Here is a 115343-nt window from a genome sequence, read left to right as displayed (position 1 = left end):
GATGTCGTCGAGACGGTTCCGCAGGGACGTGAAGTCCGGCAGGATCAGGTCGATGCCGGGCTGCTCCTCCTCGGGGAAGAGCACTCCGCAGTCGACGATCAGCAGCCGGCCGCCGTACTCGAAGACCGTCATGTTGCGGCCGATCTCGCCGAGGCCGCCGAGCGGGGTGACCCGCAGGCCGCCCTCCGGGAGTTTCGGCGGCCGGCCGAGTTCTGGATGGGGATGACTCAAGAGACTCTCCTGACCACGCGCGCCGGGCGGCCCCGTGGAGGCGGCGGGCACGCGTGTGGGATTTCGTATGTTGATCTGTTGATATGTCGGAGTGTTTCGACGAGTCGAACCCACTCCGGGGGTATCGCCGTGCCGGGCGGACCTGATCGGTGCCGCTCGTTGTGCTGGTGTTGCTGGTCTTGCGAAGTCTGGGTTCTCAGATCTGTACCCCGCCGGCGGCCAGATCCCGCTTGAGCTGTTCGGTTTCCTCATCGGTGAGCCCGACCATCGGGAGCCGCAGCGGGCCGCCGGGCAGACCCTGGAAGCCGAGGGCCGCCTTGGAGGTGATCACACCCTGGGTGCGGAACATGCCGGTGAAGACGGGGAGCAGCTTCTGGTGGATCTCCGTGGCCTTGGCGACGTCGCCGCCGGTGTAGGCGTTCACCAGGGAGCGCAGCTCGGGGGTGACCACATGGCCCACCACGGAGACGAAGCCGACGGCGCCCACCGACAGCAGCGGCAGGTTCAGCATGTCGTCGCCCGAGTACCAGGCGAGACCCGTGGTGGCGATGGCCCAGCTCGCCCGCCCCAGGTCGCCCTTGGCGTCCTTGTTGGCCACGATACGCGGGTGCTCGGCCAGCCGCACCATCGTCTCGGTGTTGATCGGCACCCCACTGCGCCCGGGGATGTCGTAGAGCATCACCGGCAGCTCGGTGGCGTCCGCGATGGCGGTGAAGTGCTGGACCAGGCCCTCCTGCGGGGGCTTGTTGTAGTACGGGGTGACGGCGAGGATGCCGTGCGCCCCGGCCTCCTGGGCGGCGCGGGCCAGCGCCAGGCTGTGCCGGGTGTCGTTGGTGCCCGCTCCGGCCACCACGTGGGCACGGTCTCCGACCGCCTCGACCACGGCGCGCACGAGCTGGGCTTTCTCCGCGTCGGAGGTGGTCGGGGATTCGCCGGTGGTGCCATTGACGATCAGGCCGTCATTGCCGGCGTCCACCAGGTGGGCGGCGAGTCGCTGCGCGCCGTCGAGATCCAGCGAGCCGTCCGGGGTGAACGGCGTGACCATCGCGGTCAGCACCCGTCCGAAGGGCGTGAGGGGTGTGGAGGTCGGAGCCATGGGAACCACGCTACTCGCAGCTCGGCGTCCCGCGATCCACCGGGATGCCCTACATGTGGATCCCGGCGCTGCCTGCTCGGGGGTTCAGACAGCGCCGGGGTCCGTTCAATCACCCTAAATGAACTTCTCGAAATGTCGCAATACGGACACTTCGCTCAGCTTTTCGGGCACCCGGGCATCCCGGGGGCCGGGGCTACGGGGCCACTCGGCCATTGGCGTTGAAGGCCGCGTACGTCAGTGGCATCAGCCGCGCCCACTCCGTCTCCATCTTCTCCGCGACCATCTCGATCTCACGCTGTGGGAAGGAGGGCACCGTGGCCTGTTCGTGCTGGGTGCGCAGCCCGAGGAAGTGCATGAGTGAGCGGGCGTTGCAGGTGGCGTACATCGTGGAGAACAGCCCGACCGGCAGCGTGGCCCTGGCCACCTCGCGGGCGACCCCGTCGGCCAGCAGTTCCCGGTAGGCCGCGTAGGACTGCCGGTAGGAGTCCTCCATGGTCTTGCCGAGCGCCGCGTGCTGCTCGGGGGTGCCGTCGACGAACTCGTACTTGCCCGGCCGGCCGCGCTGCACCAGCTTGCGGTCCTCACCCGGGATGTAGAACACCGGCTCCAGCTCCCGGTACCTTCCGCTCTCCTCGTTGTAGGACCAGCCGACCCGGTGTCGATGGAACTCGCGGAAGACGAAGATCGGCGCGCTGACGAAGAAGGTCATGGAGTTGTGCTCGAACGGGCTGCCGTGCCGGTCCCGCATCAGATAGTTGATCAGCCCCTTGGACCGCTCAGGGTCCTTGCTGACCTCTTCGAGTGACTGCTCCCCCACGGTGGAGACACGGGCCGCCCACAGCACATCGGTGTCGGAGGCGCTGTGCTTGACCAGTTCGACGGTCACATCACTGCGGAAACTGGGTGTATCGGTCACCGGCGGGCCCTTTCAGGAACGTACTGCGAGTAGCGGGGCCCACCCTACGGGCCGCCGCCGACAGTCCCGTCGGTGGCCGGACAGATCAGGACCGACGGGCTGAGTCGGACTGTTCGTCTGATATTTTTGATTTGGGGCCATTTGGGGGAAGGAGAGGGTATGCGACAGCTGACGATCGGCGTCCTCGTCACCCGCGCGCTCCTGGGCCTCGCCCTGCTGTCCGCCCTGGTCGGGGCCGTACTGCTGGCCCGGCCCGCCCTCGACGTGGAGCACGGGACCACCGCCGTGACACCGGAGGCGGCCGAGGGTTCCTGAGCGCGATAACCTCACCCGTGCACTGCCAGCGGCGAACGTGACACGAACGAGGACGAGCCTTGCCCCTGCCCTTTCTCGCGGCCGACCGTGACTTCGACTCCACCACGTCGGACGCATCCCTCCCCCACGCCGGAGCCGATCAGTGGCGCCGCCCCTACCGGCTCGGCCCGCAGCGGGTGGCGGTCTCCGCACTGGCCCTGCTGCTCTCGGCGTACCTGCTGATCTCCGCGCTGATCATCGCCATCGCCGGCACCGTCGGCGCGGCCGGGGCCACCCTGGTCATCGCGGCCGTCTCCATAGCCTTCGCCCTGCGCGTCCTGCGCATGGGCATCTGGGTCAGCCCGCGCGGACTGCGCCGGGTGGGTCTGCTGAGCACCCGGACGCTGCGCTGGCGGGAGATCGAACGGGTCTCCACCGTCCAGCAGCCGGTGCGCTGGCTCGGACTGCCGCGCACCGTACAGGGCCAGTCCATCCACATCGAGCCGCGCCGCGGTGAGCCCCTGCGGCCGCTGCTCACCGACCACAGCGCGGACTTCCTCAGCCGGCGGAAGGCCTTCGAGCGCGCCGCCGACGTCCTGGAGGCCTGGGCCGCCGAGCACCGCCACTGAACTCCGCCCGGCACACGGACCGCGGCCCGGTACGGCACACCGCCGTACCGGGCCGCGGTCCTTCCCGTCTCAGGCCCGGCCCGCCCGCAGCGCGATCGCGTGCTCCATGGCCTTGCGGGCGCGCGGGGTGTCCCGGGCGTCGTGGTACGCCAGGGCCAGGCGGAACCAGCACCGCCAATCGCGGGGATTCGCCTCCGCCTCCGCCTGCCGCTCCGCGAACGCGGCGTCGGCCGCCGCCTGCTCGATCCGGCCGCTGGGGGTACGCGGCAGATCGTCCACCGGCAGCCCGCCCTCGGCCTCCAACTCCTTGGCCAGCTTCCCGGCGTCCCGCGCGAAGCGGGTGGTACGCCACAGGAACCAGGCACCGATCAGCGGCATCACCAGCACGGCGATCCCGAACGGGACCGTCACCCAGGTGCCCTGCCCGATCAGCACCACCCCGCGGTGCCCGGCCAGCACGAAATAGCCGACGAGCAGCACCGACACCAGCGTGTAGCCGATCTTTCCCGCCATCGCTAGCCGTCCAGATCCATGAAGTGCTCCAGGCCCAGGGTCAGGCCCGGCGTGCCCGTGACGCGGCGCACGCCCAGCAGCACCCCGGGCATGAACGAGCCACGGTTCATGGAGTCGTGGCGCAGGGTGAAGATCTCCCCCTCGTCGCCGAACAGCACTTCCTGGTGAGCCACCAGGCCGCGCAGCCGGACCGCGTGCACCGGCACCCCGTCCACGTCGGCGCCGCGGGCGCCCTCCAGCGCGGTGCTCGTGGCGTCGGGCTGGGCCGGCAGCTTCGCGTCCGCACGGGCGCGGGCGATCAGCTGAGCGGTGCGCACGGCCGTGCCGCTGGGGGCGTCGGCCTTGTGCGGGTGATGCAGCTCGACGACCTCCACTGATTCGAAGAAACGGGCGGCCTGCTGGGCGAAGTGCATGGTGAGCACGGCGCCGATGCCGAAATTCGGCGCGATCAGCACCCCGGTGCCGGGGGATCCGGCCAGCCAGGTACGCAGCAGGTCCAGCCGTTCCCCGGTGAACCCGGTGGTGCCGACCACGCCGTGGATGCCGTGCCGGACGCAGAACTCCAGGTTGTCCATCACCGCGTCGGGGTGGGTCAGGTCGATGGCGACCTGGGCCCCCGTCTCGGTCAGCGTCTCCAGCCGGTCCCCCCGGCCGAGTTCCGCGACCAGCTCCAGGTCATCGGCGGCCCCGACGGCCCGTACCGCCTCGGAGCCCATCCGCCCGCGGGCTCCCAGGACGGCGACGCGCAGCTTGCTCATTCGTTCTCTTCCGCTCTTCCGCTCTCGTCCGCTTCTCGTGCTCAGGCCATGGCCTCGTGCAGCTTGGCGGTGTGCTTGTCCTTCAGCGGACCGATGATGGACAGCGAGGGCTTGTGGCCGAGCACCTGGGCCGCCACCTCCCGCACCTCGTCCGGGGTCACCGCCCGGTACCGCTCCAGCAGACCGGTCACCGACAGCTGCTCGCCCCAGCACACCTCGCTCTTGCCGAGCCGGTGCATCAGGGCGCCGGTGTCCTCCAGGCCCAGCACCGTGGAGCCGGCCAGCTGACCGATCGCCCGCCGGGTCTCCTCCTCGCCCAGTCCGTGCTCGGCGATGTCCGCCAGCGTCTCGCGGGAGATCGCCAGCACATCGCCCAGCCGCTCGGGGCGGCAGCCGGCGTACACCCCGAACAGGCCGCAGTCGGCGTATCCGGAGGTGTGCGCGTACACGCTGTAGGCCAGCCCGCGGCGCTCCCGTACCTCCTGGAACAGCCGCGAGGACATGCCGCCGCCCAGCGCCGTGGACAGGACGGCCAGCGCCCAGCGCCGCTCGTCGTGCCGGGAGACGCCCGGCATGCCCAGGATCAGGTGTGCCTGCTCGGTCGCCCGCTCCTGGACGTCGACGGCACCCGCCGTACGGATCAGCCGTGCGCCGCCGCGCGGGTCCAGCGGGCTCGCGTCCGCCGCTCCCAGCGCGCCGGCCCGTTCGAAGGCGGCCCGCACCTGCTCCACGACGGTGTCGTGGTCGAGGTTGCCGGCCGCGGTGACGACCAGCCGGGTGGGGTCGTAGTGCCGCCGGTAGAAGCGCGCGATCTGGTCCCGGGTGAGGGCCCCGACGGTCTCCTCGGTGCCCAGCACCGGGCGGCCCAGCGGGGTGTCGCCCAACAGGGTCTGGGCGAAGAGGTCATGGACCCCGTCGCCCGGATCGTCGTCCGTCATGGCGATCTCTTCGAGGATGACGTTCCGCTCGGCCTCCACCTCTGCCGGGTCGATGACCGAGGAGGTGAGCATGTCGCACACGACGTCGACGGCCAGCGGCAGATCACTGTCCAGCACCCGGGCGTAGTAGCAGGTGAACTCCTTCGTGGTGAAGGCGTTCATCTCACCGCCGACCGCCTCGACGACAGAGGAGATCTCCAGCGCGCTGCGCCGCTCGGTGCCCTTGAACAGCACGTGTTCGAGGTAGTGGGTGGCGCCGGCCAGCGCCGGGGTCTCGTCCCGGGAGCCGACCGCGGCCCAGATGCCGAAGGAGACCGAGCGCACGGAGGGCACGGTCTCGGTGACGACGCGCAGGCCGCCGGGGAGCACGGTCTTGCGGACGGTGCCGCCGCCCCCGGTGGGGGCGCCCCCGGCCGAGGGCCGCGGGACGGTCACGGCGTGCGGACGGGGCACGGCCCGCCCCACCGGTGCGGTGGGGCGGGCCGTCCTGGTACCAGGGGTACGCGTCACTTGTCGGCAGCGTCCTTCTCGGCGGTGTCCTCGGCGGCCTCGTCCTCCATGACGGGGATCAGCGAGAGCTTGCCGCGCTGGTCGATCTCGGCGATCTCGACCTGGACCTTCTGGCCCACGCCCAGAACGTCCTCGACGTTCTCCACGCGCTTGCCACCGGCGAGCTTGCGGATCTGCGAGATGTGCAGCAGTCCGTCCTTGCCGGGGAGCAGGGAGACGAAGGCACCGAAGGTGGTGGTCTTCACCACGGTGCCCAGGTACCGCTCGCCGACCTCGGGCATCGTCGGGTTGGCGATGCCGTTGATCGTGGCGCGGGCGGCCTCGGCGGCCGGGCCGTCGGCGGCACCGATGTAGATGGTGCCGTCGTCCTCGATTGTGATGTCGGCGCCGGTGTCCTCCTGGATCTGGTTGATCATCTTGCCCTTGGGGCCGATGACCTCACCGATCTTGTCCACGGGGATCTTCACGGTGATGATCCGCGGGGCGTTCGGGGACATCTCGTCGGGCACGTCGATGGCCTCGCCCATCACATCGAGGATGTGGAGGCGGGCGTCGCGGGCCTGCTTGAGCGCGGCGGCCAGAACCGAGGCCGGGATGCCGTCCAGCTTGGTGTCCAGCTGGAGGGCGGTCACGAACTGCTTGGTGCCGGCGACCTTGAAGTCCATGTCGCCGTAGGCGTCCTCCGCACCGAGGATGTCGGTGAGGGTGACGTAGTGGGTCTCGCCCTCGATCTCCTGGGAGATCAGGCCCATGGCGATACCGGCGACGGGGGCCTTGAGCGGCACACCGGCGTTCAGCAGCGACATGGTGGAGGCGCAGACCGACCCCATGGAGGTCGAGCCGTTGGAGCCCAGCGCCTCGGAGACCTGCCGGATGGCGTAGGGGAACTCCTCGCGGGTGGGCAGCACCGGCACCAGCGCGCGCTCGGCGAGCGCGCCGTGGCCGATCTCGCGGCGCTTGGGGGAGCCGACCCGGCCGGTCTCACCGGTGGAGTAGGGCGGGAAGTTGTAGTTGTGCATGTAGCGCTTGCGGGTCACCGGGGAGAGGGTGTCCAGCTGCTGCTCCATGCGGAGCATGTTGAGCGTGGTGACGCCCAGGATCTGGGTCTCGCCGCGCTCGAAGAGGGCCGAACCGTGTACCCGCGGGATGGCCTCGACCTCGGCGGCCAGCGTACGGATGTCGGTGACACCGCGGCCGTCGATGCGGACCTTGTCCTTGATGACGCGCTCACGGACCAGCTGCTTGGTGAGCGAGCGGTACGCGGCGGAGATCTCCTTCTCGCGGCCCTCGAACTGGGGCAGCAGCTTCTCGGCGGCCACGACCTTGACGCGGTCGAGCTCGCCCTCGCGCTCCTGCTTGCCGGCGATGGTCAGCGCCTGGGCCAGCTCGTCGCGGACAGCGGCGGACAGCGCCTCGAAGACGTCGTCCTCGTAGTCCAGGAAGACCGGGAACTCGCCGGTGGGCTTGGCGGCCTTGGCGGCGAGGTCGGACTGGGCGCGGCACAGCACCTTGATGAAGGGCTTGGCGGCCTCGAGACCGGCGGCGACGACCTCCTCGGTCGGCGCGGCGGCACCGCCCTTGACCAGCTCGATGGTCTTCTCGGTGGCCTCGGCCTCGACCATCATGATCGCGACGTCACCGTCGGGAAGCACGCGGCCGGCGACGACCATGTCGAAGACGGCGTTCTCCAGCTCGCTGTGGGTGGGGAAGGCCACCCACTGGCCCTGGATCAGCGCGACCCGGGTACCGCCGATGGGGCCGGAGAAGGGCAGGCCGGCCAGCTGCGTGGAGCAGGAGGCGGCGTTGATGGCGACCACGTCGTACAGGTGGTCGGGGTTGAGCGCCATGATCGTCTCGACGACCTGGATCTCGTTGCGCAGGCCCTTCTTGAAGGAGGGGCGCAGCGGGCGGTCGATCAGCCGGCAGGTGAGGATGGCGTCCTCGGAGGGGCGGCCCTCGCGCCGGAAGAAGGAGCCGGGGATCTTCCCGGCGGCGTACATCCGCTCCTCGACGTCGACGGTCAGCGGGAAGAAGTCCAGCTGGTCCTTCGGCTTCTTCGAGGCGGTGGTGGCCGACAGCACCATGGTGTCGTCGTCCAGGTAGGCCACGGCGGAACCGGCGGCCTGCCGCGCGAGGCGGCCGGTCTCGAAGCGGATGGTGCGGGTGCCGAAGGCGCCGTTGTCGATGACGGCCTCGGCGTAGTGGGTTTCGTTCTCCACCTGGGATGTCTCCTGTTTCTCGCCCCGCCGGGTGTGACCGGGCGGGACGTCAATCGGTGGAGCACCTCCGTACGGGCCGGCCATCGATCGAAGCTCCCGGGAAGTCGCCCGGGGGCCACTACCGAGGACCGGCGACGGATGAGAAGGCGCTCCGCCTCATGCTCTGTCGTTGTGCAGTGGTGGGACCAGCCTACAAAGGCATCGGTCCGGGGGCCCGGTTTCCGCGTCGGGCGGTCGCCCGCCGGGGTGCCTGCCGGGCCGGATACGGCGAAGGGAGCGGCCCCGCCAGCGGTGGCCGCTCCCTCTCCGACGTCTTAGCGGGCGCCCGCCGCGCCGCGGCGGATGCCGAGACGCTCCACCAGGCTGCGGAAGCGCTGGATGTCCTTCTTGGCCAGGTACTGGAGCAGCCGGCGGCGCTGGCCGACCAGCAGCAGCAGGCCGCGGCGGGAGTGGTGGTCGTGCTTGTGGGTCTTCAGGTGCTCGGTCAGGTCCGAGATACGGCGGGACAGCAGCGCCACCTGGACCTCGGGGGAACCGGTGTCACCCTCCTTGGTGGCGAAATCCGCGATGATCTTCTGCTTCGTGGCGGCATCGAGCGACGACACACGTACTCCTCATGGAATCGGCCCGGAAGCGGCCCCTGGTCTTCTTCACAGGGGCACAGGGATGGTGAAAGACAACTCACCGGGCGCACGACACCCTATCAGCCGGGCCGGGGTGGTCCTGACCGGTTGTTCCCCTTGTGCGGTCTTCCCCCGCGCCGGACCGGTTCGTCAGTCGCTGGTCAGCCCGCGTGCGCGGGCGTAGATCCCGAGGACGGCCAGGCACAGCGGGATCAGGGACAGCAGCAGCGCGGACTCGGTGAGGTCCAGGGCCCGTCCCCAGAAGGGGGTGAGCCCGGCACGCGGCACGATGAGCGCGATCGCGGTCAGGACGGCCGCGGCGGCGGCGAGGACGGCGGTCAGCCACAGGGTGCGCAGGTCGAGCGCGGTGCTGTCACCGGCCAGCAGGTCGCGCACGGCGCCGGCGGGCGGGTGCAGCAGGAAGCCGGTGACCAGCAGGGCGAGCGCGGCGAGGCCGGCCGTCAGCAGCACGGACACCTGGACGGCGTACCGGAAGAGCCGGGAGCGGGTCAGCAGGGTGCCCGCGGTGGCCAGGGCGAGCAGCTGGCCCCAGCCGCTGGAGGAGAATCCCAGAACGGCGACGGCGGTGGTGGCGGCGATGGCGCAGCCGGCGGTGAGGCCGAGCAGGATCTGGTGGCCGAGGCGGGCCTGGGCGGCTATCCGCTCGGCGTCGACGGGGCTCTCGGGCGGCGCGGGCTGGTCGGGGTCCGCGGTGTCGAAGTCGGCGCGCGGGGCCTCGTAGCCGATGGGCAGCCGGACGAGGGCCGCGGACAGTCCCGGCAGGAAGCCGAGGGCGCCGATGGCGACGGGCGCGGTGAGCGCGGCGGCGGACACCGGGCGGGCGTCGGCCACGATCGCGGCGAAGGTGGCGAGGGTGCCGATGAGGGCCGCGGTGGTGGTGGCCACGAACGGGGCGGCGGCGTCGGGCAGGGCCGCCGCGGCGACGACGGACAGCACCAGGACGGCGACGCAGCCCAGCAGCAGTTCGAGACGGCCCACGCCGTGCCCGTCGGCCAGCGGCAGGGCGCCGGTGCCCGCGATCAGCCCGTGCGGGAGGGCGGCGAGGCCGAACGCCACGGCGGCGGGCCGGTCGCCGTACACCCGGGCGCGCACCACGCTGAAGGAGATCAGCAGGACGGCCAGCACCCCGGCGATGATCCCGGGCAGGCCGTGCAGGTCGTGGCGCACCGGGTCGGCGTACCACAGCACGGCGGCGGCCAGGGTGGTGAGGACGGCGGCGCCGGTCAGCCCCGCGGTGCGCAGCCGCTGGTCCTGCCACAGGGCGCGGTCGTGGGTGACGGCGTCGGCGACGGCTTCGCTGACGTCGTCGTGCACCGGGGGCGGCAGGGCGTCGGCGACCGGGCGCAGGACGAGCACCTCGCCGTCCAGGACGCGCTGCGCGGCCAGGGTGCGGGAGCCGTCCAGAACGCTTCCGTCACGGCGCACGAGGTGGTAGCCGACGGGGGCACCTTCGGCGGGTGCCTGGCCGGTGAGCTGGAGTAGCTGGGCGTAGAGGTCGGCCAGAGGCATGTCCTCCGGCAGCGCCACGTCGATCCGGCTGTCGGGCGCGGCGACGGTGACGCGGCAGAAGCCGGTGGCCGCTGTCGAGTTCACGTGTGATTCCCCCAAGATGCGCGCGGACGGGCTTGCGCACGGACTGCGTTGGTCACCCTACCGGCTGTACTCCTGGGGCCGGTCAGTAGGATCGGGCGGCGCCGAGGGGTTGCCGGATCGGGGGGCCGTATGAGCCAGATCATTGTGAAACGTCCGCCGCGTACGCTGCCGGCCGAGGTGCCGGGCGAGGAAGTGGCGGTGCAGCCGCCGCCGGAACTGCCCAAGGGGCAGCAGGACGGCGTACTGATGCAGCTCATGCCGATGCTGGGCATGGGCTCCTCGGTGGTGTTCTTCTTCATGCCGAACGCCCATCCGTTCATGCGGATCATGGGCATGCTGATGATGGTGTCGACCGGCGCCATGGTGGTGGCGATGATCATCCGCCACCGGCGCGGCACCCAGGGGCAGATGGGCCAGCTGCGGCGGGACTACCTGCGGTATCTGGCGCGGACCCGGCGCGCGGTGTGGGGCACCGCCCGGGCGCAGCGGGACGCGCAGCTGTATCTGCACCCGGCGCCCGAGCAGCTGTGGGCGCTGGTGGCCGAGGGCAGCCGGCTGTGGGAACGGCGCCCGGGGGACGGGGACTTCGGACAGGTGCGGCTGGGTCTGGGCGAACACGGCCTGGCCACGCCGCTGGTGCCGCCGCAGACCGCACCGGTGGACGAGCTGGAGCCGCTGACGGCGGGCGCGATGCGGCGGTTCCTGGCGACGCACGGCACCGTGTCGGGGCTGCCGATGGCGGTGTCGCTGCGCGGCTTCTACCAGGTGGTGCTGGCGGGGGACGTGGAGGCGGCGCGGGGGACGGCGCGTGCGCTGGTGGCGTCGCTGACGGCGCTGCACTCGCCGCAGGACGTGACCGTGGCGGTGGCGTGCTCGGCCGGCGCGGCGGACGCCTGGGAGTGGGCGAAGTGGCTCCCCCACGTCCAGCTGCCGTCGGTGGACGGGGCGGGTTCGCGGCGACTGATCGCTCGCGGGGTCACGGAGCTGGAGGAGGAGCTGACCGAACGCCTGGAGGGCCGGGGCCGGTTCTCCGCGAACGGCAAGCCGGTGCTCGACCAGCCGCACGTGGTGCTGGTCCTGGACGGCGTGCGGGTACCGCCGCATTCGGCGTTCGCGTCGGCGGAGGGGCTGCAGGGCGTCACGGTGGTGGAGGTCCTGCCGGGCGAGCCGGAACCGGCCCGGGGCCGGCTTTCGGTGCGGTGCGCGGCGGGGTCGCTGCGCTTCGACGCGGGGGACGGGGTGTCCTTCGACGGCGAGCCCGACCAGCTGCCGGTGGCGGCGGCCGAGGCGCTGGCGCGGCAGCTGGCGCCGCTGCGGCTGAGCACGGGCGCCGAGGAGGACGAGCCGCTGCTGGCCGAGCTGGACTTCGGCGACCTGCTGGGGCTCGGCGATCCGGCGGCGGTGGATGTCTCGCGCACCTGGCGGCCGCGGTCGGCCGGGGAGCGGCTGCGCGTGCCGATCGGGGTGGACGAGAGCGGCCAGCCCGTGATGCTGGACCTGAAGGAGGCCGCGCAGGAGGGCATGGGCCCGCACGGCCTGTGCGTGGGCGCGACCGGCTCCGGCAAGTCGGAGCTGCTGCGCACGCTCGTGCTGGGGCTTGCCGTCACCCACACCTCGGAAACCCTGAACTTCGTCCTGGCGGACTTCAAGGGCGGCGCGACGTTCGCGGGCATGGCGCAGCTGCCGCACGTCTCGGCGGTGATCACCAACCTCGCGGACGACCTGACGCTGGTGGACCGGATGGGCGACTCCATCCGGGGCGAACTCCAGCGCCGCCAGGAACTGCTGCGGGCGGCGGGCAACTACGCGAACCTGCACGACTACGAGAAGGCGCGGGCGGCGGGTGCTCCGCTGGCACCGCTGTCCTCGCTGGTGCTGGTGATCGACGAGTTCTCCGAACTGCTCACGGCGATGCCGGACTTCATCGACATGTTCATCCAGATCGGCCGCATCGGCCGCTCGCTGGGCGTGCATCTGCTGCTGGCCTCGCAGCGTCTGGAGGAGGGCCGGCTGAAGGGCCTGGACACCTATCTGTCGTACCGGATCGGCCTGCGGACGTTCTCGGCCGCGGAGTCCCGTACGGCGATCGGGGTGCCCGACGCGTACCACCTGCCGCAGATCCCGGGCTCGGGCATCCTGAAGTCGGGCACCGAGGAGATGGTCCGCTTCAAGGCCGCGTACGTCTCGGGCGCCTACCGCGAGGGCCCGGCGAAGCCCGCGCCCTCGGGTCCGGCCCCCATGCAGCGTCACCCCGTGCTGTTCACAGCGGCACCGGTCCCGGTCCGCCACGCGGAACCCGACCCGCGCACGGCGATGGCGGCCACCGAACCGGCCCCGCAGGACGACGCCCTGGCGGACACGGTCCTGGACGTGATCGTGCGCCGCCTGGAGGGCCAGGGCCCCTCGGCCCACCAGGTCTGGCTGCCCCCACTGGATTCGGCGGCGACACTGGATGAGTTGCTGCCGGAGCTGGTGTCCACCCCGGAACGCGGTCTGCAGGCGCGGGGCGCCGCCGGCAACCTGGTGGTTCCACTGGGACAGGTCGACAAGCCCTTCGAGCAGCGCCGCGAGGTATTTCACCGCGACTTCTCGGGAGCCGGCGGCCACATGCTGATCGTGGGCGGCCCCCAGTCCGGCAAGTCCACACTGCTGCGCACCCTCATCACGTCCTTCGCGCTGACGCACACGCCGCGGGAAGTGCAGTTCTACGGGCTCGACTTCGGTGGCGGCGGTTTGGGCGCCCTGGCCGACCTGCCGCACGTGGGCGGTATCGCCTCCCGGCTGGACGCCGACCGGGTCCGCCGTACGGTTTCCGAGGTGGCGGGCGTTCTGGCCAGGCGCGAGGAACTCTTCCGCCAGCGGAACATCGACTCGATCACGACGTACCGGCGACTACGGGCGATGGGTGAGCTGACGGAGGAGCCCTGGGGTGACGTCTTCCTGGTAGTCGACGGCTGGGCGGCGTTCAAGCAGGACTACGACGTCACCCTGATGCCCACGGTGACCGATCTGGCCACCCGGGGTCTGGGCTACGGCATTCATGTGATCGTGACGGTGTCCCGGAACATGGACCTGCTCGGCCCGATGCGGGACCAGCTGGCCAACCGCCTGGAGCTGAGGCTGGGTGACACCATGGATTCGGACTTCGACCGCAAGGTGGCCGCTGCGGTTCCGGTCAACACCCCGGGCCGGGGGCAGACCCCGGACAAGCTCCACTGGATGGCGGCGCTGCCGCGTCTGCACAGCGGCACCTCCCAGGACGAACTGTCCGACGGAACCACGACGCTGGTGAAGGCCATCCAGGATGCCTGGGCGCACCCGCCGGCCCCCCAGGTGCGCCTGCTGCCGCGCCTGCTGCCGGCAGCCGACCTCCCCCGCGGCTCCGCGAACGATCCGGGCCTCGCCATCGGTATCAACGAGAACGATCTGCGGCCCGTCTTCCTGGACTTCGACCAGGAGCCTTTTCTTCTCATCTTCGGCGAAGGGGAGTCCGGAAAGACCGCGGCGCTCCGGCTGCTGGTGCGCCAGATCTGCGACCGGTACCGGCCGGAGGAGGCGCGCTTCCTGGTCGGGGACTATCGCAGGTCCCTGCTGGGCGGGGTCCCGGAGGAGTACATCGGCACCTACGGCACGATGGCGCCCAAACTCACGGCGGACATGAAGGCGACGCGCGGCCTCATGGAGAACCGTCTCCCGCCCGCCGACATCACCCCCAGCAGCTTCGGGCCGGGCGGTGGTGGGAGGGTCCGGTCGCGTTCGTGATCATCGACGACTTCGACCTGGTGGCCACCGGATCGAACCATCCCCTGACGCAGCTGGTGGAGTTGCTCCCCTACGCGCGGGACACCGGTGTGCGGTTCATCATCGCCCGGAACTCCGCCGGCGCCTCCCGGGCCATGTTCGACCCCTTCATGCAGCGCCTGCGCGAACTGGGCGCCCAGGGTCTGGTGCTCTCCAGCAACCGCTCGGAGGGCGAGGTGCTGCCCGGGGTCCGAGCCCGTTCCTTCCCGCCGGGCCGCGGCACCCTTGTCACCCGCAAGGGAGGCACCCGCCTGGTTCAGGTCGGCTGGTTGCCGGAACAATAGCCGCGGCTGACGAAGGCTGTCCGCTCGCCGATGAAATGAACGGACAGCCAGCCGTCACGTGTTTATGAGGCCGCGGGCGGAAGCTCTACCTCATCACAGCCATGCCGCTCAGCGGACTCACGTGCGAACGCGTGCAGCAACTCACGCTGTGCTTCGCGTTCTGCCTCCGTATATGTTCTTTCCCCAGAATCACTGGTTCCGGAACGCAGAGCGAACCTGCCGACCTCAGATTCGCCGACGCACTCGGCTGCACCCCAGACCCGCAAGGAAAGAGCGTCGTTCGAACTGGCGCCGGACGCCGAAAGTGACATGTCCCAGGTGGATTCGCGCTTCAGCACCGATTCGTTCGCATAGGGACCGTACCAAGCAGACAGCCAGTACTCACCGCCCTCGTCGTCAGTGAATATCAAGCACGTCTCGAGCGGCGACAGTCCGGCCTCCGTCTCCATGACAGAAATTCCCCCCAGAGTCTCTACCTCTGCAGAAACACCAGCCAAGGCCGCACAAGTCCCGCGGGCACCTGCAAGGGGCAAGGAGTTCTCATCCGGAGCAGGATTGGCCGACGGCAAGGAGGCTGGAAGTTCCACATCAGAAATTGGCTGACCCGGAACAGGAGGGCATTCATTGGCAAGTGCGACCTGCTCCGCACTTGCAGCGGCGATCCGTGCGAGCTCTCCACCCTTCACGGAATCGAATGCCCGATCAAGCCGACCTTGCGCTTGCACTATAACGCTACGGGATTCCGAACATTCCAGGAGAACGACTGATTCCGTTTCCTGGTACTTGGAATCCGAAGCTAGAAACCCTGACCATCCATTACCCAAAGGGCTGTACAAACGCTGCCGAGGGCCTGACATGGAACGGGCAATATTATGCATTTCGTCGGTCCAGCCGATGGCGATCTGAACAGAATCTGCTGGAGAATCTCGCGATTGAATAAGGCAGGTCTGTTCAAATTCTGCAAGAACACCGGCCCTGCTTTCCGATGCATACAGACGTTCAGATTCCAGGAAATCAGTCAGCTCGCCGGAGCGAAGAAAACCCCCACAGGCTTCGTTGACTGAATCGCGATCCCTGCGGTCGCCGAACGAGGTGACCAGGTAGACACCAAGCACAAGAACAGCACCGATGGCCAGGCAGACAATGAGTGCTCGGAACAATTTATTCTTGGATAGCGACACGTCGGAACTCCCCGAAGAGGCTAGTGGTTGAGTGCTTCTCGCGCAGATTCGCGCCCGGCCCCATAGCTCTGCCCGGCCTCGTGACGGGCATCCCTGACAGAGCCGTGTTCGAGGTCGTACCCTCGCCCTTGCGCCCAGGCATTGAACAGATCGTTGATCTGATCCCTCGCCATTGCACTCCTCTCGGAGGAATCTCCCCTCGCCTCGAGACTGGCATCGGCAATAACAGCCTTGGACCACTCGTATGCATACATGTCCACGATCCTTTGAGCCGTATCGCCAATGACAGGGATTCCCGTGATCGGGGCCCCGCCAAGGTGATATCCGTACCGCGCTGCGTCATTGGCGTCATCCGCTATATCAGCGAAATTTCCCCTGATGACATCAACTCCGATTCCATTCATAACACCCAGGACTTCACCGATGGGGCGAGATTTTGAATCCCACTCTTCGGAATTTTCGGGATACCCTGCCAACTGTTCAGAAATGAATCCAAGTTGTGCATCATACAGAATTTTGTAATTCTCGATCTCTTCAAGTTGACTGAATTCATCAATCGAGCACAAGCCGCGCATCACTCGGATGACCTGGGCAGAGGGACTTCCAATCCGGCCGTTCTCTGCATCCCCGCCACCAAACCCTGTCCTCGCTTCACCGCTCAATATGTCGAACGTGTCGGCGGAATAGTCCGCAAGGGCCCGCGTGATAGGATCCCGCAAATTTGCATAGGATTCTCCTGAAAGAACCAGATCTGCCGCATTGCCAGCATCCAGAACTGCCAGAACTTCATGCATTACGCGGGCCTGCTCGAGCTCGTGATATCCGAAGGAATCGGCCGAAGTATTGGGAAGCCGACCGGTCGTGGCCGCTTCAAGGGCAAGTCCGAGACCCGTCTTTCCATTCAGATCTTCCATCGGAATAGAGAACGTGACCGGCTCTCCGTCAATGCTTCGCTCATAGGTCAAGACGTTCCAGTCGCGTCCGTCTTCATTGAGGAGATAGTTCAAACGTCCAGTACTCAGCTCGTCGTTTTTGTTCTCCCCCTCCGGGTCCAGAAATGCCGTGGCAGCGTCAGGGTGCTGAGCCATGATTCCAAGCAGGCTGTCAAGCGGGTCGTTCGCAAACCAATCGCCGTTCTCCCCCAGTTGATCTCTGTCGACGCGCCAGATCCCCGGCTCACCACCCTGCGCGTAATTCTCTGCCGCGATGATATTGTCCCCGAGATCATGAAGAAAGTACTGCTCGTAGTTGTCGCTGTGCCCCAACAGGGTGACAAGGGTCTGGTAGCCACGTACCTGCATACCCCCCGGCCCATCCGCGTACTGCCTCTTTCCTACCTCGTCGAGGTCCACGATCCAGCGGTCGTAGAAGCCCGAACCCTCTTTGGTCTTGACCATCGCGTCCCCGACCAGTTGCGCCAGATCTTCCTGGACTCCCTCAGGGTTGTATTCCTCGGTGCCCGAGAGCGAGATGTTATTTCCCAGGAGGATCAGGGCTTCCGGGCCGATCCCATCCATGAAGTCCCGAGCAAAATCAACCTGATACTCGCCGTTCTCATCGCGCTGACCGGCCAGGATGATCTGTAGTTGCTCGAGATCCGCAGTCGTGGCCTCTCCATCGGCGACACGTCTCGCCAGTTCAACGGCCATGCTCAGAGAAATTTGGTCGAGGCCACCCGAGGGTTCAGCACCGTGTTCTCCGAACACGGTGCTCTCATTGGCCATGTGTTCCAGTGCGATCCGAACGCCACTGTCGTAATCGACGATGGTCTGAACGTAGCGCTTGATATCTTCTGTCCAGGCAATCTCAGCATCCCTGAGTTGCGGCTGATATTCGGGATCGTTCAGGTACATGTTGTCCACTTTATTGGGGTCCACCGTGGCAACCCCATCATTTGCGGACACTTTCATGCCGGCCGCTTCCGCCTCCGCGACAACTCCACTCAACAAGCCTCGCAGCCGGACGAACTCATCATGTGCCTCCCGCAAGAGATCCGCAGTTTCCCTTGCCTCCTCGCGGGCCGCCTGATACATCTCCCTTGTCCTGCTGAAGGTGATCAACGCATTGATTGCCGCGACTCCCACCCAACTCTCGGATGCCGGAAGACCGGCGATCTCGCGCGCGTAAATGGCCTCTTGATCGGAAAAGTGATCAGCCATGTCCTTCCACCTGTCTGCGGTGACACGCAGCGAGGTGATCCTGGCCTGCATTATTTCACCGTACGTGAGCACAAAAACCCCTGCTTCGCCTAACCGGCATCCCCGTTCAGCAAACGTTCTCTCACTCTCAGCTGCAGTGTGATGTCATCATTGGTGAAAGTGAAGTTCTCGTTCGCGAGCTCGAGGGACTCAGCCTCCCAGATGAGTCGAATGGCGAGATCTTCGACCTTCTTCTTCCAACTGACGATCGCAGCACCGAGACCAATTGCCGTTTCCCAATCAGCCAAATATTGCACCGTGACAGAAGATTGAACATCCGCCGTGCTTCCGGCTTTCTTGGTGTCACCGAGAAGAGAATCATTGATCAGTCTCGCTCCGCCGACCAAGGTGCCGTCTCCCACCACCAGCTCATCGCCGCCGCCTTGAGGGCCAGCGCCGTCCCGTTCGCTGCTGGAGCCATGCGTCGCACTGTTCAGCTGGGTACGGATTCCCTGTTCTTCGAGCGCCTGCTGATGGAGTCGCTCAAACTCTTTCCAAGACGACACGACTAATCCTTCTCTTCAGGGAACCCGTAAAATGATCTGGGTGGGACCCAGTGTGTCGGGCCCCACCCAGAGAAGACGATCAAGGATTCATACGAACGGATTGCGTCGGTCGATTTCTTGCATGGCCTGACCAGATCTCGAGACCGTACTGGCCGTTGTGGCCTGACTGTTCGCGATTCCTTCGATCGCCTGATGCAGACGATTCTCGTGGAACAGAAAGGCCTGCTTGGTCTCGCCGTCCCACTCCTCGGCGACGCGCCGGACCTCACTGACGAGATATTCGAGGCGCTCCTGCATACCTCGCGCCACGCCGTTGATATCCTCCGCGGCATTGCTGACACCCGCAAAGTTCATGCGGATTTCTTCGTCACTCATTTTACTCTCTCTCGTCCTTCGTCAGGGGCCGCGGCATCAAATCTTGATGACGGTCGGAGTGACATCGTCGAGATTGCTCTCGGCTCGCCTCAGCTGGTTCAGCTGCTCCAGTTCTCCGTCACTGAGGCCCTTGAGACTGTTGTCCAGCAGGGCCGCCATCGCCTCGAGGCTGTCGCAAATCTCCCGGATGTGCTCGGCTGACTTATCCTGCAGCGACCCGAAAGCCCTCCCTGATACACCACCCCATACCGCGTGCGCACCTGCGCCGACTCCCTGGGCCCGGGTCAGCAGGTCATTGAATTCCTCGCGCTTGGTGCGGAGTTCTTCCACAAGACCCTTGACCGTCAGACCAACCCTCAGGCCGCCCTGAGTACCCGATGCTTCCTCAGACATTGTGCCTCTCCTCTCGTTGCAGTTCCTCGTCGGTGAGTGGTGGTGGCGGTGTGTAGTCCTCCGCCAAGCCGGCCATGATCTGCTGGAGGCGTTCTCGCTGTTCCGCTTCGACGTTCTCGAAACCCCGTTCCGAGATCAGCGTGGCGATGGCCAGAGCCTCGATCAGGTCCTGCTGGATCCGCACGAAGGCCTCCAACCGGTTCACGGCGTGACCGAACTCGTGGGAGATCTGCGTCATCCCGGGAATGAGTCCGCCGTAGTTGGCCTGGTCCATGCGCAGGTCGGCCATCAGCGATGGTGTCAGCCCTGCCGTCTGCGTGGTCGTCAGGACGTCGTCCAGCCGACCACGGAATTGGCCGAGCGCCTCGGTGGACACCACCAGGTCGGCCGACGGGCTGCTTTCGTCAGGCATACCCCACCCCCATCGTTCCCTCTACCCCCCGTGCCCCCTCCATCGCCGTTCGTAGTTCATCTTATGCGGGAGCTACATCGGGCAGACACGTGGGTAACCACGCGAGTGAGACTAGTGACGGTTCCCGGCCCGGACATCCGTGCGGATACTCATCCACGGCACTGAGTACCGAGGCACACCGAACGTCTATGCTCTTGACGTGACTTCGACACCACAGGGACTCACCCCACGGCAGGCCAGACGGCTTCGCATGGGCATCGCCGCGGCGGCGATGACCGTGATGGCGGTGGTGCTCGTCATGCAACTCGGTGACGGTTCCTCCCTGGTGTCCCTCGGCCTGTACGGGGCCGCCTTCGTCCTGTCGGGCGCCGTCATCGAGATGAGCCGCCGCGGCCGGACCCGGCTGGGGATGGCGGTCCTGGTGACCGGCTTCGTCCTCGTCCTGGTCGCCGAATGGCTCTTGCGCAGCCGATAGTCCGCACGCGGGTGCGCTGCGTTACGATCGCCCTCAGACCGCAGCGTTGAGGGAAGAAGGGAGCCTCCGCCGATGTCCGGGACGGAGACCGAGGCCGAGATCGCCGCTCGCAAGGAGCGCGAGAAGAACGAGCTGTACGCGCTGGACATCTCGGGTGTGGAGTGGCTGAGCGCCCCGGGCAGCCCGGAGGAGGAGCGGGTCGAGATCGCCTACCTCCCCGGCGGCGGCGTCGGTATGCGCAACTCCAGCGACCCGGACACCGTGCTGCGCTACACCGCCGCCGAGTGGGAGGCCTTCGTTCTCGGGGCGAGGGACGGCGAGTTCGACATCGAGTGAGGTGCCTGCCCGCCCGGTTCAGCGGTAAACGAGCACGGCATGGTCCGGCTGGCCCAGCCGGTCCGCGGCAAAGGCGGTTTCCCCCATCACGAAGGCACCGCTCTCGCTGTCCCAGAACATCCGCACGGAGTCGGGATCGGCACGCCACAGGTCATGCTCGGCCGCAGCAGCGCTGGCGTCCAGGGCCATGACGGTCCGCTCCGAAAGCCGCTCCGGATCGATGGCCACGAGCCTTCCCGGCTGCTGCCCCTCACCCTGGCGGTAAGCGAGGAACTCGCCCTCCACCATGGCTACCGGACGCACCGGGCGTCCACCCTCAGAGGCGATGTCGCCCACGATGTCGCCGGTCGTCAGATCGACGATGGACATCCCGGTGTCGCCTTCTCCTCGCAGAGCCATGTAGTTGCCGCCGACGACGGCGTTGCACAGCCACAGATTCGTCGCACCACACGGCCGGTCATGCTGCGACGGGTCGTAGCTCAGTTCCCTGAGGACGGACGCGCGCGGATCCTCCACCAGGAATATCCGCGTGCTGTCGAAGGTACGTCCCAGCTCGGCCAGGATCACCAGGGGCTCGACCGAGATCACCCCGAGGATGTCCAGTCTCGAACCATCCACCTCATGGTCGAACTTCCAGCGCCAGAGCTCTTCTCCGCTCTCAGTGGTGGCACGCAAGCCGGTGCTTTCGTAGCCGAAACCGCAACGCCCCAGGTCGTTGCATTCGACCCCACAGCTCATCCGAGAAACGAATTTCTCATCCAGCACGGTGAAACTGGTCTCCGCGCACTGCCCTCGCGGCTCGGTCCACCACAGCTGCTCCCCGTCACTGATGCGAAAGCCGGCGCTGCCTTCTCCTGAGCTGACCGCCACCGTGTCCCCCAGGAGCGCCGGAGTTCCGTAGCTTGCTAGCCGAGCCGACTGAAGCTCTATGAGGGCCACCTCGGATCCCGTGGCCAGATCGACCACGATCAGATACTCGCAGTACATCCCGGAGAGCACGGCAATACGGCCTTCGTTGATCCTCGCCGACGATCCGCATCCATACTGCCCGGCCGCCAGTTGCATGCTCCAGCGTTTCTCGCCGGTTGCCAGGTCGCGGGACACCAGAAGCTCGGGCAGGACCTGCACCAGACTGTCCTGGAAGATCCAGATCCCGCCGTTCTTCACCCGTTCACGGAAAGCGGTCAGGTCCGGTGTGGGAGTCCGCCAGGCCAAGGTTGCCTCGATGGGCGTTGCCGGCAAAGGAGCGTGGGAGGGCTCCACGGCAGGGGCGAGCGTTCTTGCGACACCGGCCCGATTCTGGACCGCCCACACCAGGCCGCCGGCCGACGCCAGGACCGCCAGGGACAGCGCGATCAGCAGCGCGGCCGTCCAGCGGGGGTGCCCGCCGTGGTGGGGGCGCGGTGGGACGGGCGGTCCGAAACCGCCTTGGAGGTGGGACACCTGGAACTCCCGGGCAGGTCAGAGCTTGGCAGGGTTGACGGTACGGCGCCGGCGGCGGTCGCGGAGGATCAGGGCCGTGCCGGCCACCGACGCCGTCACGACGGTGCCGGTCAGCAGGACATAGGTGCCCAGGCGTTCGGCGCGGGCGGCGTAGGACTCGCCCAGCTCCAGCTCCGGGATGTCCGGTGCCGGGGCAGGTGGGGCGGGCGGTCCGAAACCGCCTTGGAGGTGGGACACCTGGAACTCCCGGGCAGGTCAGAGCTTGGCAGGGTTGACGGTACGGCGCCGGCGGCGGTCGCGGAGGATCAGGGCCGTGCCGGCCACCGACGCCGTCACGACGGTGCCGGTCAGCAGGACATAGGTGCCCAGGCGTTCGGCGCGGGCGGCGTAGGACTCGCCCAGCTCCAGCTCCGGGATGTCCGGTGCCGGGGCAGGTGGGGCGGGCTCGTCGGGGACCGGCGCCTCGCCGGGGACGGTGGGGTCCGTCAGGGCCCGTACCGGGTCGACCACGCCCCAGCCCAGGTACGGGTCGGGCCCCGGGATGCCGCGTTCCGCCGTCTGCTGGAGGTGGGTGACGACCTGTGGCGCCTTCCAGTCCGGGTACTTGGCGCGCAGCAGTGCGGCGACACCCGCGACGTACGGGGCCGCGAAGCTGGTGCCGTTGTCCACGCACTGGCCGCCGCCGGGGACCGTGGAGACCATGTCCACACCGGGCGCCGCGATGCCGACGAAGTCGCCGGCCTGGGAAAAGAAGGCCCGCTCGTTGTTGCGGTCGGAGGCGGCCACCGCCAGGACGCCCTCGTACGCCGCGGGGTAGGTCTTCTTGATCTCACCATCCGCGCCGTCGTTGCCGACCGAGGCGATCACCACGATGTTCTCGTCCAGCGCCCTGTCGATGGCGGCCTTGAGGGTGGTGTCGTCGCTCAGGGGCTTCTCGCTGTCCTGCGAGATGTTGATGATGTCCGCGTCCTGGTCGATTGCGTGGTCGATCGACCAGGCGAGCGATTCGACGGTGCCGTTGCCGTGCTCGTCGTTCTGCCGCACCGGGATGATGACGGCGCCGGGAGCCAGTCCGACGAAGCCACTGGCCTCGTCCGGCCGGGCCGCGATGATGCCCGCCACCTTCGTGCCGTGACCGACGGTGTCCGTCGTACCGTCCCCGTGGCTCGTGCGGGTGGGCTCGTCGTCCTCGCGCGGGTCCTCCGGGGTGAAGTCCGCGCCCGCCGCCTTGTCGACGGCGCCCGCCAGCTGGGGATTCGCCGCGTCCACACCGCTGTCGATGACGGCCACCCGCACGTTCTCGCCCTTGGTGTCCTGCCACAGCCGGTCGAGCACGACGCGTTGCAGCGACCAGGGCTGCTCCACGATCGGTTCCGAGGGGAAGGTGCAGCGCCGGTCGTCCGCCCGGGCCGTGGCCGCGGGGCCGTACGGCACGTACAGGATCCCAGCGCCCGCCGTGAGGGCGAGTGCCGCCGCTGTGGCGTTCAGCCGTCTCATCCGCGCTCCCCCGCTCATGAGCCCTGCGGCTGCTGCGCGCTCGCCCGGTCCAGGCGCGGTCCGACCGGCAGGAACTGCGACCAGTGGGCGGGCACCGGCACCGGGGTGACGTCCCGGTAGCCCAGCCTGATCTGCGCGTCGTCGGCGCTCTTGTCGGTGGTGGCACCGGCGTCCACCGCGTACCTCAGTCCGGTGTCCGTGACCAGGTACAGGCCGCCGGCCTCCGCCTGTTCGCCCTGGACCTGGCGGTAGAGGAGCCCGGATCCCGGGGTGACGTACGCGCTGCCCGCCTCGTTCACGATCGTGGCCGGGTAGCCGGTGCCGGCCCAGGTGCTCAGCTCGGTCCTTCCGTCGTCCTCATCCACGCTCCGCAGCACGGAGCACACGGTCTCGCGCGGAGTGTCGTCCCCCGCCAGGGCGTTGACCTGTTCGGCGGCGGCGGCCGGCCAGTCGTGGTCGCGGTCGATGCTGTCGGCCGCGGGGGCGGGCGTGAACGTCTGGGCGCCGACCTCCAGCGCGGCACTCGCCTGGCCCAGCGAACCCGCGTCCGGGCTGTCCAGCAACAGCCGTGCGGTGAACTCCGAGACCGGTACCACCTTTCCGGGCAGCACCACGTAGTGCTGCGGTCCGGCGCCGGTCGGGGCGAGCAGCACCATGCCGACGCGGTCCGTATCCGGGTCGAGCCCCGGCACCCCGGCGCTTTCCCCGATGGTGCCCTCCAACTGGGGGAAGACGATGGGGCTGCCCTCGTTCAGCGTGGCCAGCCACTCCTCGGTGACGGGCTGCGGATCGTGCTCGCTGCCGACCAGGGAACGGTGCAGCAGCTCGGTCTCGTCCTCGGCCATGTCCGCCCAGTCCGGGCCGCCGATGAGGTACTTGGTGCCCGTTCCGTCAACGAGGTAGCGGGCCTGGTCGCGGATGGAGGCGACGTACAGCACCTGTCCGTCGCGCAGCCGCTGCCGTCCCTCGACGCGGTCGGCGTCGCGGTCGCCCAGGACGAACACGGCCTGCTGCACATGGCCGGCCTCGGCGCCGCCGGATCCGCCGGGCCGCTGGCACACCGCCCACCGCTTGGCCGTTCCGGCGTCGTCGGCGGAGGGCAGCCGGTCGGGGGCGTACGGGATGCCGAGGGTGGCACCGTGCGGGATACGGCCGTTGTCCAGTTCGCGTTCGTTGACGCTGACGATGTCGAAGGAGTCGGGGTCCAGGAGCAGCCGGGCTGAGGAGAGGTTGAGCACCGGGTGCAGTTGGTCGCGTCCGTCGGTGGTCAGCACGACGTACCGGGTGGTGGATTCACTGCCGATGATGACGTTCTTGTTGGGCTTGTCCCACTGCGCCGGGACGGCCGGCTTGAACATCCCCCAGGCGCCGAAGCCGGCCAGCACCAGCGCGCCCACCACCATGCCGGGCACCACGGCGCGCAGGGGGCGCGGGGCGCCTTCGTCACTGCCGGTGGGAGAGGGTTGCACAAAGGCGGCGACCCTCCGCTTCTTGGCGTACGTGTACGCGTTCAGCTCGTCCTTGCGCGAGGCCATGGCCGGGCGCTCCTCCCCCATGCGGCTGGTTCAACTGTCCGGGTCGGCTGTGCCGACCGTCGGAGTGGACATCTACTATGCCGGGTGACGGTCTGATCACCGGGAGGAGGGGGGCGTTGACGATGGCGACCACGGTGACGGGGGCGCGGACGGCGGGACCTGCCGCGACGCCGGAGCGTGCACAGCCGGTGGTGCCCAGGAGTACGCGGGCGTCCTCGGGTGGTGCGGGCGCGGCAGCCGGTCCCGGGTGGGCGGTGTGGCCCCTGGTCTGTGTACAGGCGGCGGTGGCCCTGCTGTTGGGCGGCTGGGTGGCGGACAGCTGGGCGCTGATGGCGGCGGCGACCGTGCCTGCCGCTGCTTTGACGCTGATCGCGGTGGGCCGGCGGCGCGGCCGGCCGCTCCCGGCGTGGGCGGGCGCGGCCTGGGCGCTGCGCCGCCGCCGGAAGCGGGCGATGGGCCCGCTGCCCCCCGGCGTCGATCCGCTGCTGTCACTGGCCGCCGAATGCGAGCCCGGGCTGCGCAGTTACGCATTCCAGCGCACCCGGCCCGGCAGCGCCGCGGCGGCGTCCGGCGCGTGGTCGGCGGACGTGGGCATGGCCGGCGACGGCAGTCGGCTGACGGCTGTGCTGCGGGTGGAGGCGCCGCGCTCTCCGCTGCAACCGGGGCGGGAGGGCAGTCCGTTGCCGCTGACGCTGCTCTCGGACGCGCTGGAGACGGACGGTGTGCTGCTGGATTCGGTGCAGTGTGTGCAGCACACCCAGCCCGCGCCGTCACCGCAGTTGCCGCAGCAGGCGATCGCGGGGCGGAACTACGCCCAGCTGCTGGGCAACGGAGGGCAGGAGGGGCACGAGATGGCGCCCGGGCTGCGCCTGACCTGGGTGGCGCTCCGGCTGGACCCCGAACGCTGTCAGGAGGCCGTGGCCGAACGTGGCGGCGGGCTCAAGGGCGCGCAGCGCGCGCTGACCCGGGCCGCCGATCAGCTCGCCAGCCGGCTGACGGGGGCGGGGTTTCGGGCCACGGTGCTGTCGGAGGCGGAGCTGTTGTCGGCGGTCGCCGCCTGTGCCAGCTCCAACCCGGCGACCACCACGCTGATCGGGCAGGGGGACGGCCCCAGGCCGCGGCGTACGGCGGAGAGTTCGCGGGTGTGGCGGTGCGACGACCGCTGGCACACGACGTTCGAGGTGAGCCGCTGGCCGGCGCTCGGGGCCGGAGCGGCGCCGCTGTCGGGTCTGGTGGCGCTGCTGACCGCGGGCCCTGCCTTCGCCACGACCTTCGCGCTGACACTGCGCCGGCACGCCCCCGGGTCGGTGTCGGTGGCCGGGCACGTGCGGGTCACCGGGCGCGGTGAGGATCATCTGCGTGCGGCGGGCGAGGCGTTGCTGCACTCGGCGCGGGGGGTACGGGTCGGGCTGACCCGGATGGATCACGAGCAGCTGCGCGGGGTGCGGGCCACCCTGCCGCTGGGAGGCGGGCACTGATGGGCCGGGGCGTCGGGCATGTGCTGACGGCGGACGAACTCGCGGGGCTCGCTCTACCGGTCGGTGACGACGGTGTGGTGATCGGGGTCGATGTCCGCGGGCGTCCCGCCGTGCTGGGCATCCATCACCCCGTGCCGTACGAGATCGTGCTGATCGGCGGGCTGTGGACGGCGCAGGTGCTGGCACTGCGCGCGGTGGGCACCGGCACCCGGGTCGCGGTGGAGACCGGGCGGCCCCGGCTGTGGACACGGCTGGCCCAGGCGGCCGACGGCGGCATGGAGTTGATGACGCTGCACGAGGTGGGCAAGGTGCCGCCGCTGGGGGCGACGCTCGGCAACCCCGTGCTGGTGGTGCGGGACTGCGGCATCCGGCCGCCGCGCGGCCGGGTGGTGTCGGCGCCGTGGCAGCCGGTGCTCACCCTGCTGCCCTACCTGAGCCCGGTCGCGCCCCGGCTGGCCGAACACGCGGCGCTGGTGGGGGTGCAGCGCGTCTCACCGCAGGAGGCGGGGATCATCGGACCGTTGATGGGACTGCCTGCCCAGCAGACGGAGGCGCTGTCGACGCTGGCGGAGGACGCCACGGTGTGGTGCACGCGGCGGGCGCGGCAGTTGGTGCGCCTGGTGCCCACCGACGGCGAGGCCGGGCTGCTGGGACATGCCAGCCGGCTGGACGCCAGTAGCTGAATGCGTACACGGAGGGAGTGAGCTTTCTGATGATGTCCGGTGGACATCCGACCGGGTCCCCTCCGTACCGGGACCCCGCCTCCATGCGGACGATCCCTGGTGCGGGGCCGGGTCCCGCGGGCACGGGCGGTGCCGGGGGGAGTGTCCGGGCTCTGGCCATCGGCCTGGGTACCACGGCGCTCACCTTCACGGTGATCACGGCGGTGCTCCTGCTCACCGCCCCGGGCCCGGAGGCGAGCGGGGTGCAGGGAGCCGCGCCCGGGGCGGAAAGCCCCGGGGAAACGGACCGACGCCGCCAGCCCGATGACCCCAGAGCCCCGATGCCTGAGCCGGTCGGCCCGGTGGTCGCCGAGGACTGGCGGGTGGTGACCAGCCCGCAGTGGTACACCGCGTTCGATGTTCCGCCCGAGTGGGACATCGCTCCGGAGGGGACGATCCTTTCCTGGAAGGACGAGTACGACAACTGGCGGGACGGGATCGCGTTCGTCCTCAACGATCCTGCGGTGCTGCCGGACTTCGCCTGTGGGGAGTGGTCGCAGGAGGAGTTGGACGAGGCCGCGGAAGACGGTGCCGATGACGTGCTGAGCGCACGGGCCGTCGCCGGCACGCGAGGTGGTCAGGGAGCCACCGGTACGGAGGATTCGAGCCTGCTCCTGGCAGCCAATCTCCTTCTGGCGAATTACGACCAGAACGCGGAGGCCGACAGTTCCGCCGAGACAGAGCCGTTCAGCAACGAACACGGCATCACCGGTCACATCACCACCGCGACGGTCACGGGGCTACCGGACGATCCCGGCGCCCGATGTCCGGTGCGGGACGGACTCGTGATCGGGATTTCCTATCTCAGCCCTGACAACAACCTCGTGGGGTGGGGGCTGATGACCGACATCGGGTATGAGGACGAGCTCCCCGATGAGACCATTGAGCAGATCGTGGGCAGTATCCGGTACTACAACGCCGGTTGATCCGGCGCCGGACGGCCGGCTTCTTCCCCTGTCCGGCTCGCACCGGTTTCCGCTGTGATGCGCGTCGCGCGGTGGCGGGGAGCGGTGCGGGGTTCGCGGCTGTGATGATTAGGCTGAGAGTGGTCGCGGCGGGAGCGCCGCCGGGCCATCACCCCGGTCCATGCCGAGGGAACCGCACGGGGGCTCAGGTCCGTCATCCGCGTAACGGTCCCAATGATGCCCGGACCAGAAAGCAATACCAGCAGCGGGAGGCGTCGTGAACACCGATCGGGACAAGGTTCGCACCGGGGAGGAGAACTCCTCCCCCGACGAACGGCCCGATGATGAGCTCCTCGACGAGGAGCCCGAGAACACCGGGCAGTTCACCATCGACTACACCCCGCCCGCCTGGTATTCGGGCGGCGCGCCGGGGGGTGGGGCGGCCACGCCTCCGCCCCCGCCGGTGAGTTCCGTCCCGCCCGCGCCCCCGGCTCCGGCCGCGCCGCCGGCCGCCGTTCCACCGCCGGCCGCTCCCATCGACCGGGGTCCGGTCCCGGAACTGCATCCGCAGGATGTCTCCGTGCCGGATCCGGCTCCGGCGCCCGTGCAGCCGGAGGCCGAACCCGCGCGCGGCGAGGGCGAGCCGCAGAACAGCACGACGCTCCAGTTCTCGGCCGCCGCCGTGCGCAAGGCCATCGGGGAGCAGCGGCCGCCGCAGCACCCCGCGCCGGCCGCCGGGCCGGGGCCAGTGCCGCCGGTGCCGCCGGCCGTGCCGCCCGGTGGACTGCCGCCGCTGCCGCCGGACTTCCAGATCAAGCCCCCGGTACCGACAGAGGCGCCGCCGAGCGAACCGGGCGCGCCGGTTGAGCCGGGCGCGTCGAGTGAGCCGGGTGAGCCCGCCGCCCCGGAGGAGCCGGCGGAGGCCGCCGCCGCGCCCACGGACGCACCCGAGCCCTCCGCAGCCGGGGTGACCGGCGGCGCGGGGGAGCTCGCGGACGCCACGTTCGTCTTCACCCCGAAGGGTGCCTCGGGCTTCGCCCAGGACCAGCCGCCCGTCCGGGTCGAGTTCGCCCGCGCGGAGCCGGAGACGCCGATCCCCGTCGAGGAGGAGGCGGACGGGGCCCCGGAGCCGGACGAGGAGCCGCAGGACGCCATTCCGCCGGCCTTCCTCCAGCAGGCCGCCCAGTCGGAGCAGCAGGACGCCGGGCCCGCGGCCGCGAGTGTTCCCGCTCCGCAGCAGCCCGCGCCCAGCACTCCGCTCCCCCCGTACACGCCGCCGGCGGCGGGCCCGTCGGCAGGGCCGCAGCCCGGGGGCGGAGCCGGCGGTGCTCTCGCGCCGTACGCCCAGCCCGGCCCGCAGTCACCCGCACCGCCGCAGCAGGACGCGCATACGGTCCCGCCGCAGAGCGGGCCGCCCGCACCGCAGCCGGGCGCCCCGTACGCCCAGCCGGGTCAGCCCGGTCAGCCCGGTGCGGGCACGGCGCTCCCCCCGTACGCGGGTGGCCCGCCGCACCAGCAGCAGGTGCCCGGCGGCGGCGCCCCGTACGCGCAGCCCTCCGGCCCGCAACCCGGTGCCCCGTACGCGCAGCCCACCCCGCAGGGACAGCCGGGCGCGTACCCGCAGCCCGCCCCGGGGCAGCCGTACCCCCAGCCGCCGCACCAGCAGCACCCTCAGCACCAGCAGCCCGGCGGCATGGCCTATCCGCTCCCCCACCAGGGGGCCCCGCAGCCGGGCCAGGACGATCAGAGCGACCGGCCCGGCCCGCCCCCGTACGGGCAGCCCACCGGGCCGCAGTTCGCCCAGCCGCAGCCGGCCGACCCCGCACAGCAGCAGCCCGTACCGCCGGCGCAGCACGGCCAGCCCCACCAGCCCCCGCAGGACCCCCGCGCCGTGCCCGGCTGGCCCGGCACACAGCCGTACGAGGGGGCCCAGCCGGGCGCGCTCGGCTACACGGCCTCCGTGGAGCTGTCCTCCGACCGGCTGCTGCAGGACAAGCGTCGCAACAAGCAGCGTTCCCAGCCGGCCAGCAAGGCGGGTTCACGGTTCCGGATCGGTGGCAAGGCGGCGGAGGCGGAGCGGCAGCGCAAGCTCGACATCATCCGCACCCCCGTGCTGTCCTGCTACCGGATCGCCGTCATCAGCCTCAAGGGCGGCGTCGGCAAGACCACCACGACCACCGCGCTGGGCGCCACGCTCGCCAGTGAGCGGCAGGACAAGGTGATCGCGATCGACGCCAACCCGGACGCCGGTACCCTCGGCCGCCGGGTGCGCCGTGAGACCGGTGCGACGATCCGCGATCTGGTCGGCGCGATCCCGTACCTCAACAGCTACATGGACATCCGCCGGTTCACCTCGCAGGCCCCGTCCGGTCTGGAGATCCTCGCCAACGACGTGGACCCGGCCGTCTCGACGACCTTCAACGACGAGGACTACCGGCGCGTCATCGACGTGCTCGGCAAGCAGTACCCGATCATCCTCACCGACTCGGGCACCGGCCTGCTCTACAGCGCGATGCGCGGTGTGCTGGACCTCGCCGACCAGCTGATCATCGTCTCCACGCCGTCCGTGGACGGTGCCAGCAGCGCCAGCACCACCCTCGACTGGCTGGCCGCCCACGGCTACGGCGAGCTGGTGCAGCGCAGCGTCACGGTGATCTCCGGAGTGCGGGAGACCGGCCGGATGGTGAAGGTCGAGGACATCGTGGCCCACTTCCAGACCCGCTGCCGCGGCGTGGTGGTCGCCCCGTTCGACGAACACCTGGCGGCCGGTGCCGAACTGGATCTGGATCTGATGCGGCCCAAGACCCGGCAGTCCTACTTCGACCTGGCCGCGTTGATCGCCGAGGACTTCGTCCGCGCTCAGCAACAGCAGGGGCTGTGGACCCAGGACGGCGGGCTGCCGCCGCACATGGCACCGCCGCTCCCGGGCCAGGGCCAGGCGCCGGGGCAGGTCCCCGGGCAGCCGCCGCAGGGGTACGGGTACCCGCCGCCGCACCAGCAGCCGGGGTATGGATACCCCCAACAGCCCCCGCAGCACCCCGGGTACGGCTTCCCGCAGCAGCCCGGCGGCTGGGGCGCGCCTCCGCCGCCCCAGCGCTGACACACCGCGACGGCCGCCGCCGACCTCTCGGTCGGCGGCGGCCGTCGTGCGTGCGGTCCCCGGGGGTCCGCGCTCGCTCAGGCGGGCAGTTCGCGCACCCGCTGCTTGTCCTCCTCCAACCGCGCCAGGAAGGCGTCCAGGCTGTCGAAGGTCTCCTGCCCGCGCACGTAGGAGTGGAAGTCCACCGCCACCCACTGCCCGTACAGATCCAGGTCGGTACGGTCCACGACGTGTGCCTCCACCGAGCGCACGGTGCCCTCGAACTGCGGGTTGGTGCCGATCGAGATCGCCGCCGGCCAGCGCTCCCGGCCCGCCGTCAGCCACCCCGCGTACACCCCGTCGGCCGGGATCGCGGTGCCGGGCACCACATCCAGGTTGGCGGTCGGGATGCCCAGGTCGCGCCCGCGCGCCGCCCCGTGCACCACCTCGCCCTCCACCCGGTGCGGCCGCCCCAGTACCTGCGCCGCGCCCGCCACATCGCCCTCGGCGATCAGCCGGCGCGCCAGTGAGGACGAGAACGGCTCGCCCTCCCCCACCGCGCCGCGCACGTACAGATCGATGACCCGGACGTCGAAGCCGTAGCTCTCCCCCAGTTCCGCCAGCGTCGCCACGGTGCCGGCCGCCCGGTGCCCGAAGCGGAAGTTGGGCCCCTCCACCACGGACCGGGCGTGCAACTTCTCCACCAGGACCTTCACCACGAACTCCGCCGGTGACAGCCGCGACAGCTCCTTGGTGAACGGCAGCACCAACACCGCGTCCACGCCCAGCCGCTCCATCAGCTCGGCGCGCCGCGCGTGCGGAGCCAGCAGCGCCGGCTGGCTGCCCGGCCTGATCACCTCGCTCGGATGCGGGTCGAAGGTGATCACGACCGCGGGGACGCCCAGTTCCCTGGCGCGTTCCACCGCCTTGCCGATGATCAGCTGATGCCCGAGGTGCACGCCGTCGTACGACCCGATGGTGACGACGCTGCGCCCCCAGTCACCGGGGATCTCCGCCATGCCACGCCAGCGCTGCACCGTTCTCGCTCCTCGCCGATTCCTTGCGCGTTTTCATGGGCCGCCACGGTGGCCCGCCGCGGCTCCAAGGTACCCGGCCCCCGGACGGGGCCGTCACGACGGGGACGGTGCCTGCGCCGGTGCGGCGAAGACCGCCAGGCTCTTCGCCCGCGCGTCCCCTTCGCCGACCCGCTCGACCAGTGCGACCAGGTGCCGCTGCGGGCCGAACACCGCCACCGGACCGGGCGGCAGCTGCGGGGCCGCGATCCGTACGCCGTTGCCGATCAGGCGGGCCCGGCGTTCGTCCACGTCCCAGCGCGGGAACGCCGCCGCCGCGGCCTCGTCCAGCGGCAGCACGCGCAGTTCGGCGCGGAGCGCGTCGAGCGTACGGGCACCGCCGGGTCCGCCGAGCCCGTACGGGCCGACGCGGGTGCGGCGGAGCGCGGTCAGGTGCCCGCCGGTGCCCAGGGCCGCGCCCACATCGCGGGCGAGCGCCCGGATGTAGGTGCCGGAGGAACAGACCACGCCCACGGTCACGTCGGTGACGGGGGTGCCGTCCGGCGCCTCCGTCGTGCTCACGTGGTGCACGTCGAAGGACCGCACCGTCACGGGCCGGGCCGGGAGTTCGACCTCCTCGCCCTCCCGTACCCGCTTGTAGGACCGCTTGCCGTCGACCTTGATGGCGCTGACGCTGGCCGGGACCTGGAGGATGTCGCCGGTCAGCGCCGCCACCGCGGCGTCCAGGGCGGCCCGGTCGACGGCGGGCGCGCCCGCCGTGCCGGTGATCTCGCCCTCCGCGTCATCGGTGACCGTGGTCTGGCCGAGCCGGATGACGCCCAGGTACTCCTTCTCCGTGAGCGCCAGGTGTCCCAGCAGCTTGGTGGCCTGGCCAAGGCCCAGCACCAGGACCCCGGTGGCCATCGGGTCCAGGGTCCCGGCGTGCCCGACGCGGCGGGTGCGGGCGATGCCGCGCATCTGCGCCACCACGTCGTGCGAGGTGTGCCCGGCGGGCTTGTCGACGACGACGATCCCGTCCGGGCCGCCGCTGGCTTTGCTCATCGGTCGGTACGGCCCTCGGTGCTGTCCGTGCTGCCCGGGCCCGCACCGTCCTCGGTGCCCGCCTCATCCGCGGCGTTCGCGTCGTCCTCGGCGCGCTCGCCCTCCTCCCGGTACGGGTCGGCCTCCCCCGCGTACTGGGCACCGGCGGAGGTACGGCGCACCTCCTCGTCCCGCTCCCGCGCCTGATCGAACAGGTGCTCAAGGTTGCGGGCGGTCTCCGGCAGCGCGTCGGGGACGAACTCCAGGCTCGGGGTGTGCTTGACCCCGGCCGCCGCGCCCACCGCCGAGCGCAGCATGCCCTTGGCGCTGTTCAGTCCGGCGGCGACCTCCTCACGGTCGCTCTCGTCCCCGTACACCGTGTAGAAGACGGTCGCTTCCCGCAGGTCGCCGGTCACCCGGGTGTCGGTGATGGTGACCCTCGTCCCCAGCCTCGGGTCCTTGATGCCCCGCTGCAGTTTCTGGGCGATCACCTCGCGGATGAGGTCCGCCAGCCTCTTCGCCCGCGCCTTGTCGGCCACTGGTCCTTCTCCTTGCCTGCTGTCCGGCCTGCCCCGTGGGGGCGTGCCGCTCGCTATTCGTCGTGCTCGCCGTGGATCCGCCGCCGTACGGACAGCAGTTCCACCTCGGGGCGGGCGGCCACCAGCCGCTCGCAGTCGTCGAGGAGTCCGGACAGATGCCCGTGGTCCCCGGAGACCGCGGCCAGGCCGATCTCGGCCCGGCGGTGGAGGTTCTGGTCACCGACCTCGGCGGCGCTGACCGCGTACTTGCGCTGCAGCTCCGCCACGATGGGCCGGACCACGGAGCGCTTCTGCTTGAGGGAATGCACGTCCCCCAGCAGCAGGTCGAACGACAACGTCCCGGTATACATGCTGGTGATCGTAACGGGAACGGCCGGGGCCGATCGACGGAGTTTCCCACCCCGCCGACCGGCCCCGGCCCACCGCGCTAAACGCGCGGCTTCTCCCGCATCTCGTACGTCGCGATGACGTCGTCGATCTTGATGTCGTTGAAGTTTCCGAGGTTGATACCGCCCTCGAAGCCTTCGCGGATCTCGGTGACGTCGTCCTTGAAGCGGCGCAGGCCCTCGATGTTGAGGTTCTCCGCCACCACCCGGCCGTCGCGCAGCAGTCGTGCCTTGGTGTTCCGCTTGACCTCGCCGGAGCGGATGAGCACACCCGCGATGTTGCCCAGCTTGGAGGAGCGGAAGACCTCGCGGATCTCCGCGGTGCCCAGCTCGACCTCTTCGTACTCCGGCTTCAGCAGACCCTTCAGGGCCGCCTCGATCTCCTCGATCGCCTGGTAGATGACCGAGTAGTACCGGACGTCCACGCCTTCACGTTCGGCCGCCTGCGTGGCACGCCCCTCGGCGCGCACGTTGAAGCCGATGATGATGGCGTCGGAGCCGGCCGCCAGGTCGATGTCGGTCTCGGTGACCGCACCCACCCCGCGGTGCAGAACCCGCAGGTCCACACCCTCGCCGACATCCAGCTGGAGCAGCGAGGACTCCAGGGCCTCGACCGAACCGGACGCGTCGCCCTTGATGATGAGGTTGAGCTGCTGGAACTCGCCTTCCTTGAGCACCCGGTCCAGGTCCTCGAGGGAGACCCTGCGGACGCGCTTGGCGAAGGCCGCGTTGCGCTCCCGCGCCGCGCGCTTCTCGGCGATCTGCCGGGCGGTACGGTCCTCGCCGACCACCAGGAAGTTGTCGCCGGCGCCCGGCACATTGGTCAGACCCTGCACCAGGACGGGCGTGGACGGACCGGCCTCGTAGACGTTCTTGCCGGAGTCGTCCAGCATCGCCCGCACTCGGCCGTGCGCGTCGCCCGCCACCATGGTGTCGCCGACGCGCAGCGTGCCGCGCTGGACCAGCACCGTGGCCACCGCACCGCGACCGCGGTCCAGGTGGGCCTCGATGGCGATGCCCTGGGCGTCCTGCGTGGGGTTGGCCCGCAGGTCGAGGGCGGCGTCCGCCGTGAGGATCACGGCCTCCAGCAGACCCTCGATGTTGGTGCCCTGCTTGGCGGAGATGTCGACGAACATGGTCTCGCCGCCGTACTCCTCCGCGACCAGGCCGTACTCGGTCAGCTGACCGCGCACCTTGGTCGGGTCGGCACCCTCGACGTCGATCTTGTTGACCGCGACGACGATCGGCACCTCGGCGGCCTTGGCGTGGTTGAGCGCCTCGATCGTCTGCGGCATCACGCCGTCGTTGGCGGCGACCACCAGGATCGCGATGTCGGTCGACTTCGCACCACGGGCACGCATGGCGGTGAACGCCTCGTGACCCGGGGTGTCGATGAAGGTGATCTTCCGCTCGTCGCCGTTGACCTCGGTGGCGACCTGGTACGCACCGATGTGCTGGGTGATGCCGCCGGCCTCGCCCTCGATGACGTTGGTCTTGCGGATCGCGTCCAGCAGGCGCGTCTTACCGTGGTCGACGTGACCCATGACGGTCACCACCGGCGGACGCTTGACCAGGGCATCCTCGCCGCCCTCGTCCTCACCGAACTCGATGTCGAAGGACCCGAGCAGCTCGCGGTCCTCCTCCTCCGGGCTGACGATCTGAACCGTGTAGTTCATCTCGTCGCCGAGGAGCTGGAGGGTCTCGTCGGAGACCGACTGGGTCGCGGTGACCATCTCGCCCAGGTTGAACATCACCTGGACCAGCGACGCCGGGTTGGCGTTGATCTTCTCCGCGAAGTCGGTCAGGGACGCACCGCGCGACAGCCGGATGGCCTCACCCTTGCCGCGCGGCAGCATCACGCCGCCGATCGACGGGGCCTGCATGGCCTCGTACTCCTGGCGCCGCTGCCGCTTCGACTTGCGGCCACGCCGGGCCGGACCGCCGGGACGCCCGAAGGCACCCTGCGTACCACCACGGCCACCGGGGCCACCGGGACGGCCGCCGAAGCCCGGACGGCCGGCGAAACCGCCGCCGCCACCGGCTCCACCGCCGCCACCGGGACGACCGGCGAAACCGCCGCCGCCACCGGGACGACCGGCGCCGCCCGGACGGGCACCGCCGCCGCCACCGCGGAAGCCGCCACCGCCGCCGCCACCGGGGCGGGGACCGCCACCGGCACCACGGCCGCCGGGACCACCGGGACCGCCGCCCGGACGGCCACCGGCCGCCGGACGCTGCGGCATCATGCCGGGGTTCGGACGGTTACCGCCGCCGGGACGCGGGCCACCGGGGGCCGCACCCTGCGGACGGGGCATGTTGCCCGGAGTGGCGCGACCGCCACCGGGCGCCTGGGGGCGCGGACCGGCCGCACCCGGCTGACCGCCACCGGGACGCGGACCGCCCTGGCCCTGGCCACCGGGGCGCGGCGCGCCGCCGGGACGAGGGGCCTGCGGACGGGCCATGCCCGTGGAGCCACTGGTCGTGAACGGGTTGTTGCCCGGACGCGGGCCGGCGGGACGGGCGCCCGGCTTGGGGCCACCCGGCTTGCGGGCCTCACTCGCGGGCTTGGCACCGGCCGGCTTCGGCGCGGCGGCTCCCGGCTTGGGGGCCGGACGCGCACCCGGCTTGGGCGCGCTGCCACCAGGACCGGCCGCGGGGCCGGGACGCTGGGCGGCGGGACGCGGCGCCGGCTCGGGGCTCGGCGGCGCGGTGAACTCGGGCGCCGCAGGGCCCGGCTTGGCGCCGGACGGCTTGGGCGCGGCAGGCGGCGGGGTGGGACCCGGCCGCGGCGCGTTGCCCGGCTTGGGGGCCGCCGCACCAGGCTTGGGCGCGGCAGGTCCCGGACGGGGACCGGGGGCACCCGGCTTGGGCGCGCCACCCGGCTTGGGGGCGCTCCTGCCCGGCGCACCGGGCTTCGCGGACTTCCTGGCTCCGCCAGAACCCGCGCTGAGCGCATCAGTCAATTTACGGACGACCGGCGCCTCAATCGTCGAGGACGCCGAACGGACGAATTCACCGAGTTCTTGGAGTTTGGCCATGACGACCTTGCTTTCGACTCCAAGCTCCTTGGCGAGCTCGTATACCCGGACCTTAGCCACTTCGCTCCTTACGGTCCGGGGTGGGTCGTCCCTCGGACCTTCGCTATTTCACGGGCGTACTCATCGCGTACTCATCGAGTGCTCATCGCAATCTCGACCTACTTCCGACTCGCGAGGTACCTGGACCGCGTGGTGACCACCACGCGGCGCTTCTTACGTTTGGTGCGTTTCTTGCGCTTCCATCCGGCCGACCAAGCGTGCCAGCTCTCCGGTGTCAAGCGGCCCCTGGGTCCGATAGGCCCTGGGGAACGCCCGACGGCGGACCGCCAGCTCGACGCAGGCCGGTACGGGGTGCACATAGGCGCCCCGACCGGGCAGCGTACCGCGTGGATCAGGGACACAGCGCCCCTCGACCAACACCGCACGCAGCAGATCATCCCGGGCCGCGCGTTGCCTACAGCCCACGCACGTCCGCTCCGGGCATGCCTGGACATGTGTCCGGCCAGACACAGTTGATTCTACCTCCCCGTACGCACCGCTCCCCTACCGGGGTCGGCACGATCGCCGCCCCGTCACACGGGGCGTCGAACGTCACAACATCACGGCCGCCGCGGTCATTCCCCGGCGTCCGGCTGCCGCTGCTCGGTGTCGGGGCGGATGTCGATGCGCCAGCCGGTCAGGCGGGCCGCCAGCCGGGCGTTCTGCCCCTCCTTGCCGATGGCGAGCGACAGCTGGTAGTCCGGCACGGTGACCCGCGCCGAGCGGGCCGCCGCGTCCACCACCTCGACCCGGCTCACCCGGGCCGGCGACAGGGCGTTGGCGACCATCTCGGCCGGGTCGTCGGACCAGTCCACGATGTCGATCTTCTCGCCGTGCAGCTCCGCCATCACGTTGCGCACCCGCCCGCCCATCGGGCCGATGCAGGCGCCCTTGGCGTTCAGTCCGGAGCGGGTGGAGTGCACCGCGATCTTGGTGCGGTGCCCGGCCTCGCGGGCGATCGCCGCGATTTCGACCGAGCCGTCGGCGATCTCCGGGACCTCCAGCTCGAACAGCTTCTTCACCAGGTTCGGGTGGGTGCGCGAGAGCGTGACGGACGGGCCGCGCGCTCCCTTGGCCACCCGCACCACGTAGCAGCGCAGCCGCGAGCCGTGGGTGTACGACTCGCCCGGCACCTGCTCCTGCGGCGGCAGCACGGCCTCCATCTTGCCGATGTCCACCAGCACGCTGCGCGGGTCACGCCCCTGCTGGACGACGCCGGCCACCACGTCGCCCTCGCGCCCGGCGTACTCGCCGAAGGTGATATCACCCTCCGCGTCGCGCAGCCGCTGGAGGATGACCTGCTTGGCGGTGGTCGCCGCGATCCGGCCGAACCCGTCCGGGGTGTCGTCGAACTCGCGCGGCTCGGGCCGCTCGCCGTCCTCGTCCGGTTCGAGGTCGGCCGCGTCCTCCTTGGCCCACACCGTCACATGGCCGGTGCCGCGGTCCAGTACCACGCGTGCGCGACGGCGGCTGCCCTCGGTGCGGTGGTACGCAATGAGGAGAGCCGATTCGATCGCCTCCACGAGCAGATCGAAGGAGATCTCCTTCTCCCGCACCAGTCCCCGCAGGGCACTCATATCGATGTCCACGACTACGCCTCCTTCTGGCTCTCGTCACCGTTGGTGTCTGTGTCTGTGTCGCTGTCCGTGTCAGCGTCCGTCTTGCGGCTGAACTCGATCTCCACCCGGGCGGACGCGATCTCGTCGAACTCCACCCGGCGGGCGGTCGGCCGGCGTCCCTTGACGCCCGGGACCTCCAGGTCCAGGCCGCTCTCGTCCACGCCGATGACGCGTGCGGTCAGCTCGCCGCCGTCGTGCAGCTTGGCCTTGATCAGCCGGCCGGCGGCACGCCGGTAGTGGCGGTGCTCCGTCAGCGGCCGGTCGGCGCCCGGCGAGGAGACCTCCAGGACGTACGGGGTCGGTCCGAGCACATCCGCGGCGTCGAGGGCGGCGGAGGCGGCGCGGCTCAGTTCGGCGCAGGCCTCAAGGCCCACTCCCTCGTCGGTGTCCACCACGACCCGCAGCACGCGGCGCTTGCCGGCCGGCGTCAGCCGCACCTCTTCGAGGTCCATCCCCCGCTCCCCGGCCAGCGGCTCCAGCAGCTCCCGCAGCCTGTCGATCTGGGTCGTGCTCATCCGGGTGACTCCTCGGCCGCGTCTGCTGTTGTGGGGATCAGGGGGTGGGGGCGCGGGGCTCAGACCCGCCGCCACAGCCTATCGCCTGTGGCACCGTACGCCGACCGCGTTGTCGTGGGGTCCTGGCACGCCGCGAACCCGGGGTCGCGGGCCGATGAGCTGACCGCACGGGTACGCTCACCCTGCGGTGATCTCCACTGGAGATACCGCTGACGCATCATCAGATGAACTCACTCGCGGGAAGTACGGGGAAGCCATGTCCAGCGGCCCGCCCATCGAGCTGCCCAGACGTACCCTTCTGCTCACCGGCGGCGCCCTCGCCGCCCTGACCGGCGTGCTCAGCGGCTGCTCCGGGGCGGACGACGCCGGCCCCGAACGTTCCGGCGAGGCAGCCGCCACCTCCGAGGGGCTGCGCCGGCGGGCCGCCCGGGACAACGCCAAGCTGCTCGCCCGCTACGACGCCACCACCGCCGCCCACCCGGACCTCGCCGGAACACTGACCCCGCTGCGGGACACCGTCGCGGCGCAGCTGACGGCGCTTCAGGAGGACGGTGCGCCGTCCCCCGGCTCCGCGCCCGGGGTGCCGTCCGACGCCGACGGCGCACTCGCCGAGCTCATCGAGGCCGAACGCGCCCTGGCCGACGAGCGGCTTCGCACCCTCGGCGACGCCCCGCCCGAGCTGGCCCGGCTGCTCGCCTCGCTGTCGGCGGCCGGTTCGGTCCACGTCTATCTGCTGGGAGAGGCCCGCGCATGACGCGCACGACACGGGGGACCACGCGGCGGGCCCAGGACTCCGCCGAGGTCCCCGACACCCCGGCGCTGCGCGCCACCCAGGCGGCGCTCGCCGCCGAGCACGCCGCGGTGTACGGCTACGGCGTGGTCGGCGCGCGGATCGGCGCGGAGCGGGACGCGGAGGTGCGCGAGGCCTACACCGGACACCGGGCACGCCGCGACGCGCTGCGGCGCACGGTGTTGGATCTGGGCGCGGTGCCGGAGGCGGCCGCCGCGGCGTACGCGCTGCCGTTCGAGGTGACCGACACCGCCACGGCGCAGGCACTCGCCGCCGATCTGGAGGCGCGGCTGGCCGGTGCCTACGCGGATCTGGTGCTGGTCGCCACGGGGGCGTCGCGCCGGGACGCCGCGGCAGCGCTGCGCGAGAGCGCGGTCCGGGCGGCCCGGTGGAGCGGCACGGGAACGGCCTTCCCCGGCCTCGCCGAGTACGCGGGCGGCGGCGCATGACGGCGGCACCCGATCTGGCGCCCCCGCTGCGCCTCACCCGCGCCCAGCCCGCGGCGGCCGACACGTGGCTGGCCGGGCTGCCGGAGCTGGTGGTGCGGCTCACCCGGCAGTGGGAGCTGAGCGTGGAGCGGGTGGCCGCGCCGGGCGGTCGCACCAGCATGACCGTGCTGGTGCGGCGCGCGGACGGCACCCCGGCCGCGCTGAAGCTGTGCGCGCCGGGCCACTCCGCCGAACTGGAGGCGGCGGCGCTGGCACGCTGGGACGGCCACGGCGCGGTCCGGGTGCTGGAGGCGGCGCCGGACGCCGGCGCGCTGCTGCTGGAGCGGCTGCACGGGGAGACCTCGCTGCGGTCGCTGCCGGAGACCAAGGCGATGCTGGAGGCGGTCTCGGCGCTGCACCGGTTGTGGGTCGACCCGGGCGCGGGGCATCCCTTCCCCACCGTGGCCGGGCGCACGGCGGGGCTGACGGCGGACGCCGAGCTGCCGGATGGGACGGGACCGCTGATCGCGGAGGCGCTGGCGGCCCGCGCCGAACTGCTGGCCGGCCCACCGGAGGAGCTGTTGCTGCACGGGGACTTCCGGCAGGGCGCGGTGCTGGCCTGTGACACCGGGCGGGCGCCGTGGCTGGCGGTGGGCCCTGACCCGGTGGTGGGCGAGCGGGCCTACGACCTGGCCCGGCTGTCCCGGGACCGGCTGCACGATCTGACCGCCTCCGCGGGCGCTCCGGCGATCACCCGGCGCCGGATGACGAAGCTGGCGGCGTCGGTCGAGGTGGATCCGGAGCGGCTGCGCGGCTGGACGCTGTTCCGCGCGGTGGAGTCGGGCGTCCGCGCGCATGCCGAGGACCGCCGCAGGGACGCCGAGGCGCTGCTGGAGTTCGCCACCTGGCTGTGAGGGCCCGGAACGGCGCGGCCACCGCTCCGCCGGGGTGTGACGGTACAGAAACCGTCCTGCGGCCCCGTCGCCTTCGACCGGCGAACGCCGCCGCACCGCGTACAGACGTGCGGCGTCCCGACCACCAACGCACCGTGTGAACGCGTCCGCCCTTCACCGCGCACCCGCGCCACACGCACGCCGCCCCGCCGCGTGGGGGCGGCGGGGCGACGGGGCGACGGGGTGGCCCGGTCGGGGCGGGCCGGAGTGCGCGGGGGTCAGCCCAGCTGTTCGGTCAGGCGGGCGATCGCCTCGTCCACCGTCAGGTCCTCGCGCTCGCCGGTGCGGCGGTCCTTCAGCTCCACCCGGCCCTCGGCCGCGCCGCGCCCGACGATCAGGATCGTGGGAACACCGATCAGCTCCGCGTCGGTGAACTTCACGCCCGGGGAGACACCCGCGCGGTCGTCCGCCAGGACGCGCACGCCCGCCGCGCCGAGGCGGTCGGCGATCGACAGCGCCAGCTCCGTCTGCACCGCCTTGCCCGCCGCCACCACGTGGACGTCGGCCGGCGCGATCTCCCGCGGCCAGCACAGGCCCTGCTCGTCCGCCGTCTGCTCGGCCAGGGCCGCCACGGCGCGCGAGACGCCGACGCCGTAGGAGCCCATCGTCACCCGCACCGGCTTGCCCTCGCGGCCCAGCACCTCCAGGCCGAAGGCGTCCGCGTACTTGCGGCCCAGCTGGAAGATGTGGCCGATCTCGATCGCGCGGTCCAGGTTCAGTCCGGCCCCGCAGTTCGGGCACGGGTCGCCGGGCTCGACCACGACCACGTCCAGGTACTGGTCCACCTCGAAGTCGCGGCCGGCCACCACGTTGCGGGCGTGCGCCCCGGCCTTGTTGGCGCCGGTGATCCACGAGGTGCCCGGCGCGACGCGCGGGTCGGCCAGGTAGCGGAACGCCTTGCCCGCCATGCCCTGCGGGCCGACGTAGCCGCGTACCAGATCCGGACGCTGCGCGAAGTGCTCGGCCGTCACCAGCTCCACCTCCGCCGGGGCCAGCGCCTCGGAGAGCTTGCCGAGGTCGACCTCGCGGTCACCGGGCACGCCGACGGCCGCGATCTCACCGTCGATGGTGACCAGGAGGTTCTTCAGGGTGGCGGAGGCGGGCACCTTGAGGTGGTCGGCCAGGGTCTCGATGGTGGGGGTGTCCGGGGTGTCCAGTTCCTCGATGCCCGGGTGCGCGGCGCCCTCCACGGGCGTCAGCGCGAAGCTGACCGCCTCGGTGTTGGCGGCGTAGCCGCACGCCGGGCAGTCGGCGAAGGTGTCCTCGCCGGCCGGCGCCGGGGCCAGGAACTCCTCGGAGGCGGAGCCGCCCATCGCGCCGGAGACGGCGGAAACGATGCGGTAGTCCAGACCCAGGCGGGTGAAGATCTTGATGTAGGCCTCGCGGTGCAGCCGGTAGGACTCGGCCAGCCCCTCGTCGGTGGCGTCGAAGGAGTACGAGTCCTTCATCGTGAACTCGCGCCCGCGCAGGATGCCGGCCCGGGGCCGCGCCTCGTCGCGGTACTTGGTCTGGATCTGGTACAGCGTGACCGGCAGGTCCTTGTACGAGGTGCACTGGTCCTGGACCAGCTGGGTGAAGATCTCCTCGTGGGTGGGACCCAGGACGTAGTCGGCGCCCTTGCGGTCCTTCAGCCGGAAGAGCAGATCACCGTACTCCTCATAGCGGCCGGTGACCTCGTAGGGCTCCTTGGGCAGCAGCGCCGGCAGCAGCACCTCCTGGCCGCCGATCGCGTCCATCTCCTCGCGGACCACGCGCGCGACGTTGTCCAGGACCTGCTTGCCCAGCGGCAGCCAGCTCCAGATGCCGGCGGCGGAGCGGCGTACGTATCCGGCGCGCACCAGCAGCGCGTGGTTGATCGTCTCCGCGTCGGCCGGGGCGTCCCGCAGCGTCTTGAGCATGGATTGGGACAGGCGCTGTACTCGGGCTGCCATGGGAATTCGTGACTCCTGCGTGGGATGAGCGATTGGGCCCGAGAGTAGCGGGTCGCGGGCCGCCCGCGCCAAGCGGAGGGGTCAGCGGCGCAGCGGGAGCTCGGCGCCCATCACGGCGTACGGGCTCGGCGCGGAGGGGAAGTGCACGCGGCGGGCGAGGTCCTGGTAGCCGAGCCGGCGGTAGAGACGGCGCGCGGGGCTCTCGATGTCGATGGCGGACAGGATCGAGCGGGGTTCGTCGGCGGCGTCGGTGAGGGTGGTGATGAGACGGGTGCCTATGCCGCGGCCCTGGTAGGCGGGCAGCACGTGCAGTTCGGTGATGGTGAAGGAGTCGTCCAGCCAGCCGTCGTGCCCGGCACGGCGCAGGTACGGCTCGACGACGGTGGACCACCACTGCGCGCGATCGTTGGGCATCCCGTAGATGAAACCGGCCAGCGCCCCGGTGGCGGTGCTGAGGGCGCCCAGCGCCCGGGCGCCGGGGTGGGCGAGGTGGCGCAGCACGATGTGCCGGCGCACCGCGATCTCCTCGGGGCTCAGTCCGAACGCCTGGGCCTGGACGGCGAGCGCCTCGTCCACCCTGGCCGCCAGGTCGATGGGGCCCACGGTGATGTCCCGGGCGTCGGGGGCGGCTCCCGAGGCAGATGGTGTCATGCCGGGGAGGCTAACGCGCATCGCTCAGAACAGCACGCTCATCAGCGCGCCCGAGCTGGTGAAGCCGAGGCGGCGGTAGAGGGCGAGGGCGGGGGCGTTGTAGTCGTTGACGTAGAGGCTGACGACGGGGGCACAGGTGTCCAGTGCGTGCCGGATGACGGTGGCGAGGCCGGCGGCGGCGAGGCCGGTGCGGCGGCGGTCGGGGGCGGTCCACACGCCGGTGAGCTGGCAGGCGTGGGGGGTGACGGCGCCGATCTCGGCCTTGAAGACGATGCGGCCGTCCTCGACGCGGGCGAAGCAGCGTCCGGTGCCCACGGTTTCCGCGACCCGGGACTGGTAGGCGAGGCCGCCGTCCTGGGCGGTGAGCGGGGAGACGCCGACCTCCTCGGTGAACATGGCGACGGCGGCCGGCAGCACCAGGTCCATCTCGTCCTTGCGCATGGGGCGCACCAGGGGGTCGGGGGTGACGGCGGGCGGCGCGGTGCTGGTGGCCATCAGCGGCTGGTGGGCGCGTACGGCGCGGGCGGGGCCCCAGTGCGGCTCCAGGTGGGCCCACAGAGCGGCGGTGGCGGGTGCCGGGCCGACGATGGAGGTGCAGCGGCGGCCCTCGCGCAGGGCGCGTTCGGCGAAGGCGCGCAGGGCGGCGGGGGCGGCGTCGATGGGGACGAGGTTGGCGCCGGAGAAGCACAGGGAGCGCAGTTGCCCGCGGTGGTACCAGCCCCACAGTTCGCCGCCGAGCAGCCGGGGGTCGAGGCCGGATTCGATGACCCGGGCGGTGACGAAGGCGTTGGCGAGCGGTTCCCGGGCGAGGAGGGCCAGGGCGTCGCCGAGATCGCCGGGGTCCAGGGGGCGGGTCGCGGGCGTGGTGAGCACGGGGGTGGCCTTGCAGGTGAGCGGTGAGCGGGTTCCGCGCACTGTACCGCCCGCGGTGGCGGGGGCGCCTTACGTTCGCCGGTTGGGTACGCCCCCTCCGTACGCCCCGCACGTACACCGCACACACGTGCCGCCGCCGGTCCGGGCTCGGGGCCGGAGCGGCGGCGGTCGGGTGCCGGCGCGGGTGCCGGGGTGCGGGCGGACGGGGTGCGTCGCGCCCGCTGGGGCGTTCAGCCGGCGACGGAGACGGTGGGCTCGCCGGAGGTGACGCCGTCCTTCTCCATCTGCTCGGCGATCTTCATCGCCTCGTCGATGAGGGTCTCCACGATCTTGGACTCGGGAACGGTCTTGATGACCTCTCCCTTGACGAAGATCTGGCCCTTGCCGTTGCCGGAGGCGACCCCGAGGTCGGCCTCGCGGGCCTCGCCGGGACCGTTGACGACGCAGCCCATGACGGCGACGCGCAGCGGCACCTCCATGCCGTCGAGCCCGGCGGTGACCTCCTCGGCGAGCTTGTAGACATCGACCTGGGCGCGGCCGCAGGAGGGGCAGGAGACGATCTCCAGGCGGCGCTGGCGCAGGTTGAGCGACTCCAGGATCTGGATGCCGACCTTGATCTCCTCGGCGGGCGGGGCGGAGAGCGAGACCCGGATGGTGTCGCCGATGCCCTCGGAGAGCAGCGCGCCGAAGGCGACCGCCGACTTGATGGTGCCCTGGAAGGCCGGCCCCGCCTCGGTGACGCCCAGGTGCAGCGGGTAGTCGCACTGGGCGGCCAGCTGGCGGTAGGCGTTGACCATGACGACCGGGTCGTTGTGCTTGACGGAGATCTTCAGGTCGGTGAAGCCGTGCTCCTCGAACAGGGAGCACTCCCACAGCGCGGACTCCACCAGCGCCTCGGGGGTGGCCTTGCCGTACTTGGCGAGCAGCCGGCGGTCCAGCGAGCCGGCGTTGACACCGATCCGGATCGGGGTGCCGGCGTCGGAGGCCGCCTTGGCGATCTCCTTCACCTGGTCGTCGAACTTCTTGATGTTGCCGGGGTTGACCCGGACGGCCGCGCAGCCGGCGTCGATGGCGGCGAAGACGTACTTGGGCTGGAAGTGGATGTCGGCGATCACGGGGATCTGCGACTTGCGGGCGATGACGGGCAGCGCGTCGGCGTCGTCCTGGGTGGGGCAGGCGACGCGCACGATCTGGCAGCCGGACGCGGTGAGCTCCGCGATCTGCTGGAGCGTGGCACCGATGTCCGAGGTGCGGGTGGTGGTCATCGACTGCACGGACACGGGGGCGTCGCCACCCACCGCTACGGAGCCGACCTGGATCTTCTTGCTGACGCGGCGATCAGCCAGCTTGATGGGTACGGAGGGAATTCCCAGCGAGATGGCGCTCATGATGTTCGTGCAACCCCAGTGCGGATCTAGGTCCCGGGAAAGGCGGGCTCAAGCCCTCGACATTACCCTTCCCGGGTGATGGTCGGTTAACCGGTAAGCCGTACCGGCGTGACGATATCCGCCGCCAATACCAGCAGCGTGAAGCAGATGAAGACCCCCGCCACCACATAGGCAACGGGCATCAGTTTGGCCACGTCGAAGGGGCCCGGGTCCGGGCGCCTGAGCAGCCTCGCGGTGTGCCGGCGCACGCTCTCCCACGCCGCCCCCGCCATGTGTCCGCCGTCCAGCGGCAGCAGCGGCAGCATGTTGAACAGGAAGAGCGAGAGATTGAAGCCGGCGACCAGGAAGAGCGCGGTGGCGATCTGCTGGCTGGCCGGGATGTCGAGGGTGAAGATCTCCCCGCCGACGCGGGCCGCGCCGACGACGCCCATCGGGGAGTCCTGGGCGCGCTCACCGTTGCCGATGGCGGCGTTCCACAGGTCGGGGACCTTGGAGGGGATGTTGACCAGGGCCTGGACGCCGGTGGTCATGATGTCGCCCATCCGGTCCACGGCCTGCGGGAAGTCCTGCTTGACGATGCCCGAGGCCGGGGAGAAGCCGAGGAACCCGGCGCTGACGTACTCGCCCTCGACGTAGCCGCCGCTGCCGTCCGTCTTGGCGACCTGGTTCTCGATGAGGTCGGCCCGCAGCACCTGGGTGCTGCCGTCCCGCTCCACGGTGATGGTGGCCGGGCCGATGGTGTCGCGGATGCGCTGCTGGAGGGTGCCCCAGTCGTCGACCGGCTCGTTGTTGAAGGCGACGATCGTGTCGCCCGTCTTCAGCCCGGCGGCGTTGGCCGGGGCCAGCGGATCGTCCGCCCGGCAGTCGCGCTGCTCCTCGCTCTGCGAGATGACGCACTGGGAGACGGAGGCGACGGTGGTGGTCTGGGTGTTGATGCCGAAGAACATCAGGACGCCGAGGAAGATCGTGACGGCGAGGATGAGGTTCATGGCGGGGCCGGCGAAGAAGACGACGATGCGCTTCCACGGCTTGCGGGTGTAGAGCAGCCGCTTCTCGTCGCCCGGTTCCAGCTCCTCGAAGGAGGCGGCGCGGGCGTCCTCGATCATGCCGCGGAACGGCGAGGTGGAGCGTTTCCTGAGGCTGCCGTCGTCGCCCGGCGGGAACATCCCGATCATGCGGATGTAGCCGCCCATCGGGATGGCCTTGATGCCGTACTCGGTCTCGCCCTTCTTCCGCGACCACAGGGTGGGGCCGAAGCCCACCATGAACTGGGGAACGCGGACGCCGAACAGCTTCGCGGTGCTGAAATGCCCCAGCTCGTGCCAGGCGATGGAAAAGAGCAGTCCGAAGACGAAGACAAGTATCCCGATCAGGAACATCAAGCCCGTCATACCGTCGTTTCTCCATTCGCCACGGGTGCCGCGGACGTGTGTCGCGGCAGTCCGGCCAGCTCGCGGGCGCGGACGCGCGCCCGGGTCTCCGCTTCGAGGACGTCGGGGAGGGTGAGGGAGGTTCCGGCGAAGGCATCGCCCTGTTCCTCGACCACCTTGGCCACAGTGTCCACGATCCCGGTGAACGGCAGCAGTCCGGCGAGGAAGGCGTCGACGCACTCCTCGTTGGCCGCGTTGTAGACCGCGGGCGCGGTACCGCCGAGGCTACCCACATGGCACGCGAGCGGCACCGAGGGGAATGCCTCGGTGTCCAGCGGGAAGAACTCCCAGGTGTGGGCGCGGGTCCAGTCGACGGCGGGGGCCGCCCGCGGGACCCGGTCGGGCCAGCCGAGACCGAGCGCGATGGGCGTGCGCATGTCCGGCGGGGAGAGCTGGGCGAGGGTGGAGCCGTCCGTGAACTCGACCATGGAATGAATGTACGACTGGGGGTGGACGACGACCTCGATCCGGTCGAACGGAATGCCGTAGAGCAGATGGGCCTCGATCACCTCCAGCCCTTTGTTCACCAGGGTCGCCGAGTTGATGGTGATGACCGGGCCCATGTCCCAGGTGGGATGGTTCAGTGCCTGCTCACGGGTGACAGCGGCCAGCTCGGCGCGGGTACGGCCGCGGAACGGTCCGCCGCTGGCCGTGACGATCAGCTTGCCGATCTCGGCGCGGGTACCGCCCAGCAGCGCCTGGAAGAGGGCGGAGTGCTCGGAGTCCACCGGAATGATCTGCCCCGGCTTGGCCAGGGCGGCGACCAGCGGCCCGCCGACGATCAGCGACTCCTTGTTCGCGAGTGCCAGCACCCGGCCGGCGCGCAGGGCGGCGAGGGTGGGCGCGAGCCCGATGGATCCGGTGATGCCGTTGAGGACGGTGTGACACGCGCTGCCGGCCAGCTGGGCGGCAGCGTCGGGACCGGCGAGGATCTCCGGCAGCGGCTCCCCCACCCCGTACCGGGTGCGCAGCGCCTCGCGCAGTTCGGTCGCCTTCGCCTCCCGGGCGACCGCCACGGTACGCACCTGGAGGCGGTGGGCCTGCATGGCGAGCAGTTCGACCCGGCCGCCCGCGGCGGAGATCCCGGTCACCCGGAAGCGGTCCGGGTTGGCCAGCACCACATCGATGGCCTGGGTTCCGATCGAGCCGGTCGACCCCAGAATGACCACCTCACGCACCCCCTCGGGCGGCGCGGCGGAATAACGCAGACGCGGATCAGCGAGGACCCCGGAAGTCTCGGTCATTCCCCCATTGTGGCCGCTCCACCGGGCGCCGCGTCCCGGGGCCGCCTCCGCCGGCGCCCTTCGGCCCGTACCGTCTCGGACCGCGGCCCCGGGCGACCGGTCCCCGGCGTCGCGCTCGGGCGCGCCGAACCCTCTCGTGACCGAGGTCATCCCGCCCGCGCGTCCTTCCTGCGCACCAATCGCCGTTGCTACGCTGCTCCGGGTAGTCGAACACAAGCTGTAGCGGGGGTCGCGCGTTATGGCCACGGACGAGGACCGAACGCGTACGCGGCTGAACGCGGACGATGACGGCACGGGCGGCGGGGCGGCTCCGGATCCCTACACCGGTCGCGACAGCTGCCCGGATCTGCGAGTCGGACGCGGCGGCAGCGTGCGCACTGCGTGAACTGACCGGGGACGATGGCGATCCCTTCGTCCTGGCCTCCTACAGCACTCTGGAATCCGCAGAACGCATGCAGGGATTCGAGGACGCCGAAGAAGCGCTGGCCCTCATCGACAAGGGCCCGGCCGCGACCAACGAGGAACTGGCCCGCCTCAACGAACTCCTGGACAGCCAGCAGAACAACGCGTACTTCGCCACCCATCTGATGGGCCAGCTGCCACCGGACAAGCTGCTTCTGTTCCTCGGTGACATCTACGACGCTGAAGGGGCCGGGGCGGATGACCGCCGGGCCGCCATCGTCGGTGATGTGGGAGAGAACTTGGGTATCGTCCTGGGTCGGGCCAGCCAGAGCGGCCACGCGGGAACGGACGCCATCCAACCCGATATGGTGGCAGCCTGGGAAGACGATATGGCGGCGCTCGGCGGGCAACGGATTAACCTCAGCGACGGACGTCAAGGCCCCTACAGGTTCCAGCTCATGAGCAATATCATGGGCTCCGGCGAGTACAGCACGCACTATCTCACCAACTATCATGATGCGCTTGTCTCCTGGGAACTGGAGATGAGCCCACCGGGGTCTGCCTGGAACCGGACAGCGGCGTTGTACACCCCCATCACCGGAGACGGCTTCAGGCTCGATCCGATGACCGGGCTCATGGAAGCGACAGCCCGGAGCCCGGAAGCCGCTGCCACGGTCTTCAGTAACGACGATGCCTCCGAATACCTGCTGACGGGTCGCCCTCTGGACAGCCTTCCCCCTGAACTCGGAGAGGGCGGCGGTCGCGCGGCAAGTGAAGCCATCGGCAACGCATTCCTCGCCGCAACCACCGGAATGAACCCGTACGATCCAGCAGCCCTGCCCGTAGAACACGAGGACGTGCACCGCCGAAACCTCGGTCGAGGGCTCGCGATCATGGCGGAGGCCGGCGACGATCTCCAGCCGGAGTTCCGCGAACCCATGGCCAAGGTATTCCTCAACCATGGCGAGTAATACGTCCAGACCTCCGGCGGCCTGTCCGAGAGAGAACGCCCCCTGCACAAGGCGCACTCTTCGAGGTCACCAAACAGCTGTCACGCGACCCGGACGCCTACGCCGTGCTCAATTTCGGCATCAATGCCAACCTCGTCGAATCGTTCCATCACACAGAGACGTTCGATGGCGAGCCCATCGGCCCGGGCGACACTCTCGGCCGGGCCGGCATGGCGGTCGGCTTCCTGGAGCAGGCGCGATACGAAGCCCTGGATGGTTCCGTCGATGACCACTGGGACTTCAACACGGTCGTATACATTCCAAATTCCGAGAAAGATCCCCTGATTGAAGTTCTCCCATCGCGACTCACCACGGAACATGCACCTTCAAGCACCGAAGAAGATATGGTCTTGTGGCGCGGAAAGGAATCAGCTGGAGCCACAGCATCATTCGAGTGCCAACAGCAAGATCTGGGATCTTACGCGCTGCTGAAGATCAATATCATTGGTCAGATCGATGATATTGAAGACCCCCGCATGTCCAGCATTGAAGAATCTTCTCTCAACTACATGCAGAACTTCCGCACTCAGTATTGTGAAGCTCATTAGCCGCGACGGAGGGAGCGCCGAAAAGTTCGCAGGGGGCCGCCTCCGGCGAAGCATCACAAGACGATCACCGGGCGGCACAGCTGCAAGATCACGACGTTGGGCAGTCCCTGCGCTCGCCGCGTTCCATGTCTCTGCTGAACTCCCCCCGGCCGCGGATACTGTCTCGGCGCAGGGCGAGTACGACGCCTTGGTCCGTTCCCTTGTCGCCGACAACACGCCGCGCATGTTCGCTCTCCTGGAGGACGGGCAACGGAATGCCTGGGGGCCGCTTGGGAGGTGGCCTTCGACGAGGGCGGGGCCCTTGTCGGGGCCTCCGACAGCGGTCGGGTGGCGCGGACCGGATCGGCCGAGCGGGCCGAGGCGCTGTACCGGGTGCTGACCGGGGGTGACGTGCGCCTCATGCGGGTGTGATCGCAGTGAACACGGCGCTGACCGGCTCCGGGACCGTCCCGGGGGCGCCGCTGGAGGCGGTCAGCGTCGTGGTCAGGGGATGGGGCGGTGGAGGTTGGGGTGTGCGGAGGGGCCGGGGGGTGTCTCGGCGATCCAGGGGCCCTCGATGGAGGGGTCGAGCACGCCTTCCTCCAGCCAGGTGTACGCGCCGTCCAGCACGCCGCGTGCCAGCGCGCGGTCCGCGGCGTCCGCGCTGTGGTGGAGATGGACGAACAGGTCCTCGACGCGGACCCGGGCCTGCCGGCAGAAGGTGTAAGCCAGTTCGTACGCCTCCTTGCCGTTGTCCCGGTGGCCACGGGTACGCAGCCGCTCGGCGTGCACGCAGGCGGCGCTCATCGCGCACAGCTCCGCCCCGATGTCCACCAGCCGCCCGAGGTAGCCCTGCCTGCTCTCCAGGGCGCCCTGCCAGCGCGCCATGCCGGAGAAGGTCGCGCGGGCGAGGCGGCGCGCGCTGCGTTCGACGTACCGCAGTTCCGCGGACAGGTCACGGTGTCCCGGAACCCGGAAGTCGCCGTAGGACAGGGGCAGCTGTCCGCGGCCCGCGGTCAGAGACGGCAGCCAGCGGGCGTAGAAGCCGCTCGCCGCGAGGGCGGCCCTGCGCTTGGCGGTGAAGTTCTGTTCCGGGTCGATCAGCGCGCCGGCCACCTTGAGGTGGGTGTCCACGGCCTCGCGGGCGATCATGAGCCGCATGATCTCGGAGGAGCCCTCGAAGATCCGGTTGATCCGCATGTCGCGCAGGAGCTGCTCGGCCGGGACGCCGCGCTCGCCACGCGCCGCCAGGGACTGGGCCGTCTCATAGCCACGTCCGCCGCGCAGCTGCACCAGTTCGTCCGCCATCCGCCCGGCGAACTCGCTCCCCAGCAGCTTGGCGACCGCCGCCTCCAGGCGGATGTCGGCACGCCCCTCGTCGGCCATCTCGCTGAAGACCTCCAGCAGCGCCTCCATGGCGAAGGTGGTGGCGGCGATGTAGGACAGCTTCGAGCCGATCGCCTCGTGCTCCCCGATCGGCTTGCCCCACTGCACCCGTTGCGCCGACCACTGGCGGGCGATCCGCAGGCACCACTTGCCGGCACCGACGGCGACCGCCGGGACGGCGAGCCGCCCGGTGTTGAGCGTGCTGAGGGCGATCTTGAGGCCGGCGCCCTCCTCGCCGATCCGCTGGGCGCCGGGGACCTTGACCCGGTGGAAGCGGGTGACGCCGTTCTCGATGCCGCGCAGGCCCATGAAGGTGTTGCGGTGCTCGACGGTGACGCCGGGCGAGTCGGCCTCCACGACGAACGCCGTGATGCCGCCGGGGTGGTCGCCGATGCCGGGGACCTGGGCCATCACCACCAGGAGTTCGGCGATGACCCCGTTGGTGGTCCACAGCTTGACGCCGTCCAGGATGTAGTCGTCGCCGTCCGGCTCGGCGGTGGCGCCCAGCCGGGCGGGGTCGGAACCGACATCGGGTTCGGTGAGCAGGAAGGCGGAGATGGCGCCGCGCGCGCAGCGCGGCAGGTACGTCCGCTTCTGCTCGTCGGTGCCGAAGAGGGCCAGGGGCTGCGGCACACCGATGGACTGGTGGGCGGAGAGCAGCGCGCCGACCGCGGGGCTGGCGGAGGTGAGGACGGCGAGGGCGCGGTTGTAGTACACGTGGTTCAGGCCCAGGCCGCCGTACTCCTCGGCGATGTTCATGCCGAAGGCGCCCAGCTCGCGCAGGCCCCGTATCACCTCCTCGGGGATGCGGGCCTCGCGTTCGATGAGGGCGGCGTCGATGTGCTCCGTGCAGTATGCGCGCAATCGTTCGAGGAAGTGCTCCCCGATCCGTACGGCCTCCGCCTCGGGCTCCGGGCGGGGGTGGATCAGCTGGAGCCGGAGGCGGCCGAGGAAGAGCTGGCCGGCGAAACCGGGGGTACGGGCGGCCGCGCCGCGCGCGGCCTCGGCCAGCCGCCTGGCCTCCCGTTCCGCGTCCGAGGGGTCGCTGGGTGCGGTCATCTCCGCTCACCTCGCTGTGGGGGCATGAGGGATCGAGACCTGGTGTGGTGTAGGTACCCGATTCGGCGGTCGCGTACCACGGTGCGGTCCCCACGAAAGCTCCATCGAAGCGCTTCGATACATCTATGGACACAAACCATTGCCCGGTCTAAGGTCAACGCGGTTCCATCGTTTGGAGCGTTCGAAATCTGCCCGGCGAACGGACGATCGAAGCGCTTCACCCAGGTTTCCACGGAGGCGCGTCTATGGTCACTCTCGCCGAGGTCGCCCGGCACGCCGGAGTCTCAGCCAGCACCGTGAGCTATGTGCTCAGCGGCAAGCGGACCATCTCGGCCCCCACCAGGGAGCGGGTGGAACGCAGCATCCAGCAGCTCGGCTACCACCCCAACGCCGGAGCCCGGGCCCTGGCGAGCAGCCGTTCCGACATCATCGCCCTGATGATGCCCCTGCGCACCGACATGTACGTGCCGGTGATGATGGAGATCGCCATGGCGGTGGCGACCACGGCGCGCGAGCACGGACGGGACGTCCTGCTGCTGACCGACCAGGAGGGCCCCGAGGCGGTGCGCCGTGTGATCGGCAGCGGCCTCGCCGACGCGATGATCCTCATGGACGTGGAGCTGGAGGACGCCCGTCTGCCGCTGGTGCACGAATCACCGCGTCCCTCCGTCCTCATCGGGCTGCCGGCCGACACGGACGGACTGACCTGCGTCGATCTGGACTTCGTGGCCACCGGCCGGCTGTGCGTGGACCATCTGGCGGAGCTGGGCCATCAGGAGCTCGCGGTCATCGGCGAGGCGGCGGCGGTGTACGAACGGCACACCGGCTTCGCCGAGCGGACGATCAACGGCGTGCGGGAGCGGGTCGCCGAGCTGGGGCTGCGGATGCTGCACCGGCCGTGCGAGGGGAGTTTCGAGTCGATGGCCGGCGCCCTGGCCCGGATCTTCGACGAGCGGCCGGGGACGACGGGGATCATCGTGCAGAACGAGAGCGCGGTGGGGCCGCTGCTGTCGCTGCTGCGGCAGCAGGGCAGGGCGGTGCCGGAGGACATCTCGGTGGTGGCGGTCTGTCCCGACCAGGTGGCGACGCAGACCTCGGTGGCCCTGACCTCGGTGGCGATCCCCGCGCACGAGATGGGGCGGCGGGCGGTGGAACTGGTGATGGCCAAGCTCGGCGCGGCCGGGGCCGGGCGGGCCAGGGCAGCGGCGCCGCGCGAGACGGTGGTACGCCTGCTCTCCCCCCGGCTGACCGTCCGCGCCAGTACGGGGCACGCTCCGCGCCTGGTGCGCTGACCCCGCGCGACGCTCCCGCACGCGCCCACCGCCGGGTCGCGGGCCCGCGCGTCCGTCGAACGGGACGGGCGCGGGTCGCGGCCCGGCGCCGTCGCGGCGTCCCGCCGCGTGGGGGCCCGGGCGGCGGGCCCTACCTCCTATGGCCGCGCCGCCCGGGCGTGTGGTGCGGGGCGCGTCAGCTGTGGCTGACGCCGAACTGGTTGGTGCGGAAGGTCAGACCACCCGAGGACGAGGTGATCTCGTAGCCGAACTGGACATCACCGATCACCTCGTTGTGGCTGATCCAGCCCTGGTCGGCGATCCAGCGCAGGATCGGCAGGATGTCCACCGTCCCCGAACTGGTGTTGCCGGTGCGCAGGAACGAGTACACGTTGTTGTGCCCGTTGCTGCCCCGGTAGATGTCCCAGGTGTGGCCACCCAGGCTCACCCTCGACTGGTAGCTGCCCAGCGGTCCGACGGGGCCGTACCAGTTGGTCCACAGCATGATCTCGTGGTCGTAGTTCTGGTCCCAGATGTCATAGGCGGTGTTGTACGCGCCCGCCTGCGGCACCGTGACGTTGAAGGTGCTGTTGAGCGAGTTCAGCTGGTCGAGCGGGCGGTTCACGATGCGCTTGGCGTTCGGGTAGGACTTGATGCCGCCGGTGTTGGGGTGGTTGGCGGTCACCGTCCAGCTGGAGGAGGAGTCGGCGGCGATGCACTGGCTGCCGCCTCCCGAGCCCCAGATGTTGTTGTAGACGATGTAGCCGTCCGGCGCCGTCCAGTTGCCCCACTGGTCGCAGGACTCCCAGACGGCCGCCGCCTGCGCCGTGGAGGCGCCGTAGCCGAAGAAGGTCAGAAACGCGACCAGCGGTGCCAGGACTAACGTGCGTGCTCTCCTTGCGTGCTGCATGTGCGGCTCCCTTGTGTCGGTGTGGGGGAAAGCACGGCCACCCCGTACCGCTCCAGCCGTACGTCGGCGGCGTGGGGGTGACCGGTGAGCAGATCGCTGTGCGGGACGTGCAGGGGCACGGTGATCGGCTCACGTGTGTGGTTGAGGAGGAACAGCAGCCCGCCGCGGCGGACGGCTTCCACCCCCTCGGGTGCGCCGGGCAGCGTGGGGGCGGCGCCGGCGGCTTCGGCGGCGCGGGCCAGCAGCGCGCGCAGGGCGGCGGGTTCGGGCAGCGTGGAGACGTACCGGGCGGTGCCCTCGCCGTAGGTGTGGCGGGTGAGCGCGGGGCGGCCGGACAGCTCGCCGGCGGCGTAGGACACCTCCGCCCGCGCCCCCGCGGGCGTCAGGTCCTCGCTCCACAGGCTGCCGGTGGTGCCGTCGTCCAGGGCGACGGTCTCCCCCGCCGCCAGCGGCCACCACTCCTCGATGGTGGCCAGGCCCAGGACGGCGCGCAGGCGCGCGTCGGTGCCGCCCTCGCGGATCCGGTCATCGGGGTCGGCGACGCCGGTGAAGAAGCCGCACACGATGTGCCCGCCGCCGCGTACGTACGCCGCCAGGCCGTCCAGCGCGGCGTCCGACAGCAGATACAGCTGCGGGATGACGACCATCTTGTAGCCGCTGAGATCGGCCTCGGGGTGGGCGAGGTCGGCGGTGAGGTTCTGCTGCCACAGCGCGTGGTGCCAGGCGGCGAGGATCGCGGGGTAGTCCAGCTCGGCCGAGGGCCGGCCCGGCTGGTTCGAGGCCCACCACGCGGGCCAGTCGTGCAGGATCGCGATCTCGGCGCTCACCCCCGTACCGGTGACACCGGCCAGCCGGTCCAGCTCCGCGCCCAGGTCACGGATGCGCCGGAAGGCGCGCGAGGTCTCGCCGGCGTGCGGCAGCATCGCGGAGTGGAACTTCTCGCTGCCCTGCCGCGAGGCGCGCCACTGGAAGAAGCACAGGGAGTCCGCGCCCCGCGCCACCGCCTGGAGCGACCACAGTCGCATCAGGCCCTCGCCCTTGGGTTTGTTGACGCCGCGGAAGTTGACGGCGGAGGCGGCCTGTTCCATCAGCATCCACGGGCCGCGGGCCTGGGAGCGGGTCAGGTCGGCGACCAGCGCGCCGTGCGCGGGGCCGGCCGGGTTCTCGCGGCCGACGGCGGGGTCGGGGTAGATGTCGACCGAGACGACGTCCTCCTCCGCCGCCCAGCGCCAGCCGTCGAGACCGCTGAACAGCGGCATGAAGTTGGTGGTGACCGGAATTCCGGAAGGGCTGTGTGCCGCCACGATGTCGCGTTCCGCGGTGAAGCACTCCAGCAGCGCGTCGCTGGTGAAGCGGCGGAAGTCCAGCAGTTGGGCGGGGTTGTTGAGGTACTGGGCCCGGCGCGGCGGGATCAGCTCCTCCCAGGAGTCGTAGCGCTGGCTCCAGAAGGCGGTGCCCCAGGCGTCGTTCAGGGCGTCCAGGTCCTGGTAGCGCTCGCGCAGCCAGCGGCGGAAGTGCCGGGCGCTCTCGTCGCACCAGCAGTGGGTGCCGTACTCGTTGTTGATGTGCCACACGCGTAGGGCCGGGTGGTGGCCGTAGCGGCGGGCGAGGTCGGTGGTGATGCGCTGCGCGTACTCGCGGTACAGGGGCGAGGAGGCGCAGAACTGGTTGCGGGCGCCGTACCAGACGGTGGCACCGTTCTCGTCCTGCGGCAGTGTCTCGGGGTGCCGGGCGCCCAGCCACGGGGGCGGGGACGCGGTCGGTGTGGCCAGCGCGACGCCGATGCGGGCGTCGTGCAGGAGGTCGAGGACCTCGTCCAGCCATCCGAAGTTCCGCGCCCCCGGGCGGGGTTCGAGTGTCGCCCAGGAGAAGACGCCGACGGTGGCGAGATTGACTCCGGCCTCCTTCATCAACCGGATGTCCTCGCGCCAGATCTCGGGCGTCCACTGCTCGGGGTTGTAGTCCCCCCCGAACAGCAGTCGGCCCCGGGTGGCGTCGTTCAGCCCTGCCATCGAATCGATTCTCCTCACGACACAAAAAAATGCCCAGCCATCGCCGTACGCGGGTTCAGCCCTTGACGGCGCCGATGAGCATGCCCTTCTTGAAGTGCTTCTGAACGAACGGGGACAGCACCGCCACCGGGATCAGCGCCAGCACCATCACGGCGGTCTGCACCGCGAGGCTCGGGATCTGGCCGGAACCGATGGCCGCCGACATGCCCATGGGACGTTCGCCCCGCACCACGATCTGCTGCAGGACGTTCTGCAGCGGCAGCTTCTCCTGATCGGTGATGTAGATGAAGGCGGCGAAGTAGTTGCCCCAGTACCCGACCGCGTAGAACAGCGCGATCACGGCCAGCACGGCGCGCGACAGCGGCAGCACGATCTGCCACAGGATGCGGAACTCGCCTGCGCCGTCGATGCGGGCGCTGTCGATCAGCTCGGTGCCGATGTTCATGAAGAACGCGCGCAGCACGAGGATGTTGAAGACGTTCACGGCCATCGGCAGGATGATCGCCGCGTAGCTGTTCATCAGGCCCAGGGTCTGGATGAGCAGATAGGACGGGATGAGCCCGGCGCCGCCGAAGAACATCGTCAGCAGCAGGGTCATCAGCAGCGGCCGGTGCCACAGCGAGTTCATCCGGGACAGGCCGTACGCGGCGAGCACCGAGGTGGTCATCGAGAACAGCGTGCCGATCACGGTGATGCACACCGAGATCCACATCGCGTTGGCCACCTGACCGCCGCTGAGCAGTTCGCGGTAGGCGTCCAGGCTGATGCCGTCCGGGATGATTACCAGCCCGCCAGTCCGGGAAATCGTTTCTGCATCGGACAGGCTGGTGGCGACCACGATCCACAGGGGGAAGAGGATGGCGAGCAGGGCGATCGCGAGGATGGTGCCCTTGGCCGCCAGGCCGATCTGAGTCGGCGGTTCCTCCCATGACGGCCTGGTGCGCTTTCCCTTGGTCTCTTCGTCGTCGTCGACGAGAACACTGGCGTCACTCATTGCTTCTTGTACACCCCCTGCTCGCCCATCGCGTGGGCGACCCGGTTGGCTGCCAGGACCAGCGCCAGGGAGAAGATCCCCTTGACGATGCCGACGGCGGCCGCGTAGCTGAACTGATGGTTGGCGATGCCCCGGTCCCACACATAGGTGTCGAGGACCTCGGAGGCTCCGACTCCGACCGCGGTGCGCTGGATGAGGAACTGTTCCATGCCCACGGTGAGCATGTTGCCGACCTGGAGGACCAGCAGCAGCGCGATCACCGGCCGCAGCGCGGGGAGGGTGATGTGCCAGATGCGGCGCCAGCGGTTCGCGCCGTCGACGGCTGCGGACTCGTACAGCTCCTGGTTGACCATGGACAGCGCCGCCAGGAAGACGATGATGCCCCAGCCGGCGTCCTTCCAGATCACCTGGAAGGTGATCAGCCACTTGAAGAAGCCGGGGTCGGTCATCAGGTCGAAGCCGTTGCCCCAGTCGTTGTCCCGCATGATCTGGGCGATCAGTCCGGCGCCGCCGAAGATCTGCTGGAAGACGGTGATCACCAGCACCCAGGAGAAGAAGTGCGGCAGGTACAGCACCGCCTGGGCCCAGGCCCGCACCTTGTTGTGCAGGATGCTGTTGATCAGGATCGCCAGCCCGATGGGGATCGGGAAGAAGAACAGCAACTGGAGCGCCGAGAAGACCAGGGTGTTCTCGACCGCACCCCAGAAGTAGCGGTCGTTCACCATCGTCTGGAAGTGCTCCAGGCCCACCCAGGCGCTGTTCGCCATGGAGCTGAAGAAGCCGTCCCCGGCGTACGGGCTGAAGAACTGGAAGGCGATCACGTTCCCGGCGATCGGGATGTACGCGAAGACCACCAGCAGGCCGATGACCGGGAGGGTCATCAGGATCAGCGGATAGTCGCGGCGCAACCGGTTCCGCCAGGCCTCGGTGCCCCCGCGTGCCTGCGGCGGTCCGTCGCGGCGGCCGGCGGCGGCGCGCAGGACACCCGGCTTTCGGTGCTTCGCCGGCGGCGGAGCTTGTCCGCCGCCTCCTTCCCGCGGTTTGGGGGAACGCGGGACCGTGCTCTGTGACACGGCATTCTCCTTGTTTCACGCGACCGGCCCGGCCGGGCATGACGCGCCCGGCCGGGTGGCCGCCTGCTTATGTGGTGTGGAGTGGTAGTCGGGTCAGGGGTGGTGGTACGGGGGCGGCGAGGGGCACCTCGCCGCTGTCACGCGTCCGCGCTGTCCAGCAGCTCCTGGTACCAGTCGCGGAGCTGGTCGCCGCCGTTGCGCCGCCATTCGGTGACCGCCTGTTGCATGTCCTTGATCGACTGGTTGCCGCGGACAACGTCGTCCTCCAACGCCTCGAAGCGGTCGGCCAGGTTGGCGAAGCGATCCGGCTCCTGCACCTGCCGGCCGTAGAACAGCGGGTCCTGCGCGAAGGGCAGCATCCGCTTCTGCCAGCTGGTCAGGTCCTGCACCATCTGCGGGGTGTCGGGGTAGGCGACGAACGAGCCCGGGGAACAGATGAAGACGTAGGTCTCGGGTGCGACCTGCTCCTCGCCCAGCGGGGTGCGCACCTGCACACCGTCCTCGACGGTGTAGTGGGTTCCCTCCACGCCGTAGTTGCGCATCCGCTGCTCGATGGTGCCGTACGGGGCGGCGCAGAAGTTGGCGATCTCCAGGGCCTCGCGGATGCGGTCCGGGCTCAGGCTCTTGTTGATGAACGTCCAGATGTTGGAGCCGTTGGCCCGCCACAGCACCGGGTCGCCGTCGGCGCCGAAGAAGTCGAAGGCGTTCATCCGGAAGTCCGGGTTGGCGGCCTGCTGTTCGGCGACCAGGTTGTGCCAGGTGCCGTCACCGTCGTTGAACATCAGGGACTGGCCGGCGGTGAAACGGTTCTTGCTGTCGCCCTGGACGGCGACCGCGTCCGGGTGGACGACGCCCGCGTCGTACAGCTTGCGGGTCCACTCCAGGGCCTCGAGGAAGGCGTCCGTCTCGTAGCGGTTGACGAGCTTGCCGTCCACCATGGCGAAGTAGTTGGGCTTCTCCGGCAGCACACCGTGGATGACGAAGGCCGACCACTTCATGTCCTCGCAGGCCCACACCTGGTTCTTGGGCGAGGTGATGTCCTTGGCGAAGTCGATGAACTCCTGCGGGTCGGTCGGCGGGGTCCAGCCGTTCTCCTCGAAGATGTCCTGCCGGTAGTAGGGCAGGACGCCGCCGATGGGGGCCCCCGGCATGGGCAGACCGCGCAGCGCGCCGCCGAAGACCGAGGACTGCCAGGCGGCGGTGGGGATCGCCGCGAGGTTCGGGTAGTCGAGGACCTTGTCACCGGAGAGGTATTCGCCCAGGTCCGCGAAGCGGCTGGAGATGGCCTGGGGTATCTGGCCGCCCAGCTCCCAGCCGGGAACACACACCATGTCCGGGATGTCGCTCCCGGCCAGCACGGCGCCGAGCTTCTCGCCGTAGGTGTTGCCGTCCTGGGTCTGCCAGTTCATTTTGACGCCGATGGCCTCATCCATCGCCGTCCAGTACTCATTGCCGCTCCTGGGCGGAGTACCCCACAGCGGGGTCATGGCGGTGAATGTCCCACCGTTCCCCTTGGGGGTGGGAACGGAAACGCCGAGTTCCGCGGTGGGAATAAAGGTCGTGTATCCCGGGCTCGAGCCATTCTCACTCGCGATGTCCGGCTCAATCGCCGTATCCGACTGCCGATATGTCGGAAGTATGCTCTTCAGGTCCTCCTGCGAGGCCCGTCCCTCGCCTCCGCCACTCCCCCCGTCGGAGCCGCATGCCGCCAGCAGCGGCACGCCCCCCACCGTCGCCGCCGCGGCGACCGCCGTGGAAGCGAGGAATTTTCTCCGACTTGGAGCGGAGCTTGAGTTCGGCATTCGTCAACCCTTCGTGGCTCTTTGCCATCACACGACCGTTGTGCGAGGTGGTCGAAGCGCTTCGATGTGGCGCCGACATTAAGACCCGTCAGCTGGGGGGCACAACCCCTGCTTCAAAGAAAGTTCGACTGTATTTCGACGAGCTGGGTAGCCTGTATCTTCTTGGGGTTCAGCAGTCGTTGCCAAGCCGTGTCTTGACAGGAGACCTGCCGGAAACACAGCATCGAAGCGCTTCGAACGTGTGGGAGAGCCGCCCCGTTACCGCGTTACCGTATCGGCCCGTGGCGCCGCCCCGATACCGCCGTCCCCAAGGGAATCACCTGTGACAGCCCATCAGCCGGCCTTCCGCAACCCCCAGCTGAGCGTCGCGGAACGGGTCACCGATCTGCTGGACCGGCTGACCCCGGCCGAGCGGCTCGCGATGCTCCATCAGTACGCCCCCGCCGTCGAACGACTGGCGGTTCCGGCCTTCCGCACCGGCCAGGAAGCCCTGCACGGCGTCGCCTGGATGGGACCGGCCACGGTCTTCCCGCAGGCGGTCGGGCTCGGCGCCACCTGGAACCCGGAGCTGGTGCGGCGCGTCGGCGAGGCCGTGGGCCGTGAGGTGCGGGCCATGCGGGCGCACGACGACCGGGTCGGGCTCAACGTCTGGTCCCCCACCGTCAACCTGCTGCGCCACCCGCTGTGGGGCCGCAACGAGGAGGGGTACGCGGAGGACCCGCACCTGACCTCGGCCATCGCCGTCGCGTACACCCGCGGGCTGCGCGGGGAGCACCCCGTGTACTGGCGTACCGCGCCGGTGCTCAAGCACTGGCTGGCGCACAACCACGAGGCCGACCGGGACACCGCCTCCACCTCGGTGCGGGCGCGGGTGCTGCACGAGTACGAGCTGCCCGCCTTCCGCGGCCCGGTGCGGGCCGGCTCGGTGGCCGGGGTGATGCCCGCGTACAACCTCGTCAACGGCCGTCCCAACCACCTCTCCCCGCTGCTGGCGGAGCACCTGCGCACCTGGAGCGAGCAGCCGCTGGTGGTCTGCTCGGACGCCGGCGCGCCCAGCAACATCGCCGGTTCCGAGGCGTACTACCCCAGCCACGAGGAGGGCCTGGCCGCCGCGCTGCGTGCCGGGGTGGACAGCTTCACCGACCACGGCGAGGACTCCGCGCCGTCGGTGGAGCGGCTCGGCGCCGCGCTGGAGCGCGGGCTGATCGGCCAGGAAGACATCGACGAGGCGGCGCGCCGTCTGCTGGACATGCGGTTCCGGCTGGGCGACTTCGACCCCGGGCTCGACCCGTTCGCGGCGGAGGCGGCGTTCGACACCCCCGAGCACCGCGAGCTGGCGCGGGAGGCCGCCGAGCAGGCCGTGGTCCTGCTGAAGAACGACGGGCTGCTGCCGCTGCGTCCGGGGCTGCGGATCGCCGTGGTCGGCCTGCTGGCGGACGAGGTGAAGCTCGACTGGTACAGCGGGACGCTGCTGCGCGGGGTCAGCCCGCTGGCCGGGCTGCGCGAGCACCCGGCGGTGGGCTCGGTGACCTTCGCGGAGGGCACCGACCGGATCCGGCTGCGTACGGCGGAGGGCTGGGTGAGCGTGCCCGCCGCCGACCCGGAGGTCGCGGTCGGCGACCGGGCGGCGGCCGGGGCCCTTGACCCGGCGCTGATCGCGGGGCGCACCGACCTGGCGCCGCTGACGGTGACGGCCGGCTCCGACCCGGAGCAGGGGTCCGTGCTGGACCTGGTCGACTGGGGCGAGGGCGTGCTGACGCTGCGCGCCGCCGACGGGCTGTACGTGTCGGTCGCCGAGGACGGACTGCTGCGGGCGTCGGCGGCGCAGCCCGGAGGCTGGGTGATCCAGGAGGTGTTCACCCTGGAGCCGCACGCCGATGGGCAGCTGCTGCGGCACCGGGCGACCGGGCGGCCGGTCGCGGTGACCCCGGGCGGGCTGAGCGTCGCGCAGGACGCCGGCGAGGGCGCGGTGTTCACCGTGGAGACGGTGCGGCGGGGCGTGGACGAGGTGGCCCGGGCGGCGGCGGACGCCGACGTGGTGGTCGTGGTGGCGGGCAACGACCCGCATCTGAACGGCCGCGAGACCGAGGACCGGCCCTCCCTGGCGCTGCCCCCGCAGCAGGAGGCGCTGTGGCAGGCGGCGCACGCCGCCAACGAGCGCACCGTGCTGGTGCTCTCCTCCTCCTACCCCTACGCGGTCGACGCCGCCGATGCCACGCTGCCCGCGCTGCTGTGGACGGCGCACGGCGGGCAGGCGGCCGGTACGGCGCTGGCCCGGGTGCTGCTGGGCGACGTCTCCCCCGCGGGGCGGCTGCCGCAGACCTGGTACGGGGCGGACGCCGAGCTGCCGGGCCCGCTGGACTACGACCTGATCGGCTCGCGCACCACGTATCTCTACTACGACGGCACGCCGCTGTATCCGTTCGGCCACGGGCTCTCGTACACGTCCTTCGGCTACGCGGACGCGTCGGTGCGGCAGGAGGGCGAGACGCTGACCGCCGAGGTGACCGTCCGGAACACCGGCACGGTGGCCGGCGAGGAAGTGGTCCAGGTGTACGCCGTGGCCACCGCGCCGAGCGTGCCCCGCCCGCACCGTGCGCTGGTCGCCCACCGGCGGGTGGCGCTGGCCCCGGGCGAGGCGCGACGGCTGACGTTCGAGGTGCCGCTGGCGGAGGCGCTGGGCTTCTGGGACGTGGCGCACGGGCGGTGGACGGTGGAGCCGGGCGGCTACGAGCTGCACATCGGCTCCTCCAGCCGGGACATCAGGGAGCGCACCCATCTGACGCTGGACGGCGAGCCGGTGCCGCCGCGCGCGGTGCGGGCGGCGGGTCTCGCGGCGGCGGACTTCGACGAGGCGGACGGCGTGGAGATCATCGATCTCTCCCGTTCGGCGGGCGACGCGGTGACCGCTGCCGGCGGGGCGCCCGGCCGGCTGCTGTTCCGGCGCTGCGACCTCGGGACGGGCGGCGGCCCGGCCGTCGTCACGGTGCGGGTGGCCCGCCAGGAGCCGGGTGAGGGCGTCCTCTCGCTGCGGGTTCCGGGGGCCGGGGGTGCGGAGCTGACGCTCGCGGTGCCCTCCACGGGCGACCGCTACGCGTACACCACGGTGCGCGGCGAGCTGCCCGTCCCGCCGGACGGGGTGGCGGACCTGGAGCTGACCGTGGGCGCCGGGGTGCGGGTGGACCGGCTGGAATTCGGCTGACGCCGCGGCGGCTAGACTCCGGCGCGATGAACGCGATGCACACCTACGGTTTCCTGCTGCTGCCCTCCCACAACCGGCTGTACGCGGCCGGCGCCGCCGACCTGGCGCGCGCCGAGCTGCTGGTCCTCAGCGACGCGGTGCTGGACGGCGCCGTGCGGGAGGTGGCCGCGGCCGAACTGGGCGGGGTGCCGTATGTGACGTTCCGCGCGCCGGAGCTGACCGCCGGGCAGCTTCGCCACGTGGCGAACCTGTCCTCCCTGTACGCGCTGTTCCTGATCGAGGGGGAGCCGGACGCTCCGGCGCTGCGCCCGGTGCCGGTGGAGCGGCTCGACCGGTTCCCCAGTGATCTGATCACCATCCAGAAGTACCCGGGGAAGACCAATGAGGACTTCACCAAGCTGCTGCTGAATGTGACGGCGATGGCGTGCGACGCCCCGCAGCGGCTGCTCAGCGGCGGACTGCGGGTGCTCGACCCGCTGTGCGGGCGCGGCACCACGCTCAACCAGGCGCTCATGTACGGCCTGGACTCCGCCGGGGTCGAGCAGGACGCGCGCAGCGTCGAGGCGTACGAGAACTTTCTGCGGCACTGGCTGAAGGCCGGCCGGCTCAAGCACCGCGCGGAGAGCGGGCAGGTCCGCCGGGACAAGCGGACGCTGGGGCGGCGGCTGTCGGTGGAGATCGGCGAGAACAAGGAGCTGTACAAGAAGGGGCAGTCGATCGGGCTGACCGTGGTGCAGGCGGACACGGTGGCCAGTGATCAGTTCTTCAGGCCCGGCTCGTTCGACCTGATCGTGACGGACGCGCCGTACGGGGTGCGGTACGGCAGCAGGACCCGCGGCGAGGGCGGCGGGCTGACCCGTTCCCCGCTGCCGCTGCTGAGCGAGGCGGTGCCGGTGTGGGCGCGACTGCTGCGCACCGGTGGCGCCATCGGCATCTCGTGGAACACCTATGGCGCCACCCGCGCGGAGCTGGCGGAGGTGCTGGCGGACGCGGGCTTCGAGGTACGGGACACGGAGCCGTACCGGGGTTTCGAGCACCGGGTGGATCAGGCCATCACCCGGGACCTGATCGTGGCGCGGAAGACGGCCTGAGGACCACCTGAGCGGCGTCCGAGCGCCGGAACGCCCCGCGCCGTGGACGGCGGGGGGCGTTCCGGCACCGGGCCGTTCCGCTAGAGCTCGATGCCGGTGAGCACCATCACCCGCTCGTAGGTGTAGTCCTCCATGGCGTACCGCACGCCCTCGCGGCCGACGCCGGAGTCCTTGACGCCGCCGTAGGGCATCTGGTCGGCGCGGTAGGACGGCACGTCGCCGACGATCACGCCGCCGACCTGCAGGGCCCGGTGGGCGCGGAAGGCGGCGCGCAGGTCGTGGGTGAACAGGCCCGCCTGGAGGCCGTACCGCGAGTCGTTGGCGGCGGCGTAGGCGGCTTCCTCGTTCTCGACGGTGGTGACGGTCATCACCGGGCCGAAGATCTCCTCATGGCTCACCAGGGCGTCGGCGGGGACGTCGGCGAGCACGGTGGGCGCGTAGCTGGCGCCGTCCCGGGTGCCGCCGGTGAGGACGGTGGCGCCGGCGTCCCTGGCCTGGTCGACCCAGGACTCCACGCGGCGGGCGGCGTCCTCGCTGACGAGCGGACCGACGTCGGTGGCGTCGTCCGCCGGGTCGCCGGTGACCAGGTTCCGTACGGCTTCGATCAGCCGGGGGAGCAGCCGGTCGTGCAGGGTGGCGTCGACGACGACGCGCTGTACGGAGATGCAGGACTGGCCGCCCTGGTAGTTGGAGAAGGTGGCGATGCGCTGGGCGGCCCAGTCCAGGTCGGCGTCGGAGGAGTAGTCACCGAGGACGATCGCCGCCCCGTTGCCGCCCAGTTCCAGGGTGACGCGCTTGCGCGGCACGGAGTCGCGGATGGACCAGCCGACCGGCGCGGAGCCGGTGAAGGAGATGATCGGCAGCCGCTCGTCGCGCACCAGGTCGGGCATGGCGTCGTTGGGCACCGGCAGCACGCTGAAGGCTCCGGCGGGCAGGTCGGTCTCGGCCAGCAGTTCGCCCAGCAGCAGCCCGGAGAGCGGGGTGGCGGGGGCGGGCTTGAGGATGATCGGCGCGCCCGCGGCGATGGCGGGGGCCACCTTGTGGGCGCAGAGGTTCAGCGGGAAGTTGAAAGGCGCGATGCCGAGCACCGGGCCGTAGGGGATGCGGCGGGTGAGCGCGAGCCGGCCCTCGCCGCCGGCGTCGGCGTCCAGTCGCTGGCCGGTACCGCCGTTGAAGCGGCGCGCCTCGTCCGCGGCCCAGCGGAAGACGGAGCGGCAGCGGGCGACCTCGGTCCTGGCCCACTTGATGGGCTTGCCGTTCTCCGCGCTGATGAGCCGGGCGATCTCCTCGGCGCGTTCGGCGAGCCGGGCGCCGACGTGGTCGAGCGCGGCGGCGCGTACATGCGCGGGGGTGGCGGCGAACTCGGCGGCCACGGCGGCTGCGGCGGCCACCGCCGCCTCGGTCTGTTCGTGCGTGGGCACGCTCACCGTAGCCAGATGCCGGCCGTCCCAGGGGGAGGTCACCTCCAGGGTGTCCGTACCGGTGGCCTGCTGCCCGGCCAGCCAGAACGCCTGGGTGGCAGTCGCTGTCGTCATCGCGGGTCCCGCCCTTCCGAAAGGGGTGGAATTGGGTGTCCGGGCTCCACCGTAGGGGTTCGGGCACTCCTGCTTACTTGTACGCCGCGTAGGGGTGGCTGTTTCCATTCTTACGCCTTGGCCGGGTGGGACCGGAAAGGCGTTATTGACCGGAGCATGCCATGTTCGAAACCATGGCGCCGCCCCCACCCGTCGCACTGGAGAACCCAGGAGCTGCGATGCGCACACCGCGTGCACCACAGGAACCACGCACCACCCGCCGCACCCGGCGAACCCGCAGGTACGGTGCGGCCGGCGCCGCCGTCCTGTCCCTGGCCCTGGCGCTCACCCTCGGCGCCCAGGCCACCGCCGTACCCGGCCCGGCCGCGACACCCGACCCGGCCCGCTCGGCGGATCCGGCCCGTCAGCAGATCCGGCAGTACGAGGTGGCCGGACTGCGGACGGCCCAGGACCGTACGGCGCTGGCCGGGACCGGCACGGCCATCGACGAGGTGCTGCACAGTTCGGTGCTGATCACCGCCGACGCCGGCGAGGCGGAGCGGCTGCGGAAGCTCGGCTACGAGCTGACCCCGCTCGCCGACACCGCCGAGGGCGCCGACTTCCAGGCCGCCGCGCCGTCCGATTACCACACCTACGCGTCGATGACGGCGGCCGTCAACGACACCGTGGCCCGTTATCCCGGCCTGGTCAGCAGCCGGGTGATCGGCCGCAGCCACGAGGGACGTGACATCGTCGCGGTCAAGGTCAGCGCCAATGTGGCCGTCGACGAGGACGAGCCGGAGATCCTGTTCACCCACAACCAGCACGCCCGCGAACATCTCACCGTCGAGATGGCGCTCTACACGCTGGACGAACTGACCTCCCAGTACGGGCGCGACGCCCGCGTCACCGAACTGCTGGACACCCGGGAGATCTGGCTGATCCCCTCGGTCAACCCGGACGGCAAGCACTACGACACGGAGTCCGGCGCGTTCCGTTCCTGGCGCAAGAACCGCCAGCCCAACTCCGGTTCCAGCTCGATCGGCACCGACCTCAACCGCAACTGGGACCACATGTGGGGCTGCTGCGGCGGCTCCTCGGGCAGCACGAGCAGCGCGACCTACCGGGGCGCGTCGCCGGAGTCGGGGCCGGAGACCAGGGTGGTCGCCGACTTCGTCCGCAGCCGGGTGGTCGGCGGCGAGCAGCAGATCACCGCGCACATCGACTTCCACACCTACGGCGAGCTGATCCTGTGGCCCTACGGCTACACCTACGCGGACACCGCGGCGGGTCTGACGGCGGACGACCGGGACGCCTTCGTCGCGGTGGGGCGCGAGATGGCCGCGAGCAACGGGTACACGGCGCAGCAGTCCAGCGATCTGTACATCACCGACGGATCCATCAACGACTGGCTCTGGGCGGACCAGGGGATCTTCTCGTACACGTTCGAGATGTATCCGCGCGGTGCGAGCGGCGGCGGCTTCTACCCGCCTGGCAGCGTGATCGACCGGGAGACCGCCCGCAACCGGGAGGCCGTGCTGATCCTGCTGGAGAACGCGGACTGCATGTACCGCTCGATCGGCAAGGAGTCCCAGTACTGCTCGTGACCGATCAGGGATGATCAGTAACGATCGTCCACTGGCAAATTCTGACCGGATCTGATGGGTCCCGGCGTCCCCCAGGGGAGGTCGGGACCCGTCCGTACCGGCTCAGGCCCCGGTGGCCTTCAGCGCCAGCCACAGCTCCATCCGGACATCCGGATCATCCAGCGAGCGGTCCAGAATCTCCTCCACCCGGCGCATCCGGTAGCGCAGCGTGTGCCGGTGCACGCCCAGATCGCCGGCCGCCGCGTCCCACTGACCGTGCCGGGACAGCCAGGCCCGCAGCGAGGCGACCAGATCGCCGCGGCCCTGCGCGTCATGGGCCCGCAGCGCCCGCAGCCGCCCCTCGGCGAAGGCCCGCACGGCGTCGTCCGCCAGCAGCGGCATGACGGAGCCGGCCGCCACGTCGTCGTGCTCCACCAGCGGGCGACCGCGCCGCCGCGCCACCACCAGGGCCGCCCTGGCCTGCTGGTAGGCGGTGTCCACGGTGGCGGGCCCGGTGGGCGCCGACAGCCCGAGGATCACGGCCGGTCCCGGGGCCGCGGGCGGCAGCTCGGTACGGGCGAACGCCGCCCCCGCCGCGACCGCGGCCCCGCCGTCCGCCGCCAGCACCACCAGCTGCTGGCCGTCCGCCAGCGCCAGCACGGCCTCCCCCGCCCGGGCGGCGGCGGACTCGATGGCCGCGCCCAGCTCGGTCAGCGCCTCCGGCTCCCCGCCCGTCTCGGCGGCCAGCAGCCGCAGCGGGGCGTCCAGCAGTCCCCCGTACAGATCGCCGGCCACCGCCCGGGCGTGGTCCGGCTCGCCACTGAGCAACATCCGCAGCACCGCGCCGCCCAGCCGCGCCTCGGCCGCCTGGTACGCCTGGGACCGCTCGGTGATCAGCGTCAGCACCGCGACCGCCGACTGCACCGCGTAGCGCTCCGCGGTGCCCGGCGGCGCGGCGGTGCCGACCGCGAGCACCGCCCGCGCGCTGCGCCCCGAACCCACCGACTGCAATTCCACCCGGTCCTCCCCCGCCCCGCCACCCGCGGCGTCCGGGCCGGCCTCGGGCGCGCAGGAGCACACCGCGCTGGCCGGGGCCGGACGGTCGCGCAGCCGGATCACCTCCGGTGTCATCCGGGCGGCGCGGCGCGCGGCCCACGCCGGGGCCACGGCGGTGACAGCACCCGCCACGTCGTACAGCGCGACCCAGCCGTCCAGCTGCGCGGCGAGTCGGTCGAGCAGTGCCTGGCGCCCGCCGGGGGCCAGCGCCGCGCGGGTCAGCTCGCGCTGCGCGGCGAAGCCGGCGCCGACCGACCGGTACTGCTCGGCGGCGATGGCGGCGGAGACGAACTTGCCGATCGCGATGAACGGGGTACGCCGCGGCACCTCGAGCAGCGGCATCCGCACCTCCTGCACGGCCGCCAGCAGCTGCGGGGTGACCGCCGGATGGTGCACCCCGACGCCGAAGCCCAGACCCACCACCCCGGCGGCGCTCAGCCGGCGCACGTACTCCGTCATCTCCGCCGCGTCGTCGATGTCGAGTTTCAGCCCGGTGGTCAGCAGCAGCTCGCCGCCGTCGAGATAGGGCACCGGATCGGCCAGCTCGCTGGCGTGCGCCCAGCGGACCGGGACGTCCAGCCGGTCCTCCCCCGTGAGCACGCCCAATTTGAGCGCCGTGTGCTGAACGAGTGAGGAAAGCGTCGGGTACATGGACCACCTTGGGAGACCATCTGGATGACCGGGGGAACGACACGCGCCGACATCACGGTACAGCGCTTGTCATATGCGCCAGGGATACCTTCGGCCATCCCCGCCGGGACCCCCGGACGGATGGCCGCGCGCGGGCCGCCGGACCACGGGGCCAAGGTGGACCGCGCCGGCTGCGCCGGGCGCAAAGGCACGGATCGGGGGGCCCCGGCACCGCCCCGCGGCGCCGGGCGAGGCAGCACAGCACCGCCGCTCCCGGCAGAGGTGCGGTCCGCGGCGCGCTCAGCCCAGCCGCACCAGCACCGGCGGCCCGGACTCCCCCGCCACCGTGGTCAGCGACAGCACCGCGTGCCGCGGCGGCACCCGGTGCGCCAGCTCGGAGGCCGACCAGCGTTCCCGCTCCACCCGCCGCACCGTCACCGACTCCGTGGTCGCGTCCCGCCCCGTGAACAGCTTGCGCACCCCGCGCGTGAAGCGCCGCACCACGCCGCCGGTGCGGTCCGGGGTACTGGTCACGTCGCGGTCCTCCGTCCACGCCGTGCCCCAGGCCCGCGCGAAGTGTTCCGCGTCCCAGGTGGTGATCCCGGAGAACGCCATCCGGCAGCCCACCGCGCCCAGCAGCCCGCTGCGCAGCGCGGCGGGCACATCGTCCAGGGTGCGCAACGAAAGCACCGCGCCCGCGTTCGCCGGCCGCAGATGGGTCAGCCCGCGCACCGTTCCGGGGGTGATCGCGGCGGTCGCGTCGTCCAGCACCAGAGCGGCGAACAGCGTACGGTCCGGCCGCGCGGTGACCGCCGCCGTGAACTGCGCCAGCAGCAGCCGCGTGATCACCCGCCCCGCCTCCGCGTGCCCGGTGGCCGGCAGATCGATCCGTACCCGCAGCGGGTGCTCCAGCGAGCTGAGCGAGAACGGCGGTGTGCGGCGCTCCGCCTCACCCTGCGAGAAGCCGGCCCGGTCCAGCAGCGCCAGCTGGTCGGCCAGCCGGGGTCCGATGTCATCGGGCCGCTGCGCCTGCCGGGCCCGGGCGTCCAGTTCGCGCTGCTGGTCCCACGCACCGGCCAGTCCCAGGTCCTCGCGCAGCGTGGCCAGCAGGGCCGGGGCGCCGTCGAGCATGGCGCGCAGCTCCGGTATGCCGGGGAAGTGCCCGTACGCCGCCTGGAAGGGGCCGATCAGCTGGGCCAGCGCGGCGGCGGCCGTACGCGGATCGGTCTCGCTGCCACCGATCAGCGCCTCCGCCAGCAGTGCCGCGGCCTCGTCGGTGTCGGCGGCCCCGCCGTACGGGTCGAGTACATGGGTGGAGCGGACGTCGCCGACCCGCACGATGATGTCGAAGGCGTCGTCGGGCCCCAGCGCGCTGCGCGCGGTGCCGACCGCCACCACCGCGGCCTGCCCGGTGAGCGCGTGCAGGCACAGCGCCTCGGTGACCGGCCGGATCACCCGTCCGGTCTTCCCGGAACCCGGCGGCCCCACGGCCAGGAGCGAGGTGCCCAGTACGGCGGGGTCCAGGGCGATCTCCTCGCCGCGCTGTTCATACGGGTTGCGTTCCTCGTCCACGGCACGGCCGATGCGCACCTGGCGGGTCAGCAGATCGTGCTGCGCCGTACGCACCGTCAGGTCACGGCTGCCGGAGGGGTGGACGAACGCGCCGGCCCCGTCGTCGAGCGCGGCGCGGGTGAACTGTTCGAGCGCGGTGGGCCGGGCTCGCACCGCCTGCCAGGCGTGCTCGATGCGGGCGTAGTCCAGATCGCTCATGGCGCCCGAGCGCATCTCCTCGGCCAGCCGGTCCGCGGCGGGCACCGCGCCGGCCTCGCGCAGTTCGGACCACTCCGCCAGCCGCTCCCGCTCGCGCTCACCCCGCGTGCCGGCTCCGTCCCCGCCCAGCCACGCCGGACGGTACCGCCGCGCGGTCGCGCCCCAGCCCCCCGCCCAGCCCAGGAGCAGCGCCAGCAGCAGCGCGTAGAGCGCGTAGTGGACGTTGTACGCGACGGTGTACGCCGTACTGTCGCCGTCCTCCCACCAGGAGTCGGGCACCACCGCGTACAGCGGTTCGAGCCAGAACGTCCACACGCCGCGGAAACTGAGCGTCCACACCACGTACGCGGCGACCGCGGCGGCCGTCGCGCGCAGGACCACCCCGCGCTCCAGCGGCTCGGTGCCCGCGGGCAGCCCCAGCAGCCGCAGCAGGGTCGGCCGGTGCCGCCGCCACAGCGCGGGGGCGTGGCCGAGCCGGCCGAACACGTAGGCCAGCAGGCACACGAACAGCACCTGGTAGGTGTGGATGACGCTGATCCCGCCGGTGCTCGGGCCCCAGGAGGCCGCGCCCGCCCAGTCCAGCGGCCAGTCGACCGCGCGCAGATAGCGGTTGTCGTACAGCGACCACACCAGCCATCCGGCGAGCAGCGCCAGCAGCGCGGTGCCGTGCAGTTCGCGGTCGCCGAGCCGGTTCGGGTCCTGCGGCGGCTTGGGCACATGGCCCAGGCGCCAGATGCCGGCCCCGGCGGCCGGTCGCGGGGTGCGTACCCAGCGCACCAGCGGCGGGGCGGCCGGTTCGGCCTCGGGCGCCTGGCGGGGCCGCGGCGGGGCGCCGTGCGGCGGCACGGCGGGGGTACGCCGTACGTCGCCTCCCGCCGCCCGCCCGGTGCCGTCCGTACTCATCTCTCCCAAGCCCCCTGACCGGCCGGATGGCTGACTGTGCGTCGCCATCAATCTAATCGAGCACGTTGATCGCCGGGAACGCCGTCCGCACGGCGGATCCACGCCCCGGCCCCCGCCCTGGTCCCCGCTGTCCATCACGGCCAAGTGGTCGGGGCAACTGCTACGTGGCGGTGCATGCCAGGCCCCGGCGGCTGGCCCTAGCCTGCACAGCAGAGCGAGAAAAGCAGCCCCTTCGTACCGAGGAGTGCGCACATGAGCAGCTTGACCGAACTGTCCGGCGGCCCCGCCCTGCGCCAGGAGCGGCGCGTCGTCACCGAGATTCCCGGGCCGCTGTCCCGGGAGCTGCTGGCCCGCAAGCAGGCCGCGGTCGCCAACGGCGTGGGCACCGTCCTCCCGGTGTTCGTGCGGCGGGCCGGCGGCGCCATCGTGGAGGATGTCGACGGCAACGCCCTGATCGACTTCGGCTCCGGCATCGCGGTCACCTCGGTGGGCAACAGCGCGGAGGCCGTGGTGCGCCGGGCCACCGAGCAGCTGACCCGGTTCACCCACACCTGCGCGATGGTCACCCCGTACGAGGGCTATGTGGAGGTGTGCGAGGAGCTGGCCCGGGTCACCCCCGGCGACCACCCGAAGAAGTCCGCGCTGTTCAACTCCGGGGCGGAGGCGGTGGAGAACGCCGTCAAGATCGCCCGCTACGCCACCAAGCGGCAGGCGGTGGTGGTCTTCGAGCACGGCTACCACGGCCGCACCAACCTCACCATGGCGCTCACCGCCAAGAACATGCCCTACAAGCAGGGCTTCGGGCCGTTCGCGCCGGAGATCTACCGGGTGCCGGTGGCGTACCCGTACCGCTGGCTGACCGGCCCCGAGAACTGCGCCGAGGAGGCCGCCGCCCAGGCCATCGACCTCATCAGCAAGGACATCGGCCCGGAGAACGTCGCGGCGATCCTCATCGAACCGCTGCAGGGTGAGGGCGGCTTCATCGAGCCCGCGAAGGGCTTCCTGCCGCGCATGGCCGGCTTCGCGAAGGAGCACGGCATCGTCTTCATCGCCGATGAGATCCAGTCCGGGTTCTGCCGCACCGGACAGTGGTTCGCCAGCGAGGACGAGGGCCTGGTGCCCGATCTGATCACCACCGCCAAGGGCATCGCCGGCGGGCTGCCGCTGGCGGCGGTCACCGGCCGCGCCGAGCTGATGGACGCCGCGCACACCGGCGGGCTGGGCGGGACGTACGGCGGCAACCCGGTCGCCTGCGCCGCGGCGCTCGGCGCCATCGAGACCATGCGGGAACTGGATCTGCCGGCCCGCGCGCGGCGTATCGAGGAGATCATGAAGCCCCGGCTGCGCGCGCTGGCCGAGCGGTTCGGGCTGATCGGCGAGGTACGGGGGCGGGGCGCGATGCTCGCCATCGAACTGGTGCGGCCGGGCACCAAGGAGCCCGCGCCGCAGGCCACCGCGGCGGTGGCGGCGGCCTGCCACCGTGCGGGGCTGCTGGTGCTGACCACCGGCACCTACGGCAATGTGATGCGCTTCCTGCCGCCGCTGGTCATCGGCGAGGACCTGCTGAACGAGGGCCTGGACATCCTGGAGGGCGCCCTCGCCGAGCAGTGAAACGCTGCCCGGCCGCCGCGCCGGACATGGCAGGAGAGGGCGGGGGGTGTGCGGCCCGGCTTCGCGTGATGAAGAAGCTGGGTGGATGTGATGCGGATCCGGCGGCTCGGGGCGTGTGGCCGCCGCCGCTGTCGTACCGTTCACAGCGGTGGCGAGCCATCGACTCCCGCCTTCTTGGGACCGGTTCCGCCCGCCCCACACCCCCCGGGGCGTGCGGCCGGTCAATCGTTCCCCGCCGGGCGGCGCGCCCTGAGAGCCGCCGCCTCGTGCATCGCCAGTTCCAGGACCACCGGGTCGTTCAGCGTTCCCGTTCCGTCCGGCAGCACCAGCCAGCGCACCCCGTGACCGGTACGGCCCGGGTGCGGGACGGCGACCCAGCTGCCGCGCCCGGCGGCCCGTACCCCGGTGCCCAGCCAGCGGTCGGCGGTGCCCGGCGGCACGAAGAAGCCGATCCTGGCGTCCCCGTAATCCGCGAGCACCGGACCCGGGCGGCCCAGCAGCCCGGTGAGCACCTCCAGCGTGGGGTGCCCCAGCCCGCCGTCGAGGACCAGCAGATCCCATAACCGGCCGGCCGGGAGCAGCATCACCCCCAGGGGGTGGCGCTCCCATTCCCACCGGCAGGTCTCCGGATCGGGTGCCGCCGATGCCAGCCAGCGCATCGCGGACCTCACCCCGACTGTGCCGCTCACCGTGCTCTCCTTCCTGATGCTCCGGAGCCCCCGGGCGGGGGCCGTGCGGATCACCGGGTGAGAGTGGCGGGCGTGTGGATCCTTACACCGTTTCGCCGGGTTTTCGCGTGCTGTGCGTCACATCGCCCGAAGAGTTCGGTACGCGGCGTGAGGGAGGGCGGGGTGAGGGGCGGTCAGACGTCGGCGGTGTCCTCGTTGTCGCGGCCCCGGTCCCGCTCGCCGTCGCCGCTCTCCTCGCCGTCGCCGCCGGGCAGCGGCAGCCGCCAGTAGCCGAACGCGTAGTCCCGGCCCGGGGCGTAGTCCACCCCGAACTCGCCTGCGCCGGAGGGCACGGTGACGGTGTACCGGGCGGTCCAGCTCTGGCCCGGATCCAGACTGCCGGGGAGCGGGGTCTCCAGCCGGACGTCACGGCCGGGCAGTTCACGTTCACCGACCAGGACGTACAGTTCGGCGCCGCCCAGGCCCGCGGCGTCGCTGCCCTCGTTGCGCAGCCGCACCTCGACGGTGGCGATCGCCCCGCTGGCGGAGAGCTGCGGCTCGGGCATGGTCACGGTCAGGCCGTCCTCGAACCGGACCGTCACACCGGCCCCGGCCAGCAGCTCGGAGCCGGCCTCCGACTCCACCTCGATCACCTGGAGCAGATGACCGACCAGCAGCGCGGACAGCACGGCACCGATGACCGCCGCGCCCGCTCCCGTCCACAGGCCGCCGAGCGCCGCGCCACGGTTGGTGGCCCCGCCGCGGCGTGCGCGGGCGGCACCCAGCACGCCCAGCACCAGGGCGAGGACGCCCAGGATCACGGCCAGCGGGCTGAGGTAGAACGTCCAGCAGACGGCGGCGGCGATCACTCCGAGGACCAGCGACGCGGTACCCAGGCCGTTGCGCGGCGGGCCCGGCGGCATCATGGCGTAGGGCGCCCCGTACGGCGCGTTCACGGCGTACGACGGCGGCCCGTACGGTTGCTGCCGCGGCAGGGGCACGGCGCCGGTGGCGGGCCCGGGGCCCGGCACCGGAGCCGGTACGGGTACGGGGGCCGGTACGACCCCCGCCGCGGGTGGCTGCGGCGGCGCCGCGGGCACGGCCCCGGGCGGGGGAACCGTCGCCGCGCCGCCCGGTGGCTCCCAGCCCGTTCCCCGCCCCGTGGGCCCGCTCTCCTCCGGTACCCGGAACGGATCGGGCTCCTCCATCGTGGTCACACTTCCTCCCCTGAGTCCCCATACCCTATGGGCCGCCGCACCCGGCGAGGCCCCTGCCTACCATGAACGGGCCCCACCAGCCCGCACCGGAGGCCCCCTTGTCCGACCTGACCGCTTTCATCGCCCGGCTTCCCAAGGCCGAGCTGCATGTTCACCATGTGGGCTCAGCCTCTCCGCGTATCGTCGCGGAGCTGGCGGCCCGGCATCCCGATACCTCGGTCCCCAAGGATCCGGAGCTCCTCGCCGAGTACTTCACCTTCCGGGACTTCGCGCACTTCATCGAGGTGTACATCTCGGTCGTCGACCTGATCCGGGACGCCGAGGACATCCGGCTGCTGACCTACGAGGTCGCCCGGGACATGGCCGCCCAGCACATCCGTTACGCCGAGCTGACGCTCACCCCCTACTCCTCCGTCATCCGCGACATCCCCGCCCCCGCGTACATGGAGGCCATCGAGGACGCCCGCGTCGCCGCCGAGCGCGACCTGGGTGTCGTGCTGCGCTGGTGCTTCGACATCCCCGGCGAACTGGGCCTGCCCGCCGCCGAGGAGACCGCCCGGCTGGCGACCGAACTGCCGCCGGACGGCCTGGTCTCCTTCGGCCTGGGCGGTCCGGAGAAGGGCTGGCCGCGCGGACTGTTCAAGCCGGCCTTCGACCGCGCCATCGCCACTGGGCTGCACAGCGTCCCGCACGCCGGGGAGAGCACCGGGCCGCAGACCGTCTGGGACGCCCTGACCGAGCTGCGCGCGGAGCGCATCGGGCACGGGAACAACGCCGTCCACGACCCCGCTCTGCTGGCGCACCTCGCGGAGCGCGGCATCCCGCTGGAGATCTGCCCCACCTCCGAGGTCGCCACCCGCTCGGTGTCCTCCATGGCGGAGCACCCCCTTCCGCAGCTGGTCGACGCCGGGGTCACGGTGACCATCAACTCCGACGACCCGCCGATGTTCGGCACCGACCTGAACACGGAGTACGCGATCGCCGCGCGGCTGCTCGGCCTGGGCGCGGCGGGGGTGGCGGCGCTGGCGAAGAACGCGGTGACCGCCTCCTTCCTCGACCCGGCCGGAAAGGCCGCCCTGGCGGCGGAGATCGACGCGCATCTGGCGGCGTGGCCCGCATGAGCACGGTTCTCGCGGTGGCCCACCGGGGCGACCCGTACCGCGCCCGGGAGAACACCGTCGCCTCCTTCCGGTCCGCGATCGCCGCGGGCGCGGACATGGTGGAACTGGATGTCAGACTGACGCGCGACGGCGTGCCGGTGGTGCTGCACGACGCGACCCTGGACCGGCTGTGGGGCCACGACCGCCCCGTCGCGGAGCTGACGGCCCAGCAGGTACGGGAACTGACCGCCGGCGGTGTCCCGACACTCGCCGAGGTCCTGGCGGTCACGGCGCCGGTGCACACCCTGATCGATCTGCCGATGCGCGACGCGGCGCCGGCCCGCGCGGCGGTGGCGGCGGTACGGGAGGCCGGCGCGGGCGAGCGGGTGAGCTACTGCGGCGATCCGGCCGCGCTCAAAGCGGTGCGGGCGACGGACGAGGCGGCGGAGATCGGCCTCACCTGGAAGCGCACGGGCCCGCCCCGCCCCGCCGTGCTGCGCGACCTGCGCCCCGCCTGGCTGACGTACCGCTTCGGTCTGCTGGACCACGCGCTGGTGGAGCGGGCCCACGCGCGGGAGCTGCGGGTAATGGCCTGGACGGTGGACTCGCCGCGCGCCATGCGCCGCCTGCTGGCAATGGGCGTGGACGCCATCACGAGCAACCGCGTCACGGAACTGCGCCGCGTCATCGGACCGTTGTCCCGGCGCTGAGCCGAACCACCGTCACCCCGGGCCGGATTGTCAGTGCCTGGCCCTACGGTTCGGGGCATGGTGGCGATGACTCATTCCTATCGGTATCTGCGACCCTCGGCCGTGGACACTCCCGGCCGCCGGGTCGGGCTGGCGACCTCGGGCGGGACGACCTCGCGCGGGCCACTGCCACATCCGCGGTTCTTCAGCGGAACGCTGACCCGTCCGGAGGCGGCGGCACGCGGCCTGCTGTCGGTCGCCGCGGTGGCACGCACCCGCTACTTCCGGCCATCTCTGGACGCGCTCCGCGACCCAGTGGTGACCTGCGACGGGCAGCGGCTGCGCTTCGAGTCGTTCTCGGCGTGCTGCGGGGTGCACGCCCGGCTGGACGTGCTGCCGGGCGGGCTGGACGGCGAGGTCCTGGACCGCGGCACCACCAACGTCGATGTGAACGACCCGCTGCGCGAGGCACTGGCCCGGGTGCGCGGCGAGGACCCGCTGCGGCTGTCCGTCGGCGCCGACCAGCTGACGGTGACCACAGCCGACGGCGCGGTGGTGGAGAAGAAGGTGCCCCTGCCGGAGCGATGGCTGCGGGGGTTCGCCGAACTCCAGGTGATATCCGCGCCGTTCGACCTGCGGGCCGAGCTGCCGGCGGCGGAGGCGGTACGGCTGCTGCGGTCCTTGCCGGCCGGCACGGAGGTGCTGTGGATGGTGCCCGCCGGGCGGACCCTGCGCCGCTCGGCGCGGCCGGTGCCGGGCGCGGTGGCGCTGGCCGGGGCGCGGCGCCTCGAGGTGCTGGCGCCGCTGCTGCGCTTCGCTCGTGCGCTGCGGGTGTACGGCCCGACGGTGGGGGCGGGTTCGCTCCCGGTGGCCTCGGCCTGGGAGCTGGAACTGCCCGGGATGCGGCTGGTGCTGACGCTCTCCCCCGAGGTCACGCGCGGTTTCAGCGGCGAGGGCGCGGTCCTCGACGCGCTCGCGGCGGACGAGGTCGAGGCGGACGCCGAGCTGATCGGCGCGCTGGTGGACTTCGAGCCCGCCGTGGACACCGGGGAGCTGGCGCGGCTGTCCGGGCTGCCGCTGCCCCGGGTGAAGGCGGCGCTGGGACAACTGGGAACAGCCGGCCGGGTCGGCTACGACGTGGCGGAGGCGGCCTACTTCCACCGCGAGCTGCCGTACGACGCGGCGGGCGCGGAGCGGCTGAACCCTCGGCTGCGCGGGGCGCGGGCGCTGCTCGCGGACGACGTGGTGCGGCTCGCGGAGGGCGGCGACACCGCCACCATCGCCGTGCCGGACCACGTCCACCGGGTGCGGTTGTCCCCGCAGGGCGCGGCGCTGGGGTGCACCTGCCCCTGGTGGTCGCGGTACCGGGGGACGCGGGGCAAGTGCAAGCACGCGCTGGCGGCGGAGCTGAGGGCGCGGCGCGGGCGCGGTGGCGGGAACGACTGAGAGCGGCTGGGGAGAAACGGAATCATGACGGATGACGCGTTCGGCCTTCTGGAGAAAGCGCTGGAGGCCGCCGACCACGCGGCGGTGGGGGCGGCGGTCTCGGGGCTGGGCGACCGGGAGCGGCGGTCCATGGTCAAGCCGCTGCGGGCCTACCGCCTGCGGTGGCAGCAGGAGCGCGACGCGGCGGATCAGTGGCTGTGGGGCCGCGGGGCGCGGGAGCGGCGCGCGGCCCAGGGGCGCCGCCGGCTGGTGTACGACCGGGGCCCGGCGCTGCGGCTGGCCGGGGCCGGGGTGCTGCGCGGCCCGGAGGAACTGGCGCGCTGGCTGACCGACCGGCGGTTCTTCCAGGGCCCTTACCGGGAGGGCTTCACGGGGGAGCTGGAGCTGCTGCGGGAACGGGACGCGCCGTGGCTGCGGGAGCTGACCGAGCGGCTGGCGGGGCGGGTCGACGACGCCACCCGGCCGGACTGCCGGCTGGCCGTGCTCGATCTGCTGGCCGAGACCGGCGTGACGCCACCGCCGCGCGCCGAGCTGGTGCGCTCGTGGGTGCACCGTAGCCACCACCGGGACGTCGCCGCGGCGGGGCTGGGGAAGGACCCGCTGCTGAAGGCGATGGTCCCCCTGCTGTTCGCGGTGGACGAGGTGGGAGAGCTGCTGGAGAACGGGCCGTTCGCCCAGCGGCTGGTGGCGGCCGCCGACGGCGACGGCGGCGCACTGCCCCGCGCCGTCCTACTGGACGGCGTGCTGCGCCGGCTGCTGCGCGGCGGCCGGACGGGGGACCTGCGCGGACATCTGCGGCTCTACACGCTGCTGGAGGTGACGACGGCGGAGGCCGCCGAGCGGGTGCGGGAGCTGACCCTGCTGCTGTCCGACGCGCCATCCGCGGTGGCCGCACTGGCGCAGGCGGAGCTGCGCCGTCTGGAGGAGGCGGAGCGGTTCACGGCGGGTGAGCTGTGCGAGGTCACCGAAGTGGTGCTGTTCCGGCCCGAGCGGAAGCTGGCGGACGCTCAGCTGTCCTGGCTGGCCAAGGCCGTCCCGCGGCATCCGGAGCACGCGGTGGCCCTGCTGACGGCGGCGGGCGCGGCCTTCGCCCACTCCTCCACGCAGGTCGCGCAGCGGGCCACCCGGCTGGTGGTGCGGCACGCCGGGGCGCTGACCCCGGCCGCCGCCGAGGAACTGTCGGTGCGGGCGGAGTCCCTGCCGGCGGATCTGCGCACGGTGCTCGGTCCGGCGCTGGGCATCGAGGTCAGCGCGCCGGACGGCGCACCGCCGCCGCCTCCGCCCGCGCCACCGGCGCGGACCTCGCGCGCACCGATCGGCTCGCTCGCGGAGCTGGCCGAGGAGACGGCCCAGTTGCTGTCGGTGATGACCGACGGCGTACGGTTCTCGCACCGCGCCGAGGTGGATCCCCCGGCGCTGGAGCGGGTGCTGGCGGCCGTGGTGTCCGCCGCGCACGAGGACCGGCCGGGGCTGATCTCCGCGCTGACGCCGGTGCTCGACCGGCACGGCATCGGTCCCGGGGAGAGCGAGTCGCATCTGCGGTCGTACACCGATCCGCTCGGCGAGCTGTGCGATCTGCTGGGCGCGGCGACCGGGGAGGTGCGGCGGCGGGACAGCGGGCTCCGGCGGTTCTACGGGCACGCCGCGGCGGACGAGGCCCCCGACGCGGACCCCTTCTTCGGTACCCGGCTGTATCAGTGGCGCACCAACACCGAGCGCTGCCCGGGGCCGGTGCGGGTGCTGCTCCACCGGCTGCGGGAGATCACCTTCGGCCTGGCGCACGCGCCGGTGCCGATGCTGGTGGCCACCCCCACGGAGCCCGACGGCACGCTGGCGGCGGCCCAGCTGACGGAGCGCCTGGAGCGGGCGGCCCGTGCGGGGTGGACGCCCTGGGAGTACGACCTCCAGCTGGCGCTGCTGCGGCTCGCACCGGACCCGGAGCCGCGGCTCGCGGAGCGCGCGAACGCCATCGGCAGCCCGGCAGGGGACCGGCTGGCGGACTGGCTGAGCTTCGGCGCCGCGCGGGCGACGGTGCAACGGCCGCGAGGTCTGCGCGCCATCGGCCTGCGGCCCGCCGCGGTGCCCGCGCGCTCCGGCGTCCCGGCGGCGGGGAACGACACCCTGTTGTCGTGGCTCACCACGCCGCCCGATGTCCGGCGCCCCCTGTATCCGAGGGCGCAGCTGGCCAGTTGCTGGCCCGCGCTGTGGCCCGCTCAGCAGGAGCTGATGGCGGCGTTCGTGGTGTCCGCGCTGCCCGACCTGGTGGACAACAGGTCGAACGAGGGCTCCGGCATGATCGCCGCGCTGGCGGAGACGCCCGGCTCCGGTGGCCCGGTTCTGCTGCTCGCGATCACCCTGACCCTGAGCGCGACCCGCGCCGAGGACCGTGCGGTCGCGGTGGACGCGTTGCTGGCCCTGGCGGCGGGCCGGCGACTGGACGGGGCGACGCTGGGCGCGGAAGTGGCGGCCCGCGCCCGGCAGGGCGAGGTCAAACTCAGCAGGGTGGTGCCGGCCCTGCGGGAGGCGGCCGGATCCGGTGCCTACCGGGAGATCTGGGACGCGGTGGCGGCGGCTCTGCCGTCCGTGCTGGCCGATCCGCCGCACCGGCTGGCGGATCTGGTGGCGCTGGGCACCGAATGCGCCGCCTGGGCCGGGGCGGGCGAGGAGATCCCCGCCCTGACCGAGTACGCCGCGCGACCGGGCTCCACCCGTCTCCTGACCGAGACCAGGCGGCTGCGGGATGTCCTGGCGCGGCATTCCTGACCGCCTGCCCGCCCGGGCGGACGCCGCCGGCCGCCGCGCACCGCGATGACCGGGTGCGCGGCGGCCGGCGGCGGTCATCGCCTCACAGCGCGGTCATCACGTGCTTGACGCGGGTGTAGTCCTCCATGCCGTACGCGGAGAGGTCCTTGCCGTAGCCGGACTTCTTGAAGCCACCGTGCGGCATCTCGCCGACCAGCGGGATGTGGGTGTTGATCCACACGCAGCCGAACTCCAGCTCCTTGGAGAGCCGCATCGCCCGCGAGTGGTCCTTGGTCCATACGGAGGAGGCCAGGCCGTACTCGACGTCGTTGGCCCACCGCACGCCCTCGGCCTCGTCGGTGAACTTCTGCACGGTGATGACCGGGCCGAAGACCTCCTGCTGGATGATCTCGTCGTCCTGGCGCAGTCCGCTGATCACGGTCGGGGCGTAGAAGTATCCTCGGTCGCCGACCTGCTTGCCGCCGGTCTCGATCCGCGCGTGGGCGGGGAGCCGCTCGATGAAGCCGGCCACCTTCGCCAGGTGCGCGGCGCTGTTGAGCGGTCCGTAGAAGCAGTCGGGATCGGTCACGTCGCCGGTCTTGACCTCCTGCGCAGCCTTGGTGAGCGCGGCGACGAAGTCGTCGTGCAGCGACTCGTGCACCAGCACCCGGGTGGCGGCCGTGCAGTCCTGCCCGGCGTTGAAGAAGCCGCCGTCACGGATGCCCTCCACCGCCGCCCGGAGGTCGGCGTCCTCGAAGACCAGACAGGGCGCCTTGCCGCCCAGCTCCAGGTGCACCCGCTTGAGTCCGGCGGCCGCCCCTGCCGCCACCTCGCCGCCGGCCCGTACCGAGCCGGTGATCGACACCATGGCGGGGGTGGGGTGATCCACCATCAGCCGGCCGGTGTCGCGGTCGCCGCAGACCACGTTGAGAACGCCGGGCGGCAGGATCTCCCCCATCAGTCCGGCGGCGTACACGGTCGAGGCCGGCGTGGTGTCCGAGGGCTTGAGCACCACGGTGTTGCCCGCCGCCAGGGCCGGGGCGAACTTCCACACCGCCATCATGATCGGGTAGTTCCAGGGCGCCACCTGGGCGCACACGCCCACGGGTTCGCGGCGCACGAAGGAGGTCATGCCGGCCATGTACTCCCCGGCGGACTTGCCCTCCAGCATGCGCGCGGCACCGGCGAAGAAGCGGATCTGCTCCAGCATCATCGGCAGTTCCTCCTGCCGGGTCAGCTCCAGCGGTTTGCCGGTGTTCTCGCACTCGATGGCCAGCAGTTCGTCCGCGTGCCGTTCGAAGGCGTCGGCGATCTTCAGCAGCACCAGCTGGCGGGTGGCGGGGGTGGCGTCCCGCCAGGCGGGGAACGCGGCCTCGGCGGCGGCCATGGCGTCGTCCACATCGGCCTGTCCGGAGAGCGGGGCCAGGGCGTACGGGGCGCCTGTCACGGGATCGACCACCTCGGTGGTGCGCCCGTCGTGGGCATCGCGGTACGTACCGCCGATGTAGTTGCGCAGCCGACGCGGTTCGGTGGTCACAACAGCCTCCTGCTCACTGTCCTGGGGAGGGCGGGACACCTCACCCTATGCCCGCAGGCCCCTGTGGCAACACCGCCGCAGTCGAGAAATCAACACCCCATATAGCTCCTCATCGGGAAAAACATCGAACGCATGACATCAACAAGGGAGATTTTGCGGTCACGTACGTCCGGCTTCCCCCGCCCGGCCCCCACCGCGACCGTGCCGGAACTCCCGTCCGTACGACCGAACGCGCGCCTCGCCGACCCGCTCCGCTATGTCCTGATTCGCCGCCCCGCGTTGTTAGCATCGCCGCTCCGGCGGCAGCAGCCCCTGTGACCGATACCCCGGCCACTCGTTCACCCGGCCGGGGGGAATCAGACCCCATGAGCGGAGGTCCCGGCAAGGATGGCCCCACCCGACGACGATGTGCTGTGGGCGCGTGACCTGCACTACTCCCACGGCGGATCCCCGGCACTGCTCGGGGTCTCCCTGGGCATCCAGGAAGGCGAGATCGTGGCCGTCACCGGCCCCCGGGGCTGCGGCAAGACCACGCTCCTGGGCTGTCTGTCCGGGCAACTGGTGCCCGCCGGCGGCGAGGTCTGGTTCAGCGGCATGCCCGTCCACACCCTCACCCCCACCTCCCGGGAGCGGCTGCGCCGCGACAAGTTCGGCTGGGTGGGCGACCGCCCGCACCTGGTTCCCGAGCTGACCGCCTGGGAGAACGCCGCCCTGCCGCTGCTGCTCACCGGTACCGGCCACCGCGCCGCCAAACGCGCCGCGCTGGACTGGCTGGAACGCCTGGACGTGCGCGACTGCGCCCGCAAGCGCCCCGCCGCCCTGCTCCAGGCGCAGCGGCAGCGGATCGCCATCGCCCGGGCCCTGGTCCACACCCCGGACGTGGTCTTCGCGGACGAGCCCACCGCGCCGCTGCACCAGGCCGACCGAGCCCAGGCGCTGCGCACCCTCACCAGCGCCGGCCGGTCCCACGGCATCACCGTTGTGCTGGCCACCCACGATCCGGAGGTCGCCACGCTCGCCGACCGCACCCTCACCCTCCTCGACGGCCGCCAGACCGACTCGACGGCCGAGCCGGCATGCTCGCTCTCCGCCTAGCCCGCGGCTCGAGGCCGCTGGCCCTGGCCCGCCGGCTGCTGCTCGCGGTGACGGCCGGCGGGGTCGGGTTCCTGCTGCTCAGCGGCCTGGGCTGGGCCAGCGCCCACCCGGGGGACGGCGACCAGGCGGTGCTGCGACTGGCCTGGTGCGTGCTGCCGATCGCCGCGACGGTCCAACTGGCGGTGGCCGTGGCCCGCGCGGATCCGGCGGGACGGCCGCGCTCGGGACTCGACTCGGCGGGCCTGGGACCGGCCCGGCTGCCGATGCTGGCGGCGGTGTCCACGGCGGTCGCCGCGCTGCTGGGCAGCGCGCTCGCCCTGCTGGTCTTCCTGCATCTGCGCGGCGACATCTCGGGGCTGCCCTTCGACGGGGCGGCGGCGGGTCTGCTCGCGGCCGACCGGCCGCTGCCCCTGGCCGCCGCGCTGACCCTGCTGACGATCGTCCCCGCTGCCGCAGCCGTCGCCAGCGCGCTCGCACTGCGCGGGAGGACGGCGCCGGTACGGCACTCCGCACCACTGCCCCCGCCGCCCGCGCCCCCCACAGCCCCCTCCGCCACGGCGACGGGACTGGTCGAGGAGCCGGTGCAGGTGCCCACCGGGCTGCCCTGGGGAGCGGCCCTGACCGGGGCCGGGATCGCGTTCAGCGGCTACGCCGGCTTCACGGAGCGGCCGCCGAGCGACGCGGAGGGGGCGCTGACCCTGCCGGGCGCGCTCAGCGGGCTGACGCCCGGCGTGGTCGCGGGCTGGCTGCTGATCGCCACCGGCGTCATCGTGGCGGCGCCCTCCCTCACCCATCTGTGCGGCAGGATGCTGGCGGTGGGCCGGCCGGGCGCGCTGCGACTGCTGGCGGGGCGCGTCCTGCAGAGCGAGGCGGAACGGCTGGGGCATCCCCTGGGGGCCCTGTGCGTCGCACTCGCGGCGGCACTGGCGGCGCTGCATCTCGACGGACCGCGGCTGTTCGGGCCGCTCAGCGCGCTGGGCACCGGCATCGTGCTGGTGTGCGCGCTGGGCACGATCGCGGCGGCGGTTCACGAGTCCCGCACCGCGCGGTCCGCGGCAACCACCTCACTGCTGCGGCTCGGCGCGCCCCGCTCGCTGATCCGCCGCGCGGCGATGCTGCGACTGGCGGCGCTGCTGCTGGTGTTCGCACCGCTCAGCTGGCTGGTCTTCCAGACGCTGGTGCTGCCGATCCGCGCATAGGTCCTGGCCGGTTGGCCGCGGCGCGGGCCGGGGCCAACCGGAAGGGCGGGGTCAGCGCACTGGCCGGAACGGGGCGAACGGTGCCTGGGCGATGCGGCCCTCGCGCACCTCGACGGCGGAGACCGGGGCGCCCACCACCCCCGAGGGCAGATCGACCGTCAGCAGATAGCGTCCCGGGGCCGCGTGTGCGAACCCGAACCAGCCGGAGCCGTCCGTCACCGTACGGACCGCCTGCGGCGCACCCCCGCCGCCCCGGCCGCCGAGCGGCCGCAGCGTGATCCGGGCCTGATCCAGCGGCGTACCGTCACGCAGCGCCAGCTGACCCGTCACGTGTCCCTCCCGCGGCGCCTCCTTCCATTCCATACCGGGCACGGCGGCCGGATCGGCGAAGGGGGCGTCGGGGCCGGTGGTGAGCGCGGCGGTGAGCCGTTCCCGTTCCGCCACCGGTCCGTTGGCCGCCACGTCCATGCTCGGCGAGGCGTAGGAGTAGCCGCTCCAGCCGGCCGCCACATTGCCGGAGGCGGTCGGCGTGAGCGCCTCGCGCACCTGCGCCAGGCTGCCCTCGACCGGGTTGAGGTAGAGCGCGGGTCCGGTCACCCCTTGCCGCCCGGCCTGCGAGTCGGCCAGGAACTCCGTCCACTCGCTGTACATCCGCGCCTGATCGGGGTTCCAGTCCCGCTTGTAGTTCATGGTGACCACGGTGTCGGTGATGCCCTCCGCCAGCCAGCCGGACCAGTCCTGGAGCACCTCCGCGTAGGTGCGCGTCGCCTCCCAGCCGCCCACCGACTGGGGGCCGAAACCGTACGTGATGGCGTTGACGGACAGCCGCGCGGCCGGATCCTCCTCCCACATGCCGAGGTAGATCCGCCGCACCAGAGAGGTGATCTGGTCCCGGCGCCACTCGCTCCACCGCGCGTCGTCGGGCGCGGGGATGCCGGTGTGCCCGGTGGCCTGCCGGAAGCGTTCCAGCGCGACCTCGTTGTACCCCCAGTCGCTGTGGGTGGTGGTGGAGCTGCCGTCGGGGTAGCGGATGTAGTCGAGGTTGATGCCGTCCACGTCGTACTGGCGGACGAGGGAACGGATGGCGTCCACGATGTACGCGGCGGCGTCCGGGTGCCCCGGGTCGATGTAGGCGTTGACGCCCTGGAGTTCTGTGCCGTCCGCCTTCTTGTTCAGCCAGCGGTCACGGCCCTGCGCGGTGGGCCCGTGCCGGTTGAAGACATGGTCGGCCGCGCGGGGCGGGGTGGCGCTGTTCCACAACGTGTTGACGTTGACCCAGGCGTGCACCTGAAGCCCTGCCGCGTGCGCCTGGGCGATGACCTCGTCCAGCGGGTCGTACGGGGCCGGGTCGATCGCGGCGTCGGTGCGCGGGTACAGTGCCCGGTTGCAGAAGCAGTCGTAGCGGCGGGCGGTCTGGACGATGAGCACGTTGGCGTTGACGGCGAGGGCGTCCTCGATCAGGGTGCTGACCTGATCAGGGGTGTAGATGCCGTCGTTGAAGGCGTCGACCCAGTAGCTGCGCCACTGTTCGGGGACGTCCTGCTCGGCACGGGCGGGGCCGGCCAGCGCGACGCTGCCCAGCAGCAGACTCAGCGCGACGAGCCAGGTGGCGACGATCCGTCTCATACGGCCCCTCCAGGGGTGGTTGACCGGACGCCGACAATTTACTTCGCCGCCCGGCCGACGTACAGACAGAAACTTTCACCCGTCACCGGGTTCGGCACCGGCCAGCGGCACCACCTCGCGCGGATCGAAGACGAGCCTCACCCGCTCACCCTCCGCAGGCGCCAGCCGCAGCGGTACGGAGGCCTCCAGTCGCGGGCCGCGCTCGGGATCCAGGAGCAGCACCACCCGCTCGCCGCGGAACGTGCGCGCGGCGACCGTGCAGCGCGGACCGCGGCCCTCACCCGTCAGCCCCACACCGGAGGGGCGGATGAGCAGTTGCCCCACGCCCTCGGGGGTCCCGGCGGGCACCGGAACCTCGCCCCACGGAGTGTGCGCCGTCCCGCCCCGTACGGTCGCCTCCGTCACATTGCGGAAGCCGAGGAACCGCGCGACGAACTCCGACGCCGGACGCTGCCACACCTCGGCCGGGCTGCCGCTCTGGGCGATCCGGCCGGCCCGCATCACCACGACACGGTCCGCGAGCGCGAACGCCTCCCCCTGATCGTGGGTGACCGCCAGCACTGTGGTGCCCAGTTGTCGGAACAACTGCCGCAACTCCACCACCAGACGCTCCCGCAGTCCCCGGTCCAGCTGACCGAGCGGTTCGTCCAGCATCAGCAGCCGGGGGCTCGGCGCCAGCGCGCGGGCGAGCGCCACCCGCTGCTGCTCTCCCCCGGACAGCGAACCCACCGACCGGCCGGCGGCGTCCGGCAGTCCGACCAGGTCGAGGAGTTCCGCCACCCGCCGCGCCGCCGCGTGGCGCGGTACGCCGCGTGTCCGCAGGCCGAAGGCGATGTTGCCGCCCACGTCCCGCTGCGGGAACAGCTGATGGTCCTGGAACATCAGCCCCAGGCCGCGGCGGTGGGTGGGCACCGCCGACTGGTCCTGCCCACCGAGCGTGACCGTGCCGGCGTCGGCGGGCCGCAGCCCGGCCACCGCGCGCAGCAGCGTGGACTTGCCGCTGCCGCTGGGGCCCAGCACACTCACGATCTCGCGTTCGGCTACGGCGAGGTCGACGGCGTCCAGCGCGGTGTGCGCGCCGAACCGTACGGTCAGCCCGTCCAGGCTCAGCAGAGGCATCGGGTTGTCTTCCTTCACAGCTCCCCCGTACGGCCCGGGCGCAGTCGCTCCAGAACCAGCAGCGTGGCGGCGCACACCAGCATGAGAATGGTGGACAGCGCCATCGCCTGCCCGTAGTTGAGTTCCCCGGCGCGCCCCAGCAGCCGGGCCACCGCGACCGGCAGCGTCGGGGTGTCGGCCCGGGCGATGAAGACCGTGGCGCCGAACTCGCCCAGGGACACGGCGAACGCGAACCCCGCCGCGACCAGCGCCGCCCGCCGCACCAGCGGCAGATCGACCTCCCGCCACACCCGCAGCGGGGAGGCACCCAGGACCGCCGCCGCCTCCCGCAGCCGGTCATCGACCGCGCGCAGGACGGGCAGCAGCACCCGCACGACGAACGGGACCCCGACCAGTGCCTGGGCGAGCGGCACCAGGATCCACGAGGACCGCAGGTCCAGGGGCGGTTCGTCGAGCGCGATCAGGAAACCGAAGCCCACGGTGACCGCCGAGGTGCCCAGCGGCAGCATCAGCAAGGCGTCGAAGCCCCGGGTGAAGCGGCCGGCCCGCCGGGTGAGCGCGGCGGCGGCCAGCCCGCCCACGGTCAGGGCGATCAGCGTGGCCACCGCTCCGTACGCCAGGGAGTGCCCGATGGCCTCCCACGGTGCCACCACGAAGGTGCCGCTGTCCGTGTTGGTCAGCGCCCGGTAATAAGCGAAGCCGTAGCCGTCGGGGCCGGACAGGGACCGTTCGACCAGCACGGCGAGCGGCAGCAGGAGCAGCAGCGCGATGGAGAGCAGGACCCCGGCCAGCAGCGACCACTGGGCGGCGCCGCGCGGACGGTGCGCCGCGGAACCCGCGTCCACCAGCCGCAGTGAGGTCTCGGCGCGGCGTACGGTGCGCGCGTGCAGGAGCAGCAGCGCGCCGACCGCCGCGAACTGGAGCAGCGTGAGCACGGCCGCGGTCGGCAGGTCGAGCAGTTGCGCGGTCTGCCGGTAGATCTCCACCTCCAGCGTGGCGTAGCGGGGCCCGCCGAGGATCTGCACGACGCCGAAGGAGGTGAAGGTGAAGAGAAAGACCATCAGCGCGGCGGAGGCCACGGCCGGGGCCAGCGCCGGGAGGGTGACCCGCCGCCAGGCCGCCGCGGGATTCGCGCCCAGGACGCGGGCGGCCTCCTCCTGGCGGGGGTCGAGCTGTGCCCACAGCCCGCCCACGGTGCGGACGACCACCGCGTAGTTGAAGAACACGTGAGCCAGCAGGATCGCCCACACCGTGGTGTCCAGGCGTATCCCCCACAGGTCCTCCAGCAACCCGCCCCGGCCCAGCAGCGCCAGGAAGGCGGCGCCGGCCACCACGGTGGGCAGCACGAAGGGCACGGTGACGGCGGCGTGCAGCAGCCGTTTGCCGGGGAAGTCGAGCCGGGCGAAGACATACGCGCCGGGCAGCGCCAGGGCGAGGGTGAGGGCGGTGGAGGCGGCGGCCTGCCACAGCGTGAACCACAGCACCTTGCGGATGCCGGGGTCCGAGAGCACCTCGGCGGCCGGACCCAGTTGCCAGGCTCCGCCGTCGCGCAGTCCGCGGCCGATGATGGCAGCGACCGGGTAGGCGAAGAACAGCGCGAAGAAGACCAGCGGCACCGCCAGCAGAGCCAGCCGCACGGCAATGGAACGGCGCCGCGCCCGGGCGGCTGCCGGGGAGGACGAAGCGGGCGGCGGACCGTGCTCCGCCGCCGCGCCCTGTTCGCGAACTACCTGATGACCAGCGAGGTCCACGTCGACACCCAGTCCTCGCGGTGCTCCGCGATCCGCTGCGGCTCCATCGTCAGCGGCGTCTCGATCGTCTCGCCGTAGGTGACGAACTCCTGCGGCAGTTCGGCGTCGGGGCGCACCGGGTTGACGAACATCTGCAGCGGCAGGTCCTCCTGGAAGTCCAGGCCGATCAGGAAGTCGAGCAGTGCCTGGCCACCCTCGGGATTGCCGGCCCCGGCCAGCAGCCCGGCGAACTCGATCTGCCGGAAGCAGGTACCGCTCGACACCCCGGTCGGACCTTCCTCGGGAAGCTCGCCCTCGCCGTAGATGACCTCGGCGGGCGGGCTTGAGGCGTAGGAGACCACCAGCGGCCGGTCACCGGCGCCGCCGCCCGCGCCGGAGAAGCGCTCGTTGTACGCCTGCTCCCAGCCGTCGACGACCTCCACACCGTTGTCGCGCAACGCCTGCCAGTACTCCTGCCAGCCGTCGTCCCCGTAGGCCGCGACGGTGCCCAGCAGGAAGCCGAGACCGGGCGAGGAGGTGGCGGCGTTCTGCACCACGAGGAGATCCCGGTACGCGGGGTCGATGAGGTCGTCCAGGTCCTGCGGCGGCGCCAGGTCGTGCTCGGCGAAGTACGCGCGGTCGTAGTTGACGCAGATGTCGCCGCTGTCGACGGGCGTCACCCGGTGCTCCCCCGCGTCCAGCTGATACGTCTCGGGGACCGTGTCGAGACCGGCCGCCTCGTACGGGGTGAAGACGCCCTCGTCCAGAGCGCGGGAGAGCAGGGTGTTGTCGATACCGAAGAGCACATCGCCCTGCGGGTTGTTCTTGGAGAGCACCGCCTGGTTGACCATCACCCCGGCGTCACCGGCGCGCAGCACCTGGACCCGGTAGCCGGTCTGCTCGGTGAATTTCTCCAGTACCTCGGGCGAGACGTTGAACGAGTCGTGGGTGACGAGGGTGACCTGATCGCCGCCGGAGCTGCCGGAGCCGTCGGAGTCTCCGCCGCTTCCGCAGGCGGTCAGGGTCACCGCCGCCGCGGAGAGGGCGAGGGCCGCCGCGAGCCGGCGGGCACTGCTGCGCGTCATCGTGCTGCTTTCTCAAGGAGGGCACACGCGGGCAGCACGAGAGAGATCGACTTCCTACCCAGCATGACCTGGGCGAGGTTCGAGGGTCTGCGGCCTGCTGCCGCACTCTCAGCGCTGCGAGCGCTCCCCTGTCGGAGTAATGCGTTTGTTCGACGTCACGATAGCAGCAGGTCCGGACAGAACCGCCCGGACCGCTGAAGACCGACCGGAGCAGCCCGGACCGCCCGGGACCGCCGCTATCGCTCCGCCGCCGCCAGCTGCCCGCAGGCACCCTCGATCTCCTGGCCACGGGTGTCCCGTACGGTGACCGGCACACCCTGTGCCCGGAGGGCCTCGACGAACGCCGCCTCGTCCTCGGGACGGGAGGCCGTCCACTTCGAACCGGGCGTCGGGTTCAGCGGGATGAGGTTGACGTGCGCCCGGTGTCCGCGCAGCAGCTTGCCAAGCAGATCGGCGCGCCACGCCTGGTCGTTGATGTCCCTGATCAGCGCGTACTCGATGGAGATGCGGCGCCCGGAGCGCTCCGCGTACTCCCACGCCGCGTCCAGGACCTCACGGACCTTCCAGCGGGTGTTCACCGGTACCAGGGTGTCGCGCAGCTCGTCGTCGGGGGCGTGCAGCGAGACCGCCAGCCGGCAGCTCAGCCCCTCGTCGGCGAACCGGCGCATCGCCGGGACCAGACCGACGGTGGAGACCGTGATGCCCCGCTGGGAGAGCCCGATGCCGTCCGGCTCGGGGTCGGTCAGCCGCCGGATCGCGCCGATGACGCGGTTGTAGTTGGCCAGCGGCTCGCCCATGCCCATGAAGACGATGTTCGACAGCCGCGCCGGGCCGCCGGGCACCTCGCCGTCCCGCAGTGCGCGCATCCCGTCCACGATCTGGTGCACGATCTCGGCGGTGGACAGATTGCGGTCGAGCCCGGCCTGGCCGGTGGCGCAGAACGGGCAGTTCATGCCGCAGCCGGCCTGTGAGGAGATGCACATGGTGACCCGGTCCGGGTACCGCATCAGCACGGACTCCACCAGTGTCCCGTCGTGCAGCCGCCACAGGGTCTTGCGGGTGGCGCCGTCGTCGCAGCTGATGTGCCGGACCACCGACATCAGCTGCGGCAGCAGCCCGCTCGCCAGCCGCTCCCGGGCGGCGGCCGGAATGTCCGTCCAGGCGGCCGGGTCATCGTTGAGGCGGGCGAAGTAGTGCCGCGACAGCTGCTGGGCGCGGAACGGCTTCTCGCCGAGGGCGGCCACCGCCTCGCGGCGCTCCGCGGGGGTCAGATCGGCGAGGTGGCGCGGCGGCTTCTTGGCTCCGCGGGGCGCGACAAAGGTCAGTTCTCCGGGCTTAGGCATGGTTCAGCCAGTGTCGCAGATTCACCCGCGTGGGCTCACCCGGCGCCGGTGAAGGCCAGGTAGAGCAGCCAGGCCACGGGGGCGGTGGGCAGCAGCGAGTCGAGCCGGTCCATGATGCCGCCGTGGCCCGGCAGCAGTGTGCCCATGTCCTTGATGCCCAGATCGCGCTTGATCATGGACTCGCCCAGGTCACCGAGCGTCGCGCAGATGGCGACGGCGAGCCCCATCAGGAGGCCCTGCCACCACAAGCCGTCCTCGATGAGGAAGGCGAAGCACAGGGCGCCGCCCACCATCGCGAAGGAGATGGCGCCCGCCAGCCCCTCCAGGGTCTTCCCGGGGCTGATGCGGGGGGCGAGCTTGCGCCGGCCCAGCCGCCAGCCGACCGCGTAGGCGCCGGTGTCGCTGAGCACCACCAGCACCAGGAAGGTCAGAACGCGCCACGCGCCGTCGTCGGCGGCGAGCATGAGCGCCACGAACGTGGCCAGGAAGGGAACGTAGAAGGCGGCGAAGACCGACGCGGTGGCGTCCCGCAGGTAGGTCTCGGGCGAGATCGCCATCCGCCACAGGAGCACCACGAGCACCGTGAGCCCCAGGGCCACCCAGGCACCCGCCGCACCGCGCAGGTACCCCGCCACCACGATGGCGGCGCCGCCGACCGCCAGCGGCACCATGGGCACCTGGATCTGCTTGCGCTCGGCGAGCCGGGAGCACAGCTCCCACACCCCGACCATGACGGCGACCGCTATCACGCCGAGGAAGACCGGCTTGTAGATGAAGAGCGAGGCGATGATCACCGCGCCCAGCGCCAGCCCCACCCCGACGGCGGCCCGCAGGTCGCGTCCCGCCCGCTTGCCGCCGCTCGATCCGCCCTGCCCCTGGGGGCCGCCGCCCGCGGCGACGCCCGGCGTGGACGCCGCCGGCGCGGCGGAGGCGGGTGGAGTGCCCGCCCCGTCACGCCCGGGGCCCCGGCTCCCACCCTCGTGACCCGCCGCGTGGGGACGGGCGTTCGCCGGCGGTTCCCCGTAACCGGCGGCGGGCTGGGGCGGGCGCCAGGATGGTTCGTTCACAGGTGGCGGTGTCCTTCGTCCTTCGGTGGCGGCGGTGCGGCGTGACAGCGGGAGCGGCGACGTGGGGACGCCGCCCGGCGCTCAGATTTCGAGCAGCTCGGCTTCCTTGTGCTTGAGCAGCTCATCGACCTGGGCGACGTACTTGCTGGTGGTGTCGTCCAGTTCCTTCTCCGCGCGCCGGCCCTCGTCCTCGCCGACCTCGCCGTCCTTAACGGACTTGTCGATCGATTCCTTGGCCTTGCGGCGCACCCCGCGGATCGAGATCTTGGCGTCCTCGCCCTTGGTCTTGGCGACCTTGATGTAGTCCCGGCGCCGTTCCTCGCTCAGTTCGGGAAGGACCACCCGGATGATGTGACCGTCGTTGGTGGGGTTGACGCCCAGGTCCGAGTCGCGGATCGCCTGCTCGATGTTGCGCAGCGCGGTCTTGTCGAACGGGGTCACCACCGCCATCCGGGCCTCGGGCACCGAGAACGAGGCCAGCTGGTTGATCGGGGTCATCGCGCCGTAGTACTCGGCCACGATCTTGTTGAACATCGCCGGGTGGGCACGGCCGGTACGGATCGCGGCCAGATCCTCCTTGGCGACGACGACTGCCTTCTCCATCTTCTCCTCAGCCTCGAGGAGGGCTTCTTCGATCACCACGTGCTCCTGGTTCGATGTGTATGACGTGACGTGACGGGCGGTCAGGCCCGTCGGCCCTGGCTGTTCACGAGCGTGCCGATCTTCTCACCCTTTACGGCGCGGGCGATATTGCCTTCGGCCAGCAGTTCGAAGACCAGAATGGGGAGCGAATTGTCCCGGCACAGCGTGATGGCTGTGGCATCGGCGACCCGCAGATCGCGCGTGATGACCTCGCCGTAATCGAGGGCGTCGTACTTCACCGCGTCGGGGTTCTTGGCCGGGTCGGAGTCGTAGACTCCGTCGACCCCGTTCTTGCCCATCAGCAGCGCCTCGGCGTTGATCTCCAGCGCACGCTGGGCGGCCGTGGTGTCGGTGGAGAAGTAGGGCATGCCCATGCCGGCGCCGAAGATGACGACCCGGCCCTTCTCCAGGTGCCGCACCGCGCGCAGCGGAATGTACGGCTCGGCGACCTGTCCCATGGTGATCGCCGTCTGCACCCGGGAGTCGATGCCCTCCTTCTCCAGGAAGTCCTGGAGCGCGAGGCAGTTCATCACCGTGCCCAGCATGCCCATGTAGTCGGACCTGGCCCGGTCCATGCCGCGCTGCTGGAGTTCGGCCCCGCGGAAGAAGTTCCCGCCGCCGATGACCACGGCGATCTGAGCACCGTCCCGGACCACGGCGGCGATCTCCCGCGCCATCTTGTGGACGATGTCGGGGTCGACGCCGAGCCCTCCATTGCCCGCGAAGGCCTCTCCCGAAAGCTTCAGGAGAAAGCGGGGAGGTGTGACGTCCTTGCCGTCCGTCCTTTCGGCGGCGGCGGCGCCCTGGTTCATGGAAATCTCCTCGTGCGCATGCTGAAGAGGCCATTGCCCGTGGATCCTTGACGGTCCTGTTCGGCAATGGCCTCCTCGTCACAACTGCGGCCGGCCGGGTCCTGACCCGGCTCGGCCGTACGGCCTGCCGCCCCCGACAATAGCCGGGCGCGGTCCCGTCCGCCGCCGATGGCGCGGGACGGATTCCGTGATCAGGCGCCGACGCGGAAGCGGGCGAAGTTCTTGACCGTGGCGCCCGCCTCGGTCAGGACCTTCTGCACCGTCTTCTTGTTGTCCTTCGCGAAGGCCTGGTCGAGGAGAACGTTCTCCTTGTAGAAGCCGTTCACCCGACCCTCGACGATGCGCGCCAGGGCGGCCTCGGGCTTGCCCTCCTCGCGGGCGGTCGCCTCGGCGACGCGACGCTCGGAGTCGACCAGCTCGGCGGGCACGTCCTCGCGGGACAGGTAGCGCGGGCCGAACGCGGCGATGTGCTGCGCGACGTCCTTGACCACCTGGGCGGCCTGGTCGCCGGCCTCGGCCAGCTCCACCAGCACACCCACCTGCGGCGGCAGGTCGGGGTTGGTGCGGTGCAGGTAGGAGCCGACGTAGCCGCCGGTGAAGCGCGCGAAGCGGTCGAGAACGATCTTCTCGCCCAGGGTCGCGTTGGCCTCGTCGACGTACGCCTGCACGGACTTGCCGGGCTCGATCTCCGAGGCCAGCAGGGTCTCCAGGTCCGCGGGGGCGGTCGCGGAGACGTGCTGCGCGATGGTGGCGAGTGCGGCCTGGAACTTCTCGCCCTTGGCGACGAAGTCCGTCTCGCACTTGAGCTCGACCAGCACACCGGAGGTGGCGTCGTCGGAGATCAGCGAGGTGACGGCGCCGTTCTCGGTGGTGCGGCTCTCACGCTTGGCCACACCCTTCTGCCCCTTGACGCGCAGGATCTCAACGGCCTTGTCGACGTTGCCCTCGGCCTCGTCCAGCGCCTTCTTGCAGTCCATCATGCCGGCGCCGGTCAGCTCACGGAGCTTCTTGACGTCAGCGGCGGTGTAGTTCGCCATGGTTGTCTGATTCTCTTCCCGGAATGTCGATGAATCGCTCTGCGGCTCGCGTCAGCCCTGCTCGGCGGGGGTGTCCGCCGCGGGGGCCTCGGGGGCGGCCTCGGCGGGGGCCTGCTCGGCGGGCTTGTCCTCGGCCTTGGCCTCGGCGGACTCACCGCGCTCCAGCAGCTCGCGCTCCCACTCGGGCAGCGGCTCGGCGGCCGCCTTCTCGCCGCCCTTGGCCGCCTCGGCGGCACCGGAGCGGGAGATCAGGCCCTCGGCGACGGCGTCGGCGATGACCCGGGTGAGCAGCGTGACGGAGCGGATCGCGTCGTCGTTGCCGGGGATCTTGTAGTCGACCTCGTCCGGGTCGCAGTTGGTGTCGAGGATCGCGACCACCGGGATGTTGAGCTTGCGGGCCTCGCCGACGGCGATGTGCTCCTTCTTGGTGTCCACGATCCAGACGGCGCTGGGCACCTTCTGCATGTCGCGGATACCGCCCAGGGTCTTCTCCAGCTTGGCCTTCTCGCGGGAGAGAACGAGCAGTTCCTTCTTGGTCAGGCCGGAGGCGGCCACGTCCTCGAAGTCGATCTGCTCCAGCTCCTTGAGGCGCTGGAGGCGCTTGTGCACGGTGGAGAAGTTGGTGAGCATGCCGCCGAGCCAGCGCTGGTTGACGAAGGGCATGCCAACCCGGGTCGCCTGCTCCGCGATGGCCTGCTGAGCCTGCTTCTTGGTGCCGACGAACATGACCGTGCCGCCGTGGGCGACGGTCTCCTTGACGAACTCGTAGGCGCGGTCGATGTACGACAGCGACTGGAGCAGGTCGATGATGTAGATGCCGTTGCGCTCGGTGAAGATGAAGCGCTTCATCTTCGGGTTCCAGCGGCGGGTCTGGTGCCCGAAGTGGACGCCGCTCTCCAGCAGCTCCCGCATCGTGACGACGGCCATGGCCGTTCTCCTCGTGGTACTCGGTTGTCAGCGCCGGCCGGGCGGCCGGCGCTCCTGACGCCCCTGCGCGCTGTGCCGGGGAAGCCGGTGAAGGCTGTCCCGCGGACCGAGTGTCGCGGCCACCTCAGCGCTTCGGCTGCGAGGCCGGGACGCGGTGGTGGCGGGGCATGCGAGGTCGATCCGGGTCCCCGGATCGCCACCAGAAGTGTACGGGACCCCAGGCATGCGGGGCGACAGCCCATCGGTGGCCGTCCGGGCGCCCGCGGACCCCGCCACGACGGGAACCCGTTCACCCGCAAGGGTGAACGGGTTGTCCACACCCCCGGGGTTGTCCACAGGCCCCCGCGGGCTTCCTCCGGCTGGGGCACCGTCCGGGGCGGAGGTGATGCGCGATGGCGCGTGCGACGGGACGCACCGGAGGACAGCGAGGAGCGCTGGGCCGGTTCGGAGAGGACCTGGCGGTACGGCGGCTGGCGGCCGCGGGCACGACCGTGCTGGAGCGGAACTGGCGCTGCCGGGCCGGGGAGATCGACATCGTGGCCCGGGAGCCCGGCCGGGCCGGGGCCGTGCTGGTGTGCGAGGTGAAGACCCGCAGGGGAGCGGGGTTCCAGCACCCGATGGCGGGCGTGACGCCCAGCAAGGCGGAACGGCTGCGACGGCTGGCCGAGTGGTGGCTGAGCGAACGCTGGCTGCCGGCGTACGGCACCCCGCCGGCCGGCGGGGTACGGATCGATCTGATCGGGGTGCTGCTGCCCCGCCGAGGTGCTCCGGTCGTGGAGCACGCCAAGGGGGTGGCGTGATGGGGTTCGCGCGTACCGGAGCCGTCGCTCTCGTCGGGGTCGAGGGCGTCGTGGTGGAGGTGCAGGCGGATCTGGAGCCGGGGTTGGCGGCCTTCACCCTGGTCGGCCTCGCCGACCGAACGCTGAACGAGAGCCGGGACCGGGTGCGGGCAGCGGTGCTCAACTCGGGCGCCGAGTGGCCGCAGAAGAAACTCACCGTGGGGCTCAGCCCGGCGGCGGTGCCCAAGCGCGGCAGCGGCTTCGACCTGGCCGTGGCCTGCGCCGTCCTGGCGGCGGCCGAACGCATCGACCCCAAGGCGATCGCGGACCTGCTGCTGATCGGGGAGCTGGGCCTGGACGGCGGGGTCCGGCCGGTGCGCGGGGTGCTGCCCGCCGTGCTCACCGCGGCGGAGGCCGGATACCGGCAGGTGGTGGTGCCCGAGCAGACCGCCGCCGAGGCGGCGCTGGTGCCGGACGTGGCGGTGCTGGGGGTACGCAGCCTGCGGCAGCTGATCGCGGTACTGGCCGGTGAGCCGGTGCCGGAGGAGCCCACGCCCGGGACCGGGCCCGAGGGAGCCGGCCCCGGGGCACATGGCGCGAGCTGGGGCTATCCGCGGCCGGGCGGCCTGTATCGCACCTTCGACGGAACGGAGCGGCCACCCGATCTGGCGGAGGTGGCGGGCCAGCGGCTGGCCCGCCGGGCGCTGGAGGTGGCGGCGGCCGGGCGGCACCATCTGTTCCTCAAGGGCTCGCCCGGTGCGGGCAAGACCATGCTGGCCGAGCGGCTGCCGGGACTGCTGCCGCCGCTCACCCGCCAGGAGGCGCTGGAGGTCACGGCGGTGCACTCGGTGAGCGGTTCGCTGCCGCCGGGGCGTCCCCTGGTGGACCGGCCGCCGTACTGCGCCCCGCACCACTCCGCCTCACTGCCCGCACTGGTGGGCGGCGGCAGCGGACTGCCCCGGCCCGGCGCGGCCTCCCTCGCCCACCACGGGGTGCTCTTTCTGGACGAGGCTGCCGAGATGAGCAGCCAGGTGCTGGACGCGCTGCGGCAGCCGCTGGAGTCCGGGCAGGTGGTGGTGGCACGCTCGGCCGGGATGCTGCGGATGCCGGCCCGGGTGCTGCTGGTGCTGGCCGCCAATCCCTGCCCGTGCGGGCTGCACGGTTCGCCCGCCGGTGAGTGCGAGTGTCCGCCCAGTACAGTGCGGCGCTACCGGGCCCGGCTGTCCGGCCCGCTGCTGGACCGGATCGATCTGCGGGTGCCGGTGGAGCCGGTGGGACGGGCCGAATTGACGTCGCCGGGCGGCGGCGAGTCGACCGCCGAGGTGGCGGAACGGGTGGGTGCGGCCAGGGAGCGGGCCGCGGCCCGCTACGCGGGGATGGCGTGGTCCACCAACGGTGAGGCTCCGGGTCACGAGCTGCGGAGCCGCTGGGCGCCGGCCCCCGGAGCACTGGCCAGGGCGGAGATGGACCTGGATCGCGGCACGCTGACGGCCCGGGGCCTGGACCGGGTGCTGCGGGTGGCCTGGACGGTGGCGGACCTGGCCGGGCACGACCGGCCCACGGCGGACGACGTGGATGCCGCTCTGGAGTTCCGCACCGGGGTACGACGGGGCGCCGGGGTGGCGGGGAGTCTGCCGTGAGCGGCTCGGTATCGCACGAGGAACGGCTGGCACGGGCGGCGCTCACCGGGGTGATCGAGCCCGGGGACGAACTCATGGGCCGGCAGCTGGCCCGGCTGGGCGCCGAACGGGTGTGGCGTGCCCTTGAGCGGGACGAGCCGCTGCCGGAGGTGTCGGCCGGCCGCTGGGCCGGCCTGCGGCTGCGGGCCGAGCGGGCCACGCCGGGCCCCGACCTGGAGGAGATGGCCCGATGCGGCGGCCGGCTGGTGTGCCCGGGTGACTGGGAGTGGCCCGGACAGTTGGACGATCTCGGGGAGACCCGCCCCGTTGCTCTGTGGGCGCGCGGCGGCTGCTCACTGCGGTTCGTGGCACTGCGGTCGGTCTCCTTGGTGGGAGCGCGGGCGTGCACCGACTACGGGGGACACATGGCCTCGGAGCTGGGAGCCGCGCTCGCCGAGCGCGGCTGGACGGTGATCTCGGGTGCCGCGTACGGGATCGACGGCGCGGCGCACCGCGGCGCGCTCGCGGTGGCCGGCCCCACGGTGGCCGTTCTGGCCTGCGGTCTCGATGTGGCCTACCCGGCCGGCCACCGGGAACTGCTGAGCCGGATCGCCGAGAGCGGGCTGCTGGTCAGCGAGCTGCCACCGGGGGAACGTCCCACCCGGGGCAGGTTCGTGCAGCGGAACCGGGTGATCGCCGCGCTGAGCCGCGGGACGGTGGTGGTGGAGGCCGCATTGCGCAGCGGTTCGCTGATCACCGCCCGGCGGGCGGCCGGGCTCGGGCGGCATCTGATGGCGGTGCCGGGCCCGGTGACCTCGGGGCTCTCGGCAGGGGCGCACCGGCTGATCCGTCAGGAGGCGACCTTGGTGGGCGGGGCGGACGAGGTCATCGAGCTCGTCGGTGACATGGGGGAGGTGGCGGACACGGAGGCCGGCCCGGTGGTTCCCCGTGATCTGCTGGGTGAGACGGCGGGTCGGGTGCTGGACGCGCTGCCGGCCTCGGGAGCGGTCACGGTGGCGGAGGTCGCCCGCGGGGCCTGCATGGCCGCCGACACGGCTCTGGCCCGGCTGCTCGAACTCGGCTCCCTCGGCTTTGTCGAACATGTTGGCGATCGCTGGCAGTTACGGCATTGCCACGGCCGACACGCCCTCCCCTCCGTGTCACACGTTGGTGCGGGGGCGTAACACGACGGTGCGGCCAGCGGAACGTATCTGCGCATCGGTCAACTTCGGCCACCTGCACAAAGCGACCCACCAGTCACGCTACGCTCACAGAGTTCGCCATCCCGGAACTCCGCATCACCCGCTCAGATCCCTGCAGAACGGCTCAAGACAACGCATGCCCCAGCACTCTCCCGGGCCCGCGCACCCGGCGCCGGCCGCACCGGCCGTGGTGGAGAGCGCGACGCTTCCCGCCGCGCCCACCTCGCTCGATGGGCTGTGGCGCACCTACAAGGCCACCGGCGACGAGCGGCTGCGGGAGCAGCTGATCCTGCATTACTCCCCCCTGGTGAAGTACGTGGCGGGCCGGGTGAGTGTGGGGCTGCCACCCAATGTGGAGCAGGCCGACTTCGTCTCCTCCGGGGTGTTCGGTCTGATCGACGCGATCGAGAAGTTCGACCCAGAGCGCTCCATCAAGTTCGAGACCTACGCCATCACCCGGATCCGCGGCGCGATGATCGACGAACTGCGGGCCCTGGACTGGATCCCGCGCTCGGTGCGGCAGAAGGCACGCGCCATCGAGCGGGCCTACGCCACCTTGGAGGCGTCGCTGCGCCGCACCCCCTCGGAGTCCGAGGTGGCCCGGGAGATGGACATCACCCTGGAGGAACTCCACGCGGTATTCAGCCAGTTGTCACTTGCCAATGTGGTGGCACTGGAGGAGTTGCTTCATGTGGGCGGGGAGAGCGGCGACCGGCTGAGCCTGATGGACACGCTGGAGGACACGGCCGCCGACGATCCGGTGGAGGTGGCCGAGGACCGCGAACTGCGGCGCCTGCTGGCCCGGGCCGTCAACACCCTGCCGGAGCGGGAGAAGACGGTGGTGACGCTGTACTACTACGAAGGGCTGACGCTGGCGGAGATCGGCCAGGTTCTGGGGGTCACCGAGAGCCGGGTCAGCCAGATCCACACCAAGTCCGTGCTCCAGCTGCGGGCGAAGCTCGCCGAGGTGAGCGGTTGAGGCACCCCTTGCGCGCAGGGCTGAACCGCGCCGCCGCACGCTCTACAGTGGTCTGGTGCCCAGGATCCAAGCGGCCTCCGTGGCCGAGCACCGCTCGCTGCAGCGCGACGCCCTGCTGGACGCTGCCCGGTCACTGTTGTCCGAAGGCGGAGCAGCCGCACTGACCTTCCCCGCGCTTGCTGCCCGTACGGGCCTGGCGCGTTCCTCCGTCTACGAGTACTTCCGCTCCCGGGGTGCGGTGGTCGAGGCGCTGTGCGCGGTCGACTTCCCCCTGTGGGTCGCCGAGATCGAGGCGGCGGTGGCCGCGGCGGACTCCCCGCGCGGCCAGGTGGAGGCCTATGTGCGTGCGCAGCTCGCGCTCGCCTGCGACGGTCGGCACCGAGCGGTGGTGGCGCTGTCCGCCATGGAACTTGACGCGGCGGCCCGGGAGAAGATCAAGGCGGCGCACGGCGGCCTGTTTGAGCTGATCACCGAAGCGCTTCGCGGCCTGGGGCACACCGAGCCGCGGCCGGCGGCGGCGCTCCTCCAGGGAGTGGTGGACGCCGCGGTGCGCCGGGCGCTGTCCGGGTTCGACGACCCGGCCGAGATCGCCGGTACCGCCGTGCGGATCGCGCTGGACGGAGTGGGCGGGGCCGTCGCCGGGGAGCGGGACGCCGTGGACGGGCAGCAGCCGGGAGGGGCCCGGGCGTAGCAGCTCGGCGGGCAGCAGGCTCAGCGGGTCCCGATAGCGGCGGGTGCCGCTCTCTTTGAAGCCCCAGTGCAGGCAGGGCCGGTCGCAGTGGTACCGGCCGCTCTCCAGGATTCCCACCGGCTGACCGGCGGTGACCTTCTCCCCCGCGGCCACGGTCGCCCGCACCGGCTCGTAGGTGATGCGCATCGGAGGGCCGTCGTCACCGGCGAGCTCGATGCTGATCACCCCGCGGCCCCCGACCTGGCCCGCGAACACCACGGTGCCCGGAGCTGCCGCCACCACGGTGGCGCCCGGGTCGGTGTGCAGGTCCACTCCGCGGTGGCCGGCGCCCCATGGGGTGGCGGGAGGATCGAAGAGCCGGAGGATCAGCGGCCGGGACGCCCCTTGGGCACCGGGGACGGGCCAGGCACGGTCGGGCGGTGAGCCGCCACCGGCCAGAGCGAGCAGAAGACAACACAGAGTGATCGGAGCCATGCGGGCAGGCTGCCCGATACGGGCCGGTCAAGGTGCAGGGCGGCCGGAATCTGTGGAAAACCGGGCTGCTGTGGATAACTCACTCACTCGTCCGAGTGAGTCTGTGGTGCGGTCACTGCCCGTGCGATCCGCCGAATCCCGAGTCCTCGGGCAGATCGAGATCGCTCTTGTTGAGCTCCTCGATGTTCACGTCCTTGAAGGTGAGGACACGCACCTGCTTGACGAAACGGGCCGGACGGTACATGTCCCACACCCAGGCGTCGGCCATCGACACCTCGAAGAACACCTCTCCCTGGACCGAGTGCACCTGCATCTCGTAGTCGTTGGTGAGGTAGAAGCGCCGCTCGGTCTCAATCACATATGTGAACAGACCGACGACGTCACGGTACTCCCGGTAGAGCTTCAGCTCCATCTCGGTCTCGTACTTTTCGAGGTCCTCGGCGCTCATGGCGTGATCCCCTTCAGCCGTGCTTCCCTCATTGTGCGTCACCCGTCGGTTTCGGCACCCCTCGGTGGCCCGATCGGGATGAGCGACGCGCCAGCGGGCCGTAGAGCGCCCCGGCGAGGATCAGCAGCAGGCCGGCGGCGATGGCCCAGCACAGCAGGAGAAACGGTCCTGTACCGGATATGCCGCCGGGCTGGTCGGCGAAGCCGGTGGGGCGCGGCAGCAGCCCCGCGGAGCCGGGCGGCCACAGCGTGGCCTCCACCCGGGCGGTGACCGCCTGCACGGGCACACTGCCCGCCGTGGCCTCGCTGATCTGATCGCGGGAGTCGATGGAGGCCAGCCGCTGGTCACCCAGCAGGAACAGCTCGCCCTCCGGGATCCGGACCTCGTAGGCCGTGGGTGACTCACTCCACCGCGGGTCCAGGTACGGCTCGTGGACCGGCTCGCCGTTCACCAGCAGCAGCCCGCCCGGGTCGCAGCAGGCCACGGTGTCCCCGCCCAGGCCCACGACACGCTTGATCATCGGGGCGTCCCCCCAGGTCGCCTCCCGGAAGACCACGACATCCCCGCGGCGCACCTGCTCGCCCTCGATGCGCTGGGCCAGCACCCGGTCCCCCGCCGCGACCGAGGGGTGCATGGAGTCGGTGGGTACGGCGTACGGCTGATAGAGCAGGGCGCCCACGGCGAAGCCGCCCACGAACAGCACGCAGCCCAGGGCGACGGCGATCTGGGACAGCCGATGCCCCACCCCCGTGGGACGGCGCGGCGCTCCGTTCATCACACCCTCCAGATTTTTGGTCCGGAGTGACTCTACCCAGCGCCGGATGTCCCACGATCAGCGTTGTGCCGACTCCTCCTTGCGGAGCAGTGTCCGGCGCCGCCACAGCACCAGCGGGACGGCCAGGGCCAGCCCCAGTCCGGCCGGGCCGGCCGCCGTAGCGACGGCGGTGGCCATCGCCGCACTGGGAATGTCGTCGTAGCTGGAGGGGACGGGCAGGGTGGACCAGCGGTTCACCGGCCAGGCGACGACGATGGCACGGCCGACGACTTTGCTCTCCGGCACGGTGCCGCCGCCGGGGAGGTTCTGGTGGTAACGGGAGTCCAGCGAATCCTGCCGGTGGTCACCCATCACCCACAGCTCGCCGTCCGGGATGGTGATCGGCCCGAACTCCTGGTCGTCACAGGCCGTGTTGCCGGGGAAGAGGTACTCGCTCTCGTCCAGTTCCTTGCCGTTGAGGATCACCGGACCGCCCTTGCGGCACGAGACGGTGTCGCCGCCGACCGCGATCACCCGCTTGATCAGGTCCTGGTCCTCGGCGGAGGGCATCAGGCCGATCCAGCTCAACCCCTGCTGCACGGCGGCGCCGAATCCGCTCTGCTCCGGGCTCTCGCCCAGCCAGCCACCCGGGTCGTTGAAGACGACCACCTCGCCGCGCTCGGGGGTGGACCCGAACCAGGGGGTGAGCTTGTCGACCAGCACGCGATCGCCCCGCTGCAAGGTGTTCTGCATCGAGTTCGAGGGGATCGAGAACGCCTGAACCAGGAAGGTCTTGATCAACAGCGCCAGCACGATGGCGATGCCGATCAGGATCGGCAGCTCCTTCCAGAAGGAACGCTGCTTCTTGCCCGGTGCCGGCGTGCTCTCGCCGTCGTCGGGCTGGTAACCGCCCTTGCCCTGACCCTCGGGGTCAGGACCGTCGCCTGGGGGCTCCTCGCCAGATGCTCCGCCGCCGGGACTCACCGGGGATTCCTCCGGATCGTCCGCACCGGACCGTGCACCGACTGCCACATCCCCCACATCCACTCCTCACGCTGCGTTTCTGCCCATGCGGTATCCGCCACAGGCCCACTACTCCCATAACGAGCGGAAGTTCCACAGGGATCGGGAGTGGCGCCAAAACATTGTTCCCGAGCGTGGCCCGTTCCGGCGGAGCGGCCCGCGCCTCGGCGTCCTCGACCGTCCCGTCCGTCCCGGCCGGGTCCGGCACCGCCGCGAAGACGTCGGTGGCGTCCAGCCGCTGCCAGTGGGAGAACGGCCAGGCGATGACCACGGCACGGCCCACGACCAGCTCAGTGGGAACCGTACCCTGATCCGGCCCCTCCAGGTGGTACCGGGAGTCCGCGGAGTTCGACCGGTGGTCACCCATGACAAAGATGTGCCCCTCGGGCACCGTCACGTCGAACTCGATCCGTGAAGGCGGATTCCCGGGGTAGAGGTAGGGCTCGTCCACCGCGACGCCGTTCACCGTGATCCGGCCGGCCTCCTCGCAGCAGACCACCCGGTCCCCGCCGACCCCGATCACCCGCTTGATCAGATCCTGGTCCTCGGCGGAGGGCAGCAGTCCGATCCAGGTCAGCCCGTCCCGCAGTTGCTTGATCCCGGCCGGCGGATCGCCCGCGGCGGCCTGCGGGTCCTGCTCCAGCCAGCCGCCCGGGTCCCGGAAGACGACCACCTCACCACGCTGCGGCTCCCAGCCGAACCAGGGGGTCAGCTTGTCCACCAGCACCCGGTCGTCGATCTTGATCGTCTGTTCCATCGACCCCGACGGGATGACGAACGCCTGGACCAGAAAGGTCTTGAGTACCAACGCGATCAGGAGCGCCACTCCGATGAGGATCGGTATCTCACGGGTGGCGCGCAACCGCCGCCGCCGCCTGATCCGCTTCGCCGCCCGCCGCCGGTCCGCGCGGCCCTCGCCGGGCCCGCGCAGCGTGGGCCGGTCCGCCGCGCCCTCCGCCTGTTCCCCGGGCTGCCCGTCCAGATCCTCCGGAGCGTCGTGCTCGGCGCCCCGCGGTTCCTGCGGTGCCCCACGGCCCAGCCGTCCACGCCCGCTTCGGGGCTTCCCCCGCTCACCCATCGCCGGACCGCAGTGAGCTCATTCTGCTGGGCGGCCAGCCGATCCAATCGGCCCGGCCGATCACCTTGTCCTCGGAAATCGTGCCACCCCCTGGGGCCCCCAGATACTCCCGGGAGTCCGCCGAATCGGAACGGTGGTCACCCATTACCCACAACCGTCCCTCCGGCACCTCGATGTCAAACCTGACCGTCGACGGCTCGTCCCCCGGATACAGATAGGGCTCGTCGAGCGGTTCACCGTTCACCTCGATCCGCCCCTGGGCGTCGCAACAGACCACCCGGTCCCCGCCGATCCCGATCACGCGCTTCACATAGTCGGTACCCGACGCCGGAGCGAGACCCACCACGGCGCCCGCCGTGCGCAACAGACCGCCGAACAGCCCGGGCTCCTCCGGCTCGGCGGCGAAGGTGCCGGCGCCGTCGAAGACGATGACATCGCCGCGCCGGATCTCCCCGCCGAAGCTGTACGCGAGCTTGTTGACCAACACCCGGTCACCGACCTGGAGCGTGCCCTCCATGGAACCGCTGGGGATGACGAAGGGCTGCACGACATAAGCGCTGGTGAGTCCGAAGACCAGCACCGTGCTCAGCAGCGAGACGGTCCAGACACGCACGGAGCGCGACCGCCACCACCTGCCCCATTCGGAGCCGGAGGAGCGGTCGCGCTCCGGAAGTTGTGCGTCGGATTCGGTCACGCCTGATGGTAACCGGCCATCGGGCGGGGCCGATCAGCGCTCGCGCTTCTCCTTGATCTTGGCGGCCTTGCCGCGCAGCTCGCGGAGGTAGTACAGCTTCGCACGGCGGACGGCGCCGCGGGTCACGACCTCGATCTTCTCCACGACGGGAGTGTGCACCGGGAAGGTACGCTCCACGCCCACGCCGAAGCTGACCTTGCGGACCGTGAAGGTCTCGCGGATGCCGGAGCCCTGGCGGCGAATGACAACGCCCTTGAACTGCTGCACACGGGAGCGGTTGCCCTCGATGACGCGCACGTGGACGTTGATGGTGTCACCGGGCCGGAAGGCCGGGACGTCGTCGCGCAGCGACGCGGAGTCGACAGAGTCGAGAAGGTGGGTCATGTCTGGCTGCTCTCCTCGCGGATGCCACAGGTCATCAGCGGTTCTGGTCATGGTGGGGACACTTCGGTGCGCTCTCCGCCGGCGGGCGTCGATCCCCCTGTGGCAGGGTCGCGCGCGGGCGGGGTGAGCCGGGCTATTCTTCCACGCCCGGTGACCCGGGCTCAAATCGGCCGTCCGGCCGCGGCCACCAGCCCTCGTCCGCCAGGGTCGCGCGGTCCCGTTTGTCGAATGCCCCCGGCTCGGCACCGGCGATCAGATCAGGACGGTGGGCGACCGTACGGCGCAGCGCCTCGTCCCTGCGCCAGCGGGCGATCTTCCCGTGGTGCCCGCTGACCAGCACGTCGGGCACCTCGTGCCCGCGCCAGCTGGGCGGTTTGGTGTAGACCGGGCCCTCCAGCAGAGCCGCCATCGTGCCCGGGGCGAAGGAGTCGTCCTGGTGGGAGGCGGCGTTGCCGAGCACGCCGGGGAGCAGCCTGGCGATGGCCTCGGTCATCACGAGCACCGGGGCCTCGCCGCCCGCCAGGACGTAATCGCCGATGGAGACCTCACGCACGGGCAGCCGGGCGCCGTACTCCTCGATCACCCGGCGGTCGATCCCCTCGTACCGGGCGGGGGTGAAGATCAGCCACGGCGCGGCGGACAGCTCCACGGCGAGCCGCTGCGTGAACGGCACTCCGCTGGGGGTGGGGACGATCAGCTCGGGGGTGCCCTCGCCGTCCGCGATGATCGCGTCCAGCGCCTCTCCCCAGGGGTCGGGCTTCATGACCATGCCAGGGCCGCCGCCATAGGGCGTGTCGTCCACGGTGTGGTGCCGGTCGTGCGTCCACTGGCGCAGATCGTGCACCCGCACGTCGAGCTGTCCGCGGGCGCGGGCCTTGCCGACCAGGGAGACGTTCAAGGGCTCCAGGTACTCGGGGAAGATACTGACGACGTCGATCCTCACCGCCGGCCGTCCTCCGCGCCGTCGCCGCCGGCGTCCGCCGGCTCCTCCAGGAGCCCGGGCGGCGGGTCGATGACGGCGCGCTGCTCGGTCAGGTCGATCTCGGGAACGATCTCCTCGACGAAGGGGATGAGCGCCTCGCCGCCGCCGGGACGGGCCACCACGAGCAGATCCTGGTACGGCAGGTGCGAGATCTCGGTGATCCGGCCGATGTGGGTGCCGTCACGGGTGACCACGTCGAGGTCGATCAACTGGTGGTCGTAGTACTCCTCCGGGTCGTCCGGGGTCTCCTCGGGGTCCACCTCGGCGATCAGCAGGGTGTTGCGCAGGGCCTCGGCTCCGCTCCGGTCGCTCACCCCGGCGAACCGCAGCAGCAGCCGCCCGCTGTGCACCCGGCCGGTCTCGATCGTCAGCGGTCCGGTGCCGGGCGGATCGGTGGCGAGCACCGTGCCCGGTGCCAGCCGCGCCTCCGGCTCGTCCGTCCGTACCTCGACGGTGACCTCGCCCTTGATGCCATGGGCACGCCCGATGCGGGCTACAACCAGCTCCACGGTGACTGTTCCGTCTCTTCCCTCAGTGCTGCGCGAACAGCCGAAGGCCGGGGGCGCTGTGCTCGGCCCCCGGCCTTCGGTGTGATGCCATCGCGACGGGTCCTAACGGACCTCGTCCACGTCGACCAGATCGACCCGGATGCCCCGGCCGCCGAGCGCGCCCACGACCGTACGCAGCGATCGGGCGGTCCGGCCATTGCGGCCGATCACCTTGCCGAGGTCGTCGGGGTGCACCCGGACCTCCAGCACGCGCCCACGGCGCAAGGTGCGCGAGGCGACCTGGACCTCGTCGGGATTGTCGACGATGCCCTTCACCAAGTGCTCCAGGGCCTCCTCAAGCATCTCAGCCCTCGGTCGACTCGGCCGGAGCGTCGGCGCCCTCGGCGTCGGCCTTCTTGTCGGCCTTGTCGCTCTTCTTGGCCTTCTGGGTGATGGCCTCGCCCTTGGGCTCGCCACCCGACTCCTTGGCCGCGGCCTCGAAGAGGGCGCGCTTGTCGGGCTTCGGCTCGGCGACCTTCATCGGCGGCGGGGCGGGCAGACCCTTGAACTTCTGCCAGTCACCGGTGACCTTCAGAATGGCCAGCACGGGCTCGGTCGGCTGGGCGCCGACCCCCAGCCAGTACTGGGCACGCTCGGAGTCGACCTCGATGCGCGAGGGGTTCTGCACCGGGTGGTACAGGCCGATCTCCTCGATCGCACGGCCGTCACGGCGGGTGCGGGAGTCGGCGACGACGATGCGGTAGTGCGGCGAACGGATCTTGCCCAGTCGCTTCAGCTTGATCTTGACTGCCACTGCTGTGGTGTCTCCTGAGTCTTGACGTATGGGCCACAGCGTTCTGCCACGTGGGGTTGCGGCTCAGGAGGGCCCGATGGACGCGCCAGCCGAAGGCGAGAGGGTCCTGTACGACTGTCGAGTTCAGCGTTTCATTCTGCCACATGGGCACAGGCCCGAAGCACGCCCGGGTAAAGGTGGGGGGACCGGCGCTCGGCGCCGCCCCGGGGGCGTCTCAGGAGACGGGCCCGATCGCGTCACACGGACGCGGCGACCGCCATCGTCTTCCCGGCCACTGCCGTCTCGGCGATCTGGAAGGGCTTCTTGCAGGCACCGCACATGATGGGAGCCTGTGCGAGGACGGAGGGGACGACTCGCACGTTGCGTCCGCATTCGCAGACGGCCTTGACCCGTACGCCGCCACCGGAGGAACCGTGGCGGGCGGCGGGCCCGCGGAAACTGCGCTTGGTGTCGGTGGCGGTCGCCGCCAGGTGGGCCTTGAGGGCTCGCTGGAGGCGCTCGGCCGTGGGTCGGTAACGCCTGCGGGCCTCGGCGTTCATGGTCACCAGGGAGAATCCGCTGCTGGGATGCGGATCCTCTGCGTGGTCGAGACCGAGCTCCTCGGCGATCGCCAGGAAGCGGCGGTTGTGATACCGCCCCGCCCGGGAGGTGTCCCGCACTCCGCGGGCGGCGGCGATGCCATGCACGGCCTCGTGCAACAGTCGTTCGAAGGAGAGCTCGTGTCCACAGGCGGACGACGACTCCCCGATCAGGGATTCAGGGGCGGCCAGGTCTGGCAACTCCGGGTGGTGCCGTTGAATGTCGGCCCACGCGTGCGCCAGCTCGGCGGCGAGAACTGGTGGTGTCGTGCTCACGTCGTGTGTAACGAGCAAGGCCCACCGGGTGTTCCGATTCCGGTGCCAAGTCCGCGAATTTGCACTTACCCGTCAGTTCATGGCGACGCCGAAATCCCCGGAGATCTCGGTCAGTAGGCGCGACCCACCACTGCGACCGTACCGGGTGCGTCGTCCGAGGCCGGCACCGACCCGTCCGCCGCCACCAGGACCCGCACCGACACGGCGTCCTGCGCCAGGCGCGCCTCGCCCTCCGGACCGAGATCCGCCCAGGGGATCCGCGCCCAGCCGCCCGCCGCGGCCGCCGCCACCGCCTCCTCGACGCCGGACACCTCGGCGGTACGGGCCTCACGCCGCTCGCGCGACTCGCGCAGCAACTGCGCCTGGTCCTCCTCCAGCAGGCCCGGCAGCAGCCCCGGCAGCGCAGCCAGCGCCACCGGCTGCTTCCCGCCCGGGATACGGCGCACCAGGATGGCCGCTCCGTCCGCCAGATCGCGCGGACCGATCTCGACCCGGGCCGGTACGCCCTTCAGCTCCCAGTCCACGGCACGCCGCCCGAAGGGGATCTCCACGCGCTCATCGGTCTCCACCCGGACCCCCGCCGCACGCAGTGCCGCGGCGGTCTCGTTCACCGCCGTCAGCACCGCCCCGTCGCCCTTGACCGCGAGCACCACCGCCTGCACCGGCGCCAGCCGCGGCGGCACCCGCAGCCCCTGATCGTCACCGTGGGACATGATCAGCCCGCCCACCATGCGAGTGGAGGCGCCCCAGGAGGTCTGCCACACCAGCCGACGCGCGCCGTCCGGGCCGAGATAGCGGGTGTCGAAGGCCTTCGCGAAGTTCTGGCCCAGCTCATGACTGGTGCCCAGTTGCAGCGCCTTCCCGTCGCGCATCATGCCCTCCAGGGTGAGGGTGTTGATGGCGCCGGCGAACCGCTCCGCGGGGGACTTGCGGCCCAGGACGACGTCGATGGCCAGCACATTGCGCAGGAAGTCGGCGTACACCTCGCGGTGGATGCGGGCGGCGTAGTCGCGGGCCTCCTCGTAACTCGCGTGCGCGGTGTGCCCTTCCTGCCACAGGAACTCGGTGGTCCGCAGGAAGACCCGCGGCCGCATCTCCCAGCGCACCACGTTCGCCCACTGGTTGATCAGCAGCGGCAGGTCGCGGTAGCTGTTCACCCACTTGGAGAAGTACTCGTTGACGATCGTCTCCGAGGTGGGCCGGACCACCACCGGCTCCTCCAGGCGCTTGCCGCCGCCGTGGGTGACCACCGCCAGCTCCGGTGCGAAGCCCTCCACGTGCTCGGCCTCGCGGCTGAGATAGGACTCGGGGATGAACAGCGGGAAGTAGGCGTTACGGGCACCTGCCGCCTTGATCCGGGCGTCCAGCTCCTGCTGCATCCGCTCCCACAGCCCGTATCCGTACGGTCGGATCACCATGGTGCCGCGCACCGGCCCGTTGTCCGCCAGCTCGGCCTTGCCGATCAGGTCCTGGTACCAGCGGGGGAAGTCCTGGTCCTGCGGGGTGAGTACGGGAGCCTTGGCCATGGCGGACATGGTACGGCGCCCGGAGACGTGCGGTACGTCTCCGGGCGCCGTGGGCACCGCTTCGGTCACTTGGGGGGCAGCATGTCCCGGAACTCCTTGGGCAGTTCGAAGTCGCCCGGGTCCTGGCCCGCGCCGGGGACACCGAAGGCGGCACCGCCGCCCTCGGCCTTGCGCTGGGCCTCGGCGCGTTCCTGCTGCTGACGCTTCATCGGGTTGCCCGACTGGCGCTTGCCCTTGGTCTTCTTCTGCTGCTTGCCCTTGCGCTTGCCCGCGCCGCCCATGCCGGGGATACCGGGCATGCCGGGCATCCCGCCGCCCTGGGCCATCTTCGACATCATCTTGCGGGCCTCGAAGAAGCGCTCCACCAGGCCCTTGACCGTGGAGACGTCGACCCCAGAGCCGCGCGCGATACGGGCCCGCCGCGAGCCGTTGATGATCTTGGGGTCGGCTCGCTCGGCCGGCGTCATGGACTTGATGATCGCGGCGGTGCGGTCCACCTCGCGCTCGTCCAGGTTGTTGATCTGCTCCTTCATCTGGCCCATGCCGGGCATCATGCCGAGCAGCTTGGAGATGGAGCCCATCTTGCGGACCTGCTCCATCTGGGCCAGGAAGTCGTCGAGGGTGAACTCCTTGGGGCCCTTGGCCAGCTTGGAGGCCATCGCCTCGGCCTCTTGCTGGCTGAAGGTGCGCTCGGCCCGCTCGATGAGGCTGAGCACATCGCCCATGCCCAGGATCCGGGAGGCCATCCGGTCCGGGTGGAAGGCGTCGAAGTCGTCCAGCTTCTCGCCGTTGGAGGCGAACATGATCTGCCGGCCGGTGACCTGGGCGATCGACAGCGCCGCACCACCGCGCGCGTCACCGTCCAGCTTGGAGAGCACCACACCGTCGAAGCCGACGCCGTCGCGGAAGGCCTCCGCGGTGGTGACCGCGTCCTGGCCGATCATCGCGTCGACGACGAAGAGCACCTCGTCCGGGCGCACGGCGTCCCGGATGTCGGCGGCCTGCGCCATCATCTCCTGGTCGATGCCCAGGCGGCCGGCGGTGTCGACGACGACCACGTCGAACTGCTTGTCGCGGGCGTGGACCAGGGAGTCCTCGGCGACCTTGACCGGGTCGCCCACGCCGTTGCCGGGCTCGGGGGCGAAGATGCCGACGCCGGCGCGTTCGGCGACGACGGCGAGCTGGTTGACGGCGTTGGGCCGCTGGAGGTCGGCGGCGACCAGCAGCGGGGTGTGGCCCTGCTCCTTCAGCCAGCGGCCGAGCTTGCCGGCGAGGGTGGTCTTACCGGCACCCTGGAGGCCGGCCAGCATGATCACGGTGGGCGGGTTCTTGGCGAACCGCAGCCGCCGGGTCTCGCCGCCGAGGATGCCGATGAGCTCCTCGTTGACGATCTTGATGACCTGCTGGGCGGGGTTGAGCGCCTTGGAGACCTCGGCGCCCCTGGCCCGCTCCTTGATCTGCCCGATGAAGGCGCGCACCACGGGCAGGGCGACATCGGCCTCCAGCAGGGCGATACGGATCTCGCGCGCCGTGGCGTCGATGTCCGCCTCGCTGAGGCGGCCCTTGCCCCTGAGGTTCTTGAACGTCGCCGCTAGGCGGTCGGAGAGTGTGTCGAACACGGCGCTGGCGGATCCCTTATGCGTCGGCGGTCTCGGATGAGCGGTGCCCTCCAGCGTATCCGTATGACACGGGTACGGTCAGCCCGCGGGTTCGGCGGCTTCCTGATCGGGGGTGGGGGCGAGGGCGCGTTCCAGGTCCTGGGCGAGCTGCGCGGCCTGTTCGGCGGGCAGTGGGCCGCCGGTCGGGCGGGTCACGTAGAAGGCGTCGACCGCGTTGGCGCCGAGCGTGCTGACGTGGGCGCTGCGTACCCGCACGCCCGCGCCCTCCAGGGCCCGGCCGATGCGGTGGAGCAGCCCGGGGGCGTCCTGGGCCCGGACCTCGATGACGGTGGCCAGGGCCGAGCCGAATGGTGCGACGGTGACGCGCGGCGGCGGGGTCCGCGGCGTCCTGCGGCGCGGGCGGCGGTAGGCGGCCTCGCGCTCGGCGAGCCGGCCGGTGATGTCGAGGGAGCCGTCCAGGGTGCGGACCAGGTCGGCGCGCAGCCGTTCGGCCTGCGGCAGGGAGCCGTACGCGGCGGCGACCCGCCACTGGAGCAGCAGCACCTCGCCCTGCCCGGCGGGGTCGACGCTGCTGAGTTCGGCGGAGCGGACGGTGAGCCGGTGCAGGGCGAGGACGCCGGACACGGCGGGCAGCACGCCGGGCTGGTCGGGCAGGGCGACGACGAGCTCGACGCCGACGGGTTCGGGGCCGGCGGCGTCGCCGTCCGGGAGGTCCGGGGACGGCGCGGCGTCGGCGCGGCCCGGTTCCCGCCCGGTGGGCGGCGTGGCGGGGTCGGGGCGGGCGGTGTGCAGGGCGAGCACCGGGGCCTGGGTGCGGAAGGCCTCGATGGCCAGCCGTTCGGCGGCGACGGTGGCCCGTGGCGGGACGGCGCGCGGCGAGGGGCTGCCCTCCTCCAGTGCGGCGGCGACCCGCGCGGTGAGGTCGTCGATGAGGGAGGCCCGCCAGGTGGACCAGGCGGCGGGGCCGGTGGCCAGGGCATCGGCCTCGGTGAGGGCCTGGAGGAGTTCGAGGGTGCCGGTGGAGCCGACGGCCGTGGCGACGTGAGCGATGGTGGCGGGGTCGGCCAGGTCGCGGCGGGTGGCGGTCTCCACGAGCAGCAGGTGGTGCCGTACCAGGGTGGCCAGCACCTCGGCGTCGGCGGGGCCGAAGCCGATGCGGGCGGCCATGTCGCGGGCGATGGTCTCCCCGGCGACGCTGTGGTCCCC

The 115343-nt window shown here is 71.3% G+C and carries 98 protein-coding genes and 3 pseudogenes (2 of these 101 running past the window's edge); 31 read left to right on the top strand and 70 right to left on the bottom strand.

The features are described from left to right. From SXIM_RS22280 to thyX, 3 genes are all read right to left on the bottom strand, one after another. A protein-coding gene (locus tag SXIM_RS22280) for a ribonuclease J (protein WP_046724971.1) crosses the window boundary here: on the bottom strand, window positions 1-231 show its beginning. Its footprint begins 1455 nt before the window's first position; 231 of the gene's 1686 nt are visible here — the first part of the coding sequence; it begins with the start codon at window positions 229-231; the stop codon falls past the left edge of the window. Between the two features lie 196 nt (window positions 232-427). Continuing rightward, window positions 428-1327 (bottom strand): 4-hydroxy-tetrahydrodipicolinate synthase, encoded by a 900-nt coding sequence (gene dapA, locus SXIM_RS22275; RefSeq protein ID WP_046724970.1) that lies wholly within the window; start codon window positions 1325-1327, stop codon window positions 428-430. 193 nt (window positions 1328-1520) lie between these two features. Further along, complete coding sequence (gene thyX / locus SXIM_RS22270; protein WP_030738097.1) at window positions 1521-2243, bottom strand: FAD-dependent thymidylate synthase; 723 nt, start codon at window positions 2241-2243, stop codon at window positions 1521-1523. 159 nt (window positions 2244-2402) lie between these two features. On the opposite strand from thyX, the gene SXIM_RS27565 reads away from it, so the two are divergent. Together SXIM_RS27565 and SXIM_RS22265 are read left to right on the top strand one after the other, a co-directional pair. After that, window positions 2403-2558 carry a hypothetical protein gene (locus tag SXIM_RS27565; RefSeq protein ID WP_158708085.1) on the top strand — a complete coding sequence of 52 codons (156 nt, stop codon included), beginning with the start codon at window positions 2403-2405 and terminating at the stop codon, window positions 2556-2558. A gap of 59 nt (window positions 2559-2617) precedes the next feature. Beyond that, on the top strand, window positions 2618-3166 hold the full coding sequence (locus SXIM_RS22265; protein ID WP_030738099.1) for a membrane protein: 549 nt from the start codon (window positions 2618-2620) through the stop codon (window positions 3164-3166). Window positions 3167-3235: 69 nt separating this feature from the next. On the opposite strand, the gene SXIM_RS22260 is transcribed toward SXIM_RS22265, so the two are convergent. The 6 genes from SXIM_RS22260 to eccD form a co-directional block, all read right to left on the bottom strand. Further along, window positions 3236-3679 (bottom strand): tetratricopeptide repeat protein, encoded by a 444-nt coding sequence (locus SXIM_RS22260; RefSeq protein ID WP_030738102.1) that lies wholly within the window; start codon window positions 3677-3679, stop codon window positions 3236-3238. Window positions 3680-3681: 2 nt separating this feature from the next. After that, complete coding sequence (gene dapB / locus SXIM_RS22255) at window positions 3682-4437, bottom strand: 4-hydroxy-tetrahydrodipicolinate reductase (RefSeq protein ID WP_030738104.1); 756 nt, start codon at window positions 4435-4437, stop codon at window positions 3682-3684. A 41-nt stretch (window positions 4438-4478) separates the two neighbouring features. Next, window positions 4479-5885: a M16 family metallopeptidase gene (locus tag SXIM_RS22250; RefSeq protein WP_046724969.1), complete on the bottom strand. Its 1407-nt coding sequence runs from the start codon at window positions 5883-5885 to the stop codon at window positions 4479-4481. Next, a complete protein-coding gene (locus SXIM_RS22245) occupies window positions 5882-8104 on the bottom strand; it encodes a polyribonucleotide nucleotidyltransferase (RefSeq protein WP_030738108.1) in 2223 nt (740 codons plus the stop codon). The genes SXIM_RS22250 and SXIM_RS22245 overlap by 4 nt, the downstream gene beginning before the upstream one ends. Window positions 8105-8418: 314 nt before the next feature. Then, on the bottom strand, window positions 8419-8709 hold the full coding sequence (gene rpsO / locus SXIM_RS22240) for a 30S ribosomal protein S15 (protein ID WP_030738110.1): 291 nt from the start codon (window positions 8707-8709) through the stop codon (window positions 8419-8421). 168 nt (window positions 8710-8877) lie between these two features. Further along, complete coding sequence (gene eccD / locus SXIM_RS22235; protein WP_030738113.1) at window positions 8878-10341, bottom strand: type VII secretion integral membrane protein EccD; 1464 nt, start codon at window positions 10339-10341, stop codon at window positions 8878-8880. A gap of 129 nt (window positions 10342-10470) precedes the next feature. Here eccD and eccCa point away from each other — a divergent pair. Beyond that, a pseudogene (eccCa, locus tag SXIM_RS22230) lies at window positions 10471-14426 on the top strand (type VII secretion protein EccCa). A 62-nt stretch (window positions 14427-14488) separates the two neighbouring features. Here the strand turns inward: eccCa and SXIM_RS22225 are convergent. From SXIM_RS22225 to SXIM_RS22200, 6 genes are all read right to left on the bottom strand, one after another. Next, window positions 14489-15607 (bottom strand): hypothetical protein, encoded by a 1119-nt coding sequence (locus SXIM_RS22225; protein WP_148236152.1) that lies wholly within the window; start codon window positions 15605-15607, stop codon window positions 14489-14491. Between the two features lie 20 nt (window positions 15608-15627). Beyond that, entirely contained in the window at window positions 15628-17817 is a 2190-nt protein-coding gene (locus tag SXIM_RS22220) for a hypothetical protein (RefSeq protein ID WP_148236151.1), read from the bottom strand. A gap of 38 nt (window positions 17818-17855) precedes the next feature. Further along, window positions 17856-18311 (bottom strand): hypothetical protein, encoded by a 456-nt coding sequence (locus SXIM_RS22215; RefSeq protein WP_148236150.1) that lies wholly within the window; start codon window positions 18309-18311, stop codon window positions 17856-17858. An 87-nt stretch (window positions 18312-18398) separates the two neighbouring features. Continuing rightward, window positions 18399-18686, bottom strand: a complete 288-nt coding sequence (locus SXIM_RS22210) for a WXG100 family type VII secretion target (protein WP_046724966.1) — start codon at window positions 18684-18686, stop codon at window positions 18399-18401. Window positions 18687-18722: 36 nt separating this feature from the next. Further along, window positions 18723-19079, bottom strand: a complete 357-nt coding sequence (locus SXIM_RS22205) for a WXG100 family type VII secretion target (RefSeq protein WP_046724965.1) — start codon at window positions 19077-19079, stop codon at window positions 18723-18725. Further along, a complete protein-coding gene (locus tag SXIM_RS22200; protein ID WP_046724964.1) occupies window positions 19072-19491 on the bottom strand; it encodes a hypothetical protein in 420 nt (139 codons plus the stop codon). The genes SXIM_RS22205 and SXIM_RS22200 overlap by 8 nt, the downstream gene beginning before the upstream one ends. Before the next feature lie 199 nt (window positions 19492-19690). Here SXIM_RS22200 and SXIM_RS22195 point away from each other — a divergent pair, with 199 nt between their 5' ends. Both SXIM_RS22195 and SXIM_RS22190 read left to right on the top strand, forming a co-directional pair. Further along, on the top strand, window positions 19691-19966 hold the full coding sequence (locus tag SXIM_RS22195) for a hypothetical protein (protein WP_053116276.1): 276 nt from the start codon (window positions 19691-19693) through the stop codon (window positions 19964-19966). Between the two features lie 72 nt (window positions 19967-20038). Continuing rightward, window positions 20039-20302, top strand: a complete 264-nt coding sequence (locus SXIM_RS22190) for a DUF397 domain-containing protein (protein ID WP_030738130.1) — start codon at window positions 20039-20041, stop codon at window positions 20300-20302. An 18-nt stretch (window positions 20303-20320) separates the two neighbouring features. Here the strand turns inward: SXIM_RS22190 and SXIM_RS22185 are convergent, their stop codons facing one another. From SXIM_RS22185 to eccB, 4 genes are read right to left on the bottom strand one after another with little or no spacing between them, the layout of a single operon-like run. After that, window positions 20321-21745: a PQQ-binding-like beta-propeller repeat protein gene (locus SXIM_RS22185; protein ID WP_046724963.1), complete on the bottom strand. Its 1425-nt coding sequence runs from the start codon at window positions 21743-21745 to the stop codon at window positions 20321-20323. An 18-nt stretch (window positions 21746-21763) separates the two neighbouring features. Then, window positions 21764-21982 carry a hypothetical protein gene (locus SXIM_RS22180; protein ID WP_046724962.1) on the bottom strand — a complete coding sequence of 73 codons (219 nt, stop codon included), beginning with the start codon at window positions 21980-21982 and terminating at the stop codon, window positions 21764-21766. Window positions 21983-22000: 18 nt separating this feature from the next. Beyond that, window positions 22001-23242, bottom strand: coding sequence for a type VII secretion-associated serine protease mycosin (gene mycP / locus SXIM_RS22175; RefSeq protein ID WP_107073951.1), 1242 nt, complete (start codon window positions 23240-23242; stop codon window positions 22001-22003). A 14-nt stretch (window positions 23243-23256) separates the two neighbouring features. Continuing rightward, complete coding sequence (gene eccB, locus SXIM_RS22170) at window positions 23257-24777, bottom strand: type VII secretion protein EccB (RefSeq protein WP_030738140.1); 1521 nt, start codon at window positions 24775-24777, stop codon at window positions 23257-23259. Between the two features lie 284 nt (window positions 24778-25061). On the opposite strand from eccB, the gene eccE reads away from it, so the two are divergent. The 4 genes from eccE (at window position 25062) to SXIM_RS28280 (ending at window position 30982) form a co-directional block, all read left to right on the top strand. Beyond that, complete coding sequence (eccE, locus tag SXIM_RS22165) at window positions 25062-26255, top strand: type VII secretion protein EccE (RefSeq protein ID WP_246156915.1); 1194 nt, start codon at window positions 25062-25064, stop codon at window positions 26253-26255. Next, window positions 26255-26938: a hypothetical protein gene (locus SXIM_RS22160; protein WP_030738146.1), complete on the top strand. Its 684-nt coding sequence runs from the start codon at window positions 26255-26257 to the stop codon at window positions 26936-26938. The genes eccE and SXIM_RS22160 overlap by 1 nt, the downstream gene beginning before the upstream one ends. Window positions 26939-27258: 320 nt before the next feature. After that, window positions 27259-27903: a DUF8017 domain-containing protein gene (locus SXIM_RS22155; RefSeq protein ID WP_148236149.1), complete on the top strand. Its 645-nt coding sequence runs from the start codon at window positions 27259-27261 to the stop codon at window positions 27901-27903. A gap of 256 nt (window positions 27904-28159) precedes the next feature. Further along, on the top strand, window positions 28160-30982 hold the full coding sequence (locus SXIM_RS28280) for an SCO5717 family growth-regulating ATPase (RefSeq protein WP_046724959.1): 2823 nt from the start codon (window positions 28160-28162) through the stop codon (window positions 30980-30982). Between the two features lie 77 nt (window positions 30983-31059). Here the strand turns inward: SXIM_RS28280 and SXIM_RS22145 are convergent, their stop codons facing one another. From SXIM_RS22145 to rimP, 8 genes are all read right to left on the bottom strand, one after another. Continuing rightward, window positions 31060-31998: a bifunctional riboflavin kinase/FAD synthetase gene (locus SXIM_RS22145; RefSeq protein ID WP_078635849.1), complete on the bottom strand. Its 939-nt coding sequence runs from the start codon at window positions 31996-31998 to the stop codon at window positions 31060-31062. Window positions 31999-32091: 93 nt separating this feature from the next. After that, window positions 32092-33036, bottom strand: coding sequence for a tRNA pseudouridine(55) synthase TruB (gene truB / locus SXIM_RS22140; protein ID WP_046724958.1), 945 nt, complete (start codon window positions 33034-33036; stop codon window positions 32092-32094). Further along, window positions 33033-33554, bottom strand: a complete 522-nt coding sequence (gene rbfA / locus SXIM_RS22135) for a 30S ribosome-binding factor RbfA (RefSeq protein ID WP_046724957.1) — start codon at window positions 33552-33554, stop codon at window positions 33033-33035. The genes truB and rbfA overlap by 4 nt, the downstream gene beginning before the upstream one ends. Before the next feature lie 53 nt (window positions 33555-33607). Further along, entirely contained in the window at window positions 33608-33904 is a 297-nt protein-coding gene (locus SXIM_RS22130; protein ID WP_030738161.1) for a DUF503 domain-containing protein, read from the bottom strand. A gap of 77 nt (window positions 33905-33981) precedes the next feature. Beyond that, window positions 33982-37038 (bottom strand): translation initiation factor IF-2, encoded by a 3057-nt coding sequence (gene infB / locus SXIM_RS22125; RefSeq protein ID WP_078847002.1) that lies wholly within the window; start codon window positions 37036-37038, stop codon window positions 33982-33984. 153 nt (window positions 37039-37191) lie between these two features. Beyond that, complete coding sequence (locus SXIM_RS22120; protein WP_078635853.1) at window positions 37192-37488, bottom strand: YlxR family protein; 297 nt, start codon at window positions 37486-37488, stop codon at window positions 37192-37194. Window positions 37489-37592: 104 nt separating this feature from the next. Next, window positions 37593-38606: a transcription termination factor NusA gene (gene nusA, locus SXIM_RS22115; RefSeq protein ID WP_030738172.1), complete on the bottom strand. Its 1014-nt coding sequence runs from the start codon at window positions 38604-38606 to the stop codon at window positions 37593-37595. A gap of 2 nt (window positions 38607-38608) precedes the next feature. After that, window positions 38609-39151, bottom strand: coding sequence for a ribosome maturation factor RimP (rimP, locus tag SXIM_RS22110; protein ID WP_046724955.1), 543 nt, complete (start codon window positions 39149-39151; stop codon window positions 38609-38611). A gap of 256 nt (window positions 39152-39407) precedes the next feature. Here rimP and SXIM_RS22105 point away from each other — a divergent pair, with 256 nt between their 5' ends. The 3 genes from SXIM_RS22105 to SXIM_RS22095 are packed head-to-tail and all read left to right on the top strand — an operon-like array spanning window position 39408 to window position 41283. Next, complete coding sequence (locus SXIM_RS22105) at window positions 39408-39905, top strand: hypothetical protein (RefSeq protein ID WP_030738177.1); 498 nt, start codon at window positions 39408-39410, stop codon at window positions 39903-39905. Next, entirely contained in the window at window positions 39902-40390 is a 489-nt protein-coding gene (locus SXIM_RS22100) for a ferritin-like domain-containing protein (RefSeq protein WP_030738179.1), read from the top strand. Before SXIM_RS22105 ends, SXIM_RS22100 begins: the two co-directional genes overlap by 4 nt. Then, entirely contained in the window at window positions 40387-41283 is an 897-nt protein-coding gene (locus SXIM_RS22095; RefSeq protein ID WP_030738181.1) for an aminoglycoside phosphotransferase family protein, read from the top strand. Before SXIM_RS22100 ends, SXIM_RS22095 begins: the two co-directional genes overlap by 4 nt. A gap of 257 nt (window positions 41284-41540) precedes the next feature. Here the strand turns inward: SXIM_RS22095 and SXIM_RS22090 are convergent, their stop codons facing one another. From SXIM_RS22090 to dxr, 6 genes are all read right to left on the bottom strand, one after another. Then, entirely contained in the window at window positions 41541-43253 is a 1713-nt protein-coding gene (locus tag SXIM_RS22090; RefSeq protein ID WP_030738183.1) for a proline--tRNA ligase, read from the bottom strand. 81 nt (window positions 43254-43334) lie between these two features. Next, the gene (locus tag SXIM_RS22085; RefSeq protein WP_046724954.1) at window positions 43335-43904 is read right to left on the bottom strand and encodes a GNAT family N-acetyltransferase; all 570 of its coding nucleotides are present in this window, start codon (window positions 43902-43904) and stop codon (window positions 43335-43337) included. A 24-nt stretch (window positions 43905-43928) separates the two neighbouring features. After that, window positions 43929-44777 carry a GNAT family N-acetyltransferase gene (locus tag SXIM_RS22080; protein ID WP_046724953.1) on the bottom strand — a complete coding sequence of 283 codons (849 nt, stop codon included), beginning with the start codon at window positions 44775-44777 and terminating at the stop codon, window positions 43929-43931. Between the two features lie 230 nt (window positions 44778-45007). Further along, entirely contained in the window at window positions 45008-46165 is a 1158-nt protein-coding gene (gene ispG / locus SXIM_RS22075) for a flavodoxin-dependent (E)-4-hydroxy-3-methylbut-2-enyl-diphosphate synthase (protein WP_046724952.1), read from the bottom strand. Between the two features lie 86 nt (window positions 46166-46251). Continuing rightward, on the bottom strand, window positions 46252-47556 hold the full coding sequence (locus tag SXIM_RS22070; protein ID WP_030738196.1) for a M50 family metallopeptidase: 1305 nt from the start codon (window positions 47554-47556) through the stop codon (window positions 46252-46254). After that, on the bottom strand, window positions 47553-48839 hold the full coding sequence (gene dxr / locus SXIM_RS22065) for a 1-deoxy-D-xylulose-5-phosphate reductoisomerase (RefSeq protein ID WP_046724951.1): 1287 nt from the start codon (window positions 48837-48839) through the stop codon (window positions 47553-47555). Before dxr ends, SXIM_RS22070 begins: the two co-directional genes overlap by 4 nt. 284 nt (window positions 48840-49123) lie before the next feature. Here dxr and SXIM_RS22060 point away from each other — a divergent pair, with 284 nt between their 5' ends. The 3 genes from SXIM_RS22060 (at window position 49124) to SXIM_RS28615 (ending at window position 51210) form a co-directional block, all read left to right on the top strand. Continuing rightward, window positions 49124-50212, top strand: coding sequence for a hypothetical protein (locus SXIM_RS22060; RefSeq protein ID WP_046724950.1), 1089 nt, complete (start codon window positions 49124-49126; stop codon window positions 50210-50212). Window positions 50213-50316: 104 nt separating this feature from the next. After that, the gene (locus tag SXIM_RS22055; protein ID WP_148236148.1) at window positions 50317-50799 is read left to right on the top strand and encodes a hypothetical protein; all 483 of its coding nucleotides are present in this window, start codon (window positions 50317-50319) and stop codon (window positions 50797-50799) included. A 276-nt stretch (window positions 50800-51075) separates the two neighbouring features. Further along, window positions 51076-51210, top strand: coding sequence for a hypothetical protein (locus SXIM_RS28615; protein ID WP_267881003.1), 135 nt, complete (start codon window positions 51076-51078; stop codon window positions 51208-51210). 72 nt (window positions 51211-51282) lie between these two features. Here SXIM_RS28615 and SXIM_RS22050 read toward each other — a convergent pair whose 3' ends face one another. Next, on the bottom strand, window positions 51283-53223 hold the full coding sequence (locus SXIM_RS22050; protein ID WP_046724948.1) for an acyl-CoA dehydrogenase family protein: 1941 nt from the start codon (window positions 53221-53223) through the stop codon (window positions 51283-51285). Window positions 53224-53468: 245 nt separating this feature from the next. Here SXIM_RS22050 and SXIM_RS22045 point away from each other — a divergent pair, with 245 nt between their 5' ends. Continuing rightward, window positions 53469-54515: a LacI family DNA-binding transcriptional regulator gene (locus tag SXIM_RS22045; RefSeq protein ID WP_030738218.1), complete on the top strand. Its 1047-nt coding sequence runs from the start codon at window positions 53469-53471 to the stop codon at window positions 54513-54515. Between the two features lie 175 nt (window positions 54516-54690). On the opposite strand, the gene SXIM_RS22040 is transcribed toward SXIM_RS22045, so the two are convergent. The 5 genes from SXIM_RS22040 to SXIM_RS22020 form a co-directional block, all read right to left on the bottom strand. Next, window positions 54691-55404, bottom strand: a complete 714-nt coding sequence (locus tag SXIM_RS22040) for a GH12 family glycosyl hydrolase domain-containing protein (protein ID WP_046724947.1) — start codon at window positions 55402-55404, stop codon at window positions 54691-54693. Then, the gene (locus tag SXIM_RS22035; RefSeq protein WP_046724946.1) at window positions 55374-57416 is read right to left on the bottom strand and encodes a beta-galactosidase; all 2043 of its coding nucleotides are present in this window, start codon (window positions 57414-57416) and stop codon (window positions 55374-55376) included. The genes SXIM_RS22040 and SXIM_RS22035 overlap by 31 nt, the downstream gene beginning before the upstream one ends. Before the next feature lie 55 nt (window positions 57417-57471). Then, complete coding sequence (locus SXIM_RS22030) at window positions 57472-58410, bottom strand: carbohydrate ABC transporter permease (protein WP_030738226.1); 939 nt, start codon at window positions 58408-58410, stop codon at window positions 57472-57474. After that, window positions 58407-59483 (bottom strand): ABC transporter permease, encoded by a 1077-nt coding sequence (locus SXIM_RS22025; RefSeq protein WP_053116275.1) that lies wholly within the window; start codon window positions 59481-59483, stop codon window positions 58407-58409. Before SXIM_RS22025 ends, SXIM_RS22030 begins: the two co-directional genes overlap by 4 nt. A gap of 137 nt (window positions 59484-59620) precedes the next feature. After that, the gene (locus SXIM_RS22020) at window positions 59621-60970 is read right to left on the bottom strand and encodes an extracellular solute-binding protein (RefSeq protein ID WP_324604849.1); all 1350 of its coding nucleotides are present in this window, start codon (window positions 60968-60970) and stop codon (window positions 59621-59623) included. A 637-nt stretch (window positions 60971-61607) separates the two neighbouring features. Between SXIM_RS22020 and SXIM_RS22015 the strand changes: the two genes are divergently transcribed. Together SXIM_RS22015 and SXIM_RS22010 are read left to right on the top strand one after the other, a co-directional pair. Continuing rightward, on the top strand, window positions 61608-64487 hold the full coding sequence (locus SXIM_RS22015) for a glycoside hydrolase family 3 C-terminal domain-containing protein (protein ID WP_046724945.1): 2880 nt from the start codon (window positions 61608-61610) through the stop codon (window positions 64485-64487). A 26-nt stretch (window positions 64488-64513) separates the two neighbouring features. After that, on the top strand, window positions 64514-65578 hold the full coding sequence (locus tag SXIM_RS22010; RefSeq protein ID WP_234306993.1) for a TRM11 family SAM-dependent methyltransferase: 1065 nt from the start codon (window positions 64514-64516) through the stop codon (window positions 65576-65578). An 80-nt stretch (window positions 65579-65658) separates the two neighbouring features. Here SXIM_RS22010 and SXIM_RS22005 read toward each other — a convergent pair whose 3' ends face one another. Then, window positions 65659-67113 (bottom strand): aldehyde dehydrogenase family protein, encoded by a 1455-nt coding sequence (locus SXIM_RS22005; protein ID WP_030738240.1) that lies wholly within the window; start codon window positions 67111-67113, stop codon window positions 65659-65661. A 218-nt stretch (window positions 67114-67331) separates the two neighbouring features. On the opposite strand from SXIM_RS22005, the gene SXIM_RS22000 reads away from it, so the two are divergent. Continuing rightward, window positions 67332-68699 carry a M14 family metallopeptidase gene (locus SXIM_RS22000; RefSeq protein WP_030738243.1) on the top strand — a complete coding sequence of 456 codons (1368 nt, stop codon included), beginning with the start codon at window positions 67332-67334 and terminating at the stop codon, window positions 68697-68699. A 102-nt stretch (window positions 68700-68801) separates the two neighbouring features. Here SXIM_RS22000 and SXIM_RS21995 read toward each other — a convergent pair whose 3' ends face one another. Continuing rightward, window positions 68802-70385 carry a PucR family transcriptional regulator gene (locus tag SXIM_RS21995; RefSeq protein ID WP_046724944.1) on the bottom strand — a complete coding sequence of 528 codons (1584 nt, stop codon included), beginning with the start codon at window positions 70383-70385 and terminating at the stop codon, window positions 68802-68804. Between the two features lie 279 nt (window positions 70386-70664). After that, entirely contained in the window at window positions 70665-73037 is a 2373-nt protein-coding gene (locus SXIM_RS21990) for a type IV secretory system conjugative DNA transfer family protein (RefSeq protein ID WP_043178734.1), read from the bottom strand. 252 nt (window positions 73038-73289) lie between these two features. Here SXIM_RS21990 and gabT point away from each other — a divergent pair, with 252 nt between their 5' ends. Next, entirely contained in the window at window positions 73290-74648 is a 1359-nt protein-coding gene (gabT, locus tag SXIM_RS21985; RefSeq protein ID WP_030738252.1) for a 4-aminobutyrate--2-oxoglutarate transaminase, read from the top strand. A 221-nt stretch (window positions 74649-74869) separates the two neighbouring features. Here gabT and SXIM_RS21980 read toward each other — a convergent pair whose 3' ends face one another. Beyond that, a complete protein-coding gene (locus tag SXIM_RS21980) occupies window positions 74870-75307 on the bottom strand; it encodes a bifunctional DNA primase/polymerase (protein ID WP_046724943.1) in 438 nt (145 codons plus the stop codon). A 203-nt stretch (window positions 75308-75510) separates the two neighbouring features. Next, entirely contained in the window at window positions 75511-76533 is a 1023-nt protein-coding gene (locus SXIM_RS21975) for a hypothetical protein (protein ID WP_148236147.1), read from the bottom strand. A gap of 98 nt (window positions 76534-76631) precedes the next feature. Here SXIM_RS21975 and SXIM_RS21970 point away from each other — a divergent pair, with 98 nt between their 5' ends. Genes SXIM_RS21970 through SXIM_RS21955 form a run of 4 tightly spaced genes read left to right on the top strand, consistent with a single transcriptional unit; the run spans window position 76632 to window position 82531 of the window. After that, window positions 76632-77654: an adenosine deaminase gene (locus SXIM_RS21970; protein WP_030738261.1), complete on the top strand. Its 1023-nt coding sequence runs from the start codon at window positions 76632-76634 to the stop codon at window positions 77652-77654. Next, window positions 77651-78343 carry a glycerophosphodiester phosphodiesterase gene (locus SXIM_RS21965; protein WP_046725842.1) on the top strand — a complete coding sequence of 231 codons (693 nt, stop codon included), beginning with the start codon at window positions 77651-77653 and terminating at the stop codon, window positions 78341-78343. Before SXIM_RS21970 ends, SXIM_RS21965 begins: the two co-directional genes overlap by 4 nt. 57 nt (window positions 78344-78400) lie before the next feature. Further along, the gene (locus SXIM_RS21960) at window positions 78401-79768 is read left to right on the top strand and encodes an SWIM zinc finger family protein (RefSeq protein WP_030738267.1); all 1368 of its coding nucleotides are present in this window, start codon (window positions 78401-78403) and stop codon (window positions 79766-79768) included. A gap of 24 nt (window positions 79769-79792) precedes the next feature. Continuing rightward, the gene (locus SXIM_RS21955; RefSeq protein WP_046724942.1) at window positions 79793-82531 is read left to right on the top strand and encodes a DUF6493 family protein; all 2739 of its coding nucleotides are present in this window, start codon (window positions 79793-79795) and stop codon (window positions 82529-82531) included. Window positions 82532-82613: 82 nt separating this feature from the next. On the opposite strand, the gene SXIM_RS21950 is transcribed toward SXIM_RS21955, so the two are convergent. Then, entirely contained in the window at window positions 82614-84047 is a 1434-nt protein-coding gene (locus SXIM_RS21950; RefSeq protein ID WP_046724941.1) for a gamma-aminobutyraldehyde dehydrogenase, read from the bottom strand. A 468-nt stretch (window positions 84048-84515) separates the two neighbouring features. Here SXIM_RS21950 and SXIM_RS21945 point away from each other — a divergent pair. Together SXIM_RS21945 and SXIM_RS21940 are read left to right on the top strand one after the other, a co-directional pair. Beyond that, window positions 84516-85142: pseudogene (locus SXIM_RS21945) on the top strand (ABC transporter ATP-binding protein); the annotation flags it as partial. Then, complete coding sequence (locus SXIM_RS21940; protein ID WP_046724940.1) at window positions 85124-86341, top strand: hypothetical protein; 1218 nt, start codon at window positions 85124-85126, stop codon at window positions 86339-86341. The pseudogene SXIM_RS21945 and the gene SXIM_RS21940, both read left to right, overlap by 19 nt. Window positions 86342-86392: 51 nt before the next feature. Here SXIM_RS21940 and SXIM_RS21935 read toward each other — a convergent pair whose 3' ends face one another. From SXIM_RS21935 to rpsB, 10 genes are all read right to left on the bottom strand, one after another. Further along, entirely contained in the window at window positions 86393-87967 is a 1575-nt protein-coding gene (locus SXIM_RS21935) for a family 10 glycosylhydrolase (protein ID WP_046724939.1), read from the bottom strand. A 75-nt stretch (window positions 87968-88042) separates the two neighbouring features. Further along, on the bottom strand, window positions 88043-89086 hold the full coding sequence (locus SXIM_RS21930; protein ID WP_046724938.1) for an ABC transporter ATP-binding protein: 1044 nt from the start codon (window positions 89084-89086) through the stop codon (window positions 88043-88045). Between the two features lie 14 nt (window positions 89087-89100). Next, the gene (locus tag SXIM_RS21925) at window positions 89101-90723 is read right to left on the bottom strand and encodes an ABC transporter permease (RefSeq protein WP_030738285.1); all 1623 of its coding nucleotides are present in this window, start codon (window positions 90721-90723) and stop codon (window positions 89101-89103) included. Between the two features lie 89 nt (window positions 90724-90812). Continuing rightward, a complete protein-coding gene (locus tag SXIM_RS21920) occupies window positions 90813-91901 on the bottom strand; it encodes a thiamine ABC transporter substrate-binding protein (RefSeq protein ID WP_046724937.1) in 1089 nt (362 codons plus the stop codon). A 236-nt stretch (window positions 91902-92137) separates the two neighbouring features. Further along, window positions 92138-93244 carry a dual-specificity RNA methyltransferase RlmN gene (rlmN, locus tag SXIM_RS21915; protein ID WP_030738292.1) on the bottom strand — a complete coding sequence of 369 codons (1107 nt, stop codon included), beginning with the start codon at window positions 93242-93244 and terminating at the stop codon, window positions 92138-92140. A 35-nt stretch (window positions 93245-93279) separates the two neighbouring features. Further along, window positions 93280-94311, bottom strand: coding sequence for a phosphatidate cytidylyltransferase (locus SXIM_RS21910; RefSeq protein WP_046724936.1), 1032 nt, complete (start codon window positions 94309-94311; stop codon window positions 93280-93282). Window positions 94312-94392: 81 nt separating this feature from the next. Further along, entirely contained in the window at window positions 94393-94950 is a 558-nt protein-coding gene (frr, locus tag SXIM_RS21905; RefSeq protein ID WP_030738298.1) for a ribosome recycling factor, read from the bottom strand. A 44-nt stretch (window positions 94951-94994) separates the two neighbouring features. Then, window positions 94995-95765: a UMP kinase gene (gene pyrH, locus SXIM_RS21900; RefSeq protein WP_030738299.1), complete on the bottom strand. Its 771-nt coding sequence runs from the start codon at window positions 95763-95765 to the stop codon at window positions 94995-94997. A gap of 191 nt (window positions 95766-95956) precedes the next feature. Then, entirely contained in the window at window positions 95957-96802 is an 846-nt protein-coding gene (gene tsf / locus SXIM_RS21895; protein WP_030738302.1) for a translation elongation factor Ts, read from the bottom strand. A 51-nt stretch (window positions 96803-96853) separates the two neighbouring features. Next, on the bottom strand, window positions 96854-97729 hold the full coding sequence (rpsB, locus tag SXIM_RS21890; protein ID WP_030738305.1) for a 30S ribosomal protein S2: 876 nt from the start codon (window positions 97727-97729) through the stop codon (window positions 96854-96856). 392 nt (window positions 97730-98121) lie between these two features. On the opposite strand from rpsB, the gene SXIM_RS21885 reads away from it, so the two are divergent. The 5 genes from SXIM_RS21885 to SXIM_RS27680 all read left to right on the top strand — a co-directional run bounded on the left by SXIM_RS21885 (window position 98122) and on the right by SXIM_RS27680 (window position 102999). Further along, a complete protein-coding gene (locus SXIM_RS21885; RefSeq protein ID WP_030738308.1) occupies window positions 98122-98529 on the top strand; it encodes a YraN family protein in 408 nt (135 codons plus the stop codon). After that, window positions 98529-100148, top strand: coding sequence for a YifB family Mg chelatase-like AAA ATPase (locus SXIM_RS21880; RefSeq protein WP_046724935.1), 1620 nt, complete (start codon window positions 98529-98531; stop codon window positions 100146-100148). Before SXIM_RS21885 ends, SXIM_RS21880 begins: the two co-directional genes overlap by 1 nt. After that, complete coding sequence (dprA, locus tag SXIM_RS21875) at window positions 100145-101311, top strand: DNA-processing protein DprA (protein ID WP_046724934.1); 1167 nt, start codon at window positions 100145-100147, stop codon at window positions 101309-101311. Before SXIM_RS21880 ends, dprA begins: the two co-directional genes overlap by 4 nt. Before the next feature lie 154 nt (window positions 101312-101465). Next, window positions 101466-102308: an RNA polymerase sigma factor WhiG gene (whiG, locus tag SXIM_RS21870; RefSeq protein ID WP_030738314.1), complete on the top strand. Its 843-nt coding sequence runs from the start codon at window positions 101466-101468 to the stop codon at window positions 102306-102308. A gap of 55 nt (window positions 102309-102363) precedes the next feature. Then, the gene (locus tag SXIM_RS27680) at window positions 102364-102999 is read left to right on the top strand and encodes a TetR/AcrR family transcriptional regulator (RefSeq protein WP_246156914.1); all 636 of its coding nucleotides are present in this window, start codon (window positions 102364-102366) and stop codon (window positions 102997-102999) included. 54 nt (window positions 103000-103053) lie between these two features. On the opposite strand, the pseudogene SXIM_RS27675 reads toward SXIM_RS27680, so the two are convergent. The 15 genes and pseudogenes from SXIM_RS27675 to SXIM_RS21790 form a co-directional block, all read right to left on the bottom strand. After that, window positions 103054-103473 (bottom strand): annotated as a pseudogene (locus SXIM_RS27675) (peptidoglycan DD-metalloendopeptidase family protein); the annotation flags it as partial. 112 nt (window positions 103474-103585) lie between these two features. Further along, window positions 103586-103921: a DUF2469 domain-containing protein gene (locus tag SXIM_RS21855; RefSeq protein WP_030738319.1), complete on the bottom strand. Its 336-nt coding sequence runs from the start codon at window positions 103919-103921 to the stop codon at window positions 103586-103588. A 28-nt stretch (window positions 103922-103949) separates the two neighbouring features. Continuing rightward, window positions 103950-104696 carry a signal peptidase I gene (lepB, locus tag SXIM_RS21850; protein ID WP_046724932.1) on the bottom strand — a complete coding sequence of 249 codons (747 nt, stop codon included), beginning with the start codon at window positions 104694-104696 and terminating at the stop codon, window positions 103950-103952. A 57-nt stretch (window positions 104697-104753) separates the two neighbouring features. Then, on the bottom strand, window positions 104754-105707 hold the full coding sequence (gene lepB / locus SXIM_RS21845; protein WP_030738325.1) for a signal peptidase I: 954 nt from the start codon (window positions 105705-105707) through the stop codon (window positions 104754-104756). Next, on the bottom strand, window positions 105607-106776 hold the full coding sequence (gene lepB / locus SXIM_RS21840; RefSeq protein ID WP_246156913.1) for a signal peptidase I: 1170 nt from the start codon (window positions 106774-106776) through the stop codon (window positions 105607-105609). Before lepB (SXIM_RS21840) ends, lepB (SXIM_RS21845) begins: the two co-directional genes overlap by 101 nt. Continuing rightward, window positions 106769-107470: a signal peptidase I gene (lepB, locus tag SXIM_RS21835; protein ID WP_030738332.1), complete on the bottom strand. Its 702-nt coding sequence runs from the start codon at window positions 107468-107470 to the stop codon at window positions 106769-106771. The genes lepB (SXIM_RS21840) and lepB (SXIM_RS21835) overlap by 8 nt, the downstream gene beginning before the upstream one ends. Before the next feature lie 33 nt (window positions 107471-107503). Then, a complete protein-coding gene (gene rplS / locus SXIM_RS21830) occupies window positions 107504-107854 on the bottom strand; it encodes a 50S ribosomal protein L19 (protein ID WP_030738334.1) in 351 nt (116 codons plus the stop codon). Window positions 107855-107987: 133 nt separating this feature from the next. Next, entirely contained in the window at window positions 107988-108797 is an 810-nt protein-coding gene (gene trmD, locus SXIM_RS21825; RefSeq protein WP_046724931.1) for a tRNA (guanosine(37)-N1)-methyltransferase TrmD, read from the bottom strand. Beyond that, window positions 108794-109345: a ribosome maturation factor RimM gene (gene rimM, locus SXIM_RS21820; protein ID WP_030738341.1), complete on the bottom strand. Its 552-nt coding sequence runs from the start codon at window positions 109343-109345 to the stop codon at window positions 108794-108796. The genes trmD and rimM overlap by 4 nt, the downstream gene beginning before the upstream one ends. Window positions 109346-109447: 102 nt before the next feature. Next, window positions 109448-109687: an RNA-binding protein gene (locus tag SXIM_RS21815; protein WP_019435522.1), complete on the bottom strand. Its 240-nt coding sequence runs from the start codon at window positions 109685-109687 to the stop codon at window positions 109448-109450. 1 nt (window position 109688) lies between these two features. Continuing rightward, window positions 109689-110138 carry a 30S ribosomal protein S16 gene (gene rpsP / locus SXIM_RS21810; RefSeq protein ID WP_046724930.1) on the bottom strand — a complete coding sequence of 150 codons (450 nt, stop codon included), beginning with the start codon at window positions 110136-110138 and terminating at the stop codon, window positions 109689-109691. Window positions 110139-110374: 236 nt separating this feature from the next. Further along, on the bottom strand, window positions 110375-110992 hold the full coding sequence (locus tag SXIM_RS21805; RefSeq protein ID WP_030738346.1) for a hypothetical protein: 618 nt from the start codon (window positions 110990-110992) through the stop codon (window positions 110375-110377). A 110-nt stretch (window positions 110993-111102) separates the two neighbouring features. Continuing rightward, the gene (gene proS, locus SXIM_RS21800; RefSeq protein ID WP_030738348.1) at window positions 111103-112518 is read right to left on the bottom strand and encodes a proline--tRNA ligase; all 1416 of its coding nucleotides are present in this window, start codon (window positions 112516-112518) and stop codon (window positions 111103-111105) included. Between the two features lie 65 nt (window positions 112519-112583). Continuing rightward, on the bottom strand, window positions 112584-114137 hold the full coding sequence (ffh, locus tag SXIM_RS21795) for a signal recognition particle protein (protein WP_030738350.1): 1554 nt from the start codon (window positions 114135-114137) through the stop codon (window positions 112584-112586). A gap of 78 nt (window positions 114138-114215) precedes the next feature. Further along, on the bottom strand, window positions 114216-115343 hold the end of the coding sequence (locus SXIM_RS21790; RefSeq protein ID WP_046724929.1) for a [protein-PII] uridylyltransferase. The gene runs 1443 nt beyond the window's last position; only the last 1128 of its 2571 coding nucleotides appear in the window; its start codon lies off the right edge, out of view — the gene reads right to left on this strand; it ends in the stop codon at window positions 114216-114218.

Origin of the sequence: Streptomyces xiamenensis (genome assembly GCF_000993785.3) — a bacterium.
GTDB classification, from domain to species: Bacteria; Actinomycetota; Actinomycetes; order Streptomycetales; family Streptomycetaceae; genus Streptomyces; species Streptomyces xiamenensis.
This window is presented reverse-complemented; position numbering and strand designations above follow the sequence as displayed.

Coding starts and splice junctions, on each gene's coding strand:
- SXIM_RS21955 (WP_046724942.1), top strand. CDS start 79,793: ATGACGGATGACGCGTTCGGCCTTCTGGAGAAAGCGCTGGAGGCCGCC.
- SXIM_RS22085 (WP_046724954.1), bottom strand. CDS start 43,904: ATGACACCATCTGCCTCGGGAGCCGCCCCCGACGCCCGGGACATCACC.
- SXIM_RS22045 (WP_030738218.1), top strand. CDS start 53,469: ATGGTCACTCTCGCCGAGGTCGCCCGGCACGCCGGAGTCTCAGCCAGC.
- SXIM_RS22160 (WP_030738146.1), top strand. CDS start 26,255: ATGGGCCGGGGCGTCGGGCATGTGCTGACGGCGGACGAACTCGCGGGG.
- SXIM_RS21930 (WP_046724938.1), bottom strand. CDS start 89,086: ATGCCTCTGCTGAGCCTGGACGGGCTGACCGTACGGTTCGGCGCGCAC.
- pyrH (WP_030738299.1), bottom strand. CDS start 95,765: ATGAACCAGGGCGCCGCCGCCGCCGAAAGGACGGACGGCAAGGACGTC.
- SXIM_RS21940 (WP_046724940.1), top strand. CDS start 85,124: ATGCTCGCTCTCCGCCTAGCCCGCGGCTCGAGGCCGCTGGCCCTGGCC.
- mycP (WP_107073951.1), bottom strand. CDS start 23,242: ATGAGACGGCTGAACGCCACAGCGGCGGCACTCGCCCTCACGGCGGGC.
- SXIM_RS22090 (WP_030738183.1), bottom strand. CDS start 43,253: ATGGCAGCCCGAGTACAGCGCCTGTCCCAATCCATGCTCAAGACGCTG.
- SXIM_RS22040 (WP_046724947.1), bottom strand. CDS start 55,404: ATGCAGCACGCAAGGAGAGCACGCACGTTAGTCCTGGCACCGCTGGTC.
- eccB (WP_030738140.1), bottom strand. CDS start 24,777: ATGGCCTCGCGCAAGGACGAGCTGAACGCGTACACGTACGCCAAGAAG.
- ispG (WP_046724952.1), bottom strand. CDS start 46,165: ATGAGCGCCATCTCGCTGGGAATTCCCTCCGTACCCATCAAGCTGGCT.
- SXIM_RS22210 (WP_046724966.1), bottom strand. CDS start 18,686: ATGAGTGACGAAGAAATCCGCATGAACTTTGCGGGTGTCAGCAATGCC.
- SXIM_RS21920 (WP_046724937.1), bottom strand. CDS start 91,901: ATGACGCGCAGCAGTGCCCGCCGGCTCGCGGCGGCCCTCGCCCTCTCC.
- SXIM_RS22020 (WP_324604849.1), bottom strand. CDS start 60,970: ATGACCCCGCTGTGGGGTACTCCGCCCAGGAGCGGCAATGAGTACTGG.
- SXIM_RS21935 (WP_046724939.1), bottom strand. CDS start 87,967: ATGAGACGGATCGTCGCCACCTGGCTCGTCGCGCTGAGTCTGCTGCTG.
- SXIM_RS22130 (WP_030738161.1), bottom strand. CDS start 33,904: ATGTATACCGGGACGTTGTCGTTCGACCTGCTGCTGGGGGACGTGCAT.
- SXIM_RS21885 (WP_030738308.1), top strand. CDS start 98,122: ATGGCGCGTGCGACGGGACGCACCGGAGGACAGCGAGGAGCGCTGGGC.
- SXIM_RS22220 (WP_148236151.1), bottom strand. CDS start 17,817: ATGCAGGCCAGGATCACCTCGCTGCGTGTCACCGCAGACAGGTGGAAG.
- gabT (WP_030738252.1), top strand. CDS start 73,290: ATGAGCAGCTTGACCGAACTGTCCGGCGGCCCCGCCCTGCGCCAGGAG.
- truB (WP_046724958.1), bottom strand. CDS start 33,036: ATGAGCAAAGCCAGCGGCGGCCCGGACGGGATCGTCGTCGTCGACAAG.
- proS (WP_030738348.1), bottom strand. CDS start 112,518: ATGGCCAAGGCTCCCGTACTCACCCCGCAGGACCAGGACTTCCCCCGC.
- SXIM_RS21855 (WP_030738319.1), bottom strand. CDS start 103,921: ATGAGCGCCGAGGACCTCGAAAAGTACGAGACCGAGATGGAGCTGAAG.
- rimP (WP_046724955.1), bottom strand. CDS start 39,151: ATGAGCACGACCCAGATCGACAGGCTGCGGGAGCTGCTGGAGCCGCTG.
- SXIM_RS22105 (WP_030738177.1), top strand. CDS start 39,408: ATGTCCAGCGGCCCGCCCATCGAGCTGCCCAGACGTACCCTTCTGCTC.
- dapB (WP_030738104.1), bottom strand. CDS start 4,437: ATGAGCAAGCTGCGCGTCGCCGTCCTGGGAGCCCGCGGGCGGATGGGC.
- SXIM_RS22155 (WP_148236149.1), top strand. CDS start 27,259: ATGCCTGAGCCGGTCGGCCCGGTGGTCGCCGAGGACTGGCGGGTGGTG.
- dapA (WP_046724970.1), bottom strand. CDS start 1,327: ATGGCTCCGACCTCCACACCCCTCACGCCCTTCGGACGGGTGCTGACC.
- lepB (WP_246156913.1), bottom strand. CDS start 106,776: ATGGGTGAGCGGGGGAAGCCCCGAAGCGGGCGTGGACGGCTGGGCCGT.
- SXIM_RS22010 (WP_234306993.1), top strand. CDS start 64,514: ATGAACGCGATGCACACCTACGGTTTCCTGCTGCTGCCCTCCCACAAC.
- SXIM_RS21990 (WP_043178734.1), bottom strand. CDS start 73,037: ATGAGTACGGACGGCACCGGGCGGGCGGCGGGAGGCGACGTACGGCGT.
- SXIM_RS22050 (WP_046724948.1), bottom strand. CDS start 53,223: ATGACCGCACCCAGCGACCCCTCGGACGCGGAACGGGAGGCCAGGCGG.
- SXIM_RS21880 (WP_046724935.1), top strand. CDS start 98,529: ATGGGGTTCGCGCGTACCGGAGCCGTCGCTCTCGTCGGGGTCGAGGGC.
- SXIM_RS22070 (WP_030738196.1), bottom strand. CDS start 47,556: ATGACGGGCTTGATGTTCCTGATCGGGATACTTGTCTTCGTCTTCGGA.
- rplS (WP_030738334.1), bottom strand. CDS start 107,854: ATGACCCACCTTCTCGACTCTGTCGACTCCGCGTCGCTGCGCGACGAC.
- SXIM_RS27565 (WP_158708085.1), top strand. CDS start 2,403: ATGCGACAGCTGACGATCGGCGTCCTCGTCACCCGCGCGCTCCTGGGC.
- lepB (WP_046724932.1), bottom strand. CDS start 104,696: ATGAACGGAGCGCCGCGCCGTCCCACGGGGGTGGGGCATCGGCTGTCC.
- SXIM_RS22260 (WP_030738102.1), bottom strand. CDS start 3,679: ATGGCGGGAAAGATCGGCTACACGCTGGTGTCGGTGCTGCTCGTCGGC.
- SXIM_RS21980 (WP_046724943.1), bottom strand. CDS start 75,307: ATGCGCTGGCTGGCATCGGCGGCACCCGATCCGGAGACCTGCCGGTGG.
- SXIM_RS22060 (WP_046724950.1), top strand. CDS start 49,124: ATGACGGCACGGGCGGCGGGGCGGCTCCGGATCCCTACACCGGTCGCG.
- SXIM_RS22095 (WP_030738181.1), top strand. CDS start 40,387: ATGACGGCGGCACCCGATCTGGCGCCCCCGCTGCGCCTCACCCGCGCC.
- SXIM_RS21815 (WP_019435522.1), bottom strand. CDS start 109,687: ATGCTTGAGGAGGCCCTGGAGCACTTGGTGAAGGGCATCGTCGACAAT.
- dxr (WP_046724951.1), bottom strand. CDS start 48,839: ATGACCGAGACTTCCGGGGTCCTCGCTGATCCGCGTCTGCGTTATTCC.
- whiG (WP_030738314.1), top strand. CDS start 101,466: ATGCCCCAGCACTCTCCCGGGCCCGCGCACCCGGCGCCGGCCGCACCG.
- SXIM_RS22100 (WP_030738179.1), top strand. CDS start 39,902: ATGACGCGCACGACACGGGGGACCACGCGGCGGGCCCAGGACTCCGCC.
- SXIM_RS22005 (WP_030738240.1), bottom strand. CDS start 67,113: ATGACGACAGCGACTGCCACCCAGGCGTTCTGGCTGGCCGGGCAGCAG.
- SXIM_RS22000 (WP_030738243.1), top strand. CDS start 67,332: ATGCGCACACCGCGTGCACCACAGGAACCACGCACCACCCGCCGCACC.
- SXIM_RS21995 (WP_046724944.1), bottom strand. CDS start 70,385: ATGTACCCGACGCTTTCCTCACTCGTTCAGCACACGGCGCTCAAATTG.
- SXIM_RS22030 (WP_030738226.1), bottom strand. CDS start 58,410: ATGAGTGACGCCAGTGTTCTCGTCGACGACGACGAAGAGACCAAGGGA.
- SXIM_RS22190 (WP_030738130.1), top strand. CDS start 20,039: ATGTCCGGGACGGAGACCGAGGCCGAGATCGCCGCTCGCAAGGAGCGC.
- SXIM_RS21965 (WP_046725842.1), top strand. CDS start 77,651: ATGAGCACGGTTCTCGCGGTGGCCCACCGGGGCGACCCGTACCGCGCC.
- SXIM_RS22200 (WP_046724964.1), bottom strand. CDS start 19,491: ATGCCTGACGAAAGCAGCCCGTCGGCCGACCTGGTGGTGTCCACCGAG.
- rpsB (WP_030738305.1), bottom strand. CDS start 97,729: ATGGCCGTCGTCACGATGCGGGAGCTGCTGGAGAGCGGCGTCCACTTC.
- SXIM_RS21960 (WP_030738267.1), top strand. CDS start 78,401: ATGGTGGCGATGACTCATTCCTATCGGTATCTGCGACCCTCGGCCGTG.
- SXIM_RS22205 (WP_046724965.1), bottom strand. CDS start 19,079: ATGTCTGAGGAAGCATCGGGTACTCAGGGCGGCCTGAGGGTTGGTCTG.
- rlmN (WP_030738292.1), bottom strand. CDS start 93,244: ATGCCTAAGCCCGGAGAACTGACCTTTGTCGCGCCCCGCGGAGCCAAG.
- SXIM_RS22035 (WP_046724946.1), bottom strand. CDS start 57,416: ATGGCAGGGCTGAACGACGCCACCCGGGGCCGACTGCTGTTCGGGGGG.
- tsf (WP_030738302.1), bottom strand. CDS start 96,802: ATGGCGAACTACACCGCCGCTGACGTCAAGAAGCTCCGTGAGCTGACC.